Annotated in this window: 103 protein-coding genes (2 of these 103 cut by a window edge); 28 read left to right on the top strand and 75 right to left on the bottom strand. The window is 67.6% G+C overall.

Features of this window, described 5'->3' with window-relative positions; all coding sequences use genetic code 11:
• On the bottom strand, window positions 1-2,948 hold the 5' portion of the coding sequence (gene fdnG, locus WS78_RS21575) for a formate dehydrogenase-N subunit alpha (RefSeq protein WP_082717702.1). Its footprint begins 124 nt before the window's first position; 2,948 of the gene's 3,072 nt are visible here — the first part of the coding sequence; it begins with the start codon at window positions 2,946-2,948; the stop codon falls past the left edge of the window.
• A gap of 526 nt (window positions 2,949-3,474) precedes the next feature.
• On the opposite strand from fdnG, the gene WS78_RS37725 reads away from it, so the two are divergent.
• Complete coding sequence (locus WS78_RS37725) at window positions 3,475-3,894, top strand: hypothetical protein (protein ID WP_226377279.1); 420 nt, start codon at window positions 3,475-3,477, stop codon at window positions 3,892-3,894.
• A 37-nt stretch (window positions 3,895-3,931) separates the two neighbouring features.
• Here WS78_RS37725 and WS78_RS21555 read toward each other — a convergent pair whose 3' ends face one another.
• The 17 genes from WS78_RS21555 to gvpA all read right to left on the bottom strand — a co-directional run bounded on the left by WS78_RS21555 (window position 3,932) and on the right by gvpA (window position 17,464).
• Window positions 3,932-4,699 carry a YdcF family protein gene (locus tag WS78_RS21555; RefSeq protein WP_059576197.1) on the bottom strand — a complete coding sequence of 256 codons (768 nt, stop codon included), beginning with the start codon at window positions 4,697-4,699 and terminating at the stop codon, window positions 3,932-3,934.
• Between the two features lie 194 nt (window positions 4,700-4,893).
• Window positions 4,894-5,832 carry an ABC transporter substrate-binding protein gene (locus tag WS78_RS21550; RefSeq protein ID WP_038743882.1) on the bottom strand — a complete coding sequence of 313 codons (939 nt, stop codon included), beginning with the start codon at window positions 5,830-5,832 and terminating at the stop codon, window positions 4,894-4,896.
• Between the two features lie 352 nt (window positions 5,833-6,184).
• On the bottom strand, window positions 6,185-8,395 hold the full coding sequence (locus WS78_RS37720) for an amino acid ABC transporter permease/ATP-binding protein (protein WP_082717720.1): 2,211 nt from the start codon (window positions 8,393-8,395) through the stop codon (window positions 6,185-6,187).
• 112 nt (window positions 8,396-8,507) lie between these two features.
• The gene (locus WS78_RS21535; protein WP_059576203.1) at window positions 8,508-9,830 is read right to left on the bottom strand and encodes an LLM class flavin-dependent oxidoreductase; all 1,323 of its coding nucleotides are present in this window, start codon (window positions 9,828-9,830) and stop codon (window positions 8,508-8,510) included.
• Between the two features lie 63 nt (window positions 9,831-9,893).
• A complete protein-coding gene (locus WS78_RS21530) occupies window positions 9,894-10,895 on the bottom strand; it encodes an LLM class flavin-dependent oxidoreductase (RefSeq protein WP_059576206.1) in 1,002 nt (333 codons plus the stop codon).
• 347 nt (window positions 10,896-11,242) lie between these two features.
• Complete coding sequence (locus WS78_RS21525; protein ID WP_052144977.1) at window positions 11,243-12,190, bottom strand: ABC transporter substrate-binding protein; 948 nt, start codon at window positions 12,188-12,190, stop codon at window positions 11,243-11,245.
• 78 nt (window positions 12,191-12,268) lie between these two features.
• A complete protein-coding gene (locus WS78_RS21520) occupies window positions 12,269-12,820 on the bottom strand; it encodes a GNAT family N-acetyltransferase (protein ID WP_038743627.1) in 552 nt (183 codons plus the stop codon).
• A 587-nt stretch (window positions 12,821-13,407) separates the two neighbouring features.
• On the bottom strand, window positions 13,408-13,728 hold the full coding sequence (locus WS78_RS21510) for a gas vesicle protein (protein ID WP_038743625.1): 321 nt from the start codon (window positions 13,726-13,728) through the stop codon (window positions 13,408-13,410).
• 10 nt (window positions 13,729-13,738) lie between these two features.
• On the bottom strand, window positions 13,739-14,101 hold the full coding sequence (locus WS78_RS21505) for a gas vesicle protein K (protein WP_038743874.1): 363 nt from the start codon (window positions 14,099-14,101) through the stop codon (window positions 13,739-13,741).
• Window positions 14,098-14,355: a gas vesicle protein gene (locus tag WS78_RS21500; protein ID WP_226377278.1), complete on the bottom strand. Its 258-nt coding sequence runs from the start codon at window positions 14,353-14,355 to the stop codon at window positions 14,098-14,100. The genes WS78_RS21505 and WS78_RS21500 overlap by 4 nt, the downstream gene beginning before the upstream one ends.
• Window positions 14,352-14,579 (bottom strand): gas vesicle protein GvpG, encoded by a 228-nt coding sequence (locus WS78_RS21495; RefSeq protein ID WP_038743621.1) that lies wholly within the window; start codon window positions 14,577-14,579, stop codon window positions 14,352-14,354. The genes WS78_RS21500 and WS78_RS21495 overlap by 4 nt, the downstream gene beginning before the upstream one ends.
• A gap of 8 nt (window positions 14,580-14,587) precedes the next feature.
• Window positions 14,588-15,337, bottom strand: a complete 750-nt coding sequence (locus WS78_RS21490) for a GvpL/GvpF family gas vesicle protein (RefSeq protein ID WP_059576212.1) — start codon at window positions 15,335-15,337, stop codon at window positions 14,588-14,590.
• Window positions 15,324-15,557, bottom strand: a complete 234-nt coding sequence (locus WS78_RS21485; protein WP_038743616.1) for a hypothetical protein — start codon at window positions 15,555-15,557, stop codon at window positions 15,324-15,326. Before WS78_RS21485 ends, WS78_RS21490 begins: the two co-directional genes overlap by 14 nt.
• Window positions 15,558-15,567: 10 nt before the next feature.
• A complete protein-coding gene (locus WS78_RS21480) occupies window positions 15,568-15,843 on the bottom strand; it encodes a hypothetical protein (protein WP_038743613.1) in 276 nt (91 codons plus the stop codon).
• 3 nt (window positions 15,844-15,846) lie between these two features.
• Window positions 15,847-16,794 carry a gas vesicle protein GvpN gene (gene gvpN / locus WS78_RS21475; protein ID WP_226377277.1) on the bottom strand — a complete coding sequence of 316 codons (948 nt, stop codon included), beginning with the start codon at window positions 16,792-16,794 and terminating at the stop codon, window positions 15,847-15,849.
• Between the two features lie 92 nt (window positions 16,795-16,886).
• Window positions 16,887-17,168: a hypothetical protein gene (locus tag WS78_RS21470; RefSeq protein WP_038743608.1), complete on the bottom strand. Its 282-nt coding sequence runs from the start codon at window positions 17,166-17,168 to the stop codon at window positions 16,887-16,889.
• A gap of 74 nt (window positions 17,169-17,242) precedes the next feature.
• Window positions 17,243-17,464 (bottom strand): gas vesicle structural protein GvpA, encoded by a 222-nt coding sequence (gene gvpA, locus WS78_RS21465; RefSeq protein ID WP_010109838.1) that lies wholly within the window; start codon window positions 17,462-17,464, stop codon window positions 17,243-17,245.
• A gap of 77 nt (window positions 17,465-17,541) precedes the next feature.
• Between gvpA and WS78_RS36130 the strand changes: the two genes are divergently transcribed.
• From WS78_RS36130 to WS78_RS21435, 7 genes are all read left to right on the top strand, one after another.
• Complete coding sequence (locus tag WS78_RS36130; RefSeq protein WP_145986863.1) at window positions 17,542-17,727, top strand: hypothetical protein; 186 nt, start codon at window positions 17,542-17,544, stop codon at window positions 17,725-17,727.
• Between the two features lie 213 nt (window positions 17,728-17,940).
• Entirely contained in the window at window positions 17,941-18,543 is a 603-nt protein-coding gene (locus WS78_RS21460) for a hypothetical protein (protein ID WP_038743605.1), read from the top strand.
• A gap of 13 nt (window positions 18,544-18,556) precedes the next feature.
• Window positions 18,557-19,957, top strand: a complete 1,401-nt coding sequence (locus WS78_RS21455) for a sigma-54-dependent transcriptional regulator (RefSeq protein WP_038743603.1) — start codon at window positions 18,557-18,559, stop codon at window positions 19,955-19,957.
• Window positions 19,941-20,450: an Hsp20/alpha crystallin family protein gene (locus WS78_RS21450; protein ID WP_038743601.1), complete on the top strand. Its 510-nt coding sequence runs from the start codon at window positions 19,941-19,943 to the stop codon at window positions 20,448-20,450. Before WS78_RS21455 ends, WS78_RS21450 begins: the two co-directional genes overlap by 17 nt.
• 7 nt (window positions 20,451-20,457) lie before the next feature.
• Window positions 20,458-22,599: a CDC48 family AAA ATPase gene (locus WS78_RS21445; protein WP_038743599.1), complete on the top strand. Its 2,142-nt coding sequence runs from the start codon at window positions 20,458-20,460 to the stop codon at window positions 22,597-22,599.
• Window positions 22,596-23,396, top strand: coding sequence for a GvpL/GvpF family gas vesicle protein (locus WS78_RS21440; RefSeq protein WP_059576215.1), 801 nt, complete (start codon window positions 22,596-22,598; stop codon window positions 23,394-23,396). The genes WS78_RS21445 and WS78_RS21440 overlap by 4 nt, the downstream gene beginning before the upstream one ends.
• Complete coding sequence (locus tag WS78_RS21435) at window positions 23,384-24,142, top strand: GvpL/GvpF family gas vesicle protein (protein WP_059576217.1); 759 nt, start codon at window positions 23,384-23,386, stop codon at window positions 24,140-24,142. Before WS78_RS21440 ends, WS78_RS21435 begins: the two co-directional genes overlap by 13 nt.
• Window positions 24,143-24,429: 287 nt before the next feature.
• On the opposite strand, the gene WS78_RS21430 is transcribed toward WS78_RS21435, so the two are convergent.
• Together WS78_RS21430 and WS78_RS36125 are read right to left on the bottom strand one after the other, a co-directional pair.
• Window positions 24,430-25,452, bottom strand: coding sequence for a succinylglutamate desuccinylase/aspartoacylase family protein (locus tag WS78_RS21430; protein ID WP_059576220.1), 1,023 nt, complete (start codon window positions 25,450-25,452; stop codon window positions 24,430-24,432).
• A 53-nt stretch (window positions 25,453-25,505) separates the two neighbouring features.
• On the bottom strand, window positions 25,506-26,018 hold the full coding sequence (locus WS78_RS36125; RefSeq protein WP_059576223.1) for a hypothetical protein: 513 nt from the start codon (window positions 26,016-26,018) through the stop codon (window positions 25,506-25,508).
• Window positions 26,019-26,223: 205 nt separating this feature from the next.
• Between WS78_RS36125 and WS78_RS21420 the strand changes: the two genes are divergently transcribed.
• From WS78_RS21420 to WS78_RS37710, 3 genes are all read left to right on the top strand, one after another.
• A complete protein-coding gene (locus WS78_RS21420) occupies window positions 26,224-26,457 on the top strand; it encodes a DUF7661 family protein (protein ID WP_059576226.1) in 234 nt (77 codons plus the stop codon).
• A 226-nt stretch (window positions 26,458-26,683) separates the two neighbouring features.
• Entirely contained in the window at window positions 26,684-27,631 is a 948-nt protein-coding gene (locus tag WS78_RS37715; RefSeq protein WP_059576229.1) for a YihY/virulence factor BrkB family protein, read from the top strand.
• A 459-nt stretch (window positions 27,632-28,090) separates the two neighbouring features.
• On the top strand, window positions 28,091-29,245 hold the full coding sequence (locus tag WS78_RS37710; protein ID WP_038743590.1) for a porin: 1,155 nt from the start codon (window positions 28,091-28,093) through the stop codon (window positions 29,243-29,245).
• 2,221 nt (window positions 29,246-31,466) lie between these two features.
• Here the strand turns inward: WS78_RS37710 and WS78_RS21410 are convergent.
• Window positions 31,467-31,910: an HU family DNA-binding protein gene (locus WS78_RS21410; protein WP_038743586.1), complete on the bottom strand. Its 444-nt coding sequence runs from the start codon at window positions 31,908-31,910 to the stop codon at window positions 31,467-31,469.
• Window positions 31,911-32,184: 274 nt separating this feature from the next.
• Here WS78_RS21410 and WS78_RS21400 point away from each other — a divergent pair, with 274 nt between their 5' ends.
• Window positions 32,185-33,312, top strand: coding sequence for an acyltransferase family protein (locus WS78_RS21400; protein ID WP_059576231.1), 1,128 nt, complete (start codon window positions 32,185-32,187; stop codon window positions 33,310-33,312).
• An 835-nt stretch (window positions 33,313-34,147) separates the two neighbouring features.
• On the opposite strand, the gene galU is transcribed toward WS78_RS21400, so the two are convergent.
• Together galU and WS78_RS37190 are read right to left on the bottom strand one after the other, a co-directional pair.
• Window positions 34,148-35,035: a UTP--glucose-1-phosphate uridylyltransferase GalU gene (gene galU, locus WS78_RS21395; protein WP_038743581.1), complete on the bottom strand. Its 888-nt coding sequence runs from the start codon at window positions 35,033-35,035 to the stop codon at window positions 34,148-34,150.
• A gap of 275 nt (window positions 35,036-35,310) precedes the next feature.
• Window positions 35,311-35,454: a hypothetical protein gene (locus WS78_RS37190; protein ID WP_009915643.1), complete on the bottom strand. Its 144-nt coding sequence runs from the start codon at window positions 35,452-35,454 to the stop codon at window positions 35,311-35,313.
• A 218-nt stretch (window positions 35,455-35,672) separates the two neighbouring features.
• Between WS78_RS37190 and WS78_RS21385 the strand changes: the two genes are divergently transcribed.
• Window positions 35,673-36,845 carry an acyltransferase family protein gene (locus tag WS78_RS21385; RefSeq protein ID WP_059576234.1) on the top strand — a complete coding sequence of 391 codons (1,173 nt, stop codon included), beginning with the start codon at window positions 35,673-35,675 and terminating at the stop codon, window positions 36,843-36,845.
• Between the two features lie 994 nt (window positions 36,846-37,839).
• Here the strand turns inward: WS78_RS21385 and WS78_RS21375 are convergent.
• From WS78_RS21375 to WS78_RS21365, 3 genes are read right to left on the bottom strand one after another with little or no spacing between them, the layout of a single operon-like run.
• A complete protein-coding gene (locus WS78_RS21375; protein ID WP_059576240.1) occupies window positions 37,840-40,302 on the bottom strand; it encodes a glycosyltransferase in 2,463 nt (820 codons plus the stop codon).
• Window positions 40,299-41,765 carry an oligosaccharide flippase family protein gene (locus WS78_RS21370; protein ID WP_059576243.1) on the bottom strand — a complete coding sequence of 489 codons (1,467 nt, stop codon included), beginning with the start codon at window positions 41,763-41,765 and terminating at the stop codon, window positions 40,299-40,301. The genes WS78_RS21375 and WS78_RS21370 overlap by 4 nt, the downstream gene beginning before the upstream one ends.
• 48 nt (window positions 41,766-41,813) lie before the next feature.
• Complete coding sequence (locus tag WS78_RS21365) at window positions 41,814-43,976, bottom strand: NHL repeat-containing protein (RefSeq protein ID WP_059576246.1); 2,163 nt, start codon at window positions 43,974-43,976, stop codon at window positions 41,814-41,816.
• A gap of 557 nt (window positions 43,977-44,533) precedes the next feature.
• Between WS78_RS21365 and WS78_RS21355 the strand changes: the two genes are divergently transcribed.
• From WS78_RS21355 to WS78_RS21345, 3 genes are read left to right on the top strand one after another with little or no spacing between them, the layout of a single operon-like run.
• Entirely contained in the window at window positions 44,534-45,595 is a 1,062-nt protein-coding gene (locus WS78_RS21355; protein ID WP_059576249.1) for an acyltransferase family protein, read from the top strand.
• 34 nt (window positions 45,596-45,629) lie between these two features.
• Window positions 45,630-46,673 (top strand): GDP-mannose 4,6-dehydratase, encoded by a 1,044-nt coding sequence (gene gmd / locus WS78_RS21350; RefSeq protein WP_059576252.1) that lies wholly within the window; start codon window positions 45,630-45,632, stop codon window positions 46,671-46,673.
• The gene (locus WS78_RS21345) at window positions 46,660-47,628 is read left to right on the top strand and encodes an NAD-dependent epimerase/dehydratase family protein (RefSeq protein WP_038743565.1); all 969 of its coding nucleotides are present in this window, start codon (window positions 46,660-46,662) and stop codon (window positions 47,626-47,628) included. Before gmd ends, WS78_RS21345 begins: the two co-directional genes overlap by 14 nt.
• On the opposite strand, the gene WS78_RS21340 is transcribed toward WS78_RS21345, so the two are convergent.
• The 14 genes from WS78_RS21340 to asd form a co-directional block, all read right to left on the bottom strand.
• Window positions 47,613-47,990: a cupin domain-containing protein gene (locus WS78_RS21340; RefSeq protein ID WP_059576255.1), complete on the bottom strand. Its 378-nt coding sequence runs from the start codon at window positions 47,988-47,990 to the stop codon at window positions 47,613-47,615. The two genes, WS78_RS21345 and WS78_RS21340, sit on opposite strands and share 16 nt — an antisense overlap.
• Window positions 47,991-48,224: 234 nt before the next feature.
• Window positions 48,225-49,496, bottom strand: coding sequence for an O-succinylhomoserine sulfhydrylase (locus WS78_RS21330; protein ID WP_186448654.1), 1,272 nt, complete (start codon window positions 49,494-49,496; stop codon window positions 48,225-48,227).
• A 176-nt stretch (window positions 49,497-49,672) separates the two neighbouring features.
• Window positions 49,673-51,208 carry an amidophosphoribosyltransferase gene (purF, locus tag WS78_RS21325; RefSeq protein WP_038743561.1) on the bottom strand — a complete coding sequence of 512 codons (1,536 nt, stop codon included), beginning with the start codon at window positions 51,206-51,208 and terminating at the stop codon, window positions 49,673-49,675.
• A gap of 52 nt (window positions 51,209-51,260) precedes the next feature.
• Entirely contained in the window at window positions 51,261-51,755 is a 495-nt protein-coding gene (locus tag WS78_RS21320; RefSeq protein ID WP_059576261.1) for a CvpA family protein, read from the bottom strand.
• Between the two features lie 6 nt (window positions 51,756-51,761).
• The gene (locus WS78_RS21315) at window positions 51,762-52,586 is read right to left on the bottom strand and encodes an SPOR domain-containing protein (RefSeq protein WP_059576264.1); all 825 of its coding nucleotides are present in this window, start codon (window positions 52,584-52,586) and stop codon (window positions 51,762-51,764) included.
• A 29-nt stretch (window positions 52,587-52,615) separates the two neighbouring features.
• On the bottom strand, window positions 52,616-53,929 hold the full coding sequence (folC, locus tag WS78_RS21310) for a bifunctional tetrahydrofolate synthase/dihydrofolate synthase (protein WP_038743868.1): 1,314 nt from the start codon (window positions 53,927-53,929) through the stop codon (window positions 52,616-52,618).
• Between the two features lie 112 nt (window positions 53,930-54,041).
• Window positions 54,042-54,914, bottom strand: coding sequence for an acetyl-CoA carboxylase, carboxyltransferase subunit beta (accD, locus tag WS78_RS21305; protein ID WP_038743556.1), 873 nt, complete (start codon window positions 54,912-54,914; stop codon window positions 54,042-54,044).
• A gap of 83 nt (window positions 54,915-54,997) precedes the next feature.
• Entirely contained in the window at window positions 54,998-55,813 is an 816-nt protein-coding gene (gene trpA, locus WS78_RS21300) for a tryptophan synthase subunit alpha (protein WP_059576484.1), read from the bottom strand.
• Between the two features lie 41 nt (window positions 55,814-55,854).
• Window positions 55,855-56,703, bottom strand: coding sequence for a DNA-methyltransferase (locus tag WS78_RS21295; RefSeq protein ID WP_059576267.1), 849 nt, complete (start codon window positions 56,701-56,703; stop codon window positions 55,855-55,857).
• A gap of 9 nt (window positions 56,704-56,712) precedes the next feature.
• The gene (gene trpB, locus WS78_RS21290) at window positions 56,713-57,906 is read right to left on the bottom strand and encodes a tryptophan synthase subunit beta (RefSeq protein ID WP_038743549.1); all 1,194 of its coding nucleotides are present in this window, start codon (window positions 57,904-57,906) and stop codon (window positions 56,713-56,715) included.
• A 69-nt stretch (window positions 57,907-57,975) separates the two neighbouring features.
• Entirely contained in the window at window positions 57,976-58,707 is a 732-nt protein-coding gene (locus WS78_RS21285) for a phosphoribosylanthranilate isomerase (protein ID WP_059576270.1), read from the bottom strand.
• On the bottom strand, window positions 58,704-59,516 hold the full coding sequence (gene truA / locus WS78_RS21280; RefSeq protein WP_059576273.1) for a tRNA pseudouridine(38-40) synthase TruA: 813 nt from the start codon (window positions 59,514-59,516) through the stop codon (window positions 58,704-58,706). Before truA ends, WS78_RS21285 begins: the two co-directional genes overlap by 4 nt.
• Window positions 59,516-62,227 carry a FimV/HubP family polar landmark protein gene (locus WS78_RS21275; protein WP_059576276.1) on the bottom strand — a complete coding sequence of 904 codons (2,712 nt, stop codon included), beginning with the start codon at window positions 62,225-62,227 and terminating at the stop codon, window positions 59,516-59,518. Before WS78_RS21275 ends, truA begins: the two co-directional genes overlap by 1 nt.
• 135 nt (window positions 62,228-62,362) lie before the next feature.
• Window positions 62,363-63,484 (bottom strand): aspartate-semialdehyde dehydrogenase, encoded by a 1,122-nt coding sequence (gene asd, locus WS78_RS21270; RefSeq protein WP_038743541.1) that lies wholly within the window; start codon window positions 63,482-63,484, stop codon window positions 62,363-62,365.
• On the opposite strand from asd, the gene WS78_RS21265 reads away from it, so the two are divergent.
• A complete protein-coding gene (locus WS78_RS21265; protein ID WP_038743539.1) occupies window positions 63,483-63,641 on the top strand; it encodes a hypothetical protein in 159 nt (52 codons plus the stop codon). The genes asd and WS78_RS21265 overlap by 2 nt on opposite strands.
• Before the next feature lie 171 nt (window positions 63,642-63,812).
• On the opposite strand, the gene leuB is transcribed toward WS78_RS21265, so the two are convergent.
• The 5 genes from leuB to WS78_RS21240 form a co-directional block, all read right to left on the bottom strand.
• Window positions 63,813-64,880 carry a 3-isopropylmalate dehydrogenase gene (gene leuB, locus WS78_RS21260; protein ID WP_059576279.1) on the bottom strand — a complete coding sequence of 356 codons (1,068 nt, stop codon included), beginning with the start codon at window positions 64,878-64,880 and terminating at the stop codon, window positions 63,813-63,815.
• Window positions 64,881-64,971: 91 nt separating this feature from the next.
• A complete protein-coding gene (gene leuD / locus WS78_RS21255) occupies window positions 64,972-65,622 on the bottom strand; it encodes a 3-isopropylmalate dehydratase small subunit (RefSeq protein ID WP_038743535.1) in 651 nt (216 codons plus the stop codon).
• Between the two features lie 77 nt (window positions 65,623-65,699).
• Entirely contained in the window at window positions 65,700-65,849 is a 150-nt protein-coding gene (locus WS78_RS21250) for an entericidin A/B family lipoprotein (RefSeq protein WP_198170049.1), read from the bottom strand.
• Entirely contained in the window at window positions 65,846-67,255 is a 1,410-nt protein-coding gene (gene leuC / locus WS78_RS21245; RefSeq protein ID WP_059576282.1) for a 3-isopropylmalate dehydratase large subunit, read from the bottom strand. Before leuC ends, WS78_RS21250 begins: the two co-directional genes overlap by 4 nt.
• A 203-nt stretch (window positions 67,256-67,458) precedes the next feature.
• Window positions 67,459-67,986 carry an Lrp/AsnC family transcriptional regulator gene (locus tag WS78_RS21240; RefSeq protein WP_038743528.1) on the bottom strand — a complete coding sequence of 176 codons (528 nt, stop codon included), beginning with the start codon at window positions 67,984-67,986 and terminating at the stop codon, window positions 67,459-67,461.
• Between the two features lie 161 nt (window positions 67,987-68,147).
• Here WS78_RS21240 and mdeB point away from each other — a divergent pair, with 161 nt between their 5' ends.
• The gene (mdeB, locus tag WS78_RS21235; RefSeq protein ID WP_059576286.1) at window positions 68,148-70,871 is read left to right on the top strand and encodes an alpha-ketoglutarate dehydrogenase; all 2,724 of its coding nucleotides are present in this window, start codon (window positions 68,148-68,150) and stop codon (window positions 70,869-70,871) included.
• A gap of 121 nt (window positions 70,872-70,992) precedes the next feature.
• On the opposite strand, the gene WS78_RS21230 is transcribed toward mdeB, so the two are convergent.
• From WS78_RS21230 to WS78_RS21220, 3 genes are all read right to left on the bottom strand, one after another.
• Entirely contained in the window at window positions 70,993-72,237 is a 1,245-nt protein-coding gene (locus WS78_RS21230) for a DUF1479 domain-containing protein (RefSeq protein WP_059576290.1), read from the bottom strand.
• Between the two features lie 294 nt (window positions 72,238-72,531).
• Window positions 72,532-72,774: a hypothetical protein gene (locus WS78_RS36115; protein ID WP_059576488.1), complete on the bottom strand. Its 243-nt coding sequence runs from the start codon at window positions 72,772-72,774 to the stop codon at window positions 72,532-72,534.
• Between the two features lie 295 nt (window positions 72,775-73,069).
• Entirely contained in the window at window positions 73,070-73,459 is a 390-nt protein-coding gene (locus WS78_RS21220; protein ID WP_038743521.1) for a VOC family protein, read from the bottom strand.
• A gap of 75 nt (window positions 73,460-73,534) precedes the next feature.
• Here WS78_RS21220 and WS78_RS21215 point away from each other — a divergent pair, with 75 nt between their 5' ends.
• Window positions 73,535-74,506, top strand: a complete 972-nt coding sequence (locus WS78_RS21215; RefSeq protein WP_059576293.1) for a helix-turn-helix domain-containing protein — start codon at window positions 73,535-73,537, stop codon at window positions 74,504-74,506.
• Window positions 74,507-74,597: 91 nt separating this feature from the next.
• On the opposite strand, the gene gltA is transcribed toward WS78_RS21215, so the two are convergent.
• The 7 genes from gltA to WS78_RS21175 form a co-directional block, all read right to left on the bottom strand.
• Window positions 74,598-75,899, bottom strand: coding sequence for a citrate synthase (gene gltA, locus WS78_RS21210; RefSeq protein ID WP_038743515.1), 1,302 nt, complete (start codon window positions 75,897-75,899; stop codon window positions 74,598-74,600).
• A gap of 52 nt (window positions 75,900-75,951) precedes the next feature.
• A complete protein-coding gene (locus tag WS78_RS21205; protein WP_004528990.1) occupies window positions 75,952-76,224 on the bottom strand; it encodes an FAD assembly factor SdhE in 273 nt (90 codons plus the stop codon).
• Between the two features lies 1 nt (window position 76,225).
• On the bottom strand, window positions 76,226-76,927 hold the full coding sequence (locus tag WS78_RS21200; protein WP_038743513.1) for a succinate dehydrogenase iron-sulfur subunit: 702 nt from the start codon (window positions 76,925-76,927) through the stop codon (window positions 76,226-76,228).
• 21 nt (window positions 76,928-76,948) lie between these two features.
• Window positions 76,949-78,724: a succinate dehydrogenase flavoprotein subunit gene (gene sdhA / locus WS78_RS21195; RefSeq protein WP_059576296.1), complete on the bottom strand. Its 1,776-nt coding sequence runs from the start codon at window positions 78,722-78,724 to the stop codon at window positions 76,949-76,951.
• Window positions 78,725-78,727: 3 nt separating this feature from the next.
• Window positions 78,728-79,096 carry a succinate dehydrogenase, hydrophobic membrane anchor protein gene (gene sdhD, locus WS78_RS21190; protein WP_038743509.1) on the bottom strand — a complete coding sequence of 123 codons (369 nt, stop codon included), beginning with the start codon at window positions 79,094-79,096 and terminating at the stop codon, window positions 78,728-78,730.
• 4 nt (window positions 79,097-79,100) lie between these two features.
• A complete protein-coding gene (gene sdhC, locus WS78_RS21185; protein ID WP_059576299.1) occupies window positions 79,101-79,517 on the bottom strand; it encodes a succinate dehydrogenase, cytochrome b556 subunit in 417 nt (138 codons plus the stop codon).
• A gap of 199 nt (window positions 79,518-79,716) precedes the next feature.
• Window positions 79,717-80,517, bottom strand: coding sequence for a GntR family transcriptional regulator (locus WS78_RS21175; RefSeq protein ID WP_081989283.1), 801 nt, complete (start codon window positions 80,515-80,517; stop codon window positions 79,717-79,719).
• 298 nt (window positions 80,518-80,815) lie between these two features.
• Between WS78_RS21175 and WS78_RS21170 the strand changes: the two genes are divergently transcribed.
• From WS78_RS21170 to acnA, 5 genes are all read left to right on the top strand, one after another.
• Entirely contained in the window at window positions 80,816-81,799 is a 984-nt protein-coding gene (locus tag WS78_RS21170) for a malate dehydrogenase (protein ID WP_059576301.1), read from the top strand.
• A 200-nt stretch (window positions 81,800-81,999) separates the two neighbouring features.
• A complete protein-coding gene (locus tag WS78_RS21165) occupies window positions 82,000-83,019 on the top strand; it encodes an HpcH/HpaI aldolase/citrate lyase family protein (RefSeq protein ID WP_038743500.1) in 1,020 nt (339 codons plus the stop codon).
• A 148-nt stretch (window positions 83,020-83,167) separates the two neighbouring features.
• Window positions 83,168-83,677, top strand: coding sequence for a hypothetical protein (locus tag WS78_RS21160; protein WP_038743498.1), 510 nt, complete (start codon window positions 83,168-83,170; stop codon window positions 83,675-83,677).
• A 78-nt stretch (window positions 83,678-83,755) separates the two neighbouring features.
• Entirely contained in the window at window positions 83,756-85,207 is a 1,452-nt protein-coding gene (locus WS78_RS21155) for a bifunctional 2-methylcitrate dehydratase/aconitate hydratase (protein ID WP_038743496.1), read from the top strand.
• A 47-nt stretch (window positions 85,208-85,254) separates the two neighbouring features.
• Complete coding sequence (gene acnA, locus WS78_RS21150; RefSeq protein WP_038743494.1) at window positions 85,255-87,972, top strand: aconitate hydratase AcnA; 2,718 nt, start codon at window positions 85,255-85,257, stop codon at window positions 87,970-87,972.
• A 236-nt stretch (window positions 87,973-88,208) separates the two neighbouring features.
• On the opposite strand, the gene WS78_RS21145 is transcribed toward acnA, so the two are convergent.
• The 7 genes from WS78_RS21145 to WS78_RS21115 form a co-directional block, all read right to left on the bottom strand.
• The gene (locus WS78_RS21145) at window positions 88,209-88,670 is read right to left on the bottom strand and encodes a hypothetical protein (RefSeq protein ID WP_059576304.1); all 462 of its coding nucleotides are present in this window, start codon (window positions 88,668-88,670) and stop codon (window positions 88,209-88,211) included.
• A gap of 30 nt (window positions 88,671-88,700) precedes the next feature.
• Window positions 88,701-89,201 (bottom strand): inclusion body family protein, encoded by a 501-nt coding sequence (locus WS78_RS21140; protein ID WP_038743491.1) that lies wholly within the window; start codon window positions 89,199-89,201, stop codon window positions 88,701-88,703.
• Window positions 89,202-89,495: 294 nt separating this feature from the next.
• The gene (locus tag WS78_RS21135) at window positions 89,496-89,870 is read right to left on the bottom strand and encodes a DUF2784 domain-containing protein (RefSeq protein WP_059576491.1); all 375 of its coding nucleotides are present in this window, start codon (window positions 89,868-89,870) and stop codon (window positions 89,496-89,498) included.
• A gap of 489 nt (window positions 89,871-90,359) precedes the next feature.
• Window positions 90,360-90,794 (bottom strand): hypothetical protein, encoded by a 435-nt coding sequence (locus tag WS78_RS21130; RefSeq protein WP_038743489.1) that lies wholly within the window; start codon window positions 90,792-90,794, stop codon window positions 90,360-90,362.
• A gap of 122 nt (window positions 90,795-90,916) precedes the next feature.
• A complete protein-coding gene (locus tag WS78_RS21125) occupies window positions 90,917-92,536 on the bottom strand; it encodes a tyrosinase family protein (RefSeq protein ID WP_059576307.1) in 1,620 nt (539 codons plus the stop codon).
• Window positions 92,537-92,587: 51 nt separating this feature from the next.
• Window positions 92,588-93,337 carry a DJ-1/PfpI family protein gene (locus tag WS78_RS21120; protein WP_059576311.1) on the bottom strand — a complete coding sequence of 250 codons (750 nt, stop codon included), beginning with the start codon at window positions 93,335-93,337 and terminating at the stop codon, window positions 92,588-92,590.
• Window positions 93,324-94,019 (bottom strand): hypothetical protein, encoded by a 696-nt coding sequence (locus tag WS78_RS21115; RefSeq protein WP_059576314.1) that lies wholly within the window; start codon window positions 94,017-94,019, stop codon window positions 93,324-93,326. The genes WS78_RS21120 and WS78_RS21115 overlap by 14 nt, the downstream gene beginning before the upstream one ends.
• Window positions 94,020-94,387: 368 nt before the next feature.
• Here WS78_RS21115 and WS78_RS37185 point away from each other — a divergent pair, with 368 nt between their 5' ends.
• Together WS78_RS37185 and WS78_RS21105 are read left to right on the top strand one after the other, a co-directional pair.
• Entirely contained in the window at window positions 94,388-94,993 is a 606-nt protein-coding gene (locus WS78_RS37185) for a hypothetical protein (protein ID WP_197419421.1), read from the top strand.
• A gap of 360 nt (window positions 94,994-95,353) precedes the next feature.
• Window positions 95,354-97,102: a S53 family peptidase gene (locus tag WS78_RS21105; protein ID WP_059576318.1), complete on the top strand. Its 1,749-nt coding sequence runs from the start codon at window positions 95,354-95,356 to the stop codon at window positions 97,100-97,102.
• Window positions 97,103-97,228: 126 nt separating this feature from the next.
• Here the strand turns inward: WS78_RS21105 and WS78_RS21100 are convergent, their stop codons facing one another.
• The 4 genes from WS78_RS21100 to WS78_RS21085 all read right to left on the bottom strand — a co-directional run bounded on the left by WS78_RS21100 (window position 97,229) and on the right by WS78_RS21085 (window position 101,686).
• Window positions 97,229-98,068 carry an ABC transporter permease gene (locus WS78_RS21100; RefSeq protein ID WP_059576320.1) on the bottom strand — a complete coding sequence of 280 codons (840 nt, stop codon included), beginning with the start codon at window positions 98,066-98,068 and terminating at the stop codon, window positions 97,229-97,231.
• A gap of 28 nt (window positions 98,069-98,096) precedes the next feature.
• Window positions 98,097-99,356 (bottom strand): ABC transporter permease, encoded by a 1,260-nt coding sequence (locus WS78_RS21095; RefSeq protein WP_038743858.1) that lies wholly within the window; start codon window positions 99,354-99,356, stop codon window positions 98,097-98,099.
• 108 nt (window positions 99,357-99,464) lie between these two features.
• A complete protein-coding gene (locus tag WS78_RS21090) occupies window positions 99,465-100,511 on the bottom strand; it encodes an ABC transporter substrate-binding protein (protein ID WP_059576324.1) in 1,047 nt (348 codons plus the stop codon).
• 74 nt (window positions 100,512-100,585) lie between these two features.
• Window positions 100,586-101,686, bottom strand: coding sequence for an ABC transporter ATP-binding protein (locus WS78_RS21085; protein WP_059576327.1), 1,101 nt, complete (start codon window positions 101,684-101,686; stop codon window positions 100,586-100,588).
• Window positions 101,687-101,794: 108 nt separating this feature from the next.
• Here WS78_RS21085 and pdxR point away from each other — a divergent pair, with 108 nt between their 5' ends.
• Window positions 101,795-103,324 (top strand): MocR-like pyridoxine biosynthesis transcription factor PdxR, encoded by a 1,530-nt coding sequence (gene pdxR, locus WS78_RS21080; protein WP_059576330.1) that lies wholly within the window; start codon window positions 101,795-101,797, stop codon window positions 103,322-103,324.
• A gap of 138 nt (window positions 103,325-103,462) precedes the next feature.
• Here the strand turns inward: pdxR and WS78_RS21075 are convergent, their stop codons facing one another.
• The 5 genes from WS78_RS21075 to WS78_RS21050 all read right to left on the bottom strand — a co-directional run bounded on the left by WS78_RS21075 (window position 103,463) and on the right by WS78_RS21050 (window position 109,459).
• Complete coding sequence (locus WS78_RS21075; protein ID WP_038743470.1) at window positions 103,463-104,497, bottom strand: lipase secretion chaperone; 1,035 nt, start codon at window positions 104,495-104,497, stop codon at window positions 103,463-103,465.
• A gap of 3 nt (window positions 104,498-104,500) precedes the next feature.
• Window positions 104,501-105,595 (bottom strand): esterase/lipase family protein, encoded by a 1,095-nt coding sequence (locus WS78_RS21070; protein WP_059576334.1) that lies wholly within the window; start codon window positions 105,593-105,595, stop codon window positions 104,501-104,503.
• A gap of 330 nt (window positions 105,596-105,925) precedes the next feature.
• Complete coding sequence (locus WS78_RS21065; RefSeq protein WP_059576336.1) at window positions 105,926-108,106, bottom strand: TonB-dependent copper receptor; 2,181 nt, start codon at window positions 108,104-108,106, stop codon at window positions 105,926-105,928.
• Between the two features lie 87 nt (window positions 108,107-108,193).
• Window positions 108,194-108,583, bottom strand: a complete 390-nt coding sequence (locus tag WS78_RS21060; protein WP_059576339.1) for a DUF2946 domain-containing protein — start codon at window positions 108,581-108,583, stop codon at window positions 108,194-108,196.
• A gap of 339 nt (window positions 108,584-108,922) precedes the next feature.
• A complete protein-coding gene (locus WS78_RS21050; protein ID WP_038743462.1) occupies window positions 108,923-109,459 on the bottom strand; it encodes a cytochrome b in 537 nt (178 codons plus the stop codon).
• 275 nt (window positions 109,460-109,734) lie between these two features.
• Between WS78_RS21050 and WS78_RS21045 the strand changes: the two genes are divergently transcribed.
• Window positions 109,735-110,370 carry a Pr6Pr family membrane protein gene (locus tag WS78_RS21045; RefSeq protein WP_038743460.1) on the top strand — a complete coding sequence of 212 codons (636 nt, stop codon included), beginning with the start codon at window positions 109,735-109,737 and terminating at the stop codon, window positions 110,368-110,370.
• 99 nt (window positions 110,371-110,469) lie between these two features.
• Here the strand turns inward: WS78_RS21045 and WS78_RS21040 are convergent, their stop codons facing one another.
• From WS78_RS21040 to gndA, 4 genes are all read right to left on the bottom strand, one after another.
• Entirely contained in the window at window positions 110,470-111,219 is a 750-nt protein-coding gene (locus WS78_RS21040) for a peptidoglycan DD-metalloendopeptidase family protein (protein ID WP_186448652.1), read from the bottom strand.
• A gap of 322 nt (window positions 111,220-111,541) precedes the next feature.
• On the bottom strand, window positions 111,542-111,853 hold the full coding sequence (locus tag WS78_RS21035; RefSeq protein ID WP_059576346.1) for a cupin domain-containing protein: 312 nt from the start codon (window positions 111,851-111,853) through the stop codon (window positions 111,542-111,544).
• A 417-nt stretch (window positions 111,854-112,270) separates the two neighbouring features.
• Entirely contained in the window at window positions 112,271-112,603 is a 333-nt protein-coding gene (locus WS78_RS21030; RefSeq protein ID WP_038743454.1) for a DUF4148 domain-containing protein, read from the bottom strand.
• Between the two features lie 199 nt (window positions 112,604-112,802).
• Window positions 112,803-114,095, bottom strand: the 3' portion of a protein-coding gene (gene gndA, locus WS78_RS21025) for an NADP-dependent phosphogluconate dehydrogenase (protein ID WP_059576347.1). Its footprint extends 123 nt past the window's final position; 1,293 of the gene's 1,416 nt are visible here — the last part of the coding sequence; its start codon lies off the right edge, out of view — the gene reads right to left on this strand; it ends in the stop codon at window positions 112,803-112,805.

Genomic DNA, 114,095 nt, shown 5'->3' with positions numbered 1-114,095 from the left:
TGCAACGGAATGCCGACCGTCTGCACCTTGCGGCCGTCGACCGTCAGCGGCTTGATCCGCTTCGTGACGAGCGCGACCGCGACGATGTGCCCGCGGTTCGACGACACCTTCACGCGCTCGCCGTGCGCGACGCCGATCTCCTTCGCGAGATCCTCGCCGATCTCGACGAACTGCTCGGGCTGGATGATCGCGTTCAGCCGCGCATGCTTCGTCCAGTAATGGAAGTGCTCGGTCAGGCGATACGTCGTCGCGACGTGCGGGAACGTGTCGACCTTGCCGAACGCCGCCCGATCGTCCGGGAACACGCGGGCGGCCGGATTGTTCAGCGCCCGCGGGTTGTTCGGATGCAGCGGGTTCGCGGCGAGCGGCGTCTCGAACGGCTCGTAGTGCTCGGGGAACGGGCCTTCGTTCATCCCGGCGCGCGCGAAGAAGCGTGCGACGCCTTCCGGGTTCATGATGAACGGCCCCATGCCGGTTTCGGGCGGCTCGTCGGCCTTGTAGTCGGGAATGTCCGGGCCCGTCCACGCACGGCCGTTCCAGCCGATCAGCTTGCGCGTCGGGTCGAACGGCTTGCCGCTCACGTCGCACGACGCGCGGTTGTACAGAATCCGCCGGTTCGCGGGCCACGCCCACGCCCAGCCGAGCGTCTGGCCGATGCCCGTCGGATCGGCGTTGTCGCGCCGCGCCATCTGGTTGCCCGCTTGCGTCCACGCGCCGCAGAAGATCCAGCAGCCGCTCGACGTCGTGCCGTCGTCCTTCAGCTGCGCGAAGCCGGCGAGTTGCTCGCCCTTCTTCACGAGCGTCTTCGACGCGTCCTTCGGATCGGGCAGGTCCGCCAGCGCGCGGCCGTTGAACTCCATCGCGAGCTCTTCGGGCGTCGGGCTTTCCGGGTTCGCGTACGGCCAGCTCAGATTGACGATCGGATCGGGGTACTTGCCGCCGTCCTTCCTGTACATGTCGCGCATCCGCAGGAAGATCCCCGACATGATCTCGAGGTCGCTCTTCGCCTGGCCCGGCGGCTCCGCGCCCTGCCAGTGCCACTGCAGCACGCGGCCGGAGTTGACGAGCGAGCCGCGCTCTTCCGCGAAGCACGACGTCGGCAGCCGGAACACCTCGGTCTGGATCGTCGACGAATCGACGTCGTTGAAATCGCCGTGGTTCTTCCAGAACTCGGACGTCTCGGTCGCGAGCGGGTCCATGATCACGAGCCACTTGAGCTTCGCGAGCGCCTCGGAGGTCTTGCGCTTCGACGGCGCCGCCGCGAGCGGATTGAAGCCCTGGCAGATGTAGCCGTTCATCTTGCCCGCGTGCATCAGCTCGATCGTCTGCAGCAGGTCGTACTGCTTGTCGAGCTTCGGCAGATAGTCGTAGCCCCAGTTGTTCTCGGCGCCCACCGCATCGCCCCACCAGGCCTTCATGAAGCTCACGTGGAACGCGCGGTAGTTCTTCCAGTAGCTCAGCTGGTTAGGCCGCAGCGGCTGCTGCGCGCGCTTCTGGATGTACGCGTCGAAATCCTGCTCGGCCTGCATCGGCAGCGTCATGTAGCCCGGCAGCAGGTTCGACATCAGCCCGAGGTCGGTGAGCCCCTGGATGTTCGAGTGGCCGCGCAGCGCGTTCATGCCGCCGCCCGCGATGCCGATGTTGCCGAGCAGCAGCTGCACCATCGCGCCCGTGCGGATCATCTGCGCGCCGACCGAGTGATGCGTCCAGCCGAGCGCGTACAGGATCGTGCCGGCGCGGCCGGGCACGGCCGTCGTCGCAAGCATCTCGCACACCTTGAGGAACTTGTCCTTCGGCGTGCCGCAGATCTTCTCGACCATCTCCGGCGTGTAGCGCGAGTAGTGCTGCTTGAGCAGGTTGTAGACGCAGCGCGGGTGCGCAAGCGTGTCGTCGACCTTCACGAAGCCGTCGTCGCCGCGCTCGTAGTCCCACGTCGACTTGTCCGGGTACGCGTGCTTGTCCGCGTCGTAGCCGGAATAGATGCCGTCGTCGAACGCGAAGTCCTCGCGAACGATGAACGAGAAATCCGTGTAGTGCTTGACGTACTCGTGCTGGATCTTGTCGTTCGTCAGCAGGTAGTTGATGATCCCGCCGAGGAATGCGATGTCCGTGCCGGTTCGAATCGGCGCGTAATAGTCGGCGACCGATGCGGTGCGCGTGAAGCGCGGATCGACGACGACGAGGCGCGCGTTGCGATGCGCCTTCGCTTCCGTGACCCATTTGAATCCGCACGGGTGCGCCTCGGCGGCGTTGCCGCCCATCACGAGAATCACGTCCGCGTTCTTGATGTCGACCCAATGGTTCGTCATCGCGCCACGGCCAAACGTCGGGGCAAGACCTGCCACCGTCGGGCCATGTCAGACACGAGCCTGGTTGTCGAACGCGAGCATCCCCATGCTGCGCACGGTCTTGTGCGTCAGATAGCCGACCTCGTTGCTGCCCGCCGAAGCGGCCAGCATGCCCGTCGTGAGCCAGCGGTTGACCTTCATGCCGTCGTCCGTCGTCTCGACGAAGTTCGCGTCGCGGTCCGCCTTCATCAGCTTCGCGATCCGGTCGAGCGCGTCGCTCCACGAGATCGGCGCCCACTTGTCGGAGCCGGCCGCGCGATACTCGGGCTGCGTGAGGCGGCTCGGGCTATGGATGAAGTCGATGAGGCTCGCGCCCTTCGGGCACAGCGTGCCGCGGTTGACCGGATGGTCGGGATCGCCCTCGATGTGGATGATGCTCGACGTGGCGTTTTTCGCGCCGTCGCCGAGGCTGTACATCAGTATCCCGCAACCGACCGAGCAGTAGGGGCAGGTGTTGCGGGTTTCGACAGTGCGCGCCAGCTTGTATTGGCGGACCTCGGCGAGCGCTTCGGCCGGTGAGAAGCCCATCAGGGCTAGACTCGAGCCGGCGAGCGTCGTCGCGGACAGCTTCAGGAACTGGCGCCGGGACAGTTGGAGCATGGTGGTCTCGGGCTGGTTGTATTGAAGGGGAACGGTTTGATTGGACGTCGTTGCGTTGCTGGGGTTACGAATGCGTGATTGCGGGCGGCGCGGGCGCGCGGCGCGGCGGCGACGGACCGCACTGTCTATCTATCGTCTTTCCTTTATATGACAACGTGACAGAATCGGATAGCGGAACCGTCACCAATAAGGGAAAACCATTTCTTACACGGCGCAAGGTTATCAGATCACGCGAAACCGCGGCGTGTCACGCGGGGATCGCGCGCACCGGCACAGCGGCCGCGCCGCCCGAACCGGCGCCGTGGGTCGTGCCGCGAGCGGCGCGCCCGCGTGCCGGGAGATCGTCGCGGCCGGATTTCTCGGGCTTGCCGAAATGCCGGAATGCCTGGCTACCGGTTACGGCCTTCGGCCGGCACGGCGAGCGCCCTCTCGGCACGCCACTCCGGCACGTTTACGGCATCCGGCACGAAATATTGACGGTCGCGTCAATTTCGTCAACAACATCCCCCAGGGCGGCGCGACACAGGTGCGCGTCTGGGGAAACGTCGCCGGACAGGGCGCGGGCTACGCCGGCTACGCTCCGAACTTCATCGGCTACGACCCGGACAACCGGGCCAACAACCACGGCTGGTCGTCGACGGCCGACGTCGGCCCGACCTCGAGGACCGACCGCCGCTGCACGTCGCAAACCGTCGCGACGAGCGTCACGCGGCCGTCGGGCTCGGACATCGCGATCGCGGTGCCCGAGTATTGCGAGGCGCGCGGCGGCGTCGTGCCGAGAAACAACCGCGTGCCGGGCGCGGCGACCGTCGTCGAGCCCGTCGACCACCGGAACGCGACGCATGCGGGAGAAACGCACGTGTGGCGCGAAACGGCCGATCAGCGCGACAACGACATGCTGATCGACTCGATCAAGCTGACGTTCACGCCCGCCTATCCGCAGTGACGCGCCGCGTCGCGGCGGCGCGCGAACGGGCGGCGCGTCACGCGTCGCCCGGCTGCGTTCTCGCGGGGTTCCAGCCGAGCGCGTCGTAGAGCCGGTAGCGCGCGATGCCGAGATATTCGTGCAGCGCGAGATCGGCGAGCGAGAAGTTGTAGGCGAGCGGCAACGGGAACGACACCGCTTGCAGGTACTCGGCGCGCACGCCAATCGCGGCCACGCCGAAGTGCGCGAAATACAGCGCGCTGCGCCGCAAGTGGACGCCCGACGTCACGAGCAGCACGCGGTCCGCGCGATAGCCGGCCAGCACGGCGCGCGTGAATTGCGCGTTCTGCCACGTGTTCATGCTGCGCGGCTCGGCCAGCACGTCGGCGGCATCGATGCCGAGCCCGATCAGCGCGTCGCGATAGACGCTCGCCTCCGGCACGCCGTTGCCGCGCGCGTCGCCGCCGCTCACGACGACCTTGCAATCGGTGCCCGCGCGCGCCTTGCGGCAGCCGCGATAAAGGCTCGCCGCCTCGACCACCCGCGAATACGAAAACGTGCCGGGCTCGACCGCGCCCGTCGCGGCGATCTTCTCGGTGCCGAGGCCGAGCATCACGATCGCGTTGCGCTCGCCCCATTCGATCGCCGGGCGCGCCGCGTACGGCGCTTGCAGGTGGCGCAGCAACCACGCGGGCGCGGGGCCGCAGCCGATCGCGAAGAACGCGGCGACGGACGCGGCGAACAGCGCCCGGCTCGCACGGCGACGCTTCGCGAGCCGCAACAGCGCGGCGGCGGCGGCGACGGCCGTCAGCAGCGCGAGCGTCATGCGACGGCCGCCGGGGCGAAGGCGGCAACGGGCGAGCGTGGCCACGGGCGCGGGCGGCGAGGCGCGGCGGGCCGGGCTGCCGGGCGAATCGTTGATCGGGAGAAGCGGGGCATGGCGGCGCTCGAGCGACGAAGAGGGTCACGATTATGCAACGGGCGAACCCACGAGGCCAGCGCCGCACGCGCCGCGCGCGCTCAAAACGACGGCAACCCCGGCGGATTCGTTTCCGACTCGTCGACCGCCTCCGACAGCAGCCCCCATCGCGCGAGCGCCTGCCGGTACTTGCCGCTGCGGATCAGATCGTTGGTCGCGAGCGTGAGCGCGTCGGCGAGGCCGCTGCCCTTGCGCGTCGCGATCGCGACGTCCGCCTTGACCGGCCAGCCCGCGTTCACGTTGCCGACGCAGCGGATCTTGCCGTCGCGCGCCGCCTGGTACGCGAGCGTCGCGTTCGGATTCAGCTCGGCGTCCGCACGCCCGGACAGCAGCGCGACGCGCGACGCGCCGTCGTCGTCGAAGTACAGCACGTCGGCCGGCCGGAGCCCCCGCGCGACGTTGCGCCGGTTCCATTCGAGCAGGATGCGCTCCTGGCTCGTCCCCGATCCGGTGATGATCCGCAATCCCGCGACGTCCTTCGGCTCGGCGATCCGCGCGATCGGGCTCGCGGCCCTCACATAGAAGCCGTGCAGGCCGAGCCGGTAGGTCGTGAAATCGAACTTCTCCTTGCGCTTCTCGGTGACGCCGACGTTCGAAATCACCGCATCGTACTTGCCGGCGCTCAGCCCGAGCGGCCAGTCGGCCCACGCGACGGGCAAAAGCGCGAGCCGCCGGCCGAGCGCGTCGGCGATCAGTTGCGCGTAGTCCGGGTCCGCGCCGACGACCGTGCGCGCGTCGGTCGCAAATGTCGCGACGGGCGGCGCGTGCGGCGCGATCGCGACGGTGAACGCGCCGTCGGCGACCCAGCGGTAGCGTCGCGCCGCGTCGGCCGCCGCCGGATCGCGCGCCGTGCGCACGCGGCCCGCCTGGCGCGGATCGAGATCGACCGCGATGCCGGCCGCGCGCGCGCCGAACGGCGCCGCGGCGAAGGCGGCCGCGAGCGTCGCCGCGCCGCCGATGAACGTGCGTCGGTCGATCATCGCGCCCGCGCCTGCGATGCGTTCGGCTCAGCGCGGCACGACGCGCGCGCGCTCGGCCACGCGATGCGGCCGCGCTTGGCGACGTCGCCGCGGCCGCGGCCGCCGACCTCGGCGCGACGCGGCCCCGCATTCTCGGCCGCCGCAGACCGCGCCGCGAGCCCGGTCGGCCGGCCGCCGCCCGCAACGCTGCCTTCAACGCCGCCCGCAACGCCATCGCCGCCGCGATCCGCATCGCCGCGCCGCGTCACGCGGCGTGGAGCACCGGCGTCGCTTCGCGCAACGCCGGCACGACGACGGCCTGCGCAATCGCCGTCGCTGCCGAGCCCCGCGCCCGCCCGCCGCCGCGCCGTCATCACAGCACCTTCGACAGGAACGCGCGCGTGCGCGGATGCGCCGGCGCGCCGAGTACCTGCGCGGGCGGCCCCGCTTCGATGATCCGGCCGCGCTCCATGAACAGGACCGTGTCCGCGACCTCGCGCGCGAAGCCGATCTCGTGCGTGACGATGACGAGCGTCGTCCCCGAGCGCGCGAGCTCCTTGATCACGTCGAGCACTTCGTTGACGAGCTCCGGATCGAGCGCGGACGTCGGCTCGTCGAACAGCAGCACCTTCGGCCGCAGCGCGAGCGCCCGCGCGATCGCGACGCGCTGCTGCTGGCCGCCCGACAGCCGGCGCGGATACGCGTCGGCCTTCGCCGCGAGGCCGACGCGCGCGAGCAGCTCGCGCGCGACGCGCTCGGCTTCGGCGCGCGTCGCGCGCCCCGACGCGACGGGCGCCTCGACGACGTTCTCGAGCACGGTGAGGTGCGGGAACAGATTGAAGTTCTGAAACACCATGCCGACGTCGACGCGCCGGCGCAGCACGTCCTTCTCCTTCAGCTCGTACAGCGTGTCGCCGTCGCGGCGATAGCCGATCAGCTCGCCGTCGATGTCGATGAAGCCGCCGTCGACGCGCTCCAGGTGGTTGATCGTGCGCAGCAGCGTCGATTTGCCGGAACCGGACTGGCCGAGGATCACGGTGACGCTGCCCGCCGGCGCGACGAACGACACGTCGTCGAGCACCTTGTGCTGGCCGAAGCTCTTCGATACTCGATGGACGGCGACCTCGCCGCCGCGCCGCCCGCTCGCCCATGCGCGCGCGGCGGCCGGCGAGCTTGCCTCGGCGCGTGCAGGCGATGCGGCGGGCAAAGCCCAGGCGTTCGGCGCGGCAAGCGTCAACGCGTCCGGGGCGTCCGGGGCGTCCGGAACATTTGAAGCATTCGGCGCTTTCGTAGCCGGCCAAGCAGCGGACTCGGACGATTCCCCCCCGCCGAACGTAGCGGAAACTTCCGAAACGCCCGACGCGCCGAGCGCCGCCGCCCTCGCCCCGCCCGCCGATCCGGCCGACGCCTTTTCGCCGTGCGCGAATCCCGCGCCGAAAGCCGACGCGTCGCCGGCCGAGTGCGCGCCGTTCTCCGCGCCGCGCCTCGCCCATTTCGCCCATTTCGCCGATCTCGCGCCTCTCGCCGCGCCCGCGCCGTCCGCGCCGTCCGCGCTGTCCGCGCTGTCCACACCGTCCGTTGCCGCTGCCGCCGCCGCCGCGTCCGCCGCGCGCCCGCGCCACCGCCACCGCCACCGCGCATCCGCCAGCTTCGCGACGAACGCCGCCAGCGGCGAGCGCCCCGGATTGCGCACGGCGCCGCGCGCATAGCGACGCTCGACCTGCACCTGCACGATCGACAACACGGTCAGGATGATCAGATACCAGACCGTCGCGACCATCAGCAGCGGAATCACGTCGAGGTTGCGCCGATAGATCACCTGCACCGTGTAGAAAAGTTCCGGCATCGCGAGCACGTACACCATCGACGTGCCCTTCGCGAGCGAGATCAGATCGTTGAACGCGACGGGCAGGAACGCGCGCATCGCCTGCGGCAGCACGATGCGCGTCGCCTGCCGCGCGCGCGGCAGGCCGAGCGCGGCGGCCGCCTCGAGCTGGCCCTGATCGACCGACAGGATGCCGCCGCGAATCCCCTCGGCCGCGAACGCCGCGTGATTGAGCGTCAGGCCGAGCACCGCCGCGCAAAACGGGCTGATCAGGTCGGTCGTCGCGACGTCCGCGAACGTGATTCCGGTGAACGGCACGCCGAACCGCACGTGGTCGTACAGATAGCCGAGATTGTTGAGGATCAGCAGCAGCACGATGAGCGGAATCGAGCGGAACAGCCAGATGAACGCCCACGCGCACGCGGCAAGAAGCGGCGAGCGCGACACGCGTGCGAGCGCGAGCGGCACGCCGAACGCGAAGCCGAACAGCGCGCCGAGGGCGGTCAGCAGCAGCGTGCGCGCAAGCCCCGACAGCACCGGCTCGGACAGGAACCATTCGGCGAAAACCGGCCAGCCCCATTGCGGATTGCCGAGCACCGAATTCAGCACGAGCGCGATCAGCACGACGGCGAGCACGGTGCCCGCCGTGCGCGCGCGATAGCGGGCCGGCACGATCCGGAAACGCGGCGCGGCGCCGCGCGCCGCAGGGATGCCTGGCGTCGGCAGCGCGCCGCCGACGGCGTGAGTGATGTCGCTCATGGTCGTGGTTCCTTGCTGAATCGATGGCGTGCCGCGCGGATGCCCGGCGCGGCGCCGCGCGCACGCGGCGAGAAACGCGCGCGGCTCGCGGCGGCGCGCCGCACAGCCGCCGTCATGCGACTTCCGCCGCCGCGCGGCGGCTTTCCTTGCGCGGCAGGCCAAGGTGATCGCGCAGCGTGCTGCCGGCGAGCGTGCGCCGGTAGCGGCCGCGCGCCTCGAGCGCCGGAATCACGAGCTCGACGAAATCGTCGAGCCCCTGCGCCTGCACCGCGAAGCCGAGGATGAAGCCGTCGGCCGCGCCCGCGTCGATCCAGCGGATCAGCGCGTCGGCGACGTCTTGCGCCGCGCCGATGAACTGCGGACGCGGCGTCGCGACGGCAAGCGCCGTCTCGCGCAGCGTGAGCCCCTTCGCGCGCGCGTCGGCCTTGATGCGATCGGTCGTCGAGCGAAAGCTGTTGCGGCCGATGTCGCCGAGCGCCGGGAACGGCGCGTCGAGCGGGTACTGCGTGAAATCGTGATGGTCGAAGTAGCGGCCGAGGTACGCGAGCGCGTCGTCGATCGTCAGCAGATCGCGGATCGCGCGGTACTTGTCCTCCGCTTCGGCCGCCGTGCGCCCGACGATCGGCCCGATGCCGGGGAAGATCTTCACGTCGCCGGCGCGGCGGCCGTGCGCGAGCGCGCTGTCCTTCACGCGCTGCGTGAACGCGCGCGTCTCGTCGAGCGACGGCGAATGCGTGAACACCGCGTCCGCGTACTTGCCCGCGAGCGCGATCCCCGCGTCCGACGAGCCCGCCTGAAAGATCACCGGCTGCCCCTGCGGCGAGCGCTGGATGTTCAGCGGCCCGGCGACCTGGAAGAACCGGCCCGCGTGATCGAGCGCGTGCAGCTTGTCCCGGTCGAAGAAGCGGCCGCTCGCGCGGTCGCGCACGAACGCGTCGTCGTCCCAGCTGTCCCACAGGCCCTGCGCGACGCTCAGGTATTCGTCGGCGATCTCGTAGCGCAGCTCGTGCTCCGGATGCTTCGTGCCGTAGTTCTTCGCGGTGCCTTCGAGCGGCGTCGTCACGACGTTCCAGCCGGCGCGGCCGCCGCTCAGCAGATCGAGCGACGCGAACTGCCGCGCGACCGTAAACGGCTCGCTGTACGACGTCGACACGGTGCCCGCGAGGCCGATCTTCGACGTCGCGGCCGCGAGCGCGGACAAGAGCGAGATCGGCTCGAAGCGGTTCAGGAAATGCGGGATCGACTTCTCGTTGATGTAGAGGCCGTCGGCCACGAACGCGAACGCGATGCCGTTCGCCTCCGCCTTGCGCGCGACGCGCAGCATGAAATCGAGATTGACGCTCGCGTCGGGCGGATTGCTCGGATGCCGCCACGCGTTCATGTGGCTGCCGGCGCCTTGCAGCATGATGCCGAAGGGAATCGAGGACTGGGTCATGGCGAGGATCGGTGTCGTTGGAATCGCACAAAGGCGCGCAGCCGCGGCGCGCCGCTCGAATGCTCAGGTCCGCGCGGACTGGCGGTCGCGCGCGAGCAGCTCGACGGACGCGAGCCGCGCCGGATAGTGCGTGACCGGCGAATCGACGACGAACTCGCCGACGCCGTAGCGGCGCGCGAGTGCGTCGAGCTCGCGGTGCACGTCGTGCGGCGCGCCCGCGATCACGTGCGGACGCAGCTCGTCGATCCGGTAATCGGTCGCGCCGCTCTGGCGCGCGAACTCGGCCGCCGCCTGCGCGCTGCCGAGATTGACGCTCTGGCCGCCCGCGAGCTTCAGCTTGAAGAGCCGCAGCGCGCCGATGAGCCGCTCCGCCTCGCCCTTCGTCGGCGCCGCGACCGCGTACAGCGCGAGGAGCGGCGCGCGCCCGCTCGCGCTGCGGTACGCGTCGAGCGAACGCTCGACGTTGGCCTCGTCGCCGTTGAAGTGCCCGGCGTAGCAGAACTGCCAGCCGAGCCGCGCGGCGAGCGCGGCGCTCTCGGGCGAGCCGCCGAGCAGCACGCGCTCGGGCGCCACGGGCGGCACCGGCAGCGCGACCGCGCCGGCCAGCGGATGATCCTCGGCGACGCCCCAGCGCAGGAACGCGTCGAGCTCGGCGAGCTGATCGGCGAACGCGGGCTTGCGCGGCTTGTCGTGCAGCGACTGCAGCGCGCGCGTCGTCAGCGGCAGGCCGCCCGGCGCCTTGCCGACGCCGAGATCGACGCGCCCCGGCGCGAGCGACGCGAGCAGCTTGAACGTCTCGGCAACCTTGAACGGGCTGTAGTGCTGAAGCATCACGCCGCCGGAGCCGACGCGAATGCGCGACGTGTGCGCGAGCACGTGCGACACGACGATCTCGGGCGCGGAGCTCGCGAGCCCCGGCGCGCCGTGGTGCTCGGCGATCCAGATGCGCCGATAGCCGAGCGCCTCGGCGCGCTGCGCGAGCGCGACCGTGAAACGCAGCGCGTCGGCCGCCGTCGCGCCTTCGGCGATCGGGCTCTTGTCCAGCAGCGATAACGAATAAGACATGGCGGGTGCGAATGCTGGCTATGGAAAATGAATCGGGAAAACGGACGATGCGGTGACGCGATGCAAGCGTCCGGCTCTGCGGCCCGGCGCGCCCGCGCGATCGGACGGCTTCGCCGAACGGTTTCGCATGGACGGCTGCGCCGGATTTCGCATGGGCGGCTGCGCCGAACCGCCTTGCCGGACGGCTTCACCGCGCGACTTCGTCAATCAACGCCACGGCGCGACACGATGAAGCGGCTTCGCGTGGCGGAGGCCGTTCTGTTCGCGTCGCGCCGGCGTCGCGCGTGTCGCTGGCGTCGCGCGTGTTCGTCGAGCTTCGCGAACGGCCGTCGCGCAGGCATCGCGCATCACGTCTTCGGCAAGCCCGGCGGATTCGTCCGAGACGCGTCGATCGCCTCGGAACCGAGACTCCAGCGGTCGAGCACGCGGCGGTACGCGCCGTTCCTGATGAAATCGTTGATCGCGATCGTGAACGGCTCGGCGAGGCCGCTGCCCCTGCGCGTCGTGACCGCGATGTCCGCCGTGCGCGGCCAGCCGCCGCTCACGGCGCCGACGAGCTTCGTCCGGTGCTGCTGCGCGGCCTGGTACGCGAGCACCGAGTTCACGCTGAAGATCGCGTCCGCGCGGCCCGCCTGCAGCGCGACGTTCTTCACCGCGTGATCGTCGTAATACTGGACCGTGACGGGCTTGAGCCCGTGCGCGACGTTCTCGCGATCCCATTCGAGCAGGATCTTTTCCTGGTTGGTGCCGGCGTCGGTGATCACGCGCAGGCCCGCGACGTCCTTCGGCTCCTTGATCGACGCGATCTTGCTGTCGGACTTCACGTAGAAGCCGACCTGATCCTTGCGATACGTCGAGAAATCGAACTTCGCCTTGCGCTCCTCGGTCACGGTCACGTTCGACAGCACCGCGTCGACGCGGCCCGATTCGAGCGCGAGCGGCCAGTCGGCCCACGCGAGCGCGACGATCTTCAGCTTGCGGCCGAGGCTGTCGGCGAGCAGTTGCGCGAGATCGGCGTCGAAGCCGACGACGGTGCGCGCATCGGTCGCGTACGAACTGATGGGCGGCTGGCTCGGCGCGATGCCGATGGTCAGCGCGTCGGGCTCGGCGAACTTGAACGCTGCGGGCAGCGCGCGGATCACGGTCTCGTCGCGCGCGCCGCGCACGCGGCCCGGCTGCCCGGGGCTCAAATCGAACGTGACGGCGAACGCCGCCGCGCTCGCGCCGATCAGCACGGCGGCGGCCACCGCGCGCGCGGCGGATCGGACGAATGGCTTCGTGTATTGCAATGTCATCGGCGATTCCTGTTGGTGGCGAATGTGGTGTCGTTTTCGATGCGACATGCCGGTGTGAGCCGCGGGCCTCGCATCGCGTCATTCGACCGGCGCGGCCGGCACGGGCGCGCGCAGGTCGCCGAGCGTGTCGGCGCGGCGCGGCTCGATCAGATCCTTGCCGAACGGCAGATGCACGTAGATCTCGGGGTCGACGTCGCGATCGAACAGCGCCGCGTACCCGGCGTCGAGATACAGCGCCCATGCCTCCGGCTGCCGGAAGCCCGTCGTCAGATAGACGCGCCGATAGCCTTGCCGCGCCGCGCGCAGCTCGAGTTCGCGAACCACGCGCCGCGCGAGCCCCTGGCGCCGCAGATCGGCGCGCGTCCAGATCCGCTTGAGCTCCGCCGTCTGCGCGTCGTAGCGCTTGAAGGCGCCGCCGCCGATCGTCTCGCCGTCGCGGATCAGCAGGATGAACGCGCCTTCGGGCGGCGCGAACAGCTCGGCCGGATAGCGCGCGAGCTCCGCTTCCGCGGACGCGAGGCTGTCGGGCCGATACGCGCGGTAGCGCGCCGCGTATTCGTCGATCAGCGCGTCGATCAGTGGCTTCGCGCGCGCGTCGTGCGGCGCGGTGTCGATAATGCTGTCGGTCATGGCGAGATCGTCGGAGGCGAACGGTCGCGCGCGGCCGGCGCCGCCGGCATGACGGCTCGCCGCCTTCGGCGCGCCCGTTCGTTCTGCGGAACAAGGGCAGCGGCGTGTTCGTCGCGTTCGGACGCGCGCCCGTGTCGCCCGGCGCGCGCTCGTCGCGACGTCATCCCGCTGCCATGTCCGTCACCTTAGCGTTTCGACTCGCAAAGGCTAACCAAGCAATTTCGATATCGATATCGGCGGTGGCGTAGCAAGGATTTCGGGGAAGCGGACAGCGCCGGCGCGAGCCCGTGCGACGTGGCGCGCGGCGGGCGAAACCGGGCCGGCGTCGAAGAAAGCGCCGTTGGAAAGACGCATGGCGCGTGGCCGACGCGCGCGGCGCGCCATGATCCGGCGATGCGACCGGCCGGGCGCGGCAGCGATGCCGGCCACCGACCATCCGGCGCGTCAGCGTTGCGGCGCGAAGAGCGCGAAGAGCGCTTCGCCGCGCACGGACGAACGCCGTCCGCTCGCGGCGCCGGAAAAATCCGGCGCGCTCACGCCCGCCCTTCGATCCGCTCCGATGTCGCGTGCGCCGCGCGGCGCACGCGTCACCGACGCCCTGCGTCGGCGTGCGCGGCGGCCCCCGCCGCGACGTCGACGGCGGCGGTCCGGCCCGGCAGCGCGGATCGCGCTCTGTCCGGCCCCAGAAAGAACGAATCGGCGTTCCACCAGTCGACGCCGAGTTCCCTCGCCTTATCGACGGAGCAGACCAGCAGCCGGATGCGGATCGTCAGAAGCTCGACGTCGACCAGATTGATGCGGATGTCTCCGGTAATGACGACGCCCTTGTCGAGCACGCGCTCGAGCAGATCGGCCACGGTCGTACTGGAAACGCTGTGCGGCGGCGAAGCGGTGCGTGGCTGGCTCATTGGATGGCTCTCAAAAAAGACGGCCGAGCGGGCCGAGATCGAGATTCAGATCGGCATCGGTGAAGCCGAACTGCCCGGCGAGCCGCTCGATCTCCTCGGCCTGCCGCATCAGCGCGAGCCCCAACCGCTCGATTTCGTCATCGTTCAGGCTGCCGGCCTCGATTCGCCGCAACGCCTGCCGTTCGAGCAGTTCGTGCAAGAGCTTCATCAGCGCCAGAACGAGCTTCGCGAGGCCGTTGCCCGCGGAAGCGGCCGCGACGTCGACGCGTTGCGTCGCGCGTGGCGGCGGCGCCTGTTGCTGCGCCAGCGCTTGTTCCAGCGCGGCGGCGAGTGCGGCGGCGTTCGATACCGCCGCCGCGTGCGGCGCATTCATCGGCACTCCTCTTCGCGTGACATCGCGCGGCCGGCCAACGCGGTTTCCACCGAAGTCAGAAGGAGGCGCAGATGCAAATAGAGCAGATCGACGTCGGCTACCGACACGACCACCTGCGCGGAAATCACCGCGCCCTTGTTGAGAATCCGGTCCAGCGACTCGCACAGCGACAGCCGCTGCGCGAGCTCGGCCGGCACGGGTTCGCCGTCCGCGCTGCGCACGGCATGAAACGGCGGCGAGCAAGGCGATGTCACGGCGTTTCCAGGCTGTCCAGGCGATCGAGCAACGCCCGCTCGCGCGACTCGAATTCGGCCTCGTCGATCTGGCCGGATTCGAGTTCGCGATAGAGCTCGACGAGCGCCGCCTTGGTCGTCTCGATGTCGGCGATCGTCTCGTCCTCGGCGGCCTGCGCGATCTCCTCGAAAATCCAGAACATGCCCTTGATCGGCGCGGCGAGCAGGTTATCGAGAATGAACATGGCACCCTTCACAGACTCATGTTGAGATTGACGAAATGGTGAGGCGGGCACGGTCCGCTGTATTTCAGCGTCAGCGAATCGTCGAGAACGCGCGACGCGGCGGCCACGCCCGACTCGAACCGGCCGAGCTCGGCGTTTCGCACGAGGCAGGTCAAGCGCAGGATTTCCGTCTCGTGCCGCAGCGGATCGCGCCGGATCTCCTTGCAGCACGCGTCGAGCGCCTCGTCCACGCTTGCCGCATGGCGCGCCCGCTCTTCGTTCAGCACGCGCTCGAAGCGGCTGCCCAACTCGATCTTGTCGTCGCGCGTGGCCGCGCCGCCGAGCGCCAGCATGGCGTCGCGCGCGGCCTTCAGATCGGGGCGAACGTCGATCAGATGGCGAAAGAGATCCGGCACGTCCCAGTTCAGGCGCACGCTCATTTCCACGTGGCCCACGAGCCGCGCGAGTTCGCCGGCGAGCGCCGTCCGGTGCTTCTTGAGCATCCTGCGCAGCGCGACTTCGCTCGTCGCGATCGTGCCGAACGCCACCGGCAGCACGGTGCCGGCGGCCGCGAGGCTCTGGATCACCGTGTGATGAGCGAGCAAGTGGCGCCGCTCGGGACGGACCTTCGCGAGCCCCGTATCGCTGACGATCACCGCGACGTCGCCGTCGGTCAGTGCATGGACGGCCGTTCCGCCGATCCCGGGCGGAAGGCTCGGCGGCACGTCCCGCGCATGCTGGACGCCGTACAGATAGCGGGCGCCGCTATGGCTGGTCATGCTGCACCTCGCGCGAGGCCGGCTTGCGCATGGCGGGCTGCGCGCCGTGAGGCACGATCACGGAGGCTTCCTGGAGACGGACGGACTCGACGCAGCCTTCGACGATGTCCACCATCAGCAGCGAATGGCAAACCCAGCAACGCAGCGCGCCGTGGTATCGGGCGTACGAATCGTCGTCGACCTCGATCTGGTGCCCGCAGGAAATGCAGTTGATATGCATGATGTCCCTCTCAATATCGGATCTGGAACGATCCGCGGATGTCGCCCGTCTGAGGCGCTTCGTTTTCGATCGCCGCATGCAGCCTGGCCTTTTCCCGGTCCAGATCGGCGATCCGGCCATCGACGGCGGCGATGCGCCGCAGCGCGGCTTGCCGCTCGATGTTCCGCCGGCTTTTCTCCATTTCGATGCACGAAATCCTCATGTACATGCTGTGCACCGGCATCGGCGTCATGCCGGGCGTATGTCGAGCACGAATGTCGTGCACCCCTTTTCTCGGAATCGGCATGATTCATCTCCGCGCTTTCGTGCGCCGGCCTGCTTGACGGGTGGCCTGCGGGACGGGCTCCAGGTCCACCCCGAGGATGTCCCTGCAGGCCCATAGGTAGCCGGCGTTCTCGCGCGTCGCCTCGCCGCCGCAATACGCGAGCGCACGTGCGAGCGCGATGGCCGCCCGGAGGCTGGGATGGTGGCCGCTCTCGTCGGCGTCGCGCAGCCGGCGGGTGAGATCGACGATGCGCTCCGCGTCCGCGCGCGCGATTTCGGAGCGGGCCCGGACGATCTCGACCTCCGTCTCGCGATCGTAGTGCCCCACCTGGATCGTGATCAGCCGGCCCATCAACGCGTTCTGCGTCTTGTGCACGCCCACATACTCTTCCGGATTCGACGTGAAGATCGCGCGAAAGCCCGGATGCACCGTCAGATAACCGGCGCCCGTCATGCGATTGGGCAAGTTCAGGATGCCTTCCGACAATACCGGCAGCAGCGCGTTGTTCGCTTCCGGCCGGGATCGGTTGAATTCGTCGTAAATGAGCGTGAGGCCGTGCTGGCAAGCCGTCGTCAGGCGATTGTCGATCCAGGTCGTGGTCATTTCCTCCTCGGTCTTGACCACCGAATGGATGAAGTTGTCGACCACCCGCGAGCGGCGGTATCCGGCGCCGCGGCCAACGAGGTCGGCACTGCCGAGTTCGTCGTCGCCGTGCATCAGCACGACTTGCCGACCGAGCTGAGCGGCGATGTGGAACGCGAGCGTGGTCTTGCCGGTGCCCGACGGCCCCGCGAGATGCACTCCGTAGCCCGCGCCGAGATACGTCAGCGCACGTTCGGTGAGATTGCGAACGGCGGGCGTCTGCACGAACTCGGCACTCGCTTCCAATCGCACCCTGTCTCGAGTGCCGCCATCGCCATTCGCGCCGCGCGCCGCTGCAACCAGTTCCGGCGGTGGGGCGAGATCGGTCATGATTCCCTCCAGTTATCGGAAAGCATCGGCAGGCGCAGCGGTCGGCCAAGCGCATCGTATCGGCGGGCCGCCGCGCCCGGTCGCAAACGGCCCTAGCCTCGCCAGGCGCGGTGGGCTCCCCTCAGATCGGCGTCGAACGAGCGTCGGAGATCACGCACGCGCTCGACCAGGTCCGTCACGAATGCAGTTCGGGCGTCGCGCGCTTGGCTGAACATGCCGGCATTGGCCAGATGCAGTTGCCGCAGCAGTTGGGCGACTTCCGTTCGCAGGTCCTCGCGCGAATCCGCCAGCTTCTGCAGCAGTCTCTGCCGCTCCCTGTGGCCCGCCGTGACTTCCTGATGCAGGCGGGCCATGTCTTGCGTCAAGCTGTTCATGGCTGTTCCTTTCGAGGCCGACCGCTTTACCGCGGCCGGAAACCAAGTTGCCCGCCATGCGGCGGCAACGTCGGTCACGCTGCTGGCGCTGCGGCAGTCGCGGTCAGACCGATTGCTTCGGCATACTTGAGATAGGTTTCGACCGATGCAATGACGACGCGGGCTTCGATCGAAAGCAGCTCGATGCCGACGAGCGACACCTTCGCCCACACGTCGATGACGATGCCCTTGTCGAGAATGCGATCGACAACTTCGGCCAGGCTCGACGAGTCAGTCGATTTCTGCACTTTGGCCATGATGGCCTCCTTGCGATGCGTTGATAGGAAAAGACCTTTGCGCTGCAGGAGCAGGCTACGCCCTCAAAGCAACCCCCATGCCGGAGCGTGCCGCTTCGCGCGCGAATGTCGTCGCGCGAGCCTTCGCCGGGCGCGCGGCGCCAATGGCCGACAGCCTGGAATCGCGATGCAGGAAAAATCGCCGCCAAATCCGCCGTTCGAGACAATGCGCCGGCATCGCGATTTTTCATTTTTGTATTTCGATCAATATCGAAATCGATTGAAGCGCCGTTTGCGCAAACGCGCATATCCGGCATATGGAAGCGGCGTCGCGGTATGGAAAGCGTTCCATGGAATGCTATCCATACCGCCCTCGAAGCGAGACCCACGCGCCGCGCAAATGCTGCCGCAGACGGCCGGCTTATTTCCTATGATGACAATTGCAGCATGGGTTGGACGCCATGCAAAGAAACGGAAAATCGCAAAGGGGAGCGGCCATGTCCGACAGCAGCCGCACATTGATTTATATCCCGATTCTCCATACCGGCATCGACATGGGGCAAGCCGCACCGCTTCTCGCCGACGCCGCGCAAACCACACTCGGCGCGAACGCGTGGCGACGCCGCGCACTCGATATCGAGCACATGTGGGACGGCATCGAAGCGGCCATTCCTCGGCTCGGCCTCGATCTGAAATCCCTGCACATCTATCAGGACGGCTTGCCGGTATGCGGCCACGAGCTCGAGATCGTCGACGACCTCGCGAAGGCCGGCAGCCGCAATCATCGCTTGCTGCAGACGCTGAGTCGCGAAGGCGCGACGATCGTCGGCACCGAAGCGCCGGAATTGCTGGTGGAGGAATACGAGCTCGCATGGCGGCTGCTCAACGCCGCTTCCGCGGACGGGCAGCGAACCGACGTCGAGAACCGGCTCGCGTCCGACATGCTGCAGCGACGCGACCGGTTCATCGCGCATCGAATCGACGAGACGCTGCCGGCGGGCGGCACCGGCATGCTGTTCGTCGGCGCGCTGCACCGCGTGGCCCCCCTGCTGCCGCCCGATCTGGCTGTGAGCTATCCGCTCGGCAGCCCGGCGATCTGACGCGACGAACGTCATGAACTCGGTTCCAAGTGCGCTGCCGGCGCGCGTGCTGATCGTCAACGAGCCGATTTTCGGCTCGCGGCTGACGCAGCTGCTGCGCGGCGCGGGCCTCGACGCCGTGTCCGCGCAAACCGGCTACGCGGCGCTCCGAACCCTGGAGCAACAGCGCTCCGATGCGGTGGTGCTCGACGACCGCCTGCTGGACATGAGCGGGCTCGACCTGCTGCACGCGATCCGGCGGCAGACGCCGCAGATGCCGGCGGTGGTGCTCACCGACCAGCCGGACGTGCAGGGCGCGATCGGCGCAATGCGCGAGGGCGTCCAGGACTGCGTGTCGAAGTCGGTCGACGACGACGTCCTGATGAGCGCGATCCGAACGGCGCTCACGAACGGCGGCGGCCGGAGCAGCGAGCCTTCGGTGGCCGCCAGCCTGTGCGAGAGCATGGGGCCGAGCGAAGCCGTCGCCCGCCTGATCGCACGGATCGGGCTCGTGGCGAAAAGCACGTTTTCAGTGCTGATCCTCGGCGAAAGCGGCGCGGGCAAGGAACTGGTTGCACGCGCGATCCACCGCGGCAGCGGAAGGCGCGCGGCGCCGTTCGTCGCGATCGACTGCGGCGCGATACCGGAGCAGCTGCTCGAATCGGAACTCTACGGCTACGAAAAAGGCGCGTTCACCGGCGCGGCCATCGCCAAGCCCGGCAAGTTCTCGGCGGCGAACCGCGGCACGCTGTTTCTCGACGAGATCGCCAACCTGCCGCTCGCGTCGCAAGCGAAGCTGCTGCGCGTGATCCAGGAGCGCACGCTGTATCGTGTGGGCGGCAACACGCCGTTGCCGCTGGACGTGCGCATCGTCGCCGCCGCCAACGAAGACGTCGAGCAAAAGGCGCTCGAAGGCGGCTTCCGCAGCGACCTCTTCTTCAGGCTGTCCGAATTCGTGATTCACGTCCCGCCGCTGCGCGAACGGCGCGACGACATCCTCTACCTCGCGCAGCACTTCGCCGCGCAAACCTGCGCGGAACTGGACAAGCCCGCCGTCACGTTCGCCGACGCCACCTGCGAGCTCTTGCTGAATCACCCGTGGCCGGGCAACGTCCGGCAGTTGCGCAACTCGATCCGGCAAGCCGTTCTCGTCGCCGGCGATGTCGTGCAGCCGGCTCACCTCAATATCGCATCGTCCGGCAAGCACGCGGCGCCGCTGACGGAATTCGGCTGGGAAGGACTGTCCCTGAAGGAGGTGGTACGACGCAATATCGCCGACATCGAGCGGCGGGTCATCGAACAGGTGTTGCAGGCGACGCACGGCAACAAGGCCCAAGCGGCACGAGTCTTGCAAGTCGACTACAAGACCATCCATTCGAAGGTCAAGGAATACCGCATCGAATTCCGAGGAGTCGACGATGAAGACCAAGCGTGACGGAGCGAAAGAATCGGCCAGTGGCTTCGAAGGCATCATGTCGGGCATCGTGAACCTGGTGGAGAAGCTCAACGAACTGGCCCAGACCGGCAATGAACTTCAGTTGCTGAAGGAGCGCGCGACCGATGCGGGCATCCGCGGTGTCTACGGCATCAACATCAAGGTCGGCTTGGGACAGGACAAGGACCGAGTCTCGGTCGAGCCGTTCGGCAACATCCGCAAGGACAAATCCGGCCACGCGGTGGTGCAGGAAGTCATCGAGCCGATCGTGGACGTGTTCGAGGAGAGCGACCATACGCTCGTGGTGGCCGAGATGCCGGGCGTGAGCCTGGAAGACGTGAGACTCGATGTCCAGGACGACGTGCTCACGATCGTCGCCGAGCACCGCCCCAAAAAATACATCAAGGAAGTGCAGTTGCCGCGCCCGTACACGCGCGACCAGATGCAGTTCGGGTGCAACAACGGGATTCTCGAAATCCGGTGCACGGACTGAGGCGACCATGGACAAAGCGGAACAGACCGGGCTCGAGCTCCGCGTGACGGAGGGCAACGCCCGCGACGTCGGGCGCGCGCTCGCGCGCATGGGGCCGGAGGACCTCATCCTGCTGGACGCGGCCGTGGGCGACCTGGTCGAGGTGCGCGGCAAGCGCGCCACCGTATGCAAGGCGATGCTCGCGCACAAGGAGCTGCGCGCCCAGTCGCGCGTGCAGTTGGACGGCGTCGTGCGCGGCAACGCGGGCGCCGCCATCGACGAGACCGTCACGCTGAAAAAGGTGGCCGCGCGTGCGGCGAACCTGGTGCAGCTGACCCCCATCAACGCCGCCCCCGCGCCGGGCGATCTCGACTACATCGCGGGCCTGCTCGACGGCCTGCCGGTGATCGAGGGCGACCGCATCCGCGCGACGCTGTTCGGCAGCCGCAACGCGGATTTCAAGGTGACGAGCTGCACGCCGCGCGGACCGGTGCTGATCGGCCCGAACACCGAGCTGTCGATCGGGCGGCCCGCGAAAGGCGAACCCGCGGTGGTCGCCCCGTCGCTGTCGTACGAGGATGTCGGCGGCCTCAAGCCGCAATTGATGCGCATCCGCGAAATGATCGAGCTGCCGCTGCGCTATCCCGAAGTCTTCGAGCGGCTCGGCGTCGACGCGCCCAAAGGGGTGTTGCTGTACGGCCCGCCGGGCTGCGGCAAGACGCTGATCGCACGGGCCATCGCGCACGAATGCGACGCCGCCTTCTTCTCGGTGTCGGGCCCCGAAGTCATCCACAAGTTCTACGGCGAATCGGAGGCGCACCTGCGCAAGATCTTCGAGGAAGCCGCGCGCAAGGCGCCCGCCATCGTTTTTCTGGACGAAATCGACGCGATCGCGCCCAAGCGCGAAACGGTCGTCGGCGAGGTGGAAAAGCGCGTGGTCGCGCAGCTGCTGGCGTTGATGGACGGGCTGAACGGCCGCCAGCAAGTCATCGTGATCGCCGCCACCAATCTGCCGAACGCGCTCGATCCGGCGTTGCGCCGGCCGGGCCGTTTCGATCGCGAGATCGCGATTCCGATTCCCGATCGCAACGGCCGTCTCGAAGTGCTCGAAATCCACAGTCGCGGCATGCCGCTCGCGGCCGACGTCGACCTGGATCGTCTCGCCGACATCACGCACGGTTTCGTCGGCGCGGATCTCGAGGCGCTGTGCAAGGAGGCGGCCATGCTTTGCCTGCGCCGGCTCATGTCGACACTCGATCTCGGCCTGCGCACGATTTCCTACGAGCAGCTCGATCGCCTCGTCGTGAACATGGACGATTTCCTGTCCGCGCTGGCCGAGATCGACCCGTCGGCGATTCGCGAAGTCTTCGTCGAGGTTCCCAACGTGCGCTGGGAGGACGTCGGCGGCCTCGGCAACGCGAAGGCGCAGTTGATCGAGGCGCTGGAGTGGCCGCTCAGGTATCCGGAGCTGCTGACTCGCGCGGGCGCCAAGCCCTCCAAGGGCATCTTGCTCGTCGGCCCGCCCGGTTGCGGCAAGACCTGGCTCGCGAAAGCCGCGGCCAACGAGTGCGGCGTCAATTTCATTCCGGTCAAAGGGCCGGAGTTGATGTCGAAATACATCGGCGAATCGGAAAAAGGCGTGCGCGACGTGTTCCGCAAAGCGCGGCACGCGGCGCCCTGCTTGCTGTTTTTCGACGAAATCGATGCGCTCGCGCCCCGACGCGGCGAAGGCGCCAGCGGCGCGCACGTGCCGGAGCGCCTGTTGTCGCAGTTTCTGGCCGAATTCGACGGCATCGAGGAGCTCAAAGGCGTGATGGTGCTCGCCGCCACGAACCGCATCGACATGCTCGATCCGGCCGTGCTGCGGCCCGGCCGCTTCGACGAGATCGTCGAGATCGCGCTGCCCGACCCGGCCGCGCGCCGCGAGATTTTCGACGTGCACCTGCGCCGCAAGCCGCTCGCCGCCGACGTGACCGGCGACTGGCTGGCGGAGGCGAGCAGCGGGTTCTCCGCGGCCGAGATCGCGTCGGTATGCCGCCGCGCGGCGCTGTCGGCGGTGCGGCGCGCGCTCGCCGCGGACATCCGCGATCCAGCGCGGCTGCACCTGAGCGCCGCGGACCTGGACGATGCGATCCAGGAAGCAAGCCAGCGGCGCAAGCAAACGCAATGAACGCCGCCCTTTATCTGTTTTGCTTCGCGCGCGCCGAGCGCCTCGCCCCGGCATGGGCGACGAGGCCGCCTGGCGAGCCGCGGCTGCAACTGCTGCGCGACGGGGATCTGGCCGCGGTGCTCTGCGACGCGTCGCGCAGCGAGTTTGCCGGAGCCGACGCCGAGCGGCGGCTGACGGACCCGGCCTGGATCGCCGGCCGCGTGGCCATTCATGCCGCGGTGATCGAGTGGACGATGCGATATTCGCCGGTCTTTCCGGCCCAGTTCGGCGCGCTGTTTTCCAGTGCCGACCGGGTCATCGCATCGATGCAAAGCGCTCACGCGCACATCAGCCGCGTTCTCGATCTCGTCGACGGCAAGACGGAGTGGGCGGTCAAAGGCTGGCTCGATCGGCGAGCGGCCACCGACTCGCAAGCCGCGCTGCTTCGCGCCGAAGAACCCGAATGGGCCGCCCGCGCGACGGGCACCCATTATCTGCGCGAGCGGCAGCTTCAGGCCCGGGCCGGGCACAATCTGCGCGGCTGGCTCGAGCAAAGCGTGCCGCCCGTCTCGGCGCGATTGCAGCGCCACGCGGTGCAGATGTGCAGCCGGCCGTCGCGGGCCTCGGATTCACCGAACGAAATCGTCGCGAACTGGGCGTTCCTCGTGCGAAACCGCGATGTCCAGGCATTCCGTCGGCAAGCGAAAGCCGTCGACGCCGAGTTCGCCGCACGGGGATTGCATTTCGACTTTTCCGGGCCCTGGCCGCCGTACAGCTTTTGCGCCCCGCTCGCCGAAGAGACGACATGGTCTGGCTGACCTACGCCGTGCTGACGCAAAAGGGTTCCTTCGCGCTGCCGTCGGGCGTGGACGGCGCACGGCTCGAAATCGTGGACGGCGCGCACCTGCGCACCGTCGTCTCGGAGCACGCTCGGGCGCCATCCGCGACGATACCGGCGGCGCTCGCGTTCGGCGAGACCGTGGCGACGCTCTTCCGGCACGGCGCCGTCGTGCCGATGCGCTTTCCCACTTGCCTCGACGACAAGCGAGCCGTGCGCGAGTGGCTCGACGACGAAAGCGATACGTATCGCGATCTACTGCAGCGAATCGACGGCTGCGTCGAAATGGGGCTGAGATTTCGGCCTCCCGACGAGCGGCACGCGCGGCCGCACCCGCAAGCAGGCGGCCCCGGCCACGCCTATCTTGCCGCTCGCGCGGCGCCCAATTCCGTCGCGCTGTCGCACGGGGAACGCATCGCGGCGGCGCTTCGCGACCTGTACCGCGACTGGCGGTTCGACGGACAGGTGGAAGGCTTCGCGAGCCTGTGCTTTCTCGTTAGGCAAGCGACGCTCGACGATTTCGTCGAGCGATGCCGGCAAACGGCGCGCCGCACCGCCTTGCCGCTCTATGTGTCCGGCCCATGGCCGCCGTACAGCTTCGCCGCGGGTGAGCGGGCGTCGGCAGCGGAGCCGCCGCGCGCGTTCGGACCGACGAGTCGCCCGTCGACCGCCGCATCGAGATCCGGAAACGGCGCGGGTCGAGAAAGGGACGGCCGCGCGCCTTGAAAGCCTCGAGCGGATTGCCGAACGGCCCGCCCTGACGCGCGCGGCGAGACGCGGGACGCAGCATGCGATTCGCCGCCGTGCGCCGTGCAATTCGCGATTCGCGTCTCTTCACGTTGCCCATCGCGGGCAGTCACGCGCCAGCGCCCGACGTAAGGCGTAAGAGGCGCAGGGCGCAGGGCACCGCAGCGTGTCGCGATGCGTGGCGCGCCGTCGCGACGTCGGCCGCATCGAATCCTCCGCGACGCGTTCGCGTCGCCACGCTCGCCCGGGCGCACGCACCCGCACGATCACGCCGACGCGTCGTCTTGCGCTAGCTGAAACAGGCAATCGCCGCGCCGCACCTGCGCGGGCACGCGCTTGCAGACGACTTCGCCGTCGCTCGCGAAGCACTGCGTGACGGGCTCGCGCAGCGGCGTATCGGGAAAATGGATCAGCGCGGCGGGCTGCCCCGCGTGCACGCGCGCGCCGAGCTCGACGAGCGGCTCGTAGAGCCCCCTGTCGTACGCATAGACATAGTGATGCGCGCCGCCCACCCGCATGAAGCGTGTCGTCGCGGGCGGACTGTCCGGCACGAGCGGGCCGCGCAGCGCGCCGACGAAACCGAGAAAATGCAGCAGCCCGCGACGCGCGTCGCGGATCAACGCCGGGTCGGCCATGCCGCCGCCGCCCAGTTCGGTCAGGATCGAGATCGCGCCCTGCCGGCGCGCGGCCGACGACGCATGCACCGGATTCGGCGCGTGCAGGAACGCGCGCGGCAGGCCGAACGCGGCGAGCAACTCGCGTACGCGCGCGCGCTCCGCCGCGTCGCGCGGCTCGAGCGCGAGCATGTTGCCGCCTCGATAGAGCAGCGAGCTGCCGCCCGAATGCAGATCGATCAAATACTGCGCGCGCGGCAGCAGCGTGTGCTCGATGTAGTCGGCGATCACGGCGGTCGGCGCGCCGGCGGGGTCGCCGGGGAAGCTGCGGTTCAGGTTGCCGCCGTCGATCGGCGACACGCGCGCGCCGGCGTCCGCCGCCGGAAAGTTCGCCATCGGCAGGAAGATCAACTGCCCGGCGACATGCGCCGCATCGATCTCCCGCACGATGCGCGACACGACGATCTGCCCTTCGTACTCGTCGCCGTGATTGCCGGCCATCACGAGCACGACGGGGCCGCTGCCGTTGCGGATCGACACGACCGGAATCGGAATCCATCCGTACGCCGAACGATGGACCGAGTGCGGCAGGCGCAGATAGCCGGCATGCTTGCCGTTCGCGTCGAGATCGACTTCGCTGCGGATGGGATTTCGAAAGCGGGAGGTGTCGGTCATGGTCGGCATCGGCCTGCGGCGGCCTGGGCGGGAACGGGATGGTGTCATGAAGCTTACCGGCAATCGCCGGCGAACGCTCGGGGCGGCGGCACGCGGCGCGCCGTTGCCGTTGCCGTTGCCGTTGCCGTTGCCGCGCCGCGGTGCGGTGGTGCCGCGGTGCGGTGCCGCCGCATTGCCGGCGACGCTCCGGCAGCGCGGCGCGCGACAGCCCCGCCGCCGTTGCGATTGGCGTCGGCGTTGCATTTGCCGAGCATGTTTCGGCGGTGCGTTGGTCGCTGCATGTCGCGGCATGTCGCGGGCGTTGCGGGCGTTGCGGGCGTTGCGGGCGTTGCGGGCGTCAGCAGCGTATCGCAACGCCGCGTCGGCGGAAACGACGAATGCGTTCCATCGTTATGCGCCACACGATGCTTTGCATAGCGCATGCACGGCATCGACGCCGCCGAGCACGTCGAGCGCATCCGCAACATCCGCAACATCCGCAGCATCCGCAGCATCCGCAGCATCCGGAGCAGCGGGAGCAGCGGGAGCAGCGGGAGCAACCGGAGCAGCCGGAGAATGGAGAACATCAAACCCGTCGAATGCACCGACGCATCGAGCGCATCACAGGGCGATTTTCTGCTAACGTCGCGTTGCGGCCGCGTTCGCGTCGAGCAAGCGCGCGCCGCGGCAAGAACGCCATCGTTCGCGCAGCGCGCGTACAGGCATGAAAGCCGCGCGAACGATCACCGCGGCTCACGAGGCCGAAACGCCCAACCTTCGGGAGCCCCACGCATGACGACTCTCCGCTTCGACGTATTCGGCAAGCAGATCCTCGTCGAACGCGCGCAGGATCGCTGGGTGCCGTTCTATCCCGGCTCGGACGGCAAGCGTCGTCCCGCGCATTTCGTCATTCCCGATTTCCTCGAAGCCGAAGAACTCGGCCAATATCTCGGCGACCTGTTTCACGAAAGCGCGACGCCCGACAACGGCGACGTCCGGCGTCTCGATCTGCCCGAGCCCGATTGACCGCGCGGCGAGCGGCGGCCGCCTCCGCGCCCGCGACGGCGAACCGCGACGGCACGCGCCCGCCGCCCCGAAGGCGCAGCAAAGCCACGCGCGTCCGGCCCCTGCGCCCCGTGCCGTCGCCCGTGTTCGCCGGATTGAATAAACTTTTCTCATCGGCCGGCGTCCGACGCAAGAACGGCAAACGACTCCGGCGCGCCCACCATGTTCGCGCCCGTACGCGCAATCCATGAAACCCTTGATTCCACAGCAACCGCACAAGCTCGTCCGCCACAACGTCAACTGGGCGGTCAACGCGTTCAAACGCTTCTCCTCCGACCGCTGCGCCGCGATGGCCGCGAGCATCGCGTTCTATTCGGCGTTCTCGCTCGCGCCCACGCTCGTGATGGTGATCGCGGTCGCCGGCTGGTTCTTCGGCGCCGACGCCGCGCGCGGCGAGGTATTCAGCCACGTGCACGAGCTGATCGGCAACGAGGCGGCGGCCGGCGTGCAGACGATCGTCGAGAGCGCGCACCGCAGCGGCAGCCGCGGCGGCCTCGCGGCGCTGATCTCGTTCGCGATGCTCGCGCTCGGCGCATCGGCGACGTTCGCGTCGCTCAACACGGCGCTCAGCGTGATCTGGCCCGCCACCGGCACACGCGCATCCTCGGTGCTCGGCCTCGTGCGGGTGCGGCTGATCTCGTTCGGGCTGGTGCTCGGCGTCGCGTTCCTGCTGATCGTGTCGCTCGTGCTCGACACCGCGATCACGTTCATCGGCCGCTGGCTGTGGGGCGCGTCGCCGTACGTCGTGATCGGCAATCTGCTGCAGTTCTCGATCGGCATCGCGGTGCTCGCGTTCGCGTTCGGCACGCTGATGAAGTTCCTGCCGGACGCACGCGTATCGAATCGCGACGCGATGACGGGCGGCATCGTCTCCGCCGTGCTGTTCTCGGCGGGCAAGAAGCTGTTCGCGCTGTACCTCGCGCACGCGGGCACCGCGAGCGCGTTCGGCGCGGCGGGATCGTTCGCGGTGCTGCTGATGTGGCTGTACTTCTCGGCCGCGGTGCTGCTGCTCGGCGCGGAGTTCGCGGCGGCGCGCGGCGCGGCGCACGCGTCGGACGCCCTCTCGGCCGAGGCCGAGGCCGAAGCCGAAATCGGCGGAAAGGCCGCGACGGCACGCAGCGACTCGCGCGATTGACGCGCCAAACCGCCGCCTCTCTCGGTACGGCCCGCTCCTTACGCCCGCCTTTCCGGTTCTTGCGCGCACGCAAACGTTCGGCTCGACGCATCCGCGCACCGAGCGCCACGACGCAACCGCGTCGCGCCGCATCCGGTCGAGGCCGCCGCGCGCACATCGATCGCCGCCGTGGTTCGCCTCGCACGCGCAAACGTTTGCCCACCTAGATTTCGTTGCGGAAACAGGTCGAAAAGGCATGGCTACACGGGGGCAACGTTCGTTTCCGCAACAATCGCACCGCAACAATCCTCCGTCGCTCCCCGAATCGAAACAATCTCTTATCTAGTTGATATAAAACGACTTTCCGTCGCTGTCACCTTTTTGAGACACTTTATTTTTTTGGATTTCTTGCGTCTGGTGCAGTGCGCTATTCTCCAATCCGCAACAAATAACGACTCACTCGCGTGGAGAAATAACTCGATGAAGAAACTTGCTCTGTCTACCCTCTCGCTCGCCCTGCTGGGCGCCGCCGGTGCAGCTCAGGCTCAAAGCAGCGTCACGCTGTATGGCGTGATTGACACGTCGATCACCTACGTCCACGGCAACGATGGCAAGGCCAACAACGCGTGGCTGATGGGCAGCGGCAACCTGCAAGGCAGCCGCTGGGGCCTGAAGGGCACCGAAGACCTCGGCGCCGGCCTGAAGGCGATCTTCCAGTTGGAAAACGGCTTCAACTCGAACGACGGCACGCTCGGCCAAGGCAAGCGCATGTTCGGCCGCCAGGCGTTCGTCGGTCTGCAAAGCGATCAATACGGCACGCTGACGCTCGGCCGCCAGTACGATCCGCTCGTCGACCTGGTTCAGCCGGTCACCGCGGACAACTACTTCGGCAGCCTGTTCGCCACGCCGGGCGACGTCGACAACAACGACAACAGCCTGCGCGTGAACAACACGGTCAAGTACACGTCGCCCGTGTTCGCCGGCTTCCAGTTCGAAGCCCTGTACGGCTTCAGCGGCATCGCGGGTTCGCCCGGCCAAGGCCAGACGTGGTCGGCAGCCGCCGCTTACAACAACGGCCCGATCGGCGTCGCCGCCGGCTATTTCTACACGTCGAACCCGTCGCCGGCGAGCGGCGTGCGCTCGACGTGGAGCGGTTCGTCCGACGCGATCTTCGACGGCGCGATCAACTCCGGCTACACGAGCGCGAAGTCGATCGGCATCGCCCAAGTGGCAGGCCAGTACGTGTTCGGCCCGGTCACGGTCGGCCTCGGCTACAGCAACTCGCAATACAAGCCGGACGGCTTCTCGGGCTTCTCGTCGACCGAGAAGTACAACACGGGCCGCGGCTTCGTGACGTACCAGGCGACGCCGGCAATACTGCTCGGCCTCGGCTATGCATACACGAAGGCGAGCGGCGACACCGATGCGAAGTACCACCAAGTGTCGCTCGGCGCGGACTACGCGCTGTCCAAGCGCACGGACGTGTACCTCGCCGGCGCCTACCAGCACGCGAGCGGCACGCAGCGCCTCGACGCGACGACGACGCAATCGGCGCAAGCATCGATCGGCTCGTACGGCGTCAACGGTACGAAGTCGCAAGAGATGGTCGCGCTCGGCCTGCGCCACAAGTTCTAAGCGCAGCTGCGGGCAGCGGCTCGGCGGCGCCTTCGGGCGTCGCGGGCCGCGACCGCAAAGCCGGCCCGAACGCCCATGCGGACGGCCGGCTTGATGAGATGGCCGGCCTGATGGCCGAAACAGCCCGATCGGCTTACGCTGATCGGGCTGTTTCCTTTTGGGGGATCGTCATGGAGACGGCATCGCCGATCGGGATCGATCCGGGCGAGCATGGCTCCTGTTTGCATGCACATGGCTGCGTCGGGCCGCAAGGCTTTTCGCAAGAGGATTACACGCAGCAAGCACTATACGCGCTCCGATGGCTTCGGTCAGGCTCCTGGGGCCTGCACCCCTGCGCCTCGCTCGCGGCGCCGGCAAGGCCGCCATGGCGCGCCCGTGAGCCCTCGGCTTCACCGCCGCGAGCCGGCCGACGCGCGACGCAGCCGGCGACGAGTCGAGAACGGAAGAGTCGACCGGCAAGATGCGCCGTCGCGCCCTGTTGTCAAGTCATCCCGTCGATCTGTCGATCTGTCGATCTGTCGATCTGTCGGTCTGTCGGTCTGTCGGTCTGTCGGTCTGTCGGTCTGTCGGTCTGTCGGTCTGTCGGTCTGTCGGTCTGTCGGTCTGTCGGTCTGCCGGTCTGCCGGTCTGCCGGTCTGCCGGTCAGTTGCCGCACACGCTTTCCGCGCAGCAAACCTCCGAGCGCGACCGCGCGGTCGATGGGTTCCCGGCAGCGCCTCCATATGCCGCTCGCTGGTGTTGCGCGACGCCGCGCCGATCGTATGCCGACGCTTCATCACATCTGACCGGATATGAGCCGGCTTGCTCGACGAACGCAGGATCGATCGACCATCAATCGCCGTGGCGGCTGCCGATGCAAGCCTTTCATCCGCGCCTTCCGGCTCCGCGAGTACGCAACCAATCGACGACATCAATGATCGCCCGGCGCCCATCGGCCTTGCCGCGATCGCGCGGCATGCGCGACACCTCCGCCCGGCGCCGCATGCGTTCCGTGGCCACATGTCCCGGGCGTCAGCCGCATGCATGAATTCGGTCGCGTGCCTGCATGACGCTCGCGAACGGCGCAAAACGCCATGCCGAACTTGCGCCGGCACTTCATTGCACCGCGCCACATACGTCCCGGCACGCCCGACGCGTCCGGCATCGATCGACGATTCAGGCGTTCGGCTGCCGACGGACGGTGCAGCGCATGCGCGTGCCGATTCGACGCAAACGACGCCGCGCGACGACGACCGTCGTCGTTCGCAATCGGGCCGCGCGCGGTTTCGCGCTCGCGCGAGCTGCGTCACGGAACCACGCGCGTCACCTCCCGATCGCTCCGTGCAGCGCGTTGCCGATGCAAGCGCGAAGCGAGGCGCTTGGCGGCGCGCCTCCCCCCGCACGCAATCTCGAAATGAATCCGCGTCGCATGCGTGTACGTCGTGTGCCGCGCATCGATGTGTCGTCGATGCTCGCAGGTCGATGCTCGCAGGTCGACACCAGCAGGCCGACACTCGCAGATCGCGCACGCCGGCCGCCGATCGCCACGCGCTCGCCGCACCGGCTCATTCGACCGTCGACGACTCGGCGCTTCGATCGCTCGGCGGCCCTTTCACCAAGCAGCCGGCGCTCAGCTCGCTCTTGCGTGCGCCGCACGACGCACGCGGAACGTCACGCTGCCGGCAGCCCGCCGTCGAGCATCACGCGACGACATGGCATCGCATCGTCACGGCATCGGCCCGTCGATCGGCGGCAATCGAGAGACGCATGTCTCGCTGTCTCGCCGCGACGTCTCCGCGATCGCCGCTACCGGCTACGTCAGACAATGTCCATTCGCGACGGCATTCGACGGCATTCGCGGCGCTCGCGCGTGACCGGCTGCGCATCGCCAGCCGCCTTCCTCGCCGCTTCCTCGCCGCTTCCTCGCCCCTTCCTCGCCCCTTCCTCGCGCCTCGTCGCATCGAGGCGGACTATCGCGGCACCGCACCGCGTCGCGTCCAATCACGCCGAACCACTCCGAATCAGGCCGAATCGCGCCGCAGCACGTCCGCGCGCGCGCATGTCCACGTCTGCACGCCCGCACGTCTACACGTCCGCACACCCATGCGCCCACACGGCATCGCATCACGCCACATCACGTCACGCCGCGCACAGACAAAAAAATCCCCGCGCGCTTTCGCACGCGGGGACTTTTTCGGACTATCGCAGCTACCGGACGATTCCGGCAAGCCGCACGCCGTCCTTACGCTGCCGCGTCCTTCAGCTTCTTCAGCGCGCGAGCCTTCACGCGCACGCTGGCCGGCTTCGCCGGGAACCAGCGCTCTTCGCCCGTGAACGGGTCCTTGCCGAAGCGCTTCTTCTTCGCCGGCACGGCTTGCGCCGTGATCTTCAGCAGACCCGGCAGCGTGAACTCGCCTGCGCCCTTCTTGTGGATCGAGCCCAGCACGACGTTCTCGAGTGCCGCGAGCACTGCCTTGACAGCCTTCAGTTCGACGGTCGCGCGCTCGGCGATGTGCGTTGCGAGCGAAGCCTTCGTGAACTTGTCCTTCAGCGGCGTCGGAGCGGCGGGCGCCTTCGCGACAGCCTTCTTGGCCACTACTTTCTTCGCGGGCGCTGCTTTTTTGGCAGCCACTTTCTTGGCCGGTGCGGCAGCCTTCTTAGCCACCTTTTTTGCGGAAGTCGCCATGTTTCTCCTACCAGGTGTGGTCGTTGGATACACGAAGCGCGCGACATGCGAGCTTCAACGCCGGATTCTACAAGCGCCGCGCCGCTTCGTGCAGCACTTTTATGCGTTATCCACGGGTTTCCCGCAGGTTTTGTTGCGCGCCGCTGACTACGGAAGTCGTTTCGACCCGTGTGCGCAGCGCTTTTTGCGTCGCGCATCGATTCGCTCGAGCGAATTATGTTCGACATTTGCATTCCTATACTGTCCGCCGGCATCGCATCGTTTGGGATTTGGAATGCGCGCAGTCAAACACGTTAGAGGGCTCGACGGTTTGCGCGCCGTCGCCGTCACACTCGTCTTCCTGTCGCACCGCGCGCACTTCGGCGCGCTCGACGTCGGCCAGATCGGCGTCTGGGCGTTCTTCCTCATCAGCGGCTTGCTGATCGTCGGCGAGCTGCACCGCAGCCGGCTCGCGATCGAGCGCGGCGCATCGTGCCGCCGCTACGCGTTCTGGCTGTTCGCGGGCAAGCGCGCGCTGCGCATCCTGCCCGTCTACTATCTGCTGCTCGCCGCGCTCGCGATCGCGCATCACCACCTCTATCAGCACGACGTCGACCTCGGGCTGCGCTGGCATGCGGTGTTTCTGTCGGACTATTGGATCGGCGCCGTCAAGGAGGGCTGGCCAGGCACCACGTCGCATTTCTGGAGCCTCGCCGTCGAACAGCAGTTCTACCTGATCGCGCCGATCGCGCTGCTCTCCACCCGCGCGTCGCGCCATCTCGCGCTGTGCGCGGCGGGCATCGCGCTCGCCGCGGCCGCGCATCTACTGCTCTATCTGCAACACGCGTCGCCCGTGCTCATTTACGCGTTCTCGCCGTGGAATTTCGCGTTGATCGCGCTCGGCGGCGTCGGCGGCATTCTGCGCAGCGGCGGCGTGACCGCGCCCGAAGGCGTGCTCGGCGCGCTGATGCCGTGGGCCGGCGCGGCGGGCGTCGCGTTCTGCTCGACGCTGACACTGTGGGCCGCGCCGCTTTCCGCGACGGCGAGCGGCCTCGCGGACATCGGCCTCGGCGTGTCGATCGGCATCGTGCTGTTCTGGATCGTGAGCCGTCCCGAACATCCGGCCGTCGCGCTGCTCGAATGGGCGCCGATCGCGTACCTCGGCACGATCAGCTACGGTTTCTATCTGTTTCACAACCTGATCCCGGAGCGCATCGGCGTGATGCCGCGCATCTACGAGCGGCTACGCGTGCCGCATTCGCTGCAGGACATACTGCCTGAAATCCTGCAGTTCGCGCTGTCCGTGCTGCTCGCGCACCTTTCATGGCAGTACCTGGAAAAGCGTGTGCTCGACTACAAGAAGCCGCTCGAAGCCGCCTTGCGGCGGCGGTTCGCGCCGCGCGAGCGCGCGGCCGCGCGGTGACGGACGCGATGCCGCAATGGACGCGCTCGCGGCGGCCAAGGGCCGTTGCGAGCCGCGTCGTACAGCAAACGCATGCGACACGAACGCGCGGTCGCGCGGTGACAGGCGTCGATCGGACGCGCGCGACATGCGGACTACCGTGCGGAGACCACCGCGTGCGGGCAGCCGCGTGCGGGCGGCGCGGCGGCGGCGGCGCGGTCGAATCGGTGCGCGACTGCGGCGCGGGCCGCGATCGGCGCGTCGATGCACACGCACACCGCGCCACGCATGGCGAGGCAGGCTTCGGATGACGAACGGCGGATCGGTCGGGACGGAGAGTTGGGACGCGCGCCCGCATACACGCATACACGCATACACGCATGCGCGACCGCGCGACCTCGGGTCCGTTCGCTCGACGTCGCCCCGCTCGGCGCGATGACGCCATCCTGCTGCGAATCGCGGTTCAAGCGCGGCTTTACGCTGCGCCGCCCGCGATCATGCGTTCATTCCGGCAGCGCTCGCGTTTCGGCTAGCGGCAACGTCGCGACGCGGTCGCGATGAAGCGGGATCAATCGGCGGAATGCCGGACAGCCGCCGCGGGCGAGCGATGTCAGTCGGCGCGCGGTTGCATGGCGATACCCTGCTTGCGGCCGACGATCTCCACCGGCAAGCAGCCACGGCCACCCTGCCGCTCGAAAGCCGTTCGAATTCGGGACGCCCGCGCGCGGCCGCGCCGCCTTGCATCGCCGTGCGCCCCAGACACAACCCAGACACAAAAATGCCCCGGCTCGTGCGAACCGGGGCGAACGGAACAACCACCACACACCTTGGACGTCAGAATCAGAAGACGGGGATGCTAAGCAACCGCGGCGAGCGCCGGCAGGCAGTTGCGCAGGTACGCCTCGAATTCGCGGCCCACTTCCGGATGCCGGAGCGCGAGCTCGACGGTCGCCTTCAGGTAGCCGAGCTTGCTGCCGCAGTCGAAGCGGGTGCCGTAATAGCGGTATGCAAGCACCTGCTCCTCGGTCAGCAGCGACTGCACCGCGTCCGTCAGCTGCAGCTCGCCGCCCGCGCCCGGCTTGATCTTGCGCAGATGATCGAAGATGCTCGGCATCAGCACGTAGCGCCCGACGACGCCGAGATTCGACGGCGCATGCTCGGGCGCCGGCTTCTCGATGATGCCCGACAGCTTGATGATGTCCTCTTCCCACTCGCGGCCTTCGACGACGCCGTACGAGCGGCTGTCTTCACGCTCGATCGTCTCGACGCCGATCACCGAGCTGTGATAGTGGTTGAAGACGTCGACGAGCTGCTTGAGCACCGGCTGGTCGCCGTGCAGCAGATCGTCGGCGAGGATCACCGCGAACGGCTCGCCGTGCACGAGCTTCTCCGCGCACAGCACCGCGTGGCCGAGGCCGAGCGCGGCCGCCTGGCGCACGTAGAAGCAATCGACATGGCTCGGCTTGATGCCGCGCACGAGCTCGAGCAGCTTCTCCTTGCCGCGCGCCTCGAGCTCGGACTCGATCTCGAACGACTTGTCGAAGTGATCCTCGATCGCGCGCTTGCTGCGCCCCGTCACGAAGATCATCTCGGTGATGCCCGCGTTGATCGCCTCTTCGACCGCATACTGGATCAGCGGCTTGTCGACGACCGGCAGCATTTCCTTGGGACTCGCCTTGGTGGCGGGCAAAAACCGTGTGCCGAGACCGGCAACGGGGAACACGGCTTTGGTGACTTTCAACATGATCGCATCCCGAAAGTGTTGACGATTGGCCGGGCGTCACATGTCGGGGTCGCACGCCGCGCGCCGCTTCGCTCGACGAACGATGCGCATCGGCATCCGACGCGCCGGCAAAACATCAATCTGAATAAAAGTCTGCTGGACGCGGTTCCACTTTCATTAATATGAAAGGGCCGCCCGGATATAGGCATATTCGGATAATCGTCGCGAAGTCGGTCGATCTTGCCGGCCTGCCGGGTGCTTCGCGACAATTTACCGATTCGATCCGGCACGTTCAATTATTCGAACTCCTCCGAATAAGGCGCGCCGCCGCGGCCAAAGCCGAAGCGGTTGATCGGCTCGTTCTTCAGCGCGTCCCGATACGCCGACAACACGGCCATGACGAGCAGTACGGCGCCGCTTGCGATCCAATGCATGTCCATCGTGGACTCCTTCCTTCAATCGACATGGGATCTCAAGCTATCAGAAAAAAATCGATAAATAATTTGCCTCCATGCCGCAACGTGAAAAGCGTTACGAACGGATACGATTAATTACATTTATTCGGAAAGCGATTTTTTTATTCTCCCGCCCGGATTTCTTGCGGATTACGATCGAATGGCGCCATTTGCGCCTTTCTCATTGCAAGGAACCGGACCGCATGAATGCTTCGAGCGTGACGCCGGGTGCGCGGCCGCCCGCCACCGACCACAAGGAACACCTGATCGACGCGCTGCGAGGCTTCGCCGCGCTGCTCGTCGCGTATTTCCACTGCCGTCAGGTCGTGTGGGTCGGAATGCAGAGCTTCCATCGGACGTATGGCCACGCGCTGGACCCGAGCGTGATCGTCGGCTATCTGACGTTCCCGTTCGCGTGGGGCTCGGCCGGCGTGCCGATCTTCTTCGTGATCAGCGGCTATTGCATCCACCGCAATGCCGCGCTCAAGCTCGCCGCCGATCCGTCGTACCGGCTCAACGCGCCGAATTTCTGGGCGCGCCGCTTCGCGCGGATCTACCCGGTGCTGCTCGCCGCGCTCATCGCGACGCTCGTGCTCGATTCGATCAGCCTGCAGTTCGAGCCCGTCAGCCACAAGATCCGCGACATCGGGCTCGCGTCGTTCGTCGTCAACCTGCTGTCGCTGCAGGGCGTCGCGGGCTACACGTACGGGTCGAACGGCGCGCTGTGGACGCTGTCGCTCGAAGTGCAGTTCTACGCGATCTACCCGCTCCTCTTCGCGGCGCGACGCCGCTTCGGGATGCTGCCTGTCGTCGTCGCGATCGCGCTCGTCAACGCCGCGTCGGCATGGCTGCTCGAACGGCACGATCTGCAGTTCTTCACGTCGTACTGGCTGTCGTGGACGGTCGGCGCGTGGATCGCCGACGTTCGCGCGCGGCGCGACGCGCACGCCGCGCACGCCCCGTCGCGGCTCTGGTACGTGGCCGCGGCGGCGGGCGTCGCGCTCGGCTGCGTCGCGTTCCACTTCGGGCAATACGCCGCGTTCCAGCTTTGGGCGGCAGGCTTCGCGTGCTATCTGTACGCGGCGCTCGCGCGGCCCGTGTCGGCGTCCGCGCCGATGCGGGCGCTGTCTTGGTTCGGCAATTTCAGCTATTCGCTGTACCTGATCCATCTGCCGTTCTTCGTGTGCCTCGCGTCGGTGCTGTATCGCTCGCAGTTGCAGTTGTCGATCTGGCCGTCGCTCATGTTCATCGCGGCCGTCATCCCCGTCGCGTATCTGTTCTATCGAATGTTCGAGTTGCCGGCGATGCGCTGGTCGACGAACCTCAAGCCGAAGCGTGCCGTCGCGGCGGCCGCGCAGCAGCGGATGCCGGTTTGACGGACGGCACGGGCCGCGCGGGTGGTACGGGTGGTGCGAGTGGCGCAGGTGACGCGGGTGGCACGCGGCCCGTGTGCGGGCCGGCGCGGGCCCGATGCCCGGGCGCACTCGCGGGCAGGCCCGGGTCGCGAAGCGGCGGCAAGGCCGTCGGCATGCGCCTGGCCGTCGGGTGAGTCGCGTGTCCGCGCCCCGGCGGCGGCGGCGCGGCGGCAACGCGGCGGGCGTCGCCGATACCGCGCTGTCGGAGCGCGGCGGCCAGCAGCCAGTCCGTCGTTTGGCCCGGAAGATGGAATGCAGCCGGCCGATCCTCACCGATCGGCGCGAGTGCGAATCCACGCCGTCGACATTCGCCTTATCGTTCGGCCAATCGCGCCTGCGCACGGCGGCGGCGATGTGAGCGCCTTTCCTTATCCGCGGCCGCCGAAGCGCCGACCGCCCGCGGTTGGTCCGTCGCTTGGCATCGGATATCGGCGGAGCATCGCGCCCCGAACCGAACGCCGCCGAACGAATCGACGTCAAACGGCCGCGCGAGCCCGGCGGATGCTTTGCCCGGCGACATGAACAGCCACGCAACAATCCCGGTGTCGGGACAGCGATATTGCCGATAACGACGCGATCCACGCATCTGCCCTCGATGCGACGCATGCAACGAAGTGGGATGGCGGGCGCGATGCGCGCCGGCGACATGGTTGTCCCAAACGTTCGAGCCAGCGTTTGTGCGATTCGCCTAATTTAGACCAGTCGAGCTTGGGCAAGGCCGCCGAGTCTCGACAGAGCGCGGGAACGGATCAATCGGCATTTCCACAGTCGGCACGGCGGCGTCCATTGCGCGACCACGACGACAGCGCGCGCTCGGCTCCTCATCGCATCGACGCGTGACGGCATGTGCCGGCACATGCCGACATGGCAAGCGACAAACGACAAGCGAGTCGCACAAGAGCCCGCGCCGACCCGCCCGAACCCCGCCCGACCGTCCGCTCACGGCAAACCGGTTTCACCGCCGCCGCGCAGTCTCGACGAGAATCCGCTCGACCTGCTCGACATAGGTCCGCGTACCGAAACGGCTCACCGCCGTGTCGTAACCGCTCGCGACGAGCCGCTCGCACAGCACCGCATCGGTGCGCAGCGCGGCGAGCGCATCGGCGAGCGCATGAGCGTCGCCGGGCTCGCAGAGCAGGCCGTTCACGTCGTCGTCGACGATCTCGACGACGCCGCCCGCGCGCGCCGCGACGACCGGCCGCTTCGCGAGCATTCCCTCGACGATCACGCGGCCGAACGGCTCGGGCGTGATCGACGTGTGCGCGACGACGTCGACCGCCTTCATGCACGCGGCGACGTCGCGCTGAAAGCCGAGGAAATGCACGCGCTCGCCAAGCCCGTGCAGCGCAACGAAGCCGCGCAGCTCGGCCGCGTATTCGTCCTCGCCGAACAGCGGCGCGCCGACGAGCGCGACGTGCATGTCCGGATAAAGCCGCGCCGCCTCGAGCAGCACGTGCTGCCCCTTCCAGTGCGCGAGCCGGCTGAACGAGCCGACGATCCACGCATCGGCCGGCAGGCCGAAACGCACGCGCAGCGCGGCTTGGCGCACCGGTTCCAGCGCGACGAACGGCTCGGCCGAGATCCCGTTGAAGACGACCTGCACCGCGCGGCGATCGAAGCCCGTCAGCGCGAGGAACGCCTGCGCGGACGCGTCCGAGTTCGCGATCACGCGCGTCACGCCGAGCCGCGCGCATTGCTTGATCGCGAGCCGCTGCTTCGGGCCGAAATGCGCGTCGCTGACGATGTCGCGCAAATGCCAGACGACCGGCTTGCGCGCGAGCCGCCCGGCAAGCGCGCCGACCACCATCGCGCGCTGCGTGTTCGCGTAGATCACGTCGAACTCGCGCGCGCGGCGCGCCACCTCGCGCACGAGCGCGAGCAGGCTGCCCGCCGCGCGCAGCGACACGCCGCCCTGCTTGTGCACGCCCGCTAGCGCGCGCTGCCCGACGACGTCGACATGCACGCCCGCTTCGTCGAGCGCCGCGCGAAACGGGCCGTCGTCGAACAGCACGACGTCGGCCGAATCGCGCAGATGCTTCATGATCTCGAGCAGCGACAGCTCGGCGCCGCCCAGCACGCCGCTCTGGTCGAGCACGAGCGTCTTCAGGCCGCTCGCCGCGAGCGCCGCGCGGCCGCTCGGCCGCGTCGCGTCCGCGCGCTTCGCGCGCGCCTGCGCGTTCGGCAGGAGCGCATCGATCTGCGCGACGAAGCGCCGGCGGAAATGCGCGGCGGAGAACCGCTCGGCGTTCGCGCGACAGTCCTCCGGCGTGAAACGGCCCGGCGCACGCTCGAAATCGTCGACCGCTTCGACGATCGCGCGCACGCTCTGCTCGTCGAAGAACACGCCGGTCGGCCGTTCGTGCGACGCCGCGTCGCGCACCGTCTCGAGCGCGCCGCCCTTGCCGAACGCGATGACGGGCGTGCCGCACGCCTGCGCCTCGACGACCGAGATCCCGAAATCCTCCTCGGCCGCGAACACGAACCCTTTCGCGCGGCGCATCCGGTCCTGCAGCACCGAGAACGGCTGATAGCCCATGATTTCGACGTTCGGCGCGGCCTTCGCGCGGATCTTGCGCATGTCGGGGCCGTCGCCGATCACGACGAGCCGCCGCTCGGGCATCTGCGCGAACGCGTCGACGATCAGATCGATTTTCTTGTACGGCACCATCCGCGACGCGGTCAGATAGAAGTCTTCCTTGTGCGTCGACAGCGTGAACGCGTCCACGTCGACGGGCGGAAACACGACCGCCGCGTCGCGCTGATAGACCTTGTGGATGCGCCGCGCGATGAACGCCGAGTTCGCGACGAAGCGGTCGACCGAATTCGACGTGCGCACGTCCCAGTTGCGGATGTAATGCAGGATCAGCCGCGCGAGCGCCGATTTGACCCCGCGCGTCAACTGCGATTGTTCGAGGTACTGATGCTGCAGGTCCCACGCATAGCGGATCGGCGAATGCACGTAGCTCACGTGCACCTGGTCCGGCCCGGTGAGAATGCCCTTCGCGACCGCATGGCTGCTCGAAATGACGAGATCGTAAGCGGACACGTCGAGCTGCTCGATCGCGAGCGGCATCAGCGGCAGGTAGCTGCGGTACTTGGTGCGCGAGTACGGCAGCTTCTGGATGAACGACGTCGTGACCGGCTTGCCGCGCAGGAACGTGCGGTCGTCGAGAAAATCGACGAGGCTGAAGAGATCCGCGTCCGGAAAGCACGCGACGATCTGCTCGAGCACGCGCTCGGCGCCCGCGTAGGTGACGAGCCAGTCATGGACGATCGCGACGCGCAGCGGCCGGGCCGCATCGCGCGCACGGAGCGGGGGCGGCGGCGCATCGGCGACGCGCGCGTCGCGCGCGGCGCGCTCGACGTCCTGGAACGTCGCGGCGCGTTGCAACGGATGTTCTGCAAGATCGCGATTCATACGCTCTTCCTCGAGTTCAGGCGCACGAGCACGCTGCGCGCGAGCGCGCGCATGCCGGGCGTCATCGTGATCGACCAGCCGACGTTCAGCGCGACCGCCGCCGCGCATCCGGCGATCGCGGCGGCCAGGCCCGGCAGCGCGGGCGCGACGTACAGGCTCGCCAGCAGGAATGCGAGGTGCGCGAACATGTCGAGCGCGATCGCGCGCATCCGGATCGCGGACAGATACAGCAGCACGCCGTAATCGACGAGCGCGCGCGCCGCGACGACGACGGCCGCGCCGATCAGCCCGAAATGATGGATGCCGACCCACAGCGCGCCGACGAAGAACGGCATCTGCGCGAGGCCCGCGGCCGCCGCGCGCGCCGGGTTGACCTGCGACTGGATCAGGATGCGCGTGACGCTCGCCTGGCCGACGAGCCACACGCTGATCACGAGCACGCGCCCGACGGGCGCCGACAGCTCCGCGAGATCCCTGCCGACCCACAGCGCGAGAAACGGCCCGAGCGCGAAGATCGCGGCGATCGCGATCGGCGTGAACACGCCGTTCAGGAATTCGAGCGACTGCTTGACGAGCGTGTCCGCGTGATCGCGCCCGAGCGCCGACAGCCGCGGAAACAGCGTGCGCACGAGCGCGTTCGGCAGCATGTTCAGGCGCGTGACGAGGTTCTGCGGCACCGTGTAATACGTGACGTACTTCGCGCCGAGCCCGGCGCCGAGCATCACGCGGTCGAGCGTGTCGGCGATCATGCTCGTCGTGCTCGCGATCAGCATCCAGCCGCCGAAATTGAAGAGCCCTTTCGCGGTGCCGAGCTGCGGCGGCTCGATCCTGCGGATGCCGAGCACCTTCATGCTCGCCGCGCCGAGCATCACGGCGGCGATCAAGCGCGCGCCGACGGCCGCCGCGAGCACGACCTGCAGCGTCGGCGCGACGAGCCACGCGGCGAAGAGCGGCATCAGCTGGAACAGGAACGTGCCGATCGTCTGGTTCGTGTTGAACACGCCGAAACGCTCGGCGCCGTTGATCGCGCCCGCGAACACCCACGACACGTTCGCGAGCGGAATCGCGAGCGCGAGCCACGGCAGCGCGAGATACACCTCGTGCTGCAGTTCGACCGATACTTTCGTGAAGTACGCGGTGTACAGGAACGCGCCGAAGTAGATCAGAAGGCCGCCCGCGATCCCGGTCGCGAGATTGAGCCAGAACGCGCTCCAGAACACGCGCGCGCTCTCTTTCGCGTCGCCGCTCGCGAGCGCCTTCGAGATGTGGTTCTGCGCGGCCATGCTCATGCCGAGATCGAGGATTCCGAAATAGCCGATCAGCGTCCACACGAGGCTCACGACGCCGTAGCGCTCGACGCCGAGCGCCTTGATGTACGCGGGCACCGTCACGAGCGACACGAAAGTCGGCAGGATCAATCCGAAGAAATTGATCGCGACGTTCTTCAGAATGCCTTTATCCATGGCCGCGCCGCCCCGCTGCGTTCGCGGCCGCTTTCGCCGCTGCGCCGATCATTGCGGCCTCCATCGATACATCATCACCTTGCCGCGCGCGTCCTCCTCGACGAAGATCAGGTATTCGCCGTTCTCGCGCCGGTATGCGCTGATGCCGAACGGCACGTCGACCCAGCCGGACGCGCGCCCCACTTCCGGCCCCGGCTTGATCACGCCGAGTTCGCGGCCGCTGTCCTTGTCGTACACGTGCACGGTGCCGACCGGCTCGACGCCGAACAGATAGCGCCCCTCGAGCGTCAGCCCGATCAGCGTGAAGATCGGCTTCGCGTCGAGCTGCCACGGCAGCGAAACCTGGTAGCGCACGACGGGCGTGCCGCTCGACCACTTGTCGAAGCGCACGAGCACGCGCCCCATCTCCTTCGACAGGCCGCCCACGCGCGGCGCGTCGGCCGTGTAGCCGGTCACGTACAGCGTGTCGCTCGACGCGTCGTACAGCGCGCGGCGCAGCTCGGTAAACGGCGCGGGCGTCGGATACGTCGTCAGCTTGTCGTACGAGTAGATCGGGTTGCCGGCCTTGTCGAGCCCGCCGAAACGAAAGCGCCGGATGCCGCGCGTGTCGCTCGTGCGCCAGATGTCGCCGCTCGTGTCGACCCACCAGCCCCAGCCGCCCGCCATGCCCTTGCCGGTCGTGTTCAGCTCGAATTCGCCTTCGTCGAAGCGGCCGTTGCCGTTCGCGTCGCGCCAGATCCAGTCGCCGCCCGACGGCCGGTTCGGCACCTTGTCGACGGGCCGCGCGCGCCCGGCGAGCAGCCCCGACGGAATCGCGGTCTCGCCGTCGCGCTTCGCATCGAAGCGGTAGATCTTCAGATGATCCGCGTACATGTCGGTCAGATAGAGGAACGTGCGGCCGGCGACCTTGCGCGCGAACGGCATGCCGGGCCATTGATCGGTGTTGAACACCGGATCGTCCGGATACTTGAAGCGGTTCGACAGGAATCCCGCATATTTCCATTCCTTGCCGACGGGCTTCGACAGATCGAGCTCGAAGCGCTTGTTGCCGGTGTAGACGCTGTTCGGGCGGCCCGGATCGATCCACGCGCCGTCGACGAACAACAGGCCCTGCACCTGCCAGCGCAGCCGGCCGTCGGGCGCGTAGCTCTCGAGCGTGCTGCCGAGCCCCGCGCCGATCGTGCCGTGGCGCGGGCCGATGCCGTTCGTCGCGACGTAGACGTTGCCCGCGCGATCCACGCCGACGCCCGTCAGCCCGTTGAAGCGCTGCGGCCCCGGCCGTCCCGCGTAGCCCGAGAAGATGCCGCCGCGCTCGCCGAGCGTGCCGGACATCGCATAGCCGCCGTCGGCGGGTTTCGAGAAGATCAGGATCTGCTGGCGCGGGCCGTTGTCGGCGATCAGCACGCGGCCCTTCGCGTCGGCCGCGACGTCCACGGCGTCGGTGCCCGGCGGCAGCTCGGGCGCGTCGTCGATCGCGCGGCCGTCGGGGCGCACGTGCGCGAGCTTCGCTGGGCCGTTCACCGTGTCGGTCAGCAGCCACAGCGTGCCGTCGCCCGCGAGCGCGATCCGGCCCGGCTCGTGCGCGCTCCACGAGCCTTTTTTCTGCATCGTCTGCGCGTCGTACACGCCGACGGTGTCGTGCAGCGGATCGGTCGCGTACAGCACGCTGTCGTTCGCGGCAAGCCCCGCGACTTCCGCGCGCGTGTCGGTCGGCACGTCGTTGACCATCAGGAAGCTCGCCGCGAGCTTCGCGCGCGCATCGCCCGCCTTCGCGCTGCGAAACGGCGCGGCCTGCTTCACGTCGCCGATCTCGCGGCGCGAGATCCCGTACCACTGCCGGCCCTTGTCCGGCCAGATGCCCGGCGAGACGAGCCGCCCTTTCTCGTTGCCGACCGCGATCGCCACGTACGCATAGCGGCCGTTGACCGCGATCGCGCTGCCGCCCGCGTTGCCCCAGCCGTGCGTGCCGCCCGCGAAGCCGAGCATCTTGCCGTCCTGATAGACGCTCGCCTCCGCGCCGCTCTCGTCCCATGGCGCGTTCGTGTACACCTTGCCGTCGGGCGTGACCGCGATCGCGCGAATGTCGATCTGCGTCCACGTGCCGTCGCCGTAACCATAGGTATTGCCGATCCACGACGTCGTCGCGGGCAGCACGTTCTCCGCGTGCGCGGCGCCCGCGAACGCCGCCGCCGCGCACGCCGCCACTCCCATTAGCATCAAACGTCGCAAAACGCCTCTCCCTTCGACCGTGACGAAACGCCGGCGCGCGTCCGGCGCAAATGCGAGCCAAACGCGCGAAACGCTCGTGCGTTTGCGACGCATGCACGCATCGCAAAATAGGTTTCAAACGATGCGAAGCAGGTTACAAGCAAAAATATTCACAAGAAATTTGGAAATATTTGCGGATATTTCGATGTGCAATCGCGTATCGAATGATCGTTTCTAGCCGTTTCATGCGGCCCTGCGCCGGCAGGAACGACCGGCGGCCCGCGCCGGCCGCGTAGGAAATGCCGCACTGCGATGTGCGCACGATAAAAAAGATCGGAATCGAATTTCATGCCGCGTTCGCCGCTCACGCGGCCGACCCGGTCGCCGCGCCGTATCGGAGAAAGTCGAACGAATCTCGGCGCGTTTTTTTGCCGATTTCTTTTCCCTAGAATCGATTTCAGTTCGATCTTTCATTTATTTCAGCGGATGCACGACGATCCGAGCGACGAAAGCGCCGCGCGCGGCCCGCATCGAATCGTCGTCGTCCGCCCCCACGCCCGATGACGACTCGCGATACGCTCGTTGCCCCGCCCGCCCACGCCGGCCGCATCGTCCAGCTCGACGGCCTGCGTGCGTTCGCCGTGCTCGCCGTGTTCTTCCAGCATGCGCTCAAGGCGCCGCTCTGGATCGGCGTCGATCTCTTCTTCGTGCTGAGCGGCCTGCTCATCACCGGCATCCTGCTCGAGCGCAAGGCGCGCGGCGAATCGTACTTCGGCTACTTCTACGCGCGCCGCGTGCGCCGCATCCTGCCGCCGTATCTGCTGCTGCTCGTCGTGTCGTCGCTGCTGTTCGGCGTCGAGTGGGCCAGGCACTGGCCTTGGTATGCGTTCTTCTCGACGAACATCGGCCTGTCGCTCGGCGGCATCGGGCACGAAAGCCTGAACGTGCTGTGGTCGCTCGCCGTCGAGGAGCAGTTCTACATCTTCTGGCCGTTCGTCGTGCTGCTCGTTCCCGAGCGCGCGCTCGCGTGGGTCGCGGCCGCGCTGATCGCCGCCGCGCCGCTTTTGCGCGCGATCGCGACGCCGTGGTTCGATTCGTTCTGGCCGATCTACTACCTGACGCCGTTCCGGATGGATCTGCTCGCCGCGGGCGCGCTCATCGCCGTCGTGCTGCGCCGCGACCGCCGCGCGCTCGAGCCGTACTACGGCGCGGCGATCGCCGCCGCCTGCGCGGCGCTCGCCGTGCTCGCGTGGCTGCATCTGTCGTATCCGCGCTTTCGCGCGGCGAACACGCCGCTTTCCAATGCGACGCTCTACAGCATCTCGCTCGTGCTCTGCACGTCGATCGTCGTGATCGCGCTGCGCGGCCGCGGCCTCGTGCAGCGCGTGCTGACGAATCCGGCGCTCGTCTATGTCGGCACGGTCAGCTACACGATCTATCTGGTCCACCTGAGCGTGCTGTACGCGCTCTGGCCGCTGCATCTGAACCGCTACCTGACGGCGGCGCTCGCGTTCGGCATCACGCTCGCGTACGCGAGCGCGAGCTGGTACGGCTTCGAGCGGCGCCTGACGCGCGGCGCGCCCCGGCTGGCGCTCGCGGGCGCCGCGCGCGCGTCCGCATGATCCGATTCCCCCATCGTTCGATTAGGAAACCGCAATGACCCAAGCACGCAAGGCGATCATCACCGGGATAACGGGCCAGGACGGCGCTTATCTGACGAAGCTCCTGCTCGACAAGGGCTACGAAGTCGTCGGCACGTATCGCCGCACGAGCTCGGTCAACTTCTGGCGCATCGCCGAACTGGGCGTCGACAAGCATCCGAACCTGACGCTCGTCGAGCACGATCTAACCGATCTCGGTTCGAGCCTGCGCCTCATCGAACGGACCCGGCCGGGCGAGCTGTACAACCTCGCCGCGCAGAGCTTCGTCGGCGTGTCGTTCGACCAACCGACGACGACGGCCGACGTCACGGGCCTCGGCGCGCTGAACCTGCTCGAGGCGATTCGCATCGTGAACCCGAAGACGCGCTATTACCAGGCGTCGACGTCGGAGATGTTCGGCAAGGTGCAGGCGATTCCGCAGACCGAGAGCACGCCGTTCTATCCGCGCAGCCCGTACGGCGTCGCGAAGCTGTTCGCGCACTGGACGACGGTCAATTACCGCGAGTCGTACGGCATCTTCGGCTCGAGCGGCATCCTGTTCAATCACGAGTCGCCGCTGCGCGGCCGCGAGTTCGTCACGCGCAAGATCACCGACACCGTCGCGAAGATCAAGCTCGGCAAGGCGAGCCGGCTCGAGCTCGGCAACATGGACGCAAAGCGCGATTGGGGCTTCGCGCTCGAATACGTGGAAGGAATGTGGCGAATGCTACAGGTGGACGAGCCCGACACCTACGTGCTCGCGACGAACCGCACCGAGACGGTGCGCGATTTCGTGCGGATGGCGTTCGCGGCGGCGGGCTATCAACTCGAATGGAGCGGCAAGGCCGAGGACGAGCGCGGAATCGACACCGCGACGGGCAACGTGCTCGTGTCGGTGAATCCGAAGTTCTACCGCCCCGCCGAAGTCGATCTGCTGATCGGCTGTGCGGACAAGGCGAAGGAAAAGCTCGGCTGGACGCCGCAGACGACGCTCGAAGCGCTGTGCCGTATGATGGTCGAGGCCGACATCACGCGCAACAGTCACCATGAAACCTTCTGAACCCGGCGCGCGTCGCGCGCTCGTCACCGGCATCGCAGGCTTCACCGGGCGCCATCTCGCCGCACGCCTCGAAGCGGACGGCTACGACGTGTGGGGCACGGTCGCCCCCAACACCGACGTGCTCGGCGATCCGCTGCTGCGGCGCTGGCGATGCGTGAAGGCGGATCTGCTCGACGTCGACTCGCTGCACGCGGCGGTCGCCGATGCCCGGCCGCACGCGGTCGTGCATCTCGCGGCGCGCGCGCATGTCGCGCACGGCAATCCGCAGGATACGTACCTCGTCAACGTGGTTGGCACGCGCAACCTGCTCGCGTCGCTCGAGGGCCTCGACACGCGCCCGAACGCGGTGCTGCTCGCAAGCAGCGCGAACGTCTACGGCAATGCGCCGACCGAAGTGCTCGATGAAACGACGCCGCCGTCGCCGGCGAACGACTACGCGGTCAGCAAGCTCGCGATGGAATACATGGCGAGGCTCTGGTTCGACCGCCTGCCGATCGTGATCGCGCGACCGTTCAACTACACGGGCGTCGGCCAGAGCGACGCGTATCTGCTGCCGAAGCTCGTCGCGCACTACGCGCGCGGCGAGTCGCGCATCTCGCTGGGCAATCTCGACGTGAGCCGCGATTTCTCCGACGTGCGCGACATCGTCGACGCGTACGCGCGGCTCATCGACGCCGCGCCGGCGGGCGAGACGTTCAACGTATGCGCGGAGCGCGGCTATGCGTTGAAAGAGGTGCTGGCGATGCTCGCGCGTATCGCAGGCTACGTGATCGCCGTCAGCGTCGATCCGCGCTTCGTGCGCGCGAACGAAGTGAAGAAGCTGGTCGGTTCGCGGCAGAAGCTGCGCGGCGCGATCGGCGACACGCACCGCACGCCGCTCGACGAAACGCTGCGATGGATGTACGACGACATGCGCTCGACAATCGTCGCGCGCGAGGGTCAGCCGGCCAGCTGAGCGTCGATGCTCTTCGCGAGCGGCCGCGGCGTGTCGCCCGTGTGCAGCGTCGCGACGGTCTCGATCAGCGCGATCCCGCACGCTTCCCCGGCGACCGGGTTGTGCATCGTGTGCTTCGGCACGATGCAGAAGTCGCCCGCGTTCAGCACGACGTCGCGATCCTCGAATCGAATGCGCAAGCTGCCGTAGACGACGTGGAACATCTCGTCCTCGTCGGCGTGCTTGTGCCATGTGAATTCGCCCTTCAGCTTCGCGACCTTCACGTACTGATCGTTCACGCGCCCGACGACGCGCGGCGACCAGTATTCGGCCACGTCGCGCAACGCCGCTTCGAAATTGATGCCGATGCCGGCCTGAAACATGGGGACGCTTCTGGTTCGATGCATTCGAACGGCCAGCTTAGCAGTTGGCGCGAACGCGCCGAAGGCGGCGCGTCGCGGCCCGGTGCGGTGTGTCGCGGCTCGCTCCCACGCGTCGCGCGGCACCGCGCGAAGCGAAGCAAGGCGAAACAAAGCGAAGCGATGCGAAGCAAGGCGATGCGGCTCGACGCGCGCGCCACGCGCCATGCATGCGTGCGCGCCGCAAGATTTTCAGCGTCAGCCCTCGAGCCCCCGCGCGAGATCGTCGCGAATGTCCGCCGGGTCCTCCAGCCCGACCGCAAGCCGGATCAGCCCCTCGGTGATCCCCGCCGCCTCGCGCGCCTGAGGCGTGATGCGGCTGTGCGTCGTCGTCGCCGGATGCGTGATCGTCGTGCGCGTGTCGCCGAGATTCGCGGTGATCGACACGATCTTCGTGCCGTCGATCACGCGCCATGCGTTCGCGCGCTGCTGCTCGGGCGTGTCGCCCTTCAGCTCGAACGACACGACCGAGCCGCCCGACTTCTGCTGGCGCTTCGCGAGCGCGTATTGCGGATGCGATTCGAGCCCCGGATAGAACACGCGCTTGACGGCCGGATGCGCCTCGAGCCAGCGGGCGATCTCGAGCGCGTTCTCCGATTGCCGGTTCACGCGCAGCGACAGCGTCTCCATGCCCTTGAGCAGCACCCACGCGTTGAACGCGGACAGCGTCGGCCCCGCGGTGCGCACGAACGGGAACACCTTCTCCATGATGAACGCCTTCGAGCCGACGAGCGCGCCGCCGAGCACGCGGCCCTGGCCGTCGAGGAACTTGGTCGCCGAGTGCATCACGACGTCCGCGCCGAGCTTGAGCGGCTGCTGCAGCACCGGGCTGCAGAAACAGTTGTCGACGACGAACAGCGCGTTCGCCGCCTTCGCGATCTTGCCGATCGCCTCGATGTCGGCGAGCTCGGTCATCGGGTTCGACGGCGTCTCGAGGAAGAACATCTTCGTCTCGGGGCGCACGGCGGCGCGCCATGCGTCGAGATCGGCCGGATCGACGAACGTCGTCTCGATGCCGAACTTCGCGAAGATCTGCCCGAACAGCCCGAGCGTCGAGCCGAACAGGCTGCGCGAGCTGACGAGGTGGTCGCCCGCCTGCAACGCGGCCATCACGACCGACGTGATCGCCGCCATCCCGGACGCGGTCGCGATGCACGCCTCGCCGCCCTCGAGCGCCGCGAGGCGATCCTGGAACATCGTGACGGTCGGGTTCGTGAAGCGCGAGTACGTGTAATAGTCTTCCGAATGCTTGAAGCGCTCGGCCGCCTCGGCCGCGCTCGCGTAGCAGAAGCTCGACGTCAGGAAGAGCGCTTCCGAATGTTCGTTGAATTCGCTGCGCAGCGTGCCCGAGCGCACGGCGAGCGTGTCGAAGTTGAGAGAATCGTCCATGTTCCGTTCATCCGTTTTCAAGCGCATCGCCGCCGTGCGCGCCGCGCGGCGAATGCGCAGACCAACAAAAAGCCCGCTCATGCGTCGGCATCAGCGGGCTTAGTGTGCGGTACGAACAGCTATCGACTCGGGCCGGCGTGGCGCTGCTCACCGGCCTTCGCTTTAGCTGTTTTGGGTTGCCCCGCGTCCGCAAGCTGAAATCAAATCGACGCAAGGCCTCATCGTATCACGCCTTTTCGGTCATGTGCGCGGGGCGCTCACTCGACCGACAGCTGCAGGTTCATCTGCGAGCGCTCGGCGCCTTCGCCGTTCGAATCGCGATCGGCCTGCGACGCGGGCGCGAGACGCGCGCGCTCGATCGCGTCGAGATACTCGGGCGTGACGTCGCCCGTGATGTACTCGCCGTCGAAGCACGACGCCTCGAAGCGCTCGAGCGACGGATTGATGTCGCGCACCGCGCGGCGCAGATCGTCGACGTCCTGATAGATCAGGTAATCCGCGCCGATGATCTTCGCGACTTCCTCGTCGGTGCGGCCGTGCGCGACGAGCTCGCCGCGCGTCGGCATGTCGATGCCGTAGACGTTCGGGAACTTCACGGGCGGCGCCGCCGACGCGAAGATCACCGACTTCGCGCCCGCGTCGCGCGCCATCTGCACGATCTCGTGCGACGTGGTGCCGCGCACGATCGAATCGTCGACGATCAGCACGTGCTTGTCCTTGAACTCGATGCTCATCGCGTTGAGCTTCTGGCGCACCGACTTCTTGCGCACCGCCTGGCCCGGCATGATGAACGTGCGGCCGACGTAGCGGTTCTTGAAGAAGCCTTCGCGGTACTCGACGCCGAGCTTCGCCGCCACCTGCATCGCCGCCGGCCGCGACGAATCGGGAATCGGCATCACGACGTCGATCGGCACGTTCGGCAGCTCGCGCTTGACCTTCTCGGCGAGGTAGTCGCCCATGCGCAGGCGGACGTTGTACACAGGCACGCCGTCGAGGCACGAATCCGGACGCGCGAGGTACACGTACTCGAACATGCACGGGTTCAGGCTCGGCTTGTCCGCGCACTGGCGGCTGTGGAACTTGCCGTTCACGTCGATGAAGACCGCCTCGCCCGGCTGCACATCGCGAACGAACTCGAAGCCGATGCCCTCCACCGCGACCGATTCCGACGCGACGATCCACTCGGTGCCCTGCTCGGTCTCGAGCTTGCCGATGCAAAGCGGGCGGATGCCGAACGGATCGCGGAACGCGAGCAGGCCGCAGCCCGCGATCAGCGACACGATCGCGTACGAGCCGTGCGCGCGGCGGTGCACGCCCGCGACCGCCTTGAACAGCGAATCCGGATCGAGCTCGAGGCCCGTCGTCGACAGTTGCAGCTCGTGCGCGAGCACGTTCAGCAGCACTTCGCTGTCGGAATTCGTGTTGATGTGGCGGCGGTCAATCCGGAACATCTCGTCCTTCAACTGTTGCCAGTTCGTCAGATTGCCGTTGTGCGCGAGGATGATGCCGAACGGCGCGTTCACGTAGAACGGTTGCGCTTCGGCTTCGCTCGACGCGGAGCCCGCCGTCGGATAACGGACCTGACCGATCCCGGCCGTGCCGGGCAGGCTGCGCATGTTGCGCGTGCGGAACACGTCGCGCACCATGCCGTTCGCCTTGTACATGTGGAAATTGCTGCCGTCCGCCGTCGCGATGCCCGCCGCGTCCTGACCGCGGTGCTGCAGCAGCAGCAGGCTGTCATAGACGAGCTGGTTGACCGGAGACTGGGAGATAACGCCTACGATGCCGCACATGGCATGTCCTTCAACGATACAAAAAACGGTTCGGTCGGTGCGCTCGCGCGGATCAGACGTGAATGTACGCAGCGAGCCCGTCGGGCAAGAGCGGCTTCAGCTCGCGCACGCCCTGTTCGGCGAACGGACGCAACAACGCGTCGCGCCAGAAATCCTGTTTCGGCAGCTCGGTCAAGCCGGCCCCGGCGACGAGCAGCAGCACGAGCAGCACGCCGCGCACGAGGCCGAACATCATGCCGAGCGACCGGTCGACGCCGCCCAGGCCCGTCGCCTGCGCGATCCGCGACAGCAACGCGTTCGCGACGCCCGCGACGAGCACGACGCCGATGACGATCAACGCGAACGCGACGACCCACTGGGTCAACGCGCCGCCCGGCCAAGTCGCCGGAATGTAGGGCAGCACGACGCCGACGAATCGGCACGCGATCAAAAATGCGGCGATCCAGCCGATCAGGCCGAAGATCTCGCCGACGAAGCCGCGCCACGCGCCGCGCATCGCCGACAGACCGATCACCAGCAGGACGGCGTAATCGAAAGCGGTCAGCATCGCCCTTTACTGCGTGAGGCCCGCTTCGCGCACCTTCGCGATCGCGGAGGAGGCGGCCGCGCGATCGGCGAACGGCCCCGCGCGCAACAGTGTAGCCGTACTGCCGTCGGCCTGCTTGCGATGCTCGACATAGGCGGGCACGCCCGCCGCTTTCAACTTCGCCGCCCAGTCGCGGGCGGTCGCGTCGTCGCGAAACGAGCCGAGCTGCAGCGCGAAGCGCGCGCCTGGCGGCGATGCGGGCGACGACGCGTCGCCGTCGGCCGAGGCGCGCGCCGCCGCGGCATCCTGCGACGGCTGCGCGGCCGGCTTCTGCGCGGCACTCGGCGCCTTCGCGGCGGCGGTTTGCGTGTGCTTCGCGTCCTGCGTGTGCTTCGCGTCCGTCTTCGCGGTCGCGGCGGGCGCGGGCGCCGGCGCCGGCGCGGCGGGCGCGACGCTCGCGGTCGCGGCCGTTTCGGACGCGGGCGGCTCGTCGTGCGCGACGCCCGCCTGGAGGTCCGACGCGTCTTCGTCGTTCGCGGCGGCCGCCTGGTGCGACGGACGGTTCGGAATGTCGATCTGGACGTCGTCGGTGACGGGCTTCGGATGCGAATCAAGCACCATCGGCAGCACGATCACCGCGGCGACGACGAGCGCGATCGCACCGACGAGGCGCCGGCGCGCGCGTTGTTTTTCAGGAAGGGTCGGATCGAGCAGCAGTGCGTCGGTGTCGGGCCGCTCGGTGCGGCGCGACCGGCGCTCCACGCGTTCGGTGCGCACGGTCCGGGCGCCGGACCGCGACCCGCGCCTTTGCGGCGCGTCGTCCTCTTTCTTGCCGAACGAGAAAATTCCCATGTATGGCTGAACCCGAAGCTACTCGTCAGTCAGTGGTCATGGCGGCGGTCCACGACGGGCATCACGCCCGCTACCGTGTAGAAGCTACCGAAAACCAAGATTCTATCATTGTCGGATGCGCTTTTTAGTGCATCGAGGAACGCGTCGGCCGGACTCGCGTGGCGCGTGACGCTGTGCTGCGCGCCGCTCTCGACGCCCGCGCCGCGCAGCACGCGCTCCAGCACGTCAGCCGACGCGGCGCGCGGCAACGGCAGGTCGGTCAGATGCCAGTGATCGATCGAGCCCTTCAGGCGCGCGACGATTCCGGCGAGATCCTTGTCGGCCATCGCGCCGAACACCGCGTGCGTGTACGGGTAGTAGCCCATGCTGTCGAGATTCTGCGCAAGCACCGCGGCCGCGTGCGGGTTGTGCGCGACGTCGAGCAGCACGAGCGGCTTGCCGGGCAGCACCTGGAAGCGCCCCGGCAACTCGACGTTCGCGAGCCCGAGCCGGATGTCCTGCGCGGACACGGGCAGACGCTCGCGCAGCGCCTCGAGCGCGGCGAGCGCGGCCGATGCGTTGAGCAGCTGGTTCGCGCCGCGCAGCGCCGGATACGCGAGCGCCGGATAGCGCTTGTCGCGGCCGACGTACGTCCATTGCTGGCGCTCGCTGCCCGGCTGCGTCGCGAAGCGGAAGTCGCGCCCGACGAGCCAGAGATCCGCGCCGATCGCCGCCGCGTGGTCGACGAGCGTCTGCGGCGGCGCCGGGTCGCCGCAGATCGCGGGCTTGCCGGCGCGGAAGATGCCCGCCTTCTCGAACGCGATCTTCTCGCGGGTGTCGCCGAGGTATTCGATGTGGTCGACGTCGATGCTCGTCACGATCGCGCAATCGGTGTCGATCACGTTGACCGCGTCGAGCCGGCCGCCGAGCCCGACTTCGAGGATCACCGCGTCGAGCCCGCGCGACGCGAACAGATGCATGATCGCGAGCGTCGTGAACTCGAAATACGTGAGCGACACCGGCTCCGGCAGGCTCGTGCGCGCCGCCTCGACCGCCTCGAAGTGCGGCAGCAGCTCGGCGTCCTCGACGATCCGCCCGTCGATGCGCGCGCGCTCGTTAAAGCGCAGCAGATGCGGCGACGTGTGGCAGCCGACCTTATAGCCCGCGCGCACGAGAATCGTCTCGACGAACGCGCAGGTCGAGCCCTTGCCGTTCGTGCCGCCGACGGTGACCACCGGGCACGCGAACGCGAGCTTCAGCGCGTCCTTGACCTGGCCGATGCGGGTCAGGCCCATGTCGATGCCGACGGGATGCGCGCTTTCGAGATGCGAGAGCCACGCGTCGAGAGTGGGAAAAGTGCTCATCGAATTCAACTGCGAGTCAAAGCGGCGAGTCCGGGAGAATCCGCCGAAAAAACAAACGCGCCGCTCGGCGCAAGCCGAGCGACGCGCGGTGGTGCGATCATGCGCGCGGCCGTCAAGCCAGCGCGTCGGCCGGCTGGCGCTGCAAGAGCGCGAGCAGTTGCGCGATCTCGTCGCGCATCTTGCGGCGGTCGACGATCATGTCGATCGCGCCCGTCGTCAGCAGGAACTCGGCGCGCTGGAAGCCTTCCGGCAGCTTCTCGCGCACCGTCTGCTCGATCACGCGCGGGCCCGCGAAGCCGATCAGCGCCTTCGGCTCGGCGATCACGACGTCGCCCAAGAACGCGAAGCTCGCCGACACGCCGCCCATCGTCGGATCGGTCAGCACCGAAATGAACGGCAGCTTCGCCTCGGAGAGCTTCGTCAGCATTGCGGTGGTCTTCGCCATTTGCATCAGCGACAGCAGGCTTTCCTGCATCCGCGCGCCGCCCGACGCGGTGAAGCAGATGAACGGCACCTGCTGCTCGAGCGCGTTCTGCGCGCCGCGCACGAAGCGCTCGCCGACGACCGAGCCCATCGAGCCGCCCATGAACGAGAACTCGAAGCACGCGGCGACCACGGGCAGCGTGTGGATCGCGCCGCCCATCACGACCATCGCGTCGGTCTCGCCCGTCTCGTCCATCGCTTCCTTCAGACGATCAGGATACTTGCGGCTGTCCTTGAACTTCAGCGAATCGACCGGCACGATCTCCTGGCCGATCTCGTAGCGGCCCTCCGGATCGAGCAGCGCGTCGAGGCGCTCGCGCGCGCCGATCCGCATGTGGTGATCGCACTTCGGGCACACGTGCTGATTCGCGTCGACGTCGTTACGGTACAGCACCGCTTCGCACGACGGGCACTTGACCCACAGGCCCTCGGGAATCCCCTTGCGGCTTTTCGGATCGGTCTGCTTGATCTTCGGCGGCAACAGTTTGTCGAGCCAGCTCATCGTATGGTTTCCTGTTCGGTGGCGGGCCGGGCGTTCTGCCCCCGGCCCGCGATCAGCTTGTGTTGACGTGTCCCGCGCGTCGCTTACGCGGCCGGCTCGGCCGCGCCGTCGATCGCGGCGCGCAGCTCGGCGACGAACGCCTCGAGTTCGGCGGCGGCGTTCTCCGGCGCGGCCTGCTCCAGCAACTGGACGAGGCGGCTGCCGATCACGACGGCGTCCGCCACCTCGGCCACCGCGCGCGCCGTCGCGGCGTCGCGGATGCCGAAACCGACCCCGATCGGCAGCGGCACGCGCGACTTGATGGCCGGGATTTTACCCGCAATGCTGGAAACATCCAGATTTCCGGCGCCCGTCACGCCCTTGAGCGATACATAGTAGACGTAGCCGCTCGCCACGTGGCCGACGGCGGCGATCCGGTCGTCGGTCGACGTCGGCGCGAGCAGGAAAATCGGATCGATGCCCGCCGCGCGCATCTTCGCGGCGAAATCGTGCGATTCCTCCGGAGGATAGTCGACGACGAGCACGCCGTCGACGCCCGCGTCGCGCGCGGCCGCGGCAAACGCGTCCTCGCCCATCCGCTCGATCGGATTCGCATAGCCCATCAGCACGACGGGCGTCTTCTGGTCGCGCTCGCGGAAGCGCTTCACGTCGCCGAGCACGCCGGCGAGCGTCACGCCCTTCGCGAGCGCGCGCTCGGACGAGCGCTGGATCACGGGGCCGTCCGCCATCGGGTCGGAGAACGGCACGCCGAGCTCGATCACGTCGGCGCCGCCTTCGGCGAGCGCGTGCATCAGCTCGACCGTCTTCGCCGGATCGGGATCGCCCGCGGTGATGAACGGAATCAGCCCTTTACGGCCTTGGGCGGCGAGTGCGGCGAAGGTGTTCTGAATACGGGACATGGTTTTTTCCAAATCGTACGCTATCGCGCGCGCGGCGACGCTCACGCGTCGATCGGCGCCGCGAGCGCCGCCACGCGCTCGCGCGCGATCGCGCAATAGCTTTCGTTGATCTCGTAGCCGACGAAGCCGCGCCGCTGCCGCGCGCAGGCCACCGCGGTCGTGCCGCTGCCCATGAACGGATCGAGCACGCGGCCGCCCGGCGGGCAGCTCGCGAGCACCATCCGCTCGATGATCTCGAGCGGCTTCTGGGTCGGATGGTCGACCCGCTCCGCATGCTGGCGATGCAGGCGCGACACGGACCACACGTCCTTCGGGTTGTAGCCGAGCTCGAGCCACTTGCTGCCTTCGAACAGCTTGCGCGAGCGCGCCTTCTTCGTATCGGCGTCGTATGGGATGCGAACCGGATCGAGATCGAAGTAATAGCCCTTCGACACCGCGAAAAAGCCGATGTTGTCGTGCACCGACGTGAAGCGGCGCGTCGTGCCGCCCATGCTCGGCACGCGCCGGTCCCAGATGATCTCGTTGATCATCGTGAGCCTCGTCTTCAGGAAGCTGAAGATCTCGGGCGCGTACTGCCACGTGCAGAACACGTACATCGAGCCGGTGGACTTGAGCTTCTGAATCGCGAGTTCGAGCCACTCGCGCGTCCACGCGAGGTGGTCGTCGCCGGAGCGCTTGTCCGAGTCGTTGCCGTAATCCTTGCCGAGCCCGTACGGCGGATCGGCGACGATCAGGTCGATCGACGCGTCCGGCAGGCTCGCGGCTTCAGTCAGGAAATCGCGGTTGATGAGTTCGATGCCGGCCGGCAGCGCGCGAGCGGCGTCCGCGGCCGGAACCGCTTCCGCCCCGCTCGCCGCGCCGCCCGCCGGCTCTTCGATCAGGTCACGCATCGTTCGGGTTCAGAGCGCGATGCCCGATCGCTCGGCGACCGTGTGCATGTCCTTGTCGCCGCGGCCCGACAGGTTGACGAGCAGGACTTTGTCCTTCGGCAGCGTCGGCGCGAGCTTCGTCGCATACGCGATCGCGTGGCTCGATTCGAGCGCCGGGATGATCCCCTCGATCCGGCAGCAGTCGTGGAACGCCTTCAGCGCTTCGTCGTCGGTGATGCCGACGTACTGCGCGCGGCCGCTGTCCTTCAACCACGCGTGCTCGGGGCCGACGCCCGGATAGTCGAGGCCCGCCGACACCGAGTGCGTCTCGATGATCTGGCCGTTGTCGTCCTGCAGCAGGTACGTGCGGTTGCCGTGCAGCACGCCGGGGCTGCCGGCGATCAGCGACGCCGCGTGATGGCCCGTGTCGAGGCCGTCGCCCGCCGCCTCGACGCCGATCAGTTGCACCGATTGATCGTCGATGTACGGATAGAAGATGCCCATCGCGTTCGAGCCGCCGCCGACGCACGCGATCACCGCGTCCGGCTGCCGCCCGGCGAGCTCGGGCATCTGCACCTTGCACTCGTCGCCGATCACGCGCTGGAAGTCGCGCACCATCATCGGATACGGGTGCGGGCCCGCGACCGTGCCGATGATGTAGAACGTGTTCTCGATGTTCGTGACCCAGTCGCGCATCGCTTCGTTGAGCGCGTCCTTCAGCGTGCGCGAGCCGGATTCGACGGGCACGACGGTCGCGCCGAGCAGCTTCATCCGATAGACGTTCGCGGCCTGGCGGCGCACGTCTTCCGCGCCCATGTAGACGACGCACTCCATGCCGAAGCGCGCGCAGATCGTCGCGGTCGCGACGCCGTGCTGGCCCGCGCCCGTCTCGGCGATCACGCGCTTCTTGCCCATCCGCTTCGCGAGCAGCGCCTGGCCGATCACGTTGTTCACCTTGTGCGCGCCCGTGTGGTTCAGGTCTTCGCGCTTCAGGTAGATCTGCGCGCCGCCGAGCGTGTCGCTCCAGCGCTGCGCGTGATAGATCGGCGACGGACGGCCGACGAAATGCTTCAGTTCGCGGTTGTACTCGGCGACGAAGTCGGGGTCGTTCTTGAATTTCTCGTACGCGGCGCGCAGCTCGTCGAGCGCGTGAATCAGCGTTTCGGCGACGAACACGCCGCCATATGGGCCGAAATGGCCACGATCATCGGGAAGGTTGTACATGACGTCACTCTCGGTTCGACCGCGCGGCGCGCCGGTTCTCGTTTCCGGCGCCCGCCGCGCGGGCTGGCATCACCCGGCGTCCGCGTCGCGCACCGCGCGCACGAACGCCGCCATGCGGGCGCGATCCTTCACGCCCTTCGCGCCCGGCGTTTCGATGCCGCTCGAGACATCGACCGCGAACGGGCGCACCTGACGGATCGCATCACCGACGTTTTGCGCGTTCAACCCACCACTCAAAACGGCCCGACGCACGAGCTCTGCTGGGATAAGTGACCAATCGAAGACCTTGCCGCTGCCGCCGTAGTGCTCGACGAGGGTGTCGAACAACAAGCCGCGTGCTGCCGAATAGTGAAGAGCCGATTCTACCAAATCGGCCGGCCTGGCCGCCACGCCCACGCGCAGCGCGCGCAGCCACGGCAGGCGCGCCGCGGCGGCGAGCGACGCGCATTGCGCGGGCGTCTCGTCGCCGTGGAATTGCAGCAGCGTGAGCGGCACTTCGCTCGCGACGCGCGCGATCTCGTCCTCGGTCGAATTGACGAACAATCCGACGACCGACACGAACGGCGGCACGCGCGCGGCAAGCGCGGCCGCCTGGTCGATCGTCACGGCGCGCGGACTTTTCGGGTAGAACACGAGGCCGATCGCGTCGGCGCCCAGCTCGGCCGCCCAATCGACGTCGCCGGGCTTCGACAGCCCGCAGAGCTTGATCCGCGTGCGCGGCGGCGGCGCGGCGGCAAGCACGTCGTCGCGCGCACCCGCGGCGAGCGTATCGTCCATTGTCTTCGTCTTGTCGGTCATCATGGTCGTCCGTCCAGATCGGCCCACACGCTGCTCCACGGCACGCTGCCGAGCTGCGCGGGCGGCACCGCGAATTCGGCCGGATAGCCGACGTGCGCGAGATAGAGCCCTTCGGGCATGAAGGTCGGCGCCGCGCAGTCGCGGTCCCGGCTTTCGAGCACTTGCGCGAGCCACGACGCCGGATAGCGGCCGCGCCCCACCGCGACGAGGCAGCCCATCAGGTTGCGCACCATGTGGTGCAGGAACGCGTTCGCGCGGAAGCGGAAATGGATGAAATCGCCGTCGGGGCGGATGCCGATCTGGTACAGATGCTTGACGGGCGACTTCGCCTGGCACTCCGACGAGCGGAACGCCGAGAAATCGTGCTCGCCGACGAGGTGCTCGGCGGCTTCGCGCATCGCATCGACGTCGAGCGGCATGTGGACCCAGCCCGCGCGTGCGGCGAGCATCGGCGAGCGCACCGGATGCACGTACAGCGCATAGTAATAGGTGCGCTCGAACGCCGCGAAGCGCGCGTGGAACGTGTCCGGCATCGGCTTCGCCCATTGCACGGCGACCGTCGGCGGCAGGAACGCGTTCGTGCCGCGCACCCACGAGAAATCCGCGCGATCGAGCTCCGTGTCGAAATGGACGACTTGGCCGAGGCCGTGCACGCCGGTATCGGTGCGGCCCGCGACCGTCGTGTGCAGCGAGGTCTGCGCGAATTCGGCGAGCGCCCGCTCGAGCACGTCCTGGACAGTCTTGCCGTGCGGCTGCGACTGCCAGCCGCAGAACGCCGCGCCGTCGTATTGAATGCCGAGTGCGATTCTCATCACGACAGATCGGCGAGCTTGGCGAGCATCACGCGCGCTTCGTCGCGCGTGTCGGCGTGACCGGCTTCGATCACCTCGTGCAACAGCGTGCGCGCGCCGGCGAGATCGCCGAGCTCGACGTATTCGGACGCGAGCTCGAGCTTGTTGCGCGCGATCTTCGCGAGCGCCTCGGGCGTGAATGCCGGCAGCGACGCGCTCGGGCCAGCCGGCAGTTCCAGATCGAAGTCGAGGTTCAGCGCGCCGAATTGCGCGACGCCGAGCGGCGGCGAGTTCGGGGACGGGGACTGCGATGGCGCAGCCGGCTCGCGGGCCGGTTCGCTGCTCGACGACGCCGGCACCGGCGCGGGTGCAGCGAACGCTGCGCCGGGCTGCGCAGCCGCCGGCGGCGGCTCGACATGTGCGGTCAACGGCGCGTTCGGCAGTTCGATGCCCGGCACGGCGGCCTCGTGCGGCACGGCGGCTTGCTGCGGCACGGCGCCGGCCTGCCGCTGCGCGTGCGCCTGCTCGTGCGCCCGCTCGTGCACATCCGGCGCCGCTCCGATCAGCGTCGGCGCTTGCGGCTCCGTCGCTTCGGCGCGAGCCGCCTGCTGACCGGCGGAATGCGTCGAGCCCGCTTCCGTCGCGAACGATCGCGGCTCGGTCGATCGCGCATCCTGCCCCCGCGCGGCTTCGCCCAGTGGTTCGGTCGCCGACGACTCAGCCGCCCGCGCTACCGTTTCGGCAGGCTCGATTCCGCCCGGCGGCGTGGCATGCAGCGGCTCGGCAACCCATGGGCGGGCCGCATGCATTTCATCGTCGAACGGTTCGCCCTCATTCCGATCCGCCACCGGCTTTGCTTCGCCAAGCGCTCCCGCTTCACGCGGCGCTTCCGCGCCAATCGGCCGATGCGCGTCGGCTTGACCGTTAGTTGCATCCTGGGAAGCATTCGAACCCGCCGGTTCGGCAGGTTGCGATTGCACTTCTTGGCCGATGTCGTCAGGCGCCGACTCGCGCGGCGGCAGCGGCATATCGAGGCTGTCGAGCGCGGCGATCGCGTCGCGCGGGAACGCCTGTCGCCATGCGTACGGCGCCGGCTTCGCGCCGGTCGGCGGGACGCCCGCCTCGGCCGCCGCCTCGGCCGCCGATTTGGCCGCCGATTCGGCCGCCGATTTGGCCGCGAACGGCGCGCTGCCGGGCTCGTCCGCCTGCGGCATCTTCAGCGTCAACGGCTCGGCTGCTCGCGCATGCGGCTCGCGAGCCGGCTCGAGGTCCGGGCCGGCCGCCGACGACAACATCGATTCGCCCTTCGCCGACGCCTTGTCGGTTTCGACGGGCGGCACGATCGGCAATGCGTGCCGAGCAGCCGCGTTCGCGCCCTGTTCGCCCGCTTCGTGCGTCTTTTCCGCCGCTTCGGGTTCGGCCGGCGCGCCGGCAATGGCCGCGACCGCATCCGGATCGAGCGCCGGGGCCGGCGTGAACGCGCCCGGCTCGATCGCGTCAGCGGACGGCCCCTTCTTGCGCCGGCGCAGCGCGAAGCCCGCGATCAGCGCGACGACGGCCGCGCCCACCGCGATCGCGGCGCCCATGTTGAACGGCGCCTGCGGCGCCGTCGCGCGCGGCGATACGCTCGCGGGCGACGTCACGGCCGGCGCGGAAGCGGCGTTCGTCGCCGGTCCAGCGGCAGATCCGACCGCGGCCTCTGAGCCCGCCGTTTCGGAGCCTGCGGTTTCGGAGCCGGCCACCGCGGACGTCGCCGCCCCAGCCTCGGCACCAGCCTGCGATTTCTGCGCGCTTCCGGCGGCGGGCGCCGGCGGCGGAGCAAGGTTCGCGGCGGGCTTGCCGATCCCGTGCTTCTGCAACTCCATCAGGACGCGATTCTTCAACGCGAGCAATTGCTGCAGGCTCGACGGCCGCGCTTGCGATGCGCCCGTCGCGGCCTGCGTTGCCGAGCCCGAAGGCATCTGATTTGCGGCGCCGGGAGCGAGCAGCGCCTCCGCGCCCGCCGCCGACGCGCCGTTCGCCCCCGCCGGCGCTTGCTGGATCGAGCCGCTCCAGACGTGCGCGCTGGCGACACCGGACGAAGCGGCGGGCGCCGCCGCCTGAGCGGCCGCGGACGAAGCATGCGCCGACGCCGCGCCGGGCGCCGACTCGCCGTTCACGGTCGACGCGGAACCGGCTGCGCCGGAAGCCGCCAACGCCGCCAATGACGTTGCGCCGCTTGCCGCGGCGACGTGCGACGCCGCCGACGTCGCCACCGGATGCGAGGCCGCTGCGGCCGACCCGGCCGACCCAGCCGACGCGGCCGCATGCGACGCCGCGAGCGCCGCCGACGCGAGCGCGCCGCCCGCCGCCGCGCCGCTTGCGGCCAAGCCGGCCGCCGCGCCCGTCGCGTCGAGCGCGGGCACCGTCAATTGCGCGCCGATCTTCAAGCGGCTCGGATCGCGCTTCATGAACGCCTGCGGATTCGCGTCGAAGAGCGCGCGGCCCGCGCGGGCCAGCACGGCGGGATCGTGCGACTGCGTGACGGCGACAGCAATGTCGTTGAGCGACTGGCCGGGTCGCACGGTGATCGTGAGCGGCGCGGCCTGGTCGCCCGCGGCGGCGCTCGCCGCATCGGGCGCCGCGTGCGCAGCCGTCGCGCCGGCGAGCGCGAGGATGGCGACCGCGACGGCGCGTCGCGCGCTCGGCAGGCCATCGGAGATCGTCGTCGAAGAAAGGAATCGAAGCGTCATCGGCTTGGTCGCCGCGGCGTTACGCGGCCTGGGTTCGCGTTTGGAATAAGACAAAATCGGACCGCAAATAAAAAAAGCGTCGCGTGAAACGCGACGCTTTCGGGTTGTGTACGCGTCGTAATCGCGTAGTTTACTTTACTTGTCGAGCAGAATGCGCAGCATCCGGCGCAGCGGCTCGGCCGCACCCCACAACAATTGATCGCCGACGGTAAATGCCGACAGGTATTCGCCACCCATCGCGAGCTTGCGCAGGCGGCCGACCGGCACCGACAGCGTGCCCGTCACCTTCGCCGGCGACAGATCGCGCATCGACGCTTCGCGCTCGTTCGGCACGACCTTCACCCAGTCGTTCGCCGACGCGAGGATGCCGTTGATCTCGTCGAGCGGCACGTCCTTGTTCAGCTTGATCGTGAGCGCCTGCGAGTGGCAGCGCATCGCGCCGATCCGCACGCACAGGCCGTCGACCGGAATCGAGCCCGGCTCGCCCATCGCCGGCTTGCCGAGGATCTTGTTCGTTTCCGCGCCGCCCTTCCATTCTTCCTTCGACATCCCGTTGCCGAGATCCTTGTCGATCCACGGAATCAGCGAGCCCGCGAGCGGCACGCCGAACTGGCTCGTCGGCATCGCGTCGCTCGTCATCGCGGCGAGCACGCGGCGATCGATGTCGAGGATCGCCGACGCCGGATCGGCGAGCTGCGCCGCAACCGCGCCGTTCAGCGTGCCCATCTGCGCGAGCAGCTCGCGCATGTTCTGCGCGCCCGCGCCCGACGCGGCCTGGTACGTCATCGCCGTCATCCAGTCGACGAGGTTCTCGCGGAACAAGCCGCCCAGCGCCATCAGCATCAGGCTGACCGTGCAGTTGCCGCCGATGAAGTTCTTCGTGCCGTTGACGAGCGCGTCCTTGATCACGTTCAGGTTCACCGGATCGAGGATGATCACCGCGTCGTCCTTCATCCGCAGCGACGACGCCGCGTCGATCCAGTAGCCGTTCCAGCCGGCCGCGCGCAGCTTCGGGAACACGTCGTTCGTGTAGTCGCCGCCCTGGCACGTGATGACGACGTCGCACTTCTTCAGGTCGTCGATGCTCGTCGCATCCTTGAGCGTGGTCTCGTTTTTCGCGAACGACGGCGCCTTGCCGCCCGCGTTGCTGGTGCTGAAAAACACCGGCTCGATCAGATCGAAATCGCCTTCTTCCTGCATGCGCTGCATCAGCACGCTGCCGACCATGCCGCGCCAACCTACGAGACCTACGTTCATGACTAACCCTTTGCTGGAGCTTCCCCGCCTTTTCCGCCCCCGGCGCGACCGCGCGGGGAAACAGGCGGGCACGACGGACGACGATCAGATTTTCGTGATCGTTTTCGTGATGATGATTTTGCCGATGACGATGGCGCGCGCACCCGCACGGGCTTGATTGCCGTGGAGTTTCGAGACCGGGGAGATCAGGGAAGTCGCCATCGTTCGAGTCTACACAAACCTCGGTGGCCGCACAACGGCCGCTAAAACCGGACGGACCCCGTTTTCGGAGCCGCCCGTCCTTGTTGCGACGACGCGCCGCGTCGAACGCGCGCCGCGCTCGCGGCGCTTACAGTGCCGCGACGACCGCGTCGCCCATCGTCGCCGTGCCGACCTTGTTGCAGCCCGGCGTCGCGATGTCGCCCGTCCGGTAACCCGCCTCGAGCACCTTCCTGACCGCACGCTCGATCCGGTCCGCCTGCTCGGCGCGGTTCAGCGAATAGCGCAGCAGCATCGCGGCCGACAGGATCGTCGCGAGCGGGTTCGCGACGCCCTTGCCCGCGATGTCCGGCGCGGAGCCGTGCGACGGCTCGTACAAGCCCTTGTTGTTCTTGTCGAGCGACGCCGACGGCAGCATGCCGATCGAGCCCGTCAGCATCGACGCCTCGTCCGACAGGATGTCGCCGAACATGTTGCCCGTCACGATCACGTCGAACTGCTTCGGCGCCTTCGCGAGCTGCATCGCCGCGTTGTCGACGTACATGTGCGACAGCTCGACGTCCGCGTATTCCTTCGATACGTCGATCATCACGTCGCGCCAGAACTGCGACGTCTCCAGCACGTTCGACTTGTCGACCGACAGCAGCTTCTTCTGCCGCTTGCGCGCGGCCTGGAACGCGACGTGCGCGATGCGGCGCACTTCCGGCTCCGAATAGCGCATCGTGTCGAAGCCCTCGCGCGCGCCGGCGAACGGGCCGTCCGGCGCCGCGCGCACGCCGCGCGGCTGGCCGAAGTAGATGTCGCCGTTCAGCTCGCGCACGATCAGGATGTCGAGGCCCGCGACCAGCTCGGGCTTGAGCGGCGACGCGTCGACGAGCTGCGGATAGCAGATCGCCGGCCGGAAGTTCGCGAACAGCTCGAGATGCTTGCGCAGCCCGAGGATCGCCTGCTCGGGGCGCAGCGCGCGCTCGAGCGAGTCGTATTTCCAGTCGCCGACCGAGCCGAACAGGATCGCGTCCGCTTCCTTCGCCAGCTTCAGCGTCGCATCCGGCAGCGGATGGCCGCTCGCCTCGTAGCCGGCGCCGCCGACGGGCGCGGTTTCGAGCTCGAATTTCTCGTCGAGCGCGTTCAGCACCTTCACCGCTTCGTTGACGATTTCCGGACCGATGCCGTCGCCGGGCAGCACTGCAATCTTCATGCGAAATTCCTGACTAGATGGAGGATTGGTTTCGGGCGAAGCGGGCGCGCCGCCGTGCCCGGCCGCGCGCTCGCGCGAGAAACGAAAAACGTCAGCCGATCAGCCGGTTGTTGAGCCACGGCTGCTTCGCGAGCCGCTCGGCTTCGAACTGGCGGATCTTGTCCGCGTGGCGAAGCGTGAGCCCGATGTCGTCGAAGCCGTTCACGAGGCAGTACTTGCGGAACGCGGTGATCTCGAACGGATACTCGCGGCCGTCCGGCGCGCGCACGACCTGCGCCTGCAGATCGATCGTCAGCTGATAGCCGTTGAACGCGTACGTCTCGTTGAACAGATGGTCGACCTGCTGCTCGCTCAGCACGATCGGCAGCAGGCCGTTCTTGTAGCAGTTGTTGAAGAAGATGTCGGCGAAGCTCGGCGCGACGATCGCGCGAAAGCCGTACTGCTGCAGCGCCCACGGCGCGTGCTCGCGCGAGCTGCCGCAGCCGAAGTTCTTGCGCGCGAGCAGGATCGACGCGCCCTGGTAGCGCGGCTGGTTCAGCACGAAATCCGGATTGAGCGGCCGCTTCGAGTTGTCCTGGCCGGGCTCGCCGTGATCGAGATAGCGCCACTCGTCGAACGCGTTCGGGCCGAAGCCCGTGCGCTTGATCGACTTCAGGAACTGCTTCGGAATGATCGCGTCGGTGTCGACGTTCTCGCGATCGAGCGGCGCCACGACGCCGGTATGCACATTGAATTTTTCCATGATCCGTCAACCAGATTGGAGGCCGGCCGCGCGGGCCGGCGAAATCGAATCCCGAGTCGGCGCGCTCGCGCGCGCCGTCAGTCCGCCGCGCGCTTGATCGCGCGGCCGGCGGCGTTGATGTCCTCGCCCATGCCCGCGACCGTGTTGCAGCCGGCAAGGCCGAGCACGAAGCCCGTCAGCGCGAGCAAGGCGGCGACGCGCCGGAAGATCGAAGCCTTCATGCTCACCCCAGCTTGCGAATGTCGACGAAGTGGCCTTCGATCGCCGCCGCCGCCGCCATCGCCGGGCTGACGAGGTGCGTGCGGCCGCCCTGGCCCTGCCGGCCTTCGAAGTTGCGGTTCGACGTCGACGCGCAGCGCTCGCCCGGCTCGAGCCGGTCGGCGTTCATCGCGAGGCACATCGAGCAGCCCGGCTCGCGCCATTCGAAGCCGGCTTCCGTGAACACCTTGTCGAGCCCTTCGCGCTCGGCCTGCGCCTTCACGAGGCCCGAGCCCGGCACGACCATCGCGAGCCGCACGTTCGACGCGACGCGGCGATTCAGCTTCTTCACCACGTACGCGGCCGCGCGGATGTCCTCGATGCGCGCGTTCGTGCACGAGCCGATGAAGATCTTGTCGACCTTGATCGCCTCGATCGGCGTGTCCGGCGTGAGCGCCATGTACGCGAGCGCGCGCTCCATCGCGTCGCGCTTGACCGGGTCCTTTTCACGCTCGGGATCGGGCACGCGGCCGTCGATCGACGTGACCATCTCCGGCGACGTGCCCCACGTGACCTGCGGCACGATCTCGGCCGCGTTCAGCTCGACGACGCGGTCGAACTGCGCGCCTTCGTCGGACGTGAATTGGCGCCAGTACTCGACGGCTTGATCCCATTCCGCGCCCGTCGGCACGAACGGGCGGCCCTTCAGGTACTCGACCGTCGTGTCGTCGACGGCGACCATGCCGGCGCGCGCGCCCGCTTCGATCGCCATGTTGCAGACCGTCATCCGGCCTTCCATCGACAGCGCGCGGATCGTCGAGCCGCCGAATTCGATCGCGTAGCCGGTGCCGCCCGCGGTGCCGATCCTGCCGATGATCGCGAGCACGATGTCCTTCGCGGTGCAGCCGCGCGGCAACTGGCCCTCGACCTTCACGAGCATGTTCTTGCTCTTTTTCTGCAGCAGCGTCTGCGTCGCGAGCACATGCTCGACTTCCGACGTGCCGATGCCGTGCGCGAGCGCGCCGAACGCGCCGTGCGTCGACGTGTGCGAATCGCCGCACACGATCGTCATGCCCGGCAGCGTCGCGCCCTGCTCCGGGCCGATGATGTGCACGATGCCCTGGCGCACGTCGTTCATCTTGAACTGGGTGATGCCGAACGCGTCGCAGTTCGCGTCGAGCGTGTCGACCTGCAGCTTCGACACCGGATCGGCGATGCCGTGGCTGCGGTCCGTCGTCGGCACGTTGTGATCGGACACCGCGAGATTCGCGCTGATTCGCCACACCGGGCGCTGCGCGAGCTTCAGCCCCTCGAACGCCTGCGGGCTCGTGACTTCGTGCAGCAACTGGCGATCGATGTAGAGCAATGCGGTGCCGTCCTCTTCGGTGTGGACGACGTGCGAATTCCACAATTTGTCGTAGAGAGTCTGTGCCATGGGTATGCGGGGTCGTTATAACGGCGAACAAGCGTTCGATGCGCTCGATTATGCCACGCGACGCGCGCATTTTTATACCAGGCAAACGAAAAAACCTATAAAAAACAGTGAGTTGAGTGGTACAGCCGATACGGGTATCAGGATTACCCGGCAATATTCGGATGCGCGCGCAGCGCCGCAGACGCACGCGCGAGCGGCGTCACTCACACCCATTCGTTCGATTCGTCGTCGTCGCCCGCGAGCGTGAGCCCGCCCGCGGGCAGCGGCAGCGCGGTCCGGTAGCGGACTTGCTTGAGCGCGAAGCTCGACCGGATGTTCGACACGCCGGGGATCGTCGTCAACTGATCGAGGATGAACCGCTCGAGGCTCTTCATGCTCGGCACGACGACGCGCAGCAGGTAATCGGCGTCGCCCGACATCAGATAGCACTCCATCACCTCGGGCCGCTTGTCGATCGCTTCTTCGAAGCGGCGCAGCGCGTCCTCGACCTGCTTTTCGAGGCTCACCTGGATGAACACGTTGATCCGCAGCCCGAGCGGCTCCGGATTCAGCAGCGTCACCTGTTGCTTGATGAGGCCGAGCTTCTCGAGCGCGCGGACGCGGTTGAAGCACGGCGTCGGCGACAGATTCACCGCGCGCGCGAGCTCGGCGTTCGTGATCCGCGCGTTCTGCTGCAGTTGGTTGAGGATGCCGATGTCGATCCGGTCCAGCCGGCGGGAAGGAGCGCTCATAGTGCAAATCTTCTGAAAACGACGATTTTTCAGGAATTACCACGTTACACGAAACCAAAATTCGAGCCAAAAGAGATGCACATTCTGCGGCGCGGTGGATAACCTTGACGGCTGTTGCTGCCGTTGTCGCTTCCCAGTTTCCGCCCCGCCCGGAGCCCCGCATGAACGACTTATCGAACGGTATTCGCCCGGTCAGCACGGCCGCGCGCCGCCACGACGACACCGATCCGCAGGAAACCGCCGAATGGCTCGACGCGCTCGACGGCGTCGTCGAGCATGCGGGCGCCGAGCGCGCGCAGTTCCTGCTCGCGCAGCTCGCCGAGCACGCGGCGCGCCGCCGGCTCGCCGCGCCGCACGCGAACGCGACGCCGTACGTGAACACGATCCCGCTCGACGCGCAGCCGCCGTATCCGGGCGACCTGGAGCTCGAAGCGCGCCTCGCGGCGGTGCTGCGCTGGAACGCGCTCGCGATGGTGGTCCGCGCGAACCGCGCATACGGCGAACTCGGCGGGCACATCGCGAGCTACGCGTCGGCGGCCGATCTGTTCGAGGTCGGTTTCAACCACTTCTTTCGCGCCGCGGGCGGCGCGTCGGGCGGCGATCTCGTCTACTTCCAGCCGCATTCGTCGCCGGGCGTCTATGCGCGCGCGTTCCTCGAAGGCTTCCTGAGCGAGTCGCAGCTCGAGCACTACCGGCGCGAGATCTCCGGGCCGGGCCTGTGCTCGTATCCGCATCCGTGGCTGATGCCCGACTTCTGGCAGTTCCCGACGGGCTCGATGGGCATCGGCCCGATCAACGCGATCTATCAGGCGCGCTTCATGCGCTATCTGCAAAACCGCGGCCTCCTGCGCACCGACGGCCGCAAGGTGTGGGGCTTCTTCGGCGACGGCGAGATGGACGAGCCCGAATCGATCGGCGCGCTGTCGCTCGCCGCGCGCGAGGGGCTCGACAATCTCGTGTTCGTGATCAACTGCAACCTGCAGCGGCTCGACGGCCCGGTGCGCGGCAACGGCCGCATCGTCGACGAGCTCGAATCGCAGTTCGCGGGCGCCGGATGGAACGTGATCAAGGTGCTGTGGGGCTCGGACTGGGACGCGCTCTTCGCGCGCGACGCGACGGGCGCGCTCGCGCGCGCGTTCGCGCAGACCGTCGACGGCCAGTTCCAGACCTTCTCCGCGAACGACGGCGCATACAACCGCGCACGCTTCTTCGGCCAGGACGACGCGCTTGCTTCGCTCGTCGCGCATCTGCGCGACGAGGACATCGACCGGCTGCGCCGCGGAGGCCACGACGCGCGCAAGCTGTACGCCGCATACGACAGCGCGCTGCGGCACGAGGGCAGGCCGACCGTGATCCTCGCGAAGACGATGAAGGGCTTCGGCATGGGCGCGATCGGCCAGGGCCGGATGACCACTCATCAGCAGAAGAAGCTCGACGTCGAGCACCTGCTCGCGTTCCGCGACCGTTTCCGGCTGCCGCTGTCCGACGACGACGTCGAGCAGCTCCGGTTCTACAAGCCCGCGCAAGACAGCCCGGAGATGCGATATCTGCATGCGCGCCGGGCTGCCCTGGGAGGCTGCCTGCCCAGAAGGCGGGCGGCGGCGGCGACGGCCATGACCGTGCCGTCGTTGCCTTCCTGGGGGCAATTCGCGCTCGACGCCGACGGCCGCGAGATGTCGACGACGATGGCGATCGTGCGGATGCTGGGCGGCCTGCTGAAGGACGCGGCGCTCGGGCCTCGCATCGTGCCCGTCGTGGCCGACGAGGCGCGAACGTTCGGGATGGCGAACCTGTTCCGGCAGGTCGGCATCTACTCGCCGCTCGGCCAGCGCTACGAGCCGGAAGACCTCGGCTCGATGCTCTACTACCGCGAGGACACGCGCGGACAGATCCTCGAGGAAGGGATTTCGGAGGCGGGCGCGATGTCGTCGTGGATCGCCGCCGCGACGTCGTACAGCGTGCACGACCTGCCGATGCTGCCGTTCTACATCTATTACTCGATGTTCGGCTTCCAGCGGATCGGCGACCTGATCTGGGCCGCCGCCGACCAGCGCGCGCGCGGCTTCCTGATCGGCGCGACGTCCGGCAAGACGACGCTCGGCGGCGAAGGGCTCCAGCATCAGGACGGCACGAGCCATCTCGCCGCGTCGACGGTGCCGAACTGCCGCGCGTGGGACCCGGCGTTCGCGTACGAAGTCGCGGTGATCGTCGACGAAGGGATGCGCGAGATGGTCGAGCGGCAGCGCGACACGTTCTACTACCTGACCGTCACGAACGAGAACTATGCGCAGCCGTCGCTGCCCGCGGCGCGCGCCGACGCGGTTCGCGACGGCGTTCTCAAGGGCATGTACCCGCTCGACGCGGCGGCGCTGCCCGCCGCGCGCGTGCAGTTGCTCGGCTCGGGCGCGATCCTCGGCGAGGTGCTGGCGGCCGCGCGCATGTTGCGCGACGACTGGCAAATCGACGCGGCCGTCTGGAGCGTGACGAGCTTCACCGAGCTGCAGCGCGACGGCATCGCGGCCGAGCGCGCGCAGCGCCTCTTCGACGCCGACGAAGCGCACGAACCCGCGACGCCCTACGTCACGTCGGCGCTCGCCGCGACGCAAGGGCCCGTGATCGCCGCGACCGACTATGCGCGCGCGCTGCCCGAGCTGATCCGCGCGTACGTGCCGCGCCGCTACGTGACGCTCGGCACCGACGGCTTCGGCCGCAGCGACACGCGCCAGGCGCTGCGCGCGTTCTTCGAGGTCGATCGCGCGTCGATCGTGATCGCCGCGCTGCACGCGCTCGCCGACGACGGGATTGCGACGCGCGCCGTCGTGCGCGATGCGATCGCGCGGTACGGCAAGCAGGACGCGTCGCGCACGCCGCCGTGGGAACGGTGACGGTGCCGGCGAGGCGCGTGCGGGCCGGCGCATCTCGACGACAAACGGACGACGGACGCGGCGGCGGCGACGCGTCGGCGCGACGGCACGAATCGGCGGCGCGGCCCCCCGCCGCCGCGGTTCACGAGCCGAACCCCATCTGCTCGCGCCCCAGCTCGGTCAAATCGCCCGCCTGGGCACGCCCGGTGAAATCGGTCTCGAAGTGATCGGCCGGAAAATCCGGCGGGCTCTCGCCGCGCAGGAAGCTCGGCAACTGCCGCTTCAGATACGCGTCGTTCTTCGCGCAGCCGGGCGCCGACGCGATGTACATCACGTTGCTGTAGCCCGTCCCGCGATGCGCGTCCTCGACCGCGTGCACGACGTCGCCGTGCCAGAACACCGCGTCGCCCGGCTGCATCTGCGGAATCGGCACGAGCGCGGCGAGCAGCGGCGCATGCCACGCCGGCAGCACCGACAGCGCGCGGCCCGGCTGCGCGCCGCACAGGTCGTCGTCCGGCACGTCGTCCTGCAGCGCGCGCAGCACGACGTAGGCCATCGCGTTCGCGATCGGGATCAACTGCAGCGTGCCGTCGCCCGGCCCTTGCGGCGTCAGCGCGGTCCAGCCCTGAAACGTGCGGAACATCGAGCAGACGGCGGGCGACGGAATCTCCTCGACGTCCGGCCGGAACGCCGCGTCGAACGGATCGTACGCGCGCCAGTCGCCCGCGAGCACGTGCCGATAGACGCGCCGGAAATTCGTCCCGAGCCAGCGCTCGACGGAGCCGCCGTCGACGTGCGGCGACAGCCCGAGCGACGACGAGCCCGGCGGCCGCCGGCGGATGCGGTCCGCGTAGGCCGGCACGCGCGCCGGATCGAAATGCACGCGCCCTTCGCTCTGCGCGCGCCACAGACGGTTCAGGAACACGCGCGCCTGCGTCAGCTCGGGCGACTGGCGCGCGGCGATCTGCGGCTTCGACCAGTAGATCCCGTAGATCTGCGGCTTGCTCGACGCGAGCGTGCCGAAATAGCGGTCCTCGGCGCGATGCGCGAGCTTGTCGTCGAGCCGGTTCGACTCGACGTACGCGGCGATCTCGTCGTTCCAGTCGCTCGCCCGCCGTTCGTCGAACACGCCGCGAATCACGCACGCGCCGCGCGTTCTCAACGCGGCGAGCGACGCCGGATCGACGCGGCCGGCGGCAATGTCGGCGAAGCGCAGCACGGCGATCGTGTCACGGCCTTGCGCGCGATCGGTGAGGATCGCGTCGGCCTGCCGCGCGATTTCGCCTTCGAGCTCGCGAAACACCCGAGCGCGGTTCGGCAGCGCGGCGCGCAGCACCGCTTTCGTCGTGCGGATCGCCGCCGGGAGGTCGTCGATAGGGAACGGCATCGGATGTCTCCTGGATCGGGTTCTGGATGGTGCGGCGTGCTTTGACGCGCCCATTCAGCGTAGATCGCCCGATCCGCTCGAAGCGATGCAATCGCGCCGACTATCGATACGATGACGCCAATCGCCCGGACAGGCGTCCTGCGAAGGCCCACGTGACGGCCGCGCAGCTCGGCGCGGGCGTGGAAGCGGCGACGCGTGCGCGACGGCACGACTCGCGCCGTCGCGACGAACGCACCCGGTGGAGCGCGGGCGGCTTGTCCGCCGCCGCTCGCGTGGAGAAATCGCGCCGCGCGATCAGCGCGCCATCGTCGGCGGCGCGAACATGTAGTGTTCGCTCGAGAACATCGCCGCGCGATGCTCGTCGCACAGCGATCGGGCCGTCTCGCGCGAACGGGGCGTGCTCGACGCCGCCGCGGCGTTGTAGGCGGCCATCGCGACGAGCGCGCGCACCCAGCCTGACGACGCGCCGTCCTGCGCATGGACGGGGACGGGCTGCGCCCATTGCCGGCAGTCGGCCGCCGCCGATCGCTCAGGCATCGCACGCGCGGCCCTCAGCACGTTGTCCTCGGCAACGCCGGCGGCCGCGCCCTCGATCGACAGTGAACAGGCCAACGCCGCCACAAGCCCCATTGCGCGCATATGCCGTACCCCGCAAGAAAAATGTAATGTCGCCATTCTAGACGCGTGCGCACGGCGCCGTTTGCCATTTTGCCGCGCGCAGCGACGGCCGCTCTCCCGCGCATGCGAGCGCCGTCGCCGCGCGCGCGGCGGCCGTCGAAAGATCTTGCGAACACGTGCTCGCGTTCCCGCCGCCGTTCGGCGGCGCGCACACTTACTCCGGCTCGTGGCAGCATACGCACAGCTTGTTGCCGTCGAGATCGCGAAAGTACGCGCCGTAGTAGTTCGGATGGTAATGAGGCCGCAAGCCGGGCGCGCCTTCGCTCGCGCCGCCCGCCTGCAGGGCGAGCGCGTACACGCGGTCCACTGTCGCGCGGTCGGCCGCGAGGAACGCGGTCATCTGGCCGTTGCCGGGCGCGGGCGGCGCGCCGTCGAACGGCCGGCCGATCAGGAACAGCGGACGCGGCGCATCGACGGGCTTCCAACCCGTCCAGCCGTGCGGATCGCGAAACTTGAGCTCGAGCCGCAGCGCGTCCATCAACGGCTCATAGAACGCAAAAGCGCGTTCGATATCGGTTACGCCCATGCAGACATGTGAAAACATTCGCGTGCCTCTCGTGTCGTCGAGATTCGGCGATGATGCCACGCGCGCGCGCCGCGCGAGCGGACGGAGGCCGGCGTGAAGCCGCGCTACGAACGGGTCGCGATCCCCGACGGCTGCTCGGTCCGCGTCTTTCGGCGCCGGCTCGCGCAGATTCCGTACGAATGGCATCACCACCCCGAATACGAGCTGACGCTCACGCTGAACAGCCGCGGCAAACGCTTCGTCGGCGATCATGCCGCCGATTACGCGGGCGACGACCTCGTGCTCGTGCCGCCGAACCTGCCGCATACGTGGGCGTCGGACGAGCGTATCGACCCGGATGCGCCGCTCGTCGCGCTCGTCGTGTGGTTCGACGGCGACTGGGCGCAGCGCGTCGCCGCCTGCTGCCCCGAATTCGCCGGCCTGCGCACGCTGCTGCGCCGGGCCGCGCCCGGGCTCGCGTTCGGGTCCGACGCCACGGCCGAGATGCGCGCGCGGCTGCCCGCGCTCGTCGATCGCGCGCCGCGCGTGCGGCTCGCGGCCGCGCTCGACGTGCTCGCTTTGCTCGCCGACGCGCCGGCGACGCCGCTCGCGACCGCCGCCGCCTACCGCGCCGCCGACGACGCGGCGCTCGCGCCCGAAGCCGAGCGGCTCGACCGCGTGCTCGATCTGCTCGACCGCCGCTTTCACGAGCCGCTGCGCGTCGCCGAGCTCGCGGCGGTCGCGCACCTGTCCGAGCGCTCGCTGCAGCGGCGCTTCGCGCAACACGTCGGCGAAAGCATCGGCCGCTATCTGCAGCGGCTGCGGCTCGCGCACGCGGCGCGGTTGCTCGCGTCGACCGGCTGGCCCGTGTCGCTCGTCGCGACACGCTCCGGCTACGCGAATCTCGCGAACTTCAACCGCCAGTTTCTCGCCGCGCGCCGGATGACGCCGCGCGCCTACCGGCAGTTCCTCGCCGAGCACGGCCGCACGCCCGACGAAGCGCCCGCGCGCGACGCAAGCATCGACGTGCGCCCGCCTTCGCTCGAGCGCGGCTCGTCTAGCGGCAAAACGCGTCGCCGAAAATAAAACACCCCGACGGGCGAACCGTCGGGGTGTTCGATGCAGCGTGGTGCGCGGCGGGCTAGCCGCACGCCACGCACGCCGCGCAAGCCGTCGATCAGCGCTGACCGATCGGCTTCGCCGTACGCGGCGTTTCGCCGATGAACAGCTGCCGCGGACGGCCGATCTTCTGCTCGGGATCGGCGATCATCTCGTTCCACTGCGCGATCCAGCCCACCGTACGCGCCATCGCGAAGATGCAGGTGAACATCGAAGTCGGGATGCCCAGCGCGCGCTGGACGATGCCCGAGTAGAAGTCGACGTTCGGGTACAGCTTGCGCGACACGAAGTATTCGTCTTCCAGCGCGATCTTCTCGAGCTGCATCGCGAGCTTGAACAGCGGGTCGTCGTGCAGGCCCAGCTCGTTCAGCACTTCGTAGCACGTTTCGCGCATCAGCTTCGCGCGCGGATCGTAGTTCTTGTACACGCGGTGGCCGAAGCCCATCAGCTTCACGCCCGAGTTCTTGTCCTTCACCTGCTTGATGAACTCGGGAATGTTGTCCGGCGTGCCGATCTGCTCGAGCATGTTGAGCGCGGCTTCGTTCGCGCCGCCGTGCGCCGGGCCCCACAGACACGCGATGCCGGCCGCGATACACGCGAACGGGTTCGCGCCCGACGAGCCCGCGAGACGGACCGTCGACGTCGACGCGTTCTGCTCGTGGTCGGCGTGCAGGATCAGGATGCGGTCGAGCGCGCGCACGAGCACGTCGTTGACCTGGTATTCCTCGCACGGGTTCGCGAACATCATGCGCATGAAGTTCGCGCTATACGACAGATTGTTCTGCGGATACACGAACGGCTGGCCGATGCTGTACTTGTACGCCATCGCGACGAGCGTCGGCAGCTTCGCGATCATGCGGATCGCCGACACTTCACGGTGGCGCGGATCGTTGATGTCGAGCGAGTCGTGGTAGAACGCGGACAGCGCGCCGACCGCGGCGACGAGGATCGCCATCGGGTGCGCGTCGCGGCGGAAGCCGCGGAAGAAGAACTGCATCTGCTCGTGCACCATCGTGTGCTTCGTGACGGTGGCGACGAACTCCTTCTTCTGCGCCTCGTTCGGCAGCTCGCCCTTCAGCAGCAGATAGCAGGATTCGAGGAAGTCCGCGTTCTCGGCGAGATTGTCGATCGGGTAGCCGCGATACAGCAGCTCGCCCTTGTCGCCGTCGATGTACGTGATCGCCGAGTTGCACGACGCCGTCGACATGAAGCCCGGGTCATACGTGAACTTGCCGGTCTGGCCGTACAGCTTGCGGATATCGATCACGTCCGGGCCCATCGTCCCCTTGTAGATCGGCAGTTCGACGCTCGGCGAATTATCGCTGAACGATAGCGTGGCTTTAACATCAGACGGGGTCATGACACATCCTCAATCGAAAATAGAAACGGATTCGATAACGGGCACAACGCTCTCAAACGCTGCGCAGCATCTCCAGCAGCCTGGACATGTCCGGGCCGGCAAGGTCGCCTTCTGGTTCCTTGCGCGCGAGCAGCAAGTCCATCAGGTCGTTGTCGCTTAGATCCAGCAGGCGCGACAGTGCGCTCACGTCTGCGTCGCTGAGGTCGTGCTCGTGTCTGGCAAAGAAACGCTCGAAAATCAGATCGTTCTCCAGCAGACCGCGCCGCGCGCGCCAGCGAAGCCGCGCGCGGCGATGCGGGTCGGATTGATGCGACGATTCGCTCATGTCAGACCGCGCGGCGCACCATCAATTCCTTGATCTTGCCGATCGCCTTCGTCGGGTTCAGGCCCTTCGGGCACACGTCGACGCAGTTCATGATCGTATGGCAGCGGAACAGACGGTACGGATCGTCGAGGTTGTCGAGGCGCTCGCCCGTCGCGCGATCGCGGCTGTCCGCGATGAAGCGATACGCCTGCAAGAGGCCCGCCGGGCCGACGAACTTGTCCGGATTCCACCAGAAGCTCGGGCACGACGTCGAGCAGCTCGCGCACAGAATGCACTCGTACAGGCCGTCGAGCTCGTCGCGCTCTTCCGGCGACTGCAAACGCTCCTTCTCGGGCGGCGGCTCGTCGTTGATCAGGTACGGACGGATCGAATGGTACTGGTTGAAGAACTGCGTGAAGTCGCAGATCAGGTCGCGCACGACGGGCAGGCCCGGCAACGGACGCAGCACGATCTTCTGCGGCAGGTCGTTCAGGTTCGTCAGGCACGCGAGGCCGTTCTTGCCGTTGATGTTCATCGCGTCCGATCCGCACACGCCTTCGCGGCACGAGCGGCGGAACGACAGCGTCTCGTCGACCGACTTCAGCTTGACGAGCGCGTCGAGCAGCATCCGCTCGTGCTGGATCTCCAGCTCGTACGACTGCATGCGCGGCGCGGCGTCCTTGTCCGGATCGTAGCGGTAGATTTCGAAAATGCGTTTGGCCATTTCAGATTCCTTTGCGCTGGCTTAGAACGTACGCGCCTTCGGCGGCACGGACTCGACCGTCAGCGGCTTCATTTGGACGGGCTTGTAGTCGAGGCGATCGCCTTCGCTGTACCAGAGCGTGTGGCGCAGCCAGTTCTCGTCGTCGCGGTGCTCGTAGTCGCTGTGCGCGTGCGCGCCGCGGCTTTCCTTGCGCGCTTCCGCCGACACCATCGTCGCGCGCGCGACCTCGATCAGGTTCGCGAGCTCGAGCGCTTCGACACGCGCGGTGTTGAACACCTTCGACTTGTCCTTCAGGTGGACGTTGGCGGCGCGCTCCGTCAGGCCCGCCATCTGCTCGACGCCTTCCTCGAGCAGCGCGGACGTGCGGAACACGCCGGCGTGCTTCTGCATCGTCGCGCGGATGTCGTTCGCGATGTCCTGCGTGTACTCGCCCGACGTCGACTTCTCGAGCTTCGCGAGGCGCGACAGCGAGAATTCGGCGGCGTCCGCGGGCAGCGGCTTGTGCTCCTTCTGGTTCTTCACGTGCTCGACGATGTGGTTGCCGGCCGCGCGGCCGAACACCACGAGGTCGAGCAGCGAGTTCGTGCCGAGACGGTTCGCGCCGTGCACGGACACGCACGAGCATTCGCCCACCGCGTAGAAGCCGTTGACCGGCTCCTTGTGGTCGCGCGACGTGCCGACGACCTGGCCGTGAATGTTGGTCGGAATGCCGCCCATCTGGTAGTGGATCGTCGGGACGACCGGAATCGGTTCCTTGATGCAGTCGACGTTCGCGAACTTCAGCGCGATCTCGCGGATCGACGGCAGACGCTTCATGATCGTCTCGGCGCCGATGTGCGACAGGTCGAGCAGCACGTGATCCTTGTTCGGGCCGACGCCGCGGCCTTCCTTGATTTCCTGGTCCATCGAGCGCGACACGAAATCGCGCGGCGCCAGATCCTTCAGCGTCGGCGCATAGCGCTCCATGAAGCGCTCGCCGTTCGCGTTGCGCAGGATGCCGCCTTCGCCGCGCACGCCTTCGGTGATCAGCACGCCCGCGCCGGCCACGCCGGTCGGGTGGAATTGCCAGAATTCCATGTCCTGCAGCGCGATGCCCGAACGCGCGGCCATGCCGAGGCCGTCGCCCGTGTTGATGAACGCGTTGGTCGACGCCGCGAAGATCCGGCCCGCGCCGCCCGTGGCGAACAACGTGGTCTTGCCTTCGAGGATGTAGACGTCGCCCGTTTCCATTTCGAGGGCCGTCACGCCGAGCACGTCGCCGTCCGCGTCGCGAATCAGGTCGAGCGCCATCCATTCGACGAAGAACTGCGTCTTCGCCGCGACGTTCTGCTGATACAGCGTGTGCAGCAGCGCGTGGCCGGTGCGGTCGGCCGCCGCGCACGCGCGCTGCACCGGCTTCTCGCCGTAGTTCGCGGTGTGGCCGCCGAACGGACGCTGATAGATCGTGCCGTCGGCGTTACGGTCGAACGGCATGCCGAAGTGCTCGAGCTCGTACACGACGTTCGGCGCTTCGCGGCACATGAATTCGATCGCGTCCTGGTCGCCGAGCCAGTCGGAGCCCTTGATCGTGTCGTAGAAGTGGTAGTGCCAGTTGTCTTCGCTCATGTTGCCGAGCGACGCGCCGATCCCGCCTTGCGCGGCGACCGTGTGCGAACGGGTCGGGAACACTTTCGACAACACGCAGACGGAGAGGCCCGCGCGCGACAGTTGCAGCGACGCGCGCATCCCCGAGCCGCCCGCGCCGACGATCACCACGTCGAACTTGCGACGCGGCAGGGAAGTTTTGATTGCAGCCATTCTTTAAACTCTCCAGAGAATCTGCGCAGCGTAGCCCGCGCACGCGAGCAGCCAGACGATGGTCAGCGATTGCAGCAGCAGGCGCACACCGACGGGCTTGACGTAGTCCATCCAGATGTCGCGCACGCCGACCCACGCGTGATAGAAGAGCGAAAGCAGCGTGACGAAGGTCGCGAGCTTCATCCATTGCGTCGCGAAGATCGACGCCCAGCCCTCATACGAGAAATCGCGCGCGGTGAAGAACCAGACGAGCAGAATGACGGTGTAGATCGCCATCACGCAGGCGGTGACGCGCTGCGCGAGCCAGTCGCGCAGACCATAGTGAGCGCCGACGACGAGGCGCTTCGAGCCGATACGGTTATTCGCTGCCATTTTCTTAGAATGCTCCGAACAGTTTGAGCGCGACGGCGATCGTGAGAATGCTCGACACCGCGAACACGACGACCGACGTCTTCTTGCCGCGTTCCTTCGACACCGCGTCGTGGTTCATGTCCATCAGCAGATGGCGAATCCCGGCGCAGAAGTGGAACAGGAACGCCCACGACAGCGCGAGGACGATCAGCTTGACGATGATGTTGGAGAAGAACGCCTTGAAGACCTCGAAGCTGAGTTCGGACGTCAGGCTCTGGTCGAAGAGGTACAGCAGGAAAGGAAGGAACAGGAACAGCAGAGCGCCGCTGACCCGGTGCAGAATCGAAACCCGAGCCGCGAGCGGCATACGGTACTTGAGCGTGATGTCGCCGAACCCGATGTTCCGGTACTCCGGCCTCGGCTTTCTTACTGTTTCAGACATGCTAGACCCCTACTATGTTGTCACACTAATCCGTGATTTTAGCGCCTTTTTATTTCGCGCTGCAGCGAAAGCTCTGCTCTGGAGCGTTGCATTTCACGGTATAAACGCTTCACGAAACGTGCTACGCGCATGGGGCACGCAATTACCTGTCGTTTCGCCTTACCTTGATTCAGGCTACGCCTTACCCTGAACCCGAATCTCAGCTCAAATCGTTCTGATAGTAGTACCCGGTTGTGACATACCATCCGCGCCGCACTTCGACGGGACGATCGCCATACGTGTACGACACGCGCTCGACCGACAAGAGCGGGAAGCCGGGCGGCACGCCGAGCAGATCCGCGACGGCGGGCTCGGCCGCGATCGCGCGGATCTTCTCGCTCGCGCGGATCATCCGGGTGCCGAACTCGCTCTCAAACATCGCGTAGAGCGGCCCCTTGTAATCGCTCAGGCGCTCGAACGTGAGCCCGCGGAACATCGCGCCCGGCAGCCAGATCTCGTCGAGCACCGTGTCGACGCCGTCGAACTCGAGCACGCGCCGCACCTGGACGACGGGGTCGGCCGGCTTCAGGTCGAGCTGGCGCGCGATCTCGGCGGGCGCGCGCATCCGCCGGCATTCGAGCAGGCGGCTCACGTGCGGATGCTCGGCGCCGTCGTCGGCAAGCAGGCGCAGAAACCGGAATTGCGCGCGTTCCTCGCTGTGGGTCGCGACGAACGTGCCCTTGCCCTGGCGGCGCACGAGCAGGTTGTCGGCCGCGAGCTCGTCGATCGCCTTGCGCACGGTGCCCTGGCTTACCTTGTAGCGGCCGGCGAGCTCCACTTCGCTCGGGATGATCTCGCCGGGCTTCCACTCGCCCGCCTCGAGGCTCTGCGTGATGAGCGCCTTGATCTGCTGATAGAGCGGGCTGAAAGTCGGCGAAGGCGCGGCCGCGGCCTCGCCGCCGGGCTGCGTGGAGCCGGCCTGGCCGTTCGGATTGGGTGCGCTCGCCTGATTGGAAGTCATGGCGCGCATTTCATCACGAATCGCGCTTTTCCGTCTAGAATTTTCCCTGCAAAACATCTGTCTTATATAAGACATAAGATACTGTTTGACTTTACCCGTGCCGGCTCCTAAACTCCGGGGCGAGCAAGGGTTCGCGGGGCTGCGGCGCGTCCCGGGCCACGTGCCTCTGCCTATCTTCAGGCGTCGTCGCGCATGCATGCCGCGAGTCCTCCGCCCTGCTTTAAAGCAACGCTTCGCGTAACGCGCATAAAATGGCGTTTTCCCTAGCGTCCCACGCTCAATGTCCTGGAGATTTTCAATGGCTAAGCCCGCAAAGCGCGTTGCCGTCACCGGCGCCGCAGGTCAAATCGCTTACTCGCTGCTGTTCCGCATCGCGAACGGCGACCTGCTCGGCAAGGATCAGCCGGTCATCCTGCAACTGCTCGACCTCCCGCAAGCTCAAGCCGCCGTCAAAGGCGTCGTGATGGAACTCGACGACTGCGCGTTCCCGCTGCTCGCGGGCGTCGTGATCACGGACGACCCGAAGGTCGCGTTCAAGGACGCCGACGTCGCGCTGCTGGTCGGCGCCCGTCCGCGCTCGAAGGGCATGGAGCGCAAGGATCTGCTGTCGGCGAACGCCGAGATCTTCACGGTCCAGGGCGCGGCGCTGAACGCGGTCGCGAGCCGCGACGTGAAGGTGCTCGTCGTCGGCAACCCGGCGAACACCAACGCGTACATCGCGATGAAGTCGGCGCCGGATCTGCCGAAGAAGAACTTCACCGCGATGCTGCGCCTCGACCACAACCGCGCGCTGTCGCAGCTCGCCGCGAAGTCGGGCAAGCCGGTCGCGTCGATCGAGAAGCTCGCCGTGTGGGGCAACCACTCGCCGACGATGTACCCCGACTTCCGCTTCGCGACCGCCGAAGGCGAATCGCTGCTGACGCTGATCAACGACGACGTCTGGAACCGCGACACGTTCATCCCGACCGTCGGCAAGCGCGGCGCGGCGATCATCGAGGCGCGCGGCCTGTCGTCGGCGGCGTCGGCGGCGAACGCGGCGATCGACCACGTGCGCGACTGGGTGCTCGGCACGAACGGCAAGTGGGTCACGATGGGCATTCCGTCGGACGGCTCGTACGGCATCCCCGAGGACATCATCTACGGCGTGCCCGTCACCTGTGAAAACGGCGAGTACAAGCGTATCGAAGGCCTCGAGATCGACGCGTTCTCGCGCGAGAAGATGGACGGCACGCTCGCCGAGCTGCTCGAAGAGCGCGACGGCGTCGCCCACCTGCTGAAGTAAAGCGCTTCGTCCGGGCCCGCCGCGCCGCGGCGGCCCGGACGGCCGGCGAGCCGGGCGTCGCGCCCGGCCGCGCCGGCCACCCGAATCGATCCGATTCGCACGGGCTTTACGCCCGGCGCCGCACGCCGGCCGCCGTCGCAGAGCCCGCACGAATCCGATTTTCACGCTGGCCCCGATCCTGACCTGACGCAGAAGAACCGATGTCCGCGCTCACTCCCGCAGAAGTGCTGTACGAAGGCGTTGCGCCGCCCGCGATCCCGCCATGCTGCGACCATTACGCGGGCAGCGAAAAGCTGATGCTGAAATCGCTCGCGCTGCAGGCGGAGCTCGGCCCCGTCTTCGACATCACGCTCGACTGCGAGGACGGCGCGGCCGTCGGCCGCGAGGCCGAGCACGCGGCGCTCGTCGCGGCGCTCGTCGGCGGCGATGCGAACCGCTTCGGGCGCGTCGGCGCCCGGATTCACGACATTTCCCATGCCCACTGGCGCGACGACGTCCGCATCATCCTGCGCGCGGCGCGCCCGCCCGCCTACCTGACGCTGCCGAAGGTCGGCGGCGCGGCCGACGCGGCCGAGATGTGCGCGTTCATCGAGGCTTCGCGCGTCGAGCTCGGCATCGCGCAGCCGATCCCCGTCGACGTGCTGATCGAGACGCACGGCGCGCTCGCCGACGCCGCGCGGATCGCCGCGCTGCCGGGCGTCGCGACGCTGAGCTTCGGCCTGATGGACTTCGTGTCCGCGCATCACGGCGCGATCCCGGACGACGCGATGCGCGCGCCCGGCCAGTTCGACCATCCGCTCGTGCGCCGCGCGAAGCTCGAGATCGCGGCCGCGTGCCATGCGCACGGCAAGACGCCGTCGCACAACGTGACGACCGAGGTGCGCGAGATGCGCGTCGTCGCGAGCGACGCGCGCCGCGCGCGCGAGGAATTCGGCTATACGCGGATGTGGAGCATCCATCCCGCGCAGATCCGCGAGATCGTCGCGGCGTTCGCGCCGCGCGCGGGCGAAATTGCGCGCGCGACCGAGATCCTGCTCGCCGCGCAGGCCGCCGACTGGGGGCCGACGCGCCACGGCGACGCGCTGCACGACCGCGCGAGCTACCGGTACTACTGGTCGGTGCTGCGCCGCGCGCGCGCGGCCGGCCAGCCGCTGCCGGCCGCATCGGCGCCGCTCTTTCGCGGCGAAGACGAACGCACGACGGGGCAACACGAACGATGAACGGTGCACGGGGCGCAAAAACTGAATTCGACGGGCCAAATAGGTGAAAATAGCGGCCGCTGCGCGCTTCCGGGGCGCGTGCAGTTCAACCCGGTGGACGAGCTGTGCGTCCGCCCTTTCAACCGATTAAACGTAAGGTTCTGACTCCATGAAGAAACTGCTGATCGCCACCGTCATTGGCGCTCTGTCCGCTACGATGCTCGCCGCGGCGCCGAGCGCGTTCGCTCAGGATTCGTCCACCACCGCGAAGAAGGCCACGCCGAAGCGCCCCGCGCCGAAGCGTCACCTGATCCCGCGCAGCAAGAAGGCGCAGGCGCGCGCCGCCGCGAAGACCGATCCGATGCCGGAAGGCGCGGTCAAATGGTCGTGCAAGGACGGCCTTTCGTACGACCTGGCCGGAGACATGAAGCGCGACCAGATCGTCACGGTCCACTGGGCCAACAAGAATTACAAGCTGCCGCGCCAGCAGACGACGACGGGCGCGGACGTGTTCTACGACCCGGCAAGCGGCATGAAGCTCGTCGTGATCCCGACGAAGGGCATGCTCTTCAGCGACAAGGACGACAGCCGCCTCGCCGACGAGTGCCAGACGCCCGAAATGGCGGCCGGCAACGCCGTCGCGCCGACCCAGTCGAACGAGCTGAAGCCGGCGAACTGAGGTCGATCCCGACAGCAACCATCTTGCATGGGACCAGAGTCGGCGCCGAAGCGCCAACACTGGTCGACAGGAGCTTCGATGTCCGCCCCGATCCCGAACGTCCGGCCAGAGCCGGATTCAGTGCTAGTCGATATCGCCGACTACGTGCTGAACCATCGCATCGACAGTGCGCTCGCGCTCGAAACCGCGCGCCACTGCCTGATCGATACGCTCGGGTGCGGGCTCGAAGCGCTGTCGTATCCCGCCTGCACCAAGCTGCTGGGGCCGATCGTGCCGGGCACGATCGTGCCGCACGGCGCGAAGGTGCCCGGCACGCCATTCCAGCTCGATCCGGTGCAGGCCGCGTTCAACATCGGCGCGGCGATCCGCTGGCTCGACTTCAACGACACCTGGCTCGCGGCCGAATGGGGCCACCCGTCCGACAACCTCGGCGGCATCCTCGCGACGGCCGACTGGCTGTCGCGCACCGCGATCGCGGCCGGCAAGCGTCCGCTCGCGATGAAGGACGTGCTCGTCGCGATGATCCACGCGCACGAGATCCAGGGCTGCCTCGCGCTCGAGAATTCGTTCAACCAGGTCGGCCTCGACCACGTGCTGCTCGTGAAGGTCGCGTCGACCGCGGCCGTCGGCCGCCTGCTCGGCCTCACGCGCGACGAGCTGATCAACGCGCTGTCGCTCGCGTTCGTCGACGGCCAGGCGCTGCGCACTTACCGCCACGCGCCGAACACCGGCTCGCGCAAGTCGTGGGCGGCGGGCGACGCGACCTCGCGCGCGGTGCGCCTCGCGCTGATCGCGAAGACGGGCGAGATGGGCTATCCGTCCGCGCTCACCGCGAAGACCTGGGGCTTTTACGACGTGTCGTTCGGCGGCAGGCCGTTCCGCTTCCAGCGCCCGTACGGCACGTACGTGATGGAAAACGTGCTGTTCAAGATTTCGTATCCGGCCGAATTCCACGCGCAGACGGCCGTCGAGGCCGCGATGGCGCTGCACGCGCAGCTCGCGGCCGCCGGCCGCTCGACGGACGAGATCCGCCGCATCACGGTGCGCACGCACGCGGCGGCGATCCGCATCATCGACAAGCAAGGACCGCTCGCGAACCCGGCCGATCGCGATCACTGCATCCAGTACATGATCGCCGTGCCGCTGCTGTTCGGCCGCCTCACGGCCGCCGACTACGAGGACGCGGTCGCGGCCGATCCGCGGATCGACGCGTTGCGCGCGAAGATCACGTGCGTCGAGGACCCGCAGTTCACGAAGGATTACCACGATCCGACGAGGCGCTCGATCGCGAACGCGCTCGCGGTCGAGTTCGACGACGGATCGACGCTCGCCGAAGTGGCGGTCGACTATCCGATCGGCCACATGCGGCGGCGCGCCGACGGGATTCCGCTCCTCATCGACAAGTTCAGGGCGAATCTCGCGCGCCGGTTCCCGGCGAAGCAGCAACAAGCGATTCTCGACGTGTCGCTGGACCAGGCAAAGCTCGAAGCGATGCCGGTCGATGAGTACGTCGATCTGTATGTGATCTAGCCGTCAAATACAGAGTTCTTTCCTAGCCTTAAACCCAGGAAATCACCATGGCCCACAATCTCCACAAAACACTCAAGGAATTCGACAGCGGTTCCGGCAAAGGCAAGTTCTACTCGCTGCCGAAGCTCGGCAAGGAACTGAAGACGAAGATCGAGCGCCTGCCGGTCTCGATCCGCATCGTGCTCGAATCCGTGCTGCGCAACTACGACGGCAAGAAGATCACGGAAGAGCACATCGAGCAGCTCGCCAACTGGAAGCCGAACGCGAAGCGCGTCGACGAAATTCCGTTCGTCGTGTCGCGCGTCGTGCTACAGGACTTCACGGGCGTGCCGCTGCTCGCCGACATCGCGGCCATGCGCGGCGTCGCGAAGCGCGCGGGCAAGAATCCGAAGAAGATCGAGCCGCTCGTGCCGGTGGATCTCGTCGTCGACCACTCGGTGCAGATCGACTACTTCCGCCAGAAGGACGCGCTCGACCTGAACATGAAACTGGAATTCCAGCGCAACAACGAGCGCTACCAGTTCATGAAGTGGGGCATGCAGGCGTTCGACACGTTCAAGGTCGTGCCGCCGGGCGTCGGCATCGTTCACCAGGTGAACCTCGAGTACCTCGCGCGCGGCGTCCACAAGAAGAAGGACGACGGCGACGCCGTCTACTACCCCGACACGCTCGTCGGCACCGACAGTCACACGACGATGATCAACGGCATCGGCGTGGTCGGCTGGGGCGTGGGCGGCATCGAGGCGGAAGCCGGCATGCTCGGCCAGCCGGTGTACTTCCTCACGCCCGACGTCGTCGGCGTCGAGCTGAAGGGCAAGCTGCGCGAAGGCGTGACGGCCACCGACCTCGTGCTCACGATCACTGAAATGCTCCGCAAGGAGAAGGTCGTCGGCAAGTTCGTCGAATTCTTCGGCGAAGGCACGAAGACGCTCGCGCTGCCGGACCGCGCGACGATCGCGAACATGGCGCCGGAATACGGCGCGACGATGGGCTTCTTCCCGGTCGACGAGAAGACGATCGACTACTTCAAGGGCACGGGCCGCACGAAGGCGGAAATCGCCGCGTTCGAGAACTACTTCAAGGCGCAGGACCTGTTCGGCATTCCGAAGGCGGGCGAGATCGACTACACGAAGACGCTGACGCTGGATCTGGCGAGCGTCGCGCCGTCGCTGGCGGGCCCGAAGCGTCCGCAGGACCGCATCGAGATCGGCAACGTCAAGTCGACGTTCACCGATCTGTTCTCGAAGCCCGTCGCGGAAAACGGCTTCGCGAAGAAGGCGGACGACCTCGCCGCCGAGTACAAGACGAGCAACGGCGTCGCCGTGAAGAACGGCGACGTGCTGATCGCCGCGATCACGTCGTGCACCAACACGTCGAACCCGAGCGTGCTGCTCGCCGCCGGCCTGCTCGCGAAGAAGGCCGTCGAAGCGGGCCTCACCGTCGCGCCGCACATCAAGACGTCGCTCGCGCCGGGATCGCGCATCGTCACCGAATACCTGACGAAGACGGGCCTGCTGCCCTACCTCGCGAAGCTCGGCTTCGAAGTCGCCGCGTACGGCTGCACGACCTGTATCGGCAACGCGGGCGACCTGACGCCCGAGCTGAACGAAGCGATCACGAAGAACGACGTCGTCGCGGCGGCCGTGCTGTCGGGCAACCGCAACTTCGAAGCGCGCATCCACCCGAACATCCGCGCGAACTTCCTCGCGTCGCCGCCGCTCGTCGTCGCGTACGCGATCGCCGGCAACATCACGAAGGATCTGATGACCGAGCCGGTCGGCCAGGGCAAGGGCGGCCGCGACATCTACCTCGGCGACATCTGGCCGACGAGCGAGGAAGTCCACGCGCTGCTCAAGTACGCGCTCGATCCGAAGAAGTTCGAGGAGAACTACGCGCAGCTCACGAAGAAGGGCGACCTCTGGAGCAAGATCGAGGGCGAATCGGGCCAGGTCTACGACTGGCCGAAGTCGACGTACATCGCGGAGCCGCCGTTCTTCGGCACGGAATTCTCGATGGAGCCGGCCGACGAGATCGTCACGGTCAAGGGCGCGCGCGCGCTCGGCATCTTCGGCGATTCCGTCACGACCGACCACATCAGCCCGGCAGGCTCGATCAAGGAAGATTCGCCGGCTGGCAAGTGGCTGAAGGAGAACGGCGTGCAGAAGGCCGACTTCAACAGCTACGGCTCGCGCCGCGGCAACCATGACGTGATGATGCGCGGCACGTTCGCGAACGTCCGGATCAAGAACCTGATGATCCCGGCGAAGGCCGACGGCTCGCGCGTCGAGGGCGGCCTGACGATCCACCAGCCGAGCGGCGAACAGCTGTCGATCTACGACGCGGCGATGAAGTACGTCGCCGCCGACACGCCGACCGTCGTGTTCGCGGGCGAGGAATACGGCACGGGCTCGTCGCGCGACTGGGCCGCGAAGGGCACGCAGTTGCTCGGCGTGAAGGCCGTGATCGCACGCAGCTTCGAGCGTATCCACCGTTCGAACCTCGTCGGCATGGGCGTGCTGCCGCTGCAGTTCAAGGGCTCGGACAGCATCCAGTCGCTCGGCATCACCGGCGACGAAACGTACGACATCGAAGGGCTCGGCGACGACTTCAAGCCGCAACAGGACGTCACGCTCGTGATCCATCGCAAGAACGGCGAAACGAAGCGCGTGCCGGTGCTGCTGCGCATCGATACGCCGATCGAAGTCGACTACTACAAGCACGGCGGCATCCTGCCGTTCGTGCTGCGCTCGCTGCTCGCAGCGTAAGCATCCTGTTTTTGCAGGGGCCGCGCAACGCAGCAATGCGTGCGCGGTCGATTTGAAGCCCGGCCTGGCCGGGCTTTTTTTTCAAGCGCCGCCGCGCATGCTTCGAGCGGCCGGCACATGGCCTCGCAGCGCATAGGCATCGACATCGGCATCCGCGTCGACACCTCCGGCGCACGCTCGCCGGCACCCGCGAGCGTCGCGAACGCCCCGCGCGCCACGATCCGTTTGCGCGCCGACTACGACGACTCGTCGCCGCGCGCCTCGATCCGGACCCGCCACGTAAAGTGCGCCAGCGACGTGCATGCGCGATCGGCGATCATGAAATCCACGTCGCAATCGGTCGAGCCGACAGCCACGATCGGCACGCGCCAGACATGCTCGATGACGTCCCGCGTTTCCGGATGCTCCGGATCACCCGGATTCGGCACGACGATCGTCGCGTCGCGCGTCAGCAGCTCGATCGGGCCGACGACGCCCGCATCGTCGGGCGTCATTCGATAGAACAGCACGCGCTTCTCGCCCAGATACGACAGCGCGCCCTCGCGCAGATGAAGCGCGTCGCCGGGCATGAGCGGCGCGACAATCCGCCCGTCGTCGCGGCCGAGCGCCGGCTCGGCGCCGCCGCGAATCACGTAGAGATATTTGCTGTCATGCGCGATCGCACCACGCAGCGCGACGGCGACGGCGACGGCGACCACCGGCGGAATCGGATTCCCGCCCTCGCGACGTCAGTACTTGATCGTGATGGACGGGTCCCACTGATGGCAACCGCAAATCTGGCACCGGCGGTCGAGAATCATGAACTGGAAGTGATACGTCACGCTCCCGCGCTTCAGCACTTCGGACGACCAGAAGTAGTTCCGCACCGTCTGGCATTTCGGTTTCGTCGGGTCCGACGTGTTCGGCACCGGCAGCGACGTCTCCGCCATGCGCGGCGTCGGCGTCGTGATCAGATCGCTGCCCTGGTCGGCGACGAACTTGTAGAAGATCACCGGCTTTTCGAAGCCGAGCGAGATGCTCTGCTCGCGCCACCGGATCAGGTCGCCGACCTCCGCCTTCAGATTCAGCTCGCCGCCGGCCTGCCCCGAGATCGCGTTATCGTTGTTGGTGATCATGTAGATGTACTTCGGATCGCTTAGCAACGGATTCGCCGAATTCATCGCATTCGGATGATTCTGCAGGATGGTTTCCGGATCGACTGCGACGAGCACATCGGTCACACGTGACATGGCGCCTCCAAGTAGTCATGGGTAGCCAGTCAACGCGAACATGCGTGTCGACGATCGAATCGCATCCTACGTATGACGAAACATTCGCATGCCGCATCCATCGAGGTACGAACCGCCGGCGGCTGCGTCCAACTACGAAAGCTCACAGGCGCGTTTTGCCGATATTCGGCATCGGCGCCGCTCGCTCAACGAAGACGAGCATCGATGCCGTCGACGATCCGGTCTGCGATCTGTTCTGCGATCGCCGGTCGGCCGCGCATGCAACGGGTCGAACGGGTGCTGCCGTTGCGGCAACTATCGGTTCCTGCGCGCGGGAATCCGGCGCCACGCGAGCCACACGATCAGCGCGAACAGCACGTATGCGACGGTGAACACCCACGCCGGCAAGTCGTAGTACAGCAGCCGTCCGACCCAGCGCTGCACGAAGCCCTGCGCGCTCGGCGCGCCGGCGCGGAGCTGATCTTCGAGCACGGTCAGCGGGCAATCGACGCCGAGCGCCGCCAGCGCGGCGACCACGCCGATCGCGAGCAGATGCACGAGCCGGAACGTCCGGTCGCGCACCCATCGCCAGCCGAGCGCGGCGCCCGCCCAGATCGCGACGAGCCCGCCGACGATGAACAGCACGATCAGCGCATGCACGACGAGTACGGTATCGGCGAGCCAGGTCATCGCGTCCTTTGCCGCGGCGGCGGGCGTTTCGCGCAGGCGGGCGCCGCGCATCGAGGCGCCGCCCCGCCTCGGTCATTCGTTCCAACGACGTCGGCGCGTGGCCGAGGCGGCGGCAACCGGCCACGTCGATTCCCCATCCGATGACGGCGGGAAGACGAACCGGATCGTTCAATACGCGCGCCGCGGCAAGAGAGGAGCCGCCGTGTCGCGCCGTGCCGCGCACGGGCGTCGTGGCATCCGCCTAAGAAGCATACGCCGATGCCCGAGCGCATCGACGCAGCGATCGACGGCCGGCTTCGACGATCCGCAGGGACTCTGCGACGGCATCGCGCCCGCGCACGTTTGCGCCGCGCACGGGCGGGAGAAAGTGATGAGCGTTGAACGGCCCCGCGACGCGCCGACATGCCGACATGCCGACGCGTGCGAGGCCGGCGCCTGGCCCGGCCGAGCCCGCCGCCGTTGACAGGCGAGAATCGGTCGATTCGGCCGTCAGCTCGCCGGCTTGTCGAGCACCGCGTACCACGAGCACACGACGCCCGCGGGCGCGACGCCGCCCGCTCCATTCGAATGCGGCGCGGTGCGCACGATCGAGCCGGCGAGCGCGGGCCGCTGCTTGACGCCGTTCGGCCAAGCCGGGCTCAGGTAGCCGACATAGTCGTAGATCCACTCCTCGCCGCCCACTTTGCCGCGCCCCTGGAACCTCACGGTATTGGGCGCGCCGTAGTCGATGTAGCCGCTCAGCGTCAGCTCCCAGCCGTCGCCGTAGATGCGCCCCTTGAAGACGCCCATCGGCGCCTTGTCGATCTGGATGTTCGCGCGGCCGAACTCCAGCTTGTCGAAATCCGTCGACAAGTCGGGATTGTTGATCAAGCTGCGGTACGTCCAGATGCCCGCCAGGCTGCCGATTTCCGGGTCGTAGCTCATGTTCGCCCTCCTTGGTCGCGCCCGGCTCGGCTGTTGGGCCGAGCCCGGGTGCATACGTAAAAGAATCGCCGGCGAAGATGCGAGCGGCATCGCCGCCGTCGTTCGGCCGCACTCGGCCGCCTTCAGTCGCTCACCTCGAACCGCGGCTGCAACGAGGACACCGTATCGATGGCCGCCTTCGCCGCACTCGGCACGCCGCCGCCGCGATGGATGATTTCCACCCGGAACACCGCTTTCGGCACGTCGTCGGCCGGAATCATGCTCAGCTGGAAGTGCGCGACGACGTCCAGATGCGTCAGGCAGTTCGCGCAATGCACGACGTTCCAGCGGCTCAGGATCGCCTGGTGGCCGACGTAATACTCGCGCGTCTTGCCGTTCGGATCGGCCACCGTCGCGTACACCTTCATCACGAAAGAACCCTGGAATTGCGCACGATCGATGCCCGTCACCGTCAGCTTCTTCGTGCTGTTTCCACTCGGCGCGGCCAGCATCGTCTGCTTCAGCTCGGACGTGACGTCGTCGAGCGAGCCCGGGCCGTACGTGAATCCGAGCTGGTGCTCGATGTTGACGCAGTCCTCGGACGTGTAGATTCCGCCGTCGGGCTTCTTGAACGGATTGAGCGGCGTCTGGAGGTTGAGCGACTCGCCGGGGGCGAAGCCAGGCGTCGGGCCCTGCGAATCGCTCGCGTTCGTGCCCGGGTAGTTGCGGATGATGTCGAGATGGTCGGTATGGCCCGTCTGCTTCTGCCAGACCCAGAACATGCGATCGACATTGCAGTGATGGAAGAAGAAGATCGGGTCCATGCCGGCCGTGTTGTTCTCTCCCATGTCGCCGTTCGCGCCGGCGATCTGCCCGACTTCGTCGCCGGGCCCGCCGCCGAAATCGAAGCCGCCGACGGCCAGATGGATGTCGTTGTGCGGCGATTCGACGGGCGTGACGAGGCCCGGGTTCGAGCTGTTCCACACGGACGCCGAAGTCGTGTTGGAAAACACCGTGTAATTCGGCGCGGACAGGCAGCGGATGTATTCTGCATAGACGCCGTCGCGAGTCGGATTGGGATCGTCCGGCGTCGGCGAGTTGCCCTTCAGCCACGCCTTCACGTTGCTGTTGAGCAGTTCGGCGTTCTGCTCCGGCGACGGGAATTTCGCGTTGTGGATCTTCGTCTGCTCGAGCGCCTCCGGCGTTCCGACGAGGCCGGACAGCGGATAGCGCACCGTGACGTACCCCTTCGGCTTCTCGTAGATGTTGCCGTCGCCCGGCAGGCGATCCGACAGCGCTTCGGGCAACACGAACGAGCGCAGCGGATTGTCGATCTTCTTGCCGTCCAGCTCGAACGTCTCCTGGGTCAGGATCGACGGGATGCCGTGCTCGAGCGTGTACTTGTCCGTTTCGTCCCAGAACGGCATCGACACGCCCGGCACGATGCTCTGCAGCGCTTCCTCGAGCTTGTAGACGTACACCCGGTGCCAGGTCGGGAACAGCACGTTGCCGTGGTTGCAATAGCCGCCCCAGTACGGATAGATGTCCTCGGGCGGCAGATCGTCGACCGGCTTCCGATACTGGAACGGCTGGCCGTGATAGCCGCCGAGCGAGAAGAACGATTTCAAATCCGACGCCGGCAACGCCTGGATGCCGGCCCACGCGCGCACGAGATCCTCGAGCGGCTTCTTCTCGCCCTTGTCGTACAGCTTCTGAAGATCGCGCACCGACCGGCGCACTCTCAATCCATTCACGTTGGACATGTCCACTCCTTCTGTCGTGTAGCGTTGCGGGCCCTCGGCGTGCCGCGGGATTCACCGATGACCGAGCCGTTCGGCGAGCACCCGGGCGATGGTCTGCGCCATGCCGGGAAACGCGCACGTGCCGCCCTCGCCCGGCGCGAGCACGGGCGGGCGAGCGACTGAAGGATCGCCATCGGAAAATGGGGGAATGGGGTTGTACTGGATGCTGAGCTGGACCTTGCGGGCGACGAGCTCGCCGGACAGCAGCGCGATGATTTGCAGCGCTTCATCGAGCCCCGACGATATGCCGCCGCCCGTGATGCGCGTGCGATCGACGACGTAGCGCGGATAGCCCGGCACCACGTCGATGCGCGGAAACAGCGCGAGGCAGGAGCGAAACGCCCAATGCGTGGTCGCCTTGTAGCCGTCCAGATAACCGGCCGCGGCGGCGAGCAGCGCGCCCTCGCACACCGAAGCCGCATAGTCCGCCAACGCCGCCTGCCGCGCCAGGAAATCCATGCGCGCCGAATCGAGCATCAGGCGCTGCAACTCGGCGGGCTCGCCCCCCGGCACCCAGAGCAGATCGATGTGCTCGCAATCGCGAAAGCTCGGCAGATCGCCGCCGAGCGTCACACGGTCGCGCGTCGTGACGGACGGCCCGTCGAGCGAGATCAGGTGCGTTTCGCGACGCGGCGCGTCGGGGTTCACGTCGGGCTCGATCCGCGCCAACCAGTCGAACAGTTCGTGCGGCACCGCGACGTCGAGCAGATCCACGCCGTCATAGACGACGATGCCGATTCGATAGAGATCAGTTGATCGCATGGCTTGCCCTCGTTGTCTTCATCGCATCGACCATCGCCCGCGTCGCCGCGTGATGGAACATCATGCCGACCAGCATCGAGCAGACGAGCCCGTGCGCGCCCCACGGCCAGCCTGCCAGATCGGCCCATGTCTTCAGCAGCATCGCCGACAGGTTCATCGCGAACATCATCGTGCCGAGCGCGACGACGACGTCGACGATCCGCCTCGGCAAGCGGACTCGCCGCTTTCGCTCGCCGCGCGCGCCGCACAGGATGCTCAACCCGAGCATCGCCGCAATCGTGAACGGGAACAGGCGAACGTGCAGCGCCCAGCCCTCGACGAAAGACGCGCCGCTGCACAACGCGAGCACCGCTTCCGGATAGGTCGACGCGAAATCCGCCAGCAGTGCGCCGCTCAACGCGATCGCGCCCGCTATCGGCGACACGTCGGGCGACACGTCGGGCAACACGTCGCCCGGCACATCGGGCATTGCGTCGTGCGACACGTCGGCGCGCGCGTCGGGGCAAGCGCGCATCGCCCCGACGCCGGCGAACGCGATCGCGGCCACCGCGTTCCATGGCGAGAACAACGGCGCGTGCGACACGGCGACGGGCAGCACGCAAGCGGCCCAGCCCGCGAACGCGTGCCAGGCGGCGCGCGACGAGCGTGCCCGAACGAAGCCGATGCTGGATGCGCGGAACATCTGAAGATCCCCGTCATGTATTTTTCGTGTGGCACGACCGCATCCGTGCGTCGTCGTGATTCGGGTCGTGCGATTTCCGCCAGCGGCGCTTGTCTCGTCGAAGACGGGTGCCGCGCACGACCTTGTTCGACGACGAAGCATTCGCGCCAAGTCATTGCGCGTCGAATCGATCAAGCCAGGCGTGCATGCGGCTTCGTCCGCGACGAGCGTCCCATGCGAGGCAGATATCGTCGATGCGTGCGGCCCCGTTTCGTCGGCGTTCCGGCTTTTGTCTTCTCCTTCTGCTTCCGGTTCGGTGGGGTCTCGCCGACGCGGTTGAGCGCACTCGCGCAGCGCGTCGCGAAATCGCCGGCGGCCGCACGGATGCGATGCTTCGTCGAACGCCGTCCGGCCTTTCCCCGATCGTTCGTTCGAATGCCGAAGCATCGCCGTTCGACGCATTCCAGATCAATCTAGACGGCGGCAAAGCGAATACCCAACTGCCAGAATTGGTAGGCGCGATCGGCGCGGTGCGCCGCCGATCGCGCCCGCGCCGCCCGCGCCCTCTTCACGTAATGGACGTACCGCTCACGCGCGGCATGCGGGCGTCGGCATGCGTCCCGCGCGCACGGATATCGAAAGTCTTCCTAACGATGCGCTTCGTTAAAAAGTCCTCACGGCGAGCGCATGCGTTGGCGTCGGCGCGCCTGCGTCGATGCGTCAAACATCAGACCAAGGGAAAACCCTATAATGAGCGCTTCGGCGCGCAATGCATCCAGTCACTCGCGCCCATGTATCGAGCCACGCGCGGAGGCAGGTTCCGCGCCATTTGTCGACGCGGCCGTTGCCGCGAATCCGTCATGAAGCGAATCGGTGCGTTCTTCATCGCGAGCTGGTCAGCGGCCGCGATGCTCTACCTGGGACGGCACTCGGTGCCGATGATCGCGATGAGCGGCATCGTCGTGTTCGCCGGTTTCGACCTGCTTCGTCCGTGAGCCACGGCGGCGCGCAGGCGCGCATCGGCAACGGCGTTTATCGACGCCGTGCTGTCGGCCCCGCCCGTCGCCACGACGCAAACTACTAGAAGAACCCGTCGAAAATCAGAGATGTCGCGCGCACGCGTCACACTCTTTCATTCATCATCCTAATAAATTTCATTCGCCGTCCTTTTTCCTTTCATCATCCGTTCATCACTCAGATAGTGAACGGGCGTGTCATTTTTTCTCTGTCAACAGTGACAGCTATTCGAACTGTCAGTTACCGGACAGCGGAGTGCTCGCATACGCTTAGCGCGCTCTCGTCCCCACAAGGGACAGAGCTTGACAACGTCGCACTCTCTCAAAAGGACACACTCGATGAACAGGACCGCCGATTTTGCACTCACCCTCTCCCCGCTGTGCAGGCGCCTTGCCTGCGTGTGGCCGCTCGCGTTCGCCGCCGGCGTCGCATACGGCGCGACGGATTGGGTCGATACGCACACCCAAGCTTTCTTGAATCACGCGCAGATCGAGACGCTCGCCCGCAACGCGAACGCCGCGTCGCTCGAAGTCGCGCCCGGCGAAGCGGCGCACGTCGTGGTCAGCCTGAAGCTGCGCAATGCCGAGCAACTGAAGGCCATCGCGCGCAACGTCAACGATCCGCATAGCTCGCAGTACCGGCAATTCATCACGAGCGCGCAGTTCCTGTCGAACTACGCGCCCACCAACGCGCAGGTGAAACAAGTCGTCGACTATCTGCGCAAGAGCGGCTTCGTCGACATTCGCGTCGCGCCGAACCGCATGCTAGTCTCCGCGCGCGGCACCGCGGGCACGGTGAAGCAAGCGTTCAACACGTCGCTCGTGAACTTCGAATACGCGGGCCGCTCGGGCTTTGCGAACGCGTCGAGCGCGCAAGTGCCGCGCGCGCTCGGCGATGTCGTCGGCTCCGTGCTCGGCCTGCAGAACGTCGCGCGCGCGCGGCCGCTCTCGAAGATCGGCGCGATCGCGAAGCCGCAGGCGCTCGCGTCCGGCACGGCGACGGGCCACTATCCGTCTGAATTCCCCGCGCTCTACGACGCGACCGGCGTGCCGACCGCAACGAACGCGACGGTCGGCATCATGACGATCGGCGGCGTGTCGCAAGCGTTGTCGGATCTGCAGCAGTTCACGAGCGCGAACGGCTATCCGGACGTGTCGACGCAAACCGTACAGACCAACGGCTCGGGCGGCAACTACGGCGACGATCAGGAAGGCCAGGGCGAATGGGATCTCGACAGCCAGTCGATCGTCGGCTCCGCGGGCGGTCAGGTCGGACAACTGATCTTCTACATGGCCGACCTCAACGCGTCGGGCAACACCGGCCTCACGCAGGCGTTCAACCAGGCCGTGTCGGACAATGCGGCGAAAGTGATCAACGTGTCGCTCGGCTGGTGCGAGACCGACGCGAACGCCGACGGCACGCTCTCCGCCGAGGAGCAGATCTTCACGCAGGCAGCCGCGCAGGGCCAGACGTTCGCGGTGTCGTCAGGCGACGAAGGCGTCTACGAATGCAACAACCGCGGCTATCCGGACGGTTCGAACTACTCGGTATCGTGGCCCGCGTCGTCGCCGCACGTGCTCGCGATCGGCGGCACGACGCTCTACACGTCGTCGTCGGGCGCGTTCTCGAACGAAACCGTGTGGAACGAAGGGCTCGACGGCAACGGCAAGCTGTGGGCGACGGGCGGCGGCATCAGCACGATCCTGCCGAATCCGTCGTGGCAGTCGGGCAGCCACCGCAAACTGCCCGACGTGTCGTTCGACGCCGCGCAAAGCACCGGCGCCTACATCTACAACTACGGCCAGTTGCAGCAGATCGGCGGCACGAGCCTGTCCGCGCCGATCTTCAGCGGCTTCTGGGCGCGAATCCTGTCGGCGAACGGCGCGAACCTCGGCTTCCCGGCCGCGCGCTTCTATCACTCGATCCTGACGCACGCGTCGCTCGTGCGCTACGACATCACGTCCGGCAACAACGGCTATCAGGGCTACGGCTACAACGCGTCGAAGGGCTGGGACTACCCGACCGGCTGGGGCAGCATCGACATCTCGAACCTGAACCAACTGATCCGCTCGGGCGGCTTCAATTGAACCGGCGTTCGTGGGCGAGCGCGGCGCGCAACCGCGCGGCGCTCGATTGACGGCAGGCGGCAGGCGGCAGGCGACAAGCGCGGCGCGACCGGAGGCGCGCCGCGCCTGCTTCCGAATACCACGGCCTCAACTCACCGCGCGCTTCGCATTGCGCCCGCGCAGCCATTCGAGCGCAAGCAGCAGACAGGTCGAGAACACGATGAGGATCGTCGCGAGCGCGGCGATCGTCGGGCTGATGTTCTCGCGAATGCCGGTGAACATCTGGCGCGGCAGCGTCGTCTGGTCGGCGCCCGCGAGGAACAGCGTGACGACCACTTCGTCGAACGACGTCGCGAACGCGAACAGCGCGCCCGACATCACGCCCGGCGCGATCACGGGCAGCGTCACGCGAAAGAACGTCGTCAGCGGATTCGCGCCGAGCGACAGGCTCGCACGCACGAGATTCTGGTTGAATCCCTGCAGCGTCGCCGCGACGGTCGTCACGACGAACGGCACGCCGATCGCCGCATGCGCGCAGATGAGCCCCGTGTACGTGTTCGCAAGGCCGAGCGGCGCGAAGAACAGATACATGCCGACGCCCACCACGACGACGGGCACGATCATCGGCGACAGCAGCACCGCCATCAGCAGGCCCTTGCCGCGAAAGTCCGCCTTCGTGAGGCCGATCGCGGCGAGCGTGCCGAGCACGGTGGCGACGAGCGTCGCCGCCGGCGCGACGATGAAGCTGTTCTTCGCGGCCATCCGCCACTCGTCGGACGCGAGCAGGTTCTCGTACCAGCGCATCGAGAAGCCCGGCATCGGATAGACGAGGAACGTGCTCGACGAGAACGACAGCGGCACGATCGCGAGCACAGGCAGGATCAGATACAGCAGCGTCAGCACGACGAGGCCGCGCAGCGCGAAATACCACGCGCGCTCGACCACCGACATGTGCGGCGCAAAGAGCGGCTTCGCAAGCAGTTTCATGTTCGTTTCCCTGTTCACCCGTCTTCGCTCAACCGAGGCTCGGTTGCGAACGCGTGAAGCGGCCGTACACCGCGTAAAGCACGAGCGTCGCGGCGAGCAACAGGCCGCCGAGCGCGCACGCCATCCCCCAGTTGATCGTCACGTTCGTGAAGTACGCGACGTAGTAGCTGACCATCTGATCATTCGGACCGCCAAGCAATGCGGGCGTGATGTAGTAGCCGATCGCGAGGATGAACACGAGCAGCGCGCCCGCGCCCACGCCCGGATAGGTCTGCGGCACGTACACGCGCCAGAACGCGGCGAACGGATGGCTGCCGAGCGACACGGCCGCGCGCTGATAGCTCGGCGGAATCGACTTCATCACGCTGTAGAGCGGCAGGATCATGAACGGCAGCAAGATGTGCGTCATCGAGATGTACACGCCGACGCGATTGAACAGCAGCGCGAGCGGCTGCGAGATCAGCCCGACGTCGATCAGCGCGCGATTGACGAGCCCCTCGCTTTGCAGCAGCACGATCCACGCGGCCACGCGCACGAGCACCGACGTCCAGAACGGAATCAGCACGAGAATCATCGCGAGATTCGCGCGGCGCTCGGGCAACGTCGAGATCCAGTATGCGAGCGGATAACCGAGCGCGAGCGCGAACAGCGTGACCGCGAAGCCGATCAGCAGCGTGCGGCCGAAGATCGCGAGATAGATCGCTTGATCGGGATCGGCGGGCACGACGCTGCCGAAGCCGTCCTGCCGGTGGTCGAGCGCCGCGAGCAGATAGAACGGCGAATAGCGGCTGCCGTTCTTCGCGATCGCCTGCCAGTACGCCGGATCGCCCCAGCGCTCGTCGAGCTCGATCAGCTTCGCGCGTACCTGGGCCGGCGCGAGCGGCGCGTTTGCGTCACGCGTCAACGGCATCGCGCGCGCGGTCTTCGCGACGAGCGACCGATAGCCGGGAATCTCGGTGTTCAGGCGTCGCGCGAGCGCACCCATCGCCTCGCCGTCGGCGATCCGCGTGAGGTCGGCGGCAAGCGCCGCGTACGCGGCATCGGCGGGCGGCGCCTTGCGGTCCCAGCTCGACAGCGCGGCCACCGTGTGCGGCAGCGCGGTCGCGATCTCGGGATTCTGCACGGCGCGCGTGAGCAGCGCGCCGATCGGCACCACGAACACGAGCAGCAGGAATATCGCGAGCGGCGCGACGAGCAAGAGCGCCGTCGCGCGCTTCCTGGCCTCGGCCGCTTTCAGTTCACGCTTGAGCGATTGAGCCGGCGGCGCCGACTGCGTAGCGATCGTCATCGTATTCAACGGTTGTCTCCGGCCGAAACGCCGTTCGAAGGAACGCCGCGCGCGCCGCACCATGATCGCGGCGCGCGCGGCCGGTGGCTTCATCGGCTCATGCGGCCGTCACTTCGACGCCCACGCGGCGAAGCGCTGCTCGAGCTCGTCGCCGTGATCGGTCCAGAACGTGATGTTCTGCAGTACCGCGTTCTTGCCGTTCGCCGGCGAATTCGGCAGGTTCGCAAGCGTCTTCGCGTCGAGCGCCTTGATCGCGGCGACGTTCGCGGGGCCGTACGAGATGTGCTGCGCATAGGCCTGCTGCGGCTTAGGCGAGAGCGTGTACGCGATGTACTGCTCGGCGAGCGCCTTGTTCGGCGAGCCTTTGGGAATCGCCCAGTAGTCCAGATCGTAGATGCTGCCGCTCCAGACGACCTTGAGGTTCTTCCCTTCCTTTTGCGCGGCGCCGATCCGGCCGTTGTACGCGGTCGACATCACCACATCGCCCGCGACGAGAAACTGCGGCGGCTGCGCGCCCGCCTCCCACCACTGGATGTTCGGCTTCAGCTCGTCGAGCTTCTTGAACGCGCGGTCCTGGCCCGCCTTCGTCGCGAGCGCCTTGTAGACGTCCTTCGGCGCGACGCCGTCCGCCATCAGCGCGAACTCGAGGTTGTAGCGCGCGCCCTTGCGCATCCCGCGCTTGCCCGGGAATTTCTTCACGTCCCAGAAATCGGCCCAGCCGGCGGGCGCGCTCTTCAGCTTGTCCGCGTTGTACGCAAGCGCCGTCGACCAGACGAAGAAACCGACGCCGCACGTTTGCGGCGATTCGGGAATCAGATCGGACTGCTTTGCGATCTTCGTCCAGTCGAGCTTCTCGTACAGCCCTTCGTCGCAGCCGCGATTCAGATCGCCCGATTCGACCTCGACGACGTCCCAGTTCACGTGCTTCGCCTCGACCATCGCCTTCACCTTCGCCTGCTCGCCGTTGTACTCGACGGTCGTGACCTTGTTGCCGGTCGCCTTCTCGAACGGCTGGTTGAACGCGGCCTTCTGCGCGTCGCCGTTCGCGCCGCCGAAGTTGACGACGGTCAGCTCGGCCGCGCCCGCCGCCGTGCAGAACGCGGCGAGCGACAGCAGCGCGACCGCGCGGCGCGGCGTGGAGAACGTGTGGTCCATGATGTTTCCTCTCGTGACAGGTGATGAAGCGTGGTTGTTGTGCGAAACGCGATGCGTGGCGCGCGGCCTCGCGATCATGCGAAAACCCGCAGATGCTCGGGCCGGAACTCGAGCGAGATCGGCGCGCCCGGCGTGAACGCGTCGAGCGCGCCCGTGCCGAGCGGCACCTTGACGAAGCATTCGTCCTGCCCCGGCAGCGCGCAGCGCATCCGCACGTGGTCGCCGAAGTAGATGAGACTGCGCGCTTCGCCGGACAGCGCGTTTGCCGCACCGTTCGCCGCGCGGCCGCCGCCCGGCGCGACGCTCATCCGCTCGGGGCGGATGCACGCGACGCCCGCCGCGCCCGCTTGCGCGCTGCCTGCGTTCAGGCCGACGAGACGCGTGCCGTCGTCGAGCCGGAATTCGCAGAACTCGCCGTTCACGCTCGCGACGGTGCCGCGCAGCCGGTTGCTGTCGCCGATGAAATTCGCGACGAATTCGTTGCACGGCGATTCATAGAGCCGATCGACGGTGTCGAGCTGCTGCACGACGCCCTTGTCGAACACCGCGACGCGATCGGACATCGTCAGCGCCTCGCCCTGATCGTGCGTCACGTAGACGAAGGTCAGCCCGAGCTTTTCGTGCAGCGCCTTCAGTTCGTACTGCATGTGTTCGCGCAGTTGCTTGTCGAGCGCGCCGAGCGGTTCGTCCATCAGCACGAGCTTCGGCTCGAACACGAGCGCGCGCGCGAGCGCGATCCGCTGCTGCTGGCCGCCCGACAGCTGCGCCGGATAGCGCTTCGCGAAGCGCTCCATCCGCACCATCTCGAGCGCGGCGGCGACGCGCGTCTTGCGCTCGGCGGCGGGCATCCGGCGCACGCTCAGCGGATAGTCGACGTTCTGCGCGACGGTCAGATGAGGAAAGAGCGCGTAATTCTGGAACACCATGCCGATGTGGCGCTTATGCGGCGGCACGTGGTTCAGCAGCTCGCCGTCGAGGCGAATCTCGCCGCCCGTCGGGAATTCGAAACCCGCGAGCATCATCAGGCACGTGGTCTTGCCCGAGCCGGACGGCCCGAGCAGCGTCAGGAATTCGCCGCGCCGGATGTCCAGATCGAGCGATTTGACGACGAGCGTTTCGCCGTCGTAGGTCTTGCGCACGCCGCGAAAGCTGACGATCGCATCATCGGTCTTCATCGTCCCGTCCCCTTTTCGTCCTGGCTCGATATTTCGAGATGCGATTCACTATACGGCGCACACGGTCCTACAATAGGGAACCATTTCAATATTTTCGGTAGAACCACTTTGGACACCGTGATCCTCTCCGACTGGCTCGCCGCGCGGCTCGAGCGGCACTCGGCCGAGCCGATGTACCGGCAACTGCTGCGCTTGATGCAGCAGGCGATCCTGTCGGGGGAGCTCACGCCCGGCACCAAGCTGCCGAGCTCGCGCACGCTCGCGACCGATCTCGCGATCGCGCGCAATACCGTGCTGCACGTGTACGACCAGTTGACGACCGAAGGCTACGTGCTGACGACGACGGGCAGCGGCACCTACGTCGCCGATACGCGCCCCGACGCCGCGGCGATGCGCGCACAAGCCGGCGCGCACGCGCACGCGTCGGACGAGTCGCTCGCCGCGCGGCAGCGCGCGCACGGCGCGCTGTCGACGCGCGGCGCGCAGCTCATCGAGCACGCGGGCGTGTCGCGCCGCCAGTGGGGGGCGTTCATGCCGGGCGTGCCTGACGTGTCGGAGTTTCCGGCGCGCACGTGGAGCCGCTTGCAGGCGCGGCTGTGGAAGGAAGCGAATCCCGAGCTGCTCACCTACGCGCCGGGCGGCGGCTACCGGCCGCTGCGCCGGGCGCTGTCGGACTATCTGCGCGTCGCGCGCTCAGTCAAATGCTCGCCCGACCAGATCATCATCACGACCGGAATTCATCAGTCGATCGACCTGTCGGTGCGGCTCCTCGCGGACGTCGGCGATCGCGCGTGGGTCGAGGAGCCATGCTACTGGGGCGTGCGCAGCGTGCTGCAAGCGGCGGGCCTCGTGCTCGCGCCCGTGCCCGTCGATCACGAAGGGCTCGCGCCGCGCGCGCAGGACCTGAAGCATCCGCCGCGGCTCGCGCTCGTCACGCCGTCGCATCAATATCCGCTCGGCATGGTGATGAGCCTCGCACGGCGGCGGATGCTGCTCGAATATGCACGGCAGCATCAATGCTGGATCATCGAGGACGATTACGACAGCGAGTTCCGCTACGGCAGCCGGCCGCTCGCGTCGCTGCAGGGGCTCGACGACGCGGGCCGCGTGATCTACGTCGGCAGCCTCGGCAAGATGCTGTTCCCGAGCCTGCGGCTCGGCTACATGGTGGTGCCCGAGCATCTCGTCGAAACGTTCAGGACGGGGCTGTCCGAGCTGTATCGCGAAGGACAGTTGATGCAACAGGCGGTGCTCGCCGAGTTCATCATGGACGGCTATCTGACGTCGCACGTGCGCCGGATGCGCGCGCTGTACGGCGAGCGCCGGCAGTTGCTGATCGATGCGATCCGCGCGCGCTTCGGCGACGCGCTGCCGGTGATGGGCGACGAAGCGGGCCTGCACCTCGTGATCGGACTGCCGAACGGCTGCGATGATCGTGCGATCACGCAAACCGCGTTCGACGCGGGCGTGATCGTGCGTCCGCTCACCACGTATTACAACCATGCGCAGACGGCGCGCGAGGGCTTGCTGCTCGGCTATGCGTGCGTGCCGAACGAGCGGATCGCGCCTGCGTTCGATACGCTCGCGCAAACAATCGAAGTGCATCTGGATCGAAGCGGGAAGCGGCGTGTCGCGTGATGTGCGTGATGTGCGTGATGTGCGTGATGCGCGTGATGCGCGGCAGACGCGGCATAACCGGGCACGCGCGCGCCCCGCTCTCGAACGAGGGATGCGCACACGCACGCGCGCATGCCGCATGCGCGCGTGCCCGACGCGCTATTGCGTCTGCGTCGCCGCGCCGCCGCGATCGAGCGACGCCGCGCGCAGCGCCTCGCCCGGCTCCGTGAAATAGCGCTGCCGCAGCTGCGCGACCTGCGCGTCGCGATCCTGCGGCGCCAGATTCTGCGCATCGATCTGCGCGCGCTGCGCCGCATACTCGTCGTACTTCGCACGCCACGCGTCATTCGCCTGCTGCATCTTCGCGACGCGATCCGCGGCTTGCGCGCCGAGCGATTGCGCGAGCTGCGCGCGCATTTCGTCGGGCGACGCCCCCGACTTCTGCAGTTGCGCGATCTGCGCAATCGCATCCTTCTGCTGCTTTTCACGCGCGAGCTCGGTGCGTTGATCGAGCGGCAACTGCTGCTCGAGCGCCGCGAGGCGCGCGGCCTTCTGCGCATCCGTCAGCGACGCGTCCTGCATGATCCTCAACCGCGCGAGATCGTAGCGCTGCCGCTGCTGCTCGGCGCCGAAGAACGGCGCGCTCCAGTCGCCGAGCGTGCGGCTCGCGATCGACGCGCGCTGATCGAGCGCGAGCTGCATCGTCGCGAGATCGAACTTGTTGCCGGGCGCGCCGCCGTCCGGCAGCTTCGCGAGCTCGGCAAGATATGCGCGATAGCGTTTCCACACGTCGAGCGCCTCGCCCTGCGCGACCGTGCCGTCGAGCTGCGCGGCGATCTCGCGCGAGACGAGCGCATCGAGCGCCTGCGGGCTCAGCTCGTTCTGCGCGCTCAGGCAGTAATCGAAGAAGTCGCGCACCGCGCGCACTTTTGCGAGATGGCCTTGCGCATCGAGCGGCAGATGCGGCGCGGACGAGCCCGCCAGCGACTTCGGCAGCGCGTTCGCGCCGGAACCCGCATCGGCGCCCGCCGCCGCGACGGCGGGCGCCGACGCGGCGGCGGCGGGCGCGACGCCGGCCGCGCCGGCATCGTGCTTCGCCGGCGCGCCGACGACGTACCAAACCGCGCCGGCCGCAACGACGCCGGCCGCCCCATAGAGCGCGACGCGTCGCGCGATGCCGCCTTCACCCTTCATCGATCACACACCCTGCGTCTTCAGCCGGTTCGCATGCGTGCGGATCACCGCAACCGGGTCTTCCGCATACGCGCCGCGCACGCCGAGCAGCTGATTGATCTCGTCGAGGTGATTCCACTTGTAGCTCGTGCTGAGCACCTGGCCGTACAGCGAGCTGCAACGCGACACGAGTCCGTCGTTCGCGCCGGAACCGCGATTGATCATCACCGTGCCGGAGCCGAGCATCGCGAGCGTCGACGGATCGAGCGCATTCGCCGGATCGACGACCGGAATCGTGCTCGTATCGGTCGCGCCCGTCACGCCGAGAATCGACACCGTCGGCTGAATCGCCGTGCCGCCCCACGAATACAGCAGATGCGTGTTGCCGCCGACCGTCTCGGTCGGCGCGCCCGTCTGGCACGAGCCCGGCGCGCCGAGCCCCGCGCTCGGATAGTTCTGGTTGTAGGTTGCGGTCTGCGCTGTCGTGAGCGTCTTCAGCGCGGCGAGCGCGTTCTGGTTCGTGTTGTTGTTGCTGCTCGTCAGGATGCCGAACACATTGACGAACGCGGCGATCACCGACGACGACAGGCCCGTCGGATCGTAAGCCAGCACGGTCTGCACGAAGTCGGCGAACTCCGAGCCTCGATGCGGCGTGCCGATCGTCGTCACCGACGCGACGAGCTGCGGCGCGACCGCAGCAACGTAGCGCGAGGTGAGCCCGCCCTGGCTGTGGCCGATCAGGTTCACCTTCGACGCGCCCGTCGCGGCGAGCACCTGCTGCACGTACGCGAGCAATTGCTCGCCGCGGCCGTTCGGCCCGTCGTCGCTCTGGAAGCCGGACAGGTTCGCGACGTAGACGGTCGCGCCGTGCGCCTGCAGATCTTCCTGGATGCCGTACCAATATTCGAGAACGTTCGCGTATTTGTCGGTGCCGGTCAGGCCGTGCACGAGGATGATCGGGTATTTGGTCGCCGCGTAGGTGTCCACGGCTGTCGTCGCCGCCGCGGCGGATTGCATGCCTGCAAGCGAGAGGAAGGTTCCGATGCTCGCGGCGGGCGCCGCGCTCATCGCGAATGCAACGGCTGCCGCTACTGCTTTGGATCGCATCGATCTGGCCATGTACGTCTCCTGTTGTTTGAATCGTATCGGATGGGGATATCGCTTCTGTTCGCATGACTACGTTTCGCACCGCGCGAAGACGCAGCCCGCACGCCGACACAGTTGCACGGCCCAACGATGCTGCCTAGGGCTCGATGACGATCTTTGACGATTTAAACGAACGCCCCCCCTGCGTCGGCTAACGGAGTGAAGCATGCCTAACGAAAATTTTCCGTCGGTTAGACGCGGCTCTCTAATCGATTGACGCTAGCGGCGATGCGAAGCGGGTAGACCGCCCGCATCGCGGATGCTGCACCGCGATGCGGGGGAAAGGAAGGGACCGGCGAAAGCTTAGAGCTTGGTGCTCAAGCGGACCCAGGCGGTGCGGCCGGGCTCCGTGACGGGCATGTTCGCCGGGTAGCCGAAGCCGGCGTTGCCCGCGAGGTTCAGGTGCTCCGCATAAGCCTTGTCGAGCACGTTGTCGATGCCGACCGAGATCTGCACCGCCTTGCTCACGTTGTACTGCGCGTGCAGCGACAGCACGCCGAAACCGGCGCTCGGGCCGAAGTCCTTGCCGACGACGTTGCCCTCGTTCAGGGCATAGCGATGTTGCGGCGCAACGACTCGCCACAACCCGCCCGCCGACCACGGCCCGCGCGAGTATTCGACGCCCAAGCGCGCTTCGAGCGGCGGCATCTGCGGCAGCGGCGCGCCGCTTTGCACGTTGCGTCCCCACGCATACGCGAGCGACGCATCGAAGCGCCACGGCGCGAGCGGTCGCCACGAAGCGCCGACTTCGCCGCCCATGATCTGCGCGTTGACGTTCGTCGCCTGGGTCGTCTGCCCCATCGGGCCCGTCGCGTAGTCGAACAGGATGAAATCCTGCACGTAGCCCGCATACGCGGACACCCACGCGTCCAGCTTGTCGCTCTTGTACTGCGCGCCGACGTCGAGCTGCGTCGTCTTCTCGGGCTCGATCGCCGAGAACGCGTTGACCGATCCGGCTGGCCCGCGCTTCGCCGAGAACAGTTCCCAATAATCAGGAAAGCGTTCCGTGTGACCGATTCCCGCGTACCACGTGACGGGCAGCGACGCGAGATCGCGCTCGTAGCGCACGAAGCCGCTCGGCAGCACGCGCGAGCGCAGATCGTCGAACGTCGGGTTGCGCATGCTCATCATCATGCCGCTGATCATCGCGCGCTTGTCGCGCGCAGCCGCGTAATCGATTCGCGCGCCGCCGATCACGCGCGACGCATCGCTCGCATACCAGGTCAGCTCGCCGAACGCGCCCGCGTTCCACATGTTCGCCTGCGGATTCCACGGCATGTCGCCGTAGTTCTGCATTCCCATCGCCGAGCGCGAATCGAGGCGGTTCGACTGCGCGTCGACGCCTGTCACGAGCTTGAACGCGTCGGTGAAGCGCAGCGTCGCCGCGACGCGCGCGCCGAGCGTGCGGCGACGCACTTCGGACGCCATGCGCATCGGCATGCTGCTCGTCGGATCGGGCATGCGCAGCGTGTAGTTGTCCATCACGTGATCGGCTTCGTTGTAGAAGACCTGCGCCTCGATCCGGTCGAGCACGTCGCCGATGTGCTTCTTGTCGAACTTCAAGCCGAACGTCTCGCGCCGGAAGTGCGCGCCGTCCATCCCACGGCCCGCGTAGCGCGCGTAGCCGTCGCCCGTGCCCGCCATCAACTCGAGCCGCGTGTTGTCGTCGGGCGTCCAGCCGAGCGCCGCGTCGGCATTCCATTTGTCCCACTGCGACGGCACCGTGCGGCCGTTGCCGTCCTCGTAATCCTGCGAATGCGCGTGGTTCGCGCTCACGCGGCCGTAGAAGTCCGGCGTGCCGGCCGTCACGTCGACGTTCTGGTCGTTGCGCCCGAACGAGCCGCCCACGACGCTGCCCTCGAAGCGCATGCCCGGCGTCTTGAAGCGCGGCGTCACGCGCTCGAACAGTACCGTGCCGGCGGACGCGCCCGGTCCGTACAAGACGGTCTGCGGCCCCTTGACGACCGTCACCTTGTCATAGCTCTCGGGCGCGATGTACGACGTCGGCGCGTCCATCCGGCCTGGGCACGCGCCGAGCGTCGGCATGCCGTTCGCGACGATGTTCAGGCGCGAGCCGAACATCCCGCGCAGCACCGGATCGCCGTTCGTGCCGCCGCTGCGGATCGACGCGAAGCCGGGAATCGTCTTCAGATAATCGGCGCCGTCGCTCGCGGGCAGCGGCTGGCGCGGCGTTTTCGGATCGGTGACGACGACGAGCGGCGTCGATTCGGGCGCCGCGACGACCTCGATCGTCGGCAGCACGAGCGCGTCCGCCGGCGTGCTGGTCGGCGTATTGCTCGTCGTGCTGCTCGTCGCGCCGGCCGCATCGTGCCGGTGTCCCGGCCCGGCCGTCTGCGCGACGGCCGGCGCGAGGTGGAAGGCGCCCGCCGCGAGCGCGGGGACGGTCAGGCTGATCGCGCGCCGCCGGCGGCGCGCACGGTCTCCACGCGCGGCGTGCGCGTGACACAAGAACTTGGATGTCATGAATCGAAACTCGAAAGACGCCCCTTCCGCGCGATCGTCGGATCGAACGGATGCGGGGACGGCATGAATGGAAATGAAATCAGGCGTTCAGGCGTCTTTCGGCGGGGCGCGCGGATAGGCGCGCGTGTAGCGCTCGAGCGAAGGCTCGACTGCGCGAGAGAAGACGGCCGGCGCGACGGCCGCCACGTGCGCGGAGAAGACGGAGGGCGCGGCCACGCCGATCGCCGGGCCGTGCGCGAAGAATGCGCAATATCCGCAGGCGTCGAGATGCAGCGCATGGTGCGCGCCGCCGTGCGCTGCATCGCCCGGCGCGACGCCCGCTTCGGCCGCCCGAGCGTGGTGCTCGTCGCCGCAGATCACGGCATCGGAACGCGCGGCGAGCCGCGCGTTCGCCTGCGAGACGAGCGGCGCGACGATCGCCAACCAGATCGCAAGCATGCCCAGCCAGGCAGTCAGTTTGCGGAATCGGTTGGACATGGCGCGGTGTTGCGTAAAGGGAATGTAAAGCCGCCCGAATGTTACAGAATGTTTGCGGGCTTGGATAGCGCGAAACGGTCGCGGTCGCGGTCGCGGTCTCCGCCGCAGGCGCAGGCGCCGTCGCCGTCGCAGGTGCAGGTGCAGGTGCAGTCGCGGGTGCGGGTGCGGGTGCGGGTGCGGGTGCGGGTGCGGGTGCGGGTGCGGGTGCGGGTGCGGGTGCGGGTGCGGGGCTGCAGCGGCTGCGGGGCGGCTGCGGGGCGGCTGCGGCTGCGGCTGCGCGCCAGCCGCGCACGCGCATCGTTGCATCCGCAACGATGCGCGCCGTGAAGACCAAGCGCGTCAGAACGTCATCCTGCGCAGCGTCTCGTCGCGCTTCACGAAGTGATGCCAGAGCGCGGCGAGCGCGTGCAGGCCGATCACGTAATAGAACACGTTGCCGATCAATTCGTGCGCTTCCTTGATCGCCGGGCGCAGGCCCGGATTCGGGCTGAACAGCGTGAACGACCAGTCGATCCATGCGAGCGTCACGGGCTTGCCGCCGAAGTTCAGCGTCATGATGCCGAGAAGCGGCTGCGCCACGATGAACACGTACAGCGCGAGATGCGCGAGCTTCGCGAGCAGCGCGAGCCACGCCGGCTGCGGCAATTCGTCCGGCGCGCGGCTCGCGAAGCGCCAGACGATCCGCAGCGCCGCAAACGCCAGCACGAGCGCGCCGGCAAGGTAATGGACGTTCGACCAGAACACCCGGCTGTCGGTGCCCTTCGGCCCGCGCACCTCGATCGCGAGATACGCGAGCGCGACGAGCAGGAAGATCGCCCAATGGAAGAAGACGGCGGGACGGTTGTAGCGCGCCTGGCCGGCAAGGATGCGATTCATGATTCGTCTCGTTCGTATTGAGGGGGACCACTGCATCGCGCGCCGTATCGCGCGCGACGTCATCGGATTGTAATGACGCGCGATGCGTGGGCCATGCGGCTGAATCAAGTTTCCGCGCGATCGCGGGCCGAGGATCGCCGCTCGCATGACGCTCAGGCTCGGGTAGAGCCGCATGTCGGCGTAGCGATGCTTGAACTATTCTCGATTCAATATTCGAGCGGTCGGGCACGGTTGTGCCACGACGCCCGCGTCATCGCAACACGCAAGGCCCCATCATGCAGAAAGCCGCTTTTGTCTCAGCCTACAGGCTCGCTGGCTGCGGGCTGATCCTTTCCGCGACGTGCCATAGCATCGCACTCAGATGGAACGCGCCGACCTTTCGGCTCGACAATTTCCTTAGCTACTTCACCCAACTCAGCAGCCTGTACACGGCCATCGTGCTGCTCGCGGGCCTGTGGCTCGCGGCGAAGCCGCCGTCACGACGATACGAGTCCGCGCGCGGCGCCGTCGTGCTCTACATGGCGATCACGGGCATCGTCTACGAGTTGCTGCTTGCGCATCTGGACGCGGTGCATCACGCGACGCCTTATTACACGAACTGGATCTTGCATCGGATCATACCGGTCGCGGTGTTTCTCGACTGGCTGTACGTCGCGCCGCGCGTGCGGATCGACTGGTCGCAGCTCGCGCGCTGGCTTGCGTTTCCGGTCGCGTATCTCGGCTATACGCTCGTGCGCGGCGCGCTCATCGACTGGTATCCGTATCCGTTCGTCGATCCGCGCACGCACGGCTATATGATGGTCGCCGCGTACAGCGGCGCGATCGCGGCGGGCAGCCTCGGATTCGCCGCGCTGATCGTGCTGCTCGGCAACCGTGCCGGCTCGCTCGCGCCGCAGACGGAGCACGCCTGACGACGTTGCCGCGCATTCGCGCGCCGCGGATCGCCGGCCCGACGCGGCAGCGCCGCGAAGCAGGCCGCGCTCCGCTCGGCTAGCGGCGCGCGCGGCCGTTCAGTAGCCGTTACGTGGCAGCAGCCCGAGCGGATCGACGGCCTTGCCGTTGCGCCGCACTTCGAACTCGAACGTCGAGCGGCCGCTCGCGTCGGTCGACATCTCCGCAACCGGCTCGCCCGCGCTCACCGCGTCGCCCTCGCTGACGAGCAGCTTCTCGTTGTGCCCGTACGCGGTGATGAGCCCGTTCTCGTGCTTCAGGATCACGAGCGGACCATAGGCGGCAACGCCCGATCCTGCATACACGACGCGCCCGGGCGCGGCGGCGCGCACCGTGCGGTCGCCGCCCGTCGCCGTGATTACGATTCCGTGGTTCTTGCCGGCGCCGAACGGCGCCGTCACGGTGCCGTGCGCGGGCCACGCGAGCGCCGGCGCAGCCGCTTCCGGCTGCGCGGCGGCGGGCGGCGGCGCAAGCGTCGTCGTGCTCGGCGGCGGCGCGACGCGCAGCACCTGGCCGGGCGCCAACATGTCGGTCGGCGCCAGGTGGTTCCAGCTCGCGATATCCAGCGTGCGCTGCCCGAACGCGGACGCGATGCTCGCGAGCGTATCGCCCGAATTCACACGGTAATAGCCGGCCAGCACGCCGGACGATGCGCGTGGCGCCGGCTGCTGCGGCACGTGCGTCGGTTGCCACGAATCGGTCCACGGCGTCACCGTGCAACCGCCGACGAGTGCCGCGCCCGCCGCGACGAGCATCGCGCGCACCGTCCAGCCCACGTCGGGCCGTTCGACGAACAGAATTCTTCTCAAGCGTACCTCCATCAATTCACTTCACTGCGGCCACGCGCCCCACCGTTCCGACCTTCGCGCGCGATCGGCCAAATCGCATCGGGCCGAGCCGCGCAAGCCGCCCCGAGTCCGACCAGGCCATATCGAGCCCGGCCGGGCAGGCGAGGCTGCGTCACGCCGAACGGCGTCCGGCCACACCGCGTCATGCCGAGCCGCGTCCTGCGAACCGGGCCGCAACCGGCCGCATGGGGCCGACATGCATCGGGACGAACCGCGCCCGGCCGCGCTGCGCTCGACCGGGCCAGCGCACCGCGAATCGCGACCTGGCCATCCCGATCGGACCTCAAACGCTGCCTTCGGTTTCGACGACGAGAATCCGCGCCTCGCCGATCGGGCACGCGACGTGTTCCGTCCCCGTCGACGCGAAGAAAATGTCGCCCGCGTCGAGAACGGCCACCTGCTCGCCGCCGGCGTCGCGATAGCGCATCTCGACCTGGCCGTCGAGCACGACGAACACCTCCTCGCCGTCGTTCACGTGCCATTTGTACGGCTGATCCGTCCAATGCAGGCGGGTCGTGATGCCGCGCATGTTGGCGATGTCGACGGCGCCCCACGCGCGCGGCGCGGTGAAACTCTTGCTGCGGATGATCTTCATGGGCAGGTCCGTGGGCGTCGCCGCGGCCGGTGCGACGATTGCACGGCCCAGCCGGACGGATAGTAACTCGCCCGACCTGCCCGATGTAAATTGCCCGGGGTCGGCCGGTCGGCCAACCCTGTCCGGCAAGCAGCGCTTGCGCGCCGCGAGGAGCGGCGTCGCGCCAACAACTGCCGGCCCGTCGGCCGCCCGGATCGGGTCGGGCCGCGTATGCCGTATATGAATGCCCTGGCCTTTGGGCCGCGCCGAAACAGCACCCGACGCCGGCCGGCGCGCCGCCGCGCATTTTCCCGCCCCAAAAGACTCAGCCCGCGCGCTCCATCGAATGGAACGCGCGGGCTGAGTGGACTGCCATGCGCCGGCCTGGATTCGCCGCGCCCGCGTTCAACCGCGGCGCGCGACGGACGACCGTGCCGCTCAACGGCCCTTGTAGACCGGTGCGCCGTCGGCGATGCGCTTGACCTTGTTCGGCGCGCCGGCTTCGGCGGCGGCCGCCGGCTGGGCACCGTAACCGCTCGTGTCGGCTTGCGCGGCAACATTTTGTTGGCCGTGGATCTTGGCTTCCGCAGCCTGGATTTCCTCGGGGTAATTCACGCGGTCGGCGGCCGGGTTGTAACCCGCTTGCTCGAGCTGGATCAGCTCGGCCTTGACTTGCGCGCGAGTCACCGGCCCGTTCGATTGCTGAGCGAACGAAACGGCGGGAACGGCGAGAGCGGCGGCAACTGCGACGGTAGCGATAAGCGATTTCATGATCAAACCTCCGTGACTTTTTTTGCTTCGCCGCAAGCACCATGCGAGCAGCGATTAATCACAGTCTAGTCACGGACACACTTAGGGAAAACCATGGATCAACGAAAACACTGTTTCGCGAGAGACAACAATCACCGCCTCACTCTAGAGAAACCCTACTAATAACAGTGACGAGTGCAACAATTACCGATCCCAGGTGTCATTCGGCCCAGTTCGCGTGGAAGCTACCCGGCTTGTCGGTGCGCTCGAACGTGTGCGCGCCGAAGAAATCGCGCTGCGCCTGCACCAGGTTCGCCGGCAGGCGCGCCGACCGATAGCTGTCGAAGTACGCAACCGCCGACGCGAACGCCGGCACGGGCACGCCCGCCTTCACCGCGGCGATCACGACGTCGCGCAGCGCGGACTGGTAGTTCGCGGCGATGTCCTGGAAGTACGGATCGAGCAGCAGATTCGCGAGCGCGGCGTTCTTCGCGTATGCGTCCGTGATCTTCTGCAGGAAGCGCGCGCGGATGATGCAGCCCGCCCGGAAGATCTTCGCGATCGCGCCGAGATCGAGATTCCAGCCGTATTCCTTCGACGCCGTGTCGAGCTGCGCGAAGCCTTGCGCGTACGAGATCACCTTCGACAGATACAGCGCGCGGCGCACCGATTCGACGAACGCGGCGCGATCGCCTTCGAGCGGCGCGGGCGCCGGCCCCGTCAGCACTTCGCTCGCGGCGACGCGCTGATCCTTCAGCGACGACAGCACGCGCGCGAACACCGATTCGGTGATGAGCGGCAGCGGCACGCCGAGGTCGAGCGCGTTCTGGCTCGTCCACTTGCCCGTGCCCTTCTGCGCGGCGCGGTCGAGAATCACGTCGACGAGGTGCTTGCCGGTCTCGTCGTCCTTCTTGCCGAAGATCTTCGCGGTGATCTCGATCAGGTAGCTGTCGAGCTCGCCCTGATTCCATTCGGTGTAGACCGCGCCGAGCTCGTCGTTGGTCAAGCCCGCGACCTGCTTGAGCACCGCGTAGCTCTCCGCGATCAGCTGCATGTCGCCGTATTCGATGCCGTTGTGGACCATCTTCACATAGTGGCCCGCGCCGTCCGGCCCCATGTACGCGACGCACGGCTCGCCGTCGGCGGGCGCCTTCGCGGCGATTTGCTTGAGAATCGGCTCGACGAGATCGTACGCGTCGCGCTGGCCGCCCGGCATGATCGACGGGCCGCGCAGCGCGCCCTCCTCGCCGCCCGACACGCCCGTGCCGATGAAGTGCAGGCCCGCCTGCGCAAGCTCCTGGTTGCGGCGGATCGTGTCGGTGAAGTGCGTGTTGCCGCCGTCGATCAGCACGTCGCCCTTGTCGAGCAGCGGCTTGAGCGCCGCGATCGTTGCATCGGTCGCTTCGCCCGCCTTCACCATCAGGAGGATGCGGCGCGGCGTCTCGAGCGACGCGACGAACTCCGCGAGCGTGTGGGTCGGCACGAGCTTGCGATCGGGAAATTCGGCGATCAG

It is taken from the genome of Burkholderia savannae, assembly GCF_001524445.2.
GTDB classification, from domain to species: domain Bacteria; phylum Pseudomonadota; class Gammaproteobacteria; order Burkholderiales; family Burkholderiaceae; genus Burkholderia; species Burkholderia savannae.
Note: the sequence above shows the minus strand (reverse complement) of the source record. Positions and strands in the feature narration are given on the sequence as shown.

Excerpts from the sequence above, each read along its gene's own strand:
- WS78_RS21315 (WP_059576264.1), bottom strand. The coding sequence starts at position 52,586 with ATGGGAATTTTCTCGTTCGGCAAGAAAGAGGACGACGCGCCGCAAAGG.
- WS78_RS21450 (WP_038743601.1), top strand. The coding sequence starts at position 19,941 with ATGAAGACCAAGCGTGACGGAGCGAAAGAATCGGCCAGTGGCTTCGAA.
- WS78_RS21205 (WP_004528990.1), bottom strand. The coding sequence starts at position 76,224 with ATGAGCGAATCGTCGCATCAATCCGACCCGCATCGCCGCGCGCGGCTT.
- WS78_RS21385 (WP_059576234.1), top strand. The coding sequence starts at position 35,673 with ATGAATGCTTCGAGCGTGACGCCGGGTGCGCGGCCGCCCGCCACCGAC.
- gvpN (WP_226377277.1), bottom strand. The coding sequence starts at position 16,794 with ATGACCGATCTCGCCCCACCGCCGGAACTGGTTGCAGCGGCGCGCGGC.
- WS78_RS21095 (WP_038743858.1), bottom strand. The coding sequence starts at position 99,356 with ATGACGATCGCTACGCAGTCGGCGCCGCCGGCTCAATCGCTCAAGCGT.
- WS78_RS37185 (WP_197419421.1), top strand. The coding sequence starts at position 94,388 with ATGCTTCGTCGAACGCCGTCCGGCCTTTCCCCGATCGTTCGTTCGAAT.
- sdhA (WP_059576296.1), bottom strand. The coding sequence starts at position 78,724 with ATGGCTGCAATCAAAACTTCCCTGCCGCGTCGCAAGTTCGACGTGGTG.
- WS78_RS36130 (WP_145986863.1), top strand. The coding sequence starts at position 17,542 with ATGCCGGAGCGTGCCGCTTCGCGCGCGAATGTCGTCGCGCGAGCCTTC.
- purF (WP_038743561.1), bottom strand. The coding sequence starts at position 51,208 with ATGTGCGGCATCGTAGGCGTTATCTCCCAGTCTCCGGTCAACCAGCTC.
- WS78_RS21530 (WP_059576206.1), bottom strand. The coding sequence starts at position 10,895 with ATGTCTTATTCGTTATCGCTGCTGGACAAGAGCCCGATCGCCGAAGGC.
- WS78_RS21120 (WP_059576311.1), bottom strand. The coding sequence starts at position 93,337 with ATGCGATCAACTGATCTCTATCGAATCGGCATCGTCGTCTATGACGGC.
- WS78_RS21065 (WP_059576336.1), bottom strand. The coding sequence starts at position 108,106 with ATGACATCCAAGTTCTTGTGTCACGCGCACGCCGCGCGTGGAGACCGT.
- WS78_RS21090 (WP_059576324.1), bottom strand. The coding sequence starts at position 100,511 with ATGGACCACACGTTCTCCACGCCGCGCCGCGCGGTCGCGCTGCTGTCG.
- WS78_RS21485 (WP_038743616.1), bottom strand. The coding sequence starts at position 15,557 with ATGCATATCAACTGCATTTCCTGCGGGCACCAGATCGAGGTCGACGAC.
- WS78_RS21340 (WP_059576255.1), bottom strand. The coding sequence starts at position 47,990 with ATGTTTCAGGCCGGCATCGGCATCAATTTCGAAGCGGCGTTGCGCGAC.
- WS78_RS21155 (WP_038743496.1), top strand. The coding sequence starts at position 83,756 with ATGTCCGCCCCGATCCCGAACGTCCGGCCAGAGCCGGATTCAGTGCTA.
- WS78_RS21240 (WP_038743528.1), bottom strand. The coding sequence starts at position 67,986 with ATGAGCGCTCCTTCCCGCCGGCTGGACCGGATCGACATCGGCATCCTC.
- folC (WP_038743868.1), bottom strand. The coding sequence starts at position 53,929 with ATGAGCACTTTTCCCACTCTCGACGCGTGGCTCTCGCATCTCGAAAGC.
- WS78_RS37190 (WP_009915643.1), bottom strand. The coding sequence starts at position 35,454 with ATGGACATGCATTGGATCGCAAGCGGCGCCGTACTGCTCGTCATGGCC.
- WS78_RS37715 (WP_059576229.1), top strand. The coding sequence starts at position 26,684 with ATGAAACCCTTGATTCCACAGCAACCGCACAAGCTCGTCCGCCACAAC.
- WS78_RS21375 (WP_059576240.1), bottom strand. The coding sequence starts at position 40,302 with ATGAATCGCGATCTTGCAGAACATCCGTTGCAACGCGCCGCGACGTTC.
- trpB (WP_038743549.1), bottom strand. The coding sequence starts at position 57,906 with ATGTACAACCTTCCCGATGATCGTGGCCATTTCGGCCCATATGGCGGC.
- WS78_RS21455 (WP_038743603.1), top strand. The coding sequence starts at position 18,557 with ATGAACTCGGTTCCAAGTGCGCTGCCGGCGCGCGTGCTGATCGTCAAC.
- WS78_RS21430 (WP_059576220.1), bottom strand. The coding sequence starts at position 25,452 with ATGACCGACACCTCCCGCTTTCGAAATCCCATCCGCAGCGAAGTCGAT.
- gltA (WP_038743515.1), bottom strand. The coding sequence starts at position 75,899 with ATGACCCCGTCTGATGTTAAAGCCACGCTATCGTTCAGCGATAATTCG.
- WS78_RS21135 (WP_059576491.1), bottom strand. The coding sequence starts at position 89,870 with ATGACCTGGCTCGCCGATACCGTACTCGTCGTGCATGCGCTGATCGTG.
- WS78_RS21510 (WP_038743625.1), bottom strand. The coding sequence starts at position 13,728 with ATGAGCCAGCCACGCACCGCTTCGCCGCCGCACAGCGTTTCCAGTACG.
- leuC (WP_059576282.1), bottom strand. The coding sequence starts at position 67,255 with ATGGCACAGACTCTCTACGACAAATTGTGGAATTCGCACGTCGTCCAC.
- WS78_RS21435 (WP_059576217.1), top strand. The coding sequence starts at position 23,384 with ATGGTCTGGCTGACCTACGCCGTGCTGACGCAAAAGGGTTCCTTCGCG.
- WS78_RS21060 (WP_059576339.1), bottom strand. The coding sequence starts at position 108,583 with ATGTCCAACCGATTCCGCAAACTGACTGCCTGGCTGGGCATGCTTGCG.
- WS78_RS21050 (WP_038743462.1), bottom strand. The coding sequence starts at position 109,459 with ATGAATCGCATCCTTGCCGGCCAGGCGCGCTACAACCGTCCCGCCGTC.
- galU (WP_038743581.1), bottom strand. The coding sequence starts at position 35,035 with ATGTTGAAAGTCACCAAAGCCGTGTTCCCCGTTGCCGGTCTCGGCACA.
- WS78_RS21400 (WP_059576231.1), top strand. The coding sequence starts at position 32,185 with ATGCGCGCAGTCAAACACGTTAGAGGGCTCGACGGTTTGCGCGCCGTC.
- WS78_RS21170 (WP_059576301.1), top strand. The coding sequence starts at position 80,816 with ATGGCTAAGCCCGCAAAGCGCGTTGCCGTCACCGGCGCCGCAGGTCAA.
- WS78_RS21495 (WP_038743621.1), bottom strand. The coding sequence starts at position 14,579 with ATGTTCATTCTCGATAACCTGCTCGCCGCGCCGATCAAGGGCATGTTC.
- WS78_RS21470 (WP_038743608.1), bottom strand. The coding sequence starts at position 17,168 with ATGAACAGCTTGACGCAAGACATGGCCCGCCTGCATCAGGAAGTCACG.
- WS78_RS21285 (WP_059576270.1), bottom strand. The coding sequence starts at position 58,707 with ATGATGACCGACAAGACGAAGACAATGGACGATACGCTCGCCGCGGGT.
- WS78_RS21200 (WP_038743513.1), bottom strand. The coding sequence starts at position 76,927 with ATGGCCAAACGCATTTTCGAAATCTACCGCTACGATCCGGACAAGGAC.
- WS78_RS21085 (WP_059576327.1), bottom strand. The coding sequence starts at position 101,686 with ATGAAGACCGATGATGCGATCGTCAGCTTTCGCGGCGTGCGCAAGACC.
- WS78_RS21075 (WP_038743470.1), bottom strand. The coding sequence starts at position 104,497 with ATGAAGGGTGAAGGCGGCATCGCGCGACGCGTCGCGCTCTATGGGGCG.
- WS78_RS21265 (WP_038743539.1), top strand. The coding sequence starts at position 63,483 with ATGACTAACCCTTTGCTGGAGCTTCCCCGCCTTTTCCGCCCCCGGCGC.
- WS78_RS21220 (WP_038743521.1), bottom strand. The coding sequence starts at position 73,459 with ATGTTTTCACATGTCTGCATGGGCGTAACCGATATCGAACGCGCTTTT.
- WS78_RS21370 (WP_059576243.1), bottom strand. The coding sequence starts at position 41,765 with ATGGATAAAGGCATTCTGAAGAACGTCGCGATCAATTTCTTCGGATTG.
- WS78_RS21275 (WP_059576276.1), bottom strand. The coding sequence starts at position 62,227 with ATGACGCTTCGATTCCTTTCTTCGACGACGATCTCCGATGGCCTGCCG.
- sdhD (WP_038743509.1), bottom strand. The coding sequence starts at position 79,096 with ATGGCAGCGAATAACCGTATCGGCTCGAAGCGCCTCGTCGTCGGCGCT.
- WS78_RS21355 (WP_059576249.1), top strand. The coding sequence starts at position 44,534 with ATGACGACTCGCGATACGCTCGTTGCCCCGCCCGCCCACGCCGGCCGC.
- WS78_RS21555 (WP_059576197.1), bottom strand. The coding sequence starts at position 4,699 with ATGACGCTCGCGCTGCTGACGGCCGTCGCCGCCGCCGCCGCGCTGTTG.
- WS78_RS21130 (WP_038743489.1), bottom strand. The coding sequence starts at position 90,794 with ATGAGCTACGACCCGGAAATCGGCAGCCTGGCGGGCATCTGGACGTAC.
- trpA (WP_059576484.1), bottom strand. The coding sequence starts at position 55,813 with ATGTCCCGTATTCAGAACACCTTCGCCGCACTCGCCGCCCAAGGCCGT.
- WS78_RS21070 (WP_059576334.1), bottom strand. The coding sequence starts at position 105,595 with ATGGCCAGATCGATGCGATCCAAAGCAGTAGCGGCAGCCGTTGCATTC.
- WS78_RS21525 (WP_052144977.1), bottom strand. The coding sequence starts at position 12,190 with ATGACATTGCAATACACGAAGCCATTCGTCCGATCCGCCGCGCGCGCG.
- leuD (WP_038743535.1), bottom strand. The coding sequence starts at position 65,622 with ATGGAAAAATTCAATGTGCATACCGGCGTCGTGGCGCCGCTCGATCGC.
- WS78_RS21125 (WP_059576307.1), bottom strand. The coding sequence starts at position 92,536 with ATGTCCAACGTGAATGGATTGAGAGTGCGCCGGTCGGTGCGCGATCTT.
- WS78_RS21535 (WP_059576203.1), bottom strand. The coding sequence starts at position 9,830 with ATGACCCAGTCCTCGATTCCCTTCGGCATCATGCTGCAAGGCGCCGGC.
- WS78_RS21420 (WP_059576226.1), top strand. The coding sequence starts at position 26,224 with ATGACGACTCTCCGCTTCGACGTATTCGGCAAGCAGATCCTCGTCGAA.
- WS78_RS21460 (WP_038743605.1), top strand. The coding sequence starts at position 17,941 with ATGTCCGACAGCAGCCGCACATTGATTTATATCCCGATTCTCCATACC.
- gvpA (WP_010109838.1), bottom strand. The coding sequence starts at position 17,464 with ATGGCCAAAGTGCAGAAATCGACTGACTCGTCGAGCCTGGCCGAAGTT.
- mdeB (WP_059576286.1), top strand. The coding sequence starts at position 68,148 with ATGAACGACTTATCGAACGGTATTCGCCCGGTCAGCACGGCCGCGCGC.
- WS78_RS21520 (WP_038743627.1), bottom strand. The coding sequence starts at position 12,820 with ATGACCGACAGCATTATCGACACCGCGCCGCACGACGCGCGCGCGAAG.
- acnA (WP_038743494.1), top strand. The coding sequence starts at position 85,255 with ATGGCCCACAATCTCCACAAAACACTCAAGGAATTCGACAGCGGTTCC.
- WS78_RS21115 (WP_059576314.1), bottom strand. The coding sequence starts at position 94,019 with ATGTTCCGCGCATCCAGCATCGGCTTCGTTCGGGCACGCTCGTCGCGC.
- WS78_RS21230 (WP_059576290.1), bottom strand. The coding sequence starts at position 72,237 with ATGCCGTTCCCTATCGACGACCTCCCGGCGGCGATCCGCACGACGAAA.
- WS78_RS21440 (WP_059576215.1), top strand. The coding sequence starts at position 22,596 with ATGAACGCCGCCCTTTATCTGTTTTGCTTCGCGCGCGCCGAGCGCCTC.
- WS78_RS21480 (WP_038743613.1), bottom strand. The coding sequence starts at position 15,843 with ATGCCGATTCCGAGAAAAGGGGTGCACGACATTCGTGCTCGACATACG.
- WS78_RS36125 (WP_059576223.1), bottom strand. The coding sequence starts at position 26,018 with ATGTTCTCCATTCTCCGGCTGCTCCGGTTGCTCCCGCTGCTCCCGCTG.
- WS78_RS21345 (WP_038743565.1), top strand. The coding sequence starts at position 46,660 with ATGAAACCTTCTGAACCCGGCGCGCGTCGCGCGCTCGTCACCGGCATC.
- WS78_RS21550 (WP_038743882.1), bottom strand. The coding sequence starts at position 5,832 with ATGATCGACCGACGCACGTTCATCGGCGGCGCGGCGACGCTCGCGGCC.
- WS78_RS21105 (WP_059576318.1), top strand. The coding sequence starts at position 95,354 with ATGAACAGGACCGCCGATTTTGCACTCACCCTCTCCCCGCTGTGCAGG.
- sdhC (WP_059576299.1), bottom strand. The coding sequence starts at position 79,517 with ATGTCTGAAACAGTAAGAAAGCCGAGGCCGGAGTACCGGAACATCGGG.
- WS78_RS21175 (WP_081989283.1), bottom strand. The coding sequence starts at position 80,517 with ATGACTTCCAATCAGGCGAGCGCACCCAATCCGAACGGCCAGGCCGGC.
- WS78_RS21330 (WP_186448654.1), bottom strand. The coding sequence starts at position 49,496 with ATGAGCGGGCTTTTTGTTGGTCTGCGCATTCGCCGCGCGGCGCGCACG.
- WS78_RS37710 (WP_038743590.1), top strand. The coding sequence starts at position 28,091 with ATGAAGAAACTTGCTCTGTCTACCCTCTCGCTCGCCCTGCTGGGCGCC.
- gmd (WP_059576252.1), top strand. The coding sequence starts at position 45,630 with ATGACCCAAGCACGCAAGGCGATCATCACCGGGATAACGGGCCAGGAC.
- WS78_RS21030 (WP_038743454.1), bottom strand. The coding sequence starts at position 112,603 with ATGAAATCGCTTATCGCTACCGTCGCAGTTGCCGCCGCTCTCGCCGTT.
- WS78_RS36115 (WP_059576488.1), bottom strand. The coding sequence starts at position 72,774 with ATGCCTGAGCGATCGGCGGCGGCCGACTGCCGGCAATGGGCGCAGCCC.
- WS78_RS21365 (WP_059576246.1), bottom strand. The coding sequence starts at position 43,976 with ATGGGAGTGGCGGCGTGCGCGGCGGCGGCGTTCGCGGGCGCCGCGCAC.
- WS78_RS21445 (WP_038743599.1), top strand. The coding sequence starts at position 20,458 with ATGGACAAAGCGGAACAGACCGGGCTCGAGCTCCGCGTGACGGAGGGC.
- WS78_RS21160 (WP_038743498.1), top strand. The coding sequence starts at position 83,168 with ATGAAGAAACTGCTGATCGCCACCGTCATTGGCGCTCTGTCCGCTACG.
- WS78_RS21505 (WP_038743874.1), bottom strand. The coding sequence starts at position 14,101 with ATGAATGCGCCGCACGCGGCGGCGGTATCGAACGCCGCCGCACTCGCC.
- asd (WP_038743541.1), bottom strand. The coding sequence starts at position 63,484 with ATGAACGTAGGTCTCGTAGGTTGGCGCGGCATGGTCGGCAGCGTGCTG.
- WS78_RS37720 (WP_082717720.1), bottom strand. The coding sequence starts at position 8,395 with ATGAGCGACATCACTCACGCCGTCGGCGGCGCGCTGCCGACGCCAGGC.
- WS78_RS21320 (WP_059576261.1), bottom strand. The coding sequence starts at position 51,755 with ATGCTGACCGCTTTCGATTACGCCGTCCTGCTGGTGATCGGTCTGTCG.
- WS78_RS21045 (WP_038743460.1), top strand. The coding sequence starts at position 109,735 with ATGCAGAAAGCCGCTTTTGTCTCAGCCTACAGGCTCGCTGGCTGCGGG.
- truA (WP_059576273.1), bottom strand. The coding sequence starts at position 59,516 with ATGAGAATCGCACTCGGCATTCAATACGACGGCGCGGCGTTCTGCGGC.
- WS78_RS21490 (WP_059576212.1), bottom strand. The coding sequence starts at position 15,337 with ATGACCAGCCATAGCGGCGCCCGCTATCTGTACGGCGTCCAGCATGCG.
- WS78_RS21100 (WP_059576320.1), bottom strand. The coding sequence starts at position 98,068 with ATGAAACTGCTTGCGAAGCCGCTCTTTGCGCCGCACATGTCGGTGGTC.
- WS78_RS21035 (WP_059576346.1), bottom strand. The coding sequence starts at position 111,853 with ATGAAGATCATCCGCAGCAAGAGTTTCACCGCGCCGCGCGCGTGGGGC.
- WS78_RS21410 (WP_038743586.1), bottom strand. The coding sequence starts at position 31,910 with ATGGCGACTTCCGCAAAAAAGGTGGCTAAGAAGGCTGCCGCACCGGCC.
- WS78_RS21140 (WP_038743491.1), bottom strand. The coding sequence starts at position 89,201 with ATGTCACGTGTGACCGATGTGCTCGTCGCAGTCGATCCGGAAACCATC.
- WS78_RS21165 (WP_038743500.1), top strand. The coding sequence starts at position 82,000 with ATGTCCGCGCTCACTCCCGCAGAAGTGCTGTACGAAGGCGTTGCGCCG.
- leuB (WP_059576279.1), bottom strand. The coding sequence starts at position 64,880 with ATGAAGATTGCAGTGCTGCCCGGCGACGGCATCGGTCCGGAAATCGTC.
- WS78_RS21295 (WP_059576267.1), bottom strand. The coding sequence starts at position 56,703 with ATGCGTGACCTGATCGAAGAGCCGGCGGGCGGCGCGGCGAGCGGGGCG.
- accD (WP_038743556.1), bottom strand. The coding sequence starts at position 54,914 with ATGAGCTGGCTCGACAAACTGTTGCCGCCGAAGATCAAGCAGACCGAT.